The organism is Janibacter hoylei PVAS-1, from assembly GCF_004025845.1.
Taxonomy (GTDB): domain Bacteria; phylum Actinomycetota; class Actinomycetes; order Actinomycetales; family Dermatophilaceae; genus Janibacter; species Janibacter hoylei.
Map to the genome: position 1 here is coordinate 1 of NZ_PIPF01000007.1, position 112,223 is coordinate 112,223.

A 112,223-nucleotide genomic window follows, 5' to 3' on the forward strand; every position below is an offset into this window, starting at 1 on the left:
CGCGCCTCCTCAGGGACCACTGTCGGGGGCGTGGCTTACCGTTGACGTCATGCGCCCGGTGACCGATCTGCAACGCACGGTGGCTCCCTTCGAGGTCATCTCGGAGTACGAGCCGGCCGGTGACCAACCGACCGCCATCGCCGAGCTCGCTCGACGGGTGCGAGCCGATGAGCAGGACATCGTGCTGCTCGGTGCGACGGGTACCGGCAAGTCGGCGACGACCGCCTGGCTCATCGAAGAGGTCCAGCGCCCGACCCTCGTCATGGCGCCCAACAAGACGCTCGCGGCCCAGCTGGCCAACGAGTTCCGGGAGCTGCTGCCCAACAACGCCGTCGAGTACTTCGTCAGCTACTACGACTACTTCCAGCCCGAGGCCTACGTCCCGCAGACCGACACCTACATCGAGAAGGACAGCTCGATCAACGAAGAGGTCGAGCGTCTGCGGCACAGCGCGACCAACAGCCTGCTCACCCGTCGGGACGTCGTCGTCGTCGCGTCGGTCTCGTGCATCTACGGTCTCGGCACCCCTCAGGAGTACGTCGACCGCATGGTCACCCTCGAGGTCGGCGCCGAGATCGACCGTGACGACCTGCTCCGCCAGTTCGTCACCATGCAGTACACGCGCAACGATCTCGCCTTCACCCGCGGCACCTTCCGCGTCCGGGGCGACACCGTCGAGATCATCCCGGTCTACGAGGAGCTCGCGGTGCGGATTGAGTTCTTCGGCGACGAGATCGAGCGCATCCACACGCTGCACCCGCTCACCGGCGAGGTCGTCCGCGAGGAGCAGCAGATGCACATCTTCCCCGCGACCCACTACGTCGCGGGCCCCGAGCGCATGGAGCGGGCCATCGCCGGCATCGAGCACGAGCTCGAGGAGCAGCTCGCCGACCTCGAGCGCCAGGGCAAGATGCTCGAGGCGCAGCGGCTGCGCATGCGCACGACCTACGACATCGAGATGATGCGCCAGGTCGGCAGCTGCGCGGGGATCGAAAACTACTCGATGCACATCGACGGCCGCCTTCCCGGCAGCGCGCCCAACTGCCTCCTCGACTACTTCCCCGAGGACTTCCTGCTCGTCATCGACGAGTCGCACCAGACCGTGCCGCAGATCGGCGCGATGTACGAGGGCGACGCCTCCCGCAAACGCACGCTCGTCGACCACGGCTTCCGCCTGCCGAGCGCCATGGACAATCGCCCGCTCAAGTGGGAGGAGTTCCTCGAGCGCATCGGCCAGACCGTCTACCTCTCGGCGACCCCCGGCGACTACGAGCTGGCCAAGTCCGACGGCTACGTCGAGCAGGTCATCCGACCCACCGGGCTCGTCGACCCCGAGGTCGTGCTCAAGCCGACCAAGGGCCAGATCGACGACCTGCTCCACGAGATCCGCGAGCGCGCCGACCGCGACGAGCGGGTGCTCGTCACCACACTGACCAAGAAGATGGCCGAGGACCTCACCGACTACCTCCTCGACAAGGGGGTGCGGGTGCGCTACCTCCACTCCGACATCGACACCCTGCGTCGCGTCGAGCTGCTGCGCGAGCTGCGGCTGGGGGAGTTCGACGTCCTCGTCGGCATCAACCTGCTGCGTGAGGGGCTCGACCTGCCGGAGGTCTCGCTCGTCAGCATCCTCGACGCCGACAAGGAGGGCTTCCTGCGCAGCGCCCGCTCCCTCATCCAAACCATCGGGCGCGCCGCGCGCAATGTCTCGGGTCAGGTGCACATGTACGCCGACAAGGTGACCCCGTCGATGCAGGAGGCGCTCGACGAGACCCAGCGGCGGCGCGAGAAGCAGATCGCCTACAACCGCGAGCGGGGCATCGACCCGCAGCCGCTGCGCAAGAAGATCGCCGACATCACCGACATGCTCCAGCGGGAGGACGCCGACACCGACGAGCTCCTCGGCTCCGGGCGCGCCCAGTCGCGGGGCAAGGGGCGCGGGTCGAAGGCGGCGACCGAGACGAGTGAGCGTGGGCGCGACCTGCCCGCGAGCGACCTCGCCCGGCTCATCCAGGAGCTCACCGACCAGATGCACCAGGCCGCGACGGACCTGCACTTCGAGCTGGCGGCGCGCCTGCGCGACGAGATCGGCGACCTCAAGAAGGAACTGCGACAGATGACCGCTGCGACGCGGTGACGGGCGGGCGGCACCGGCCGGCCCCCTTCGGTCCACGCGCCGGCGCGCATGACGTGAGAGACTCGACGCAGCGGAGGGGAGTATCCCCGAGCGCTGTCTCGTCAACACGGTCGGCTCTGCCGGCCCGGGGCAGCGGCCATCGATAGGTGGGAGAGACCTCCGGACGCGTCAACCCTGTCCGGAAGGTAACTCTTGTCCACGATCTCCACCCTCCAACCCGCGATCATGAGCGGCGGCACGATGGACGTGCCCACCTGGGCATGGCTGCTCACGCTCGCGGTCGCCGCAGCGGTCCTGACCTTCGACGTCGTCATGGTGGCCCGGAGGCCGCACGTGCCGTCGACCAAGGAGGTCTCGGTCATCCTCGGCATCTACGTGACGGCCGCGGTCATCTTCGGCATCGTCCTGTGGTTCCTCGAAGGGGGTGACCGTGGCACCGAGTTCTTCGCCGGCTGGCTGACCGAGTACTCGCTCTCGATCGACAACCTCTTCATCTTCATCATCATCATGTCGAAGTTCGGCGTGCCCGGGCGCTTCCAGCAGACCGCACTGCTGTGGGGCATCATCATCGCCATCGTCCTGCGGACGATCTTCATCTTCGTCGGCGCGGCCGCGATCAACCAGTTCGCCTGGGTCTTCTACATCTTCGGTGCCTTCCTCATCTACACCGCGATCAACCTCGCGACCGAGAAGCACGACGAGGAAGAGGACTGGGAGCCCAATGCCATCATCAAGTGGTTCCAGCGCACCGTGCCGAGCACGGAGGAGTGGTCCTCGCGCCTCTTCACGAAGGAGAACGGCAAGCGCGTCGCCACGCCGATCTTCATCGTCGTCGTCGCCCTCGGCATGACGGACCTGCTCTTCGCGCTCGACTCCATCCCGGCGATCTACGGCCTGACCAAGGAGCCGTACATCGTCCTGACGGCCAACCTCTTCGCCCTCATGGGTCTGCGCCAGCTGTACTTCCTCATCGGTGGTCTGCTGAAGAAGCTCGTCTACATGAGCCTGGGTCTGTCGGTCCTCCTCGCCTTCATCGGCGTCAAGCTCATCCTCCACGCGCTCCACGAAAACACGCTGCCCTTCATCAACGGTGGCGAGCACGTGAGCGTCCCGGAGATCTCGACGCTGTTTTCCCTCGGTGCCATCGTCGTCATCCTCGGTGTCACGACCGTGGCCAGCCTGTGGAAGTCCAACAAGGACGCCAAGCAGGGCATCAGCTCGGACCACTGAGCCGCCCAGCCCACCTCGACAGGGGGGTGCCCACCGTGCGGTGGGCACCCCCTTCGTCGTGCTGGGTGGGGCTCAGGCTGGCAGATCGGGGCGGGGCCGGCGGGCGCCGACACCCAGGACGAGGACGCTGGCGAGCACCACGAGAGCCATCCCCAGCAGCTGGACGGGCTCGAGCCACTGGCCGAGGACGACGAGACCGGCGAGCGCGGCGACGGCCGGCTCGAGGCTGAGCATGATCCCGAAGACGGAGGGACTCATCCGCCGCAGGGCGAGGAGCTCGAGCGAGTAGGGCAGGACCGAGCTCATGACGGCGATGCCCAGTCCCTTGAGCAGGACCTCCCCGTCCCAGCCGGTGGTGCCGTGCCGCGCCACGTCGAGCAGGCCGAAGGGGAGGACGACGACGGTGGCGACGACCATGGCCAGGGCCAGGCCGTCGAGAGCAGGGAAGGCCGCACCGGTGCGACCGGAGAAGATGATGTAGGCGGCCCAGCAGGCGCCCGCCGCGAGGGCGAGCAGGATGCCGGTGCCCTGCAGCTCGTCGAGCGGGATGCTCAGCGCCCGGGAGATGAGGACCACCCCGACGGCGGCCGCACCGACGGCGGCGAGGTCGCGTGGTCGACGGGAGAGGACGGCGGCCAGGGTCAGCGGCCCGACGAACTCGATCGTGACGGCGACCCCGATGGGCAGGTGGCCGAGGGAGCCGTAGAAGGCGAAGTTCATCAGCCCCAGGGCGACGCCGAAGGCGCCGACGGTGAGCCAGTCCCGACGGCTGTGCCCGCGCCATCGTGGCCGGGCGATGGCCAGGAGGAGGACCGTGGCGATGCCCAGGCGCAGCACGACGGAGCCGGCGGCACCGATCTGGGGGACGAGGGTGGCGGCGAGCGCTCCGCCGAACTGGACCGAGACGACCCCGGCCAGCACGAGGACCGGCGCTGGGACGGCATCGACACGACTCACGGGGGCAATCTAGCCTTGCTCCGTGGCGACCTACCTCTCCTTCCTCGCGCTGGTCCTCGTGATCACCATCGCGCCCGGACCGGACTCCGCACTGACCCTGCGGGCGGCTCTCGTGCGCGGCCGTGGAGCCGGGCTCGTGACGATGGCCGGGGTGAGCGCCGCCGGGGCCGTGCAGGGCCTGCTCGCGGCCGGTGGCCTGGGCGCGATCATCGTCGCGAGCGAGCCACTCTTCCTCACGGTCAAGTGGGTGGGCGCCGCCTACCTGCTGTGGCTGGGGGCCCACGCGCTGTGGACCGCGTGGCGCGGCGACTTCGCGCCCGATGCCGACGAGTCCGTGCCGGTCGGGCGGCGCGATGGCCACGGCAAGGTCTTCGCGCAGGGGTTCCTGTGCAACATCACCAACCCCAAGGTGCTGGCCTTCAACCTTGCCGTGCTGCCCCAGTTCGTCGGTGACGGCGCCGGCGTCCCGGTGCTCGCGCTGTACGCCCTGAGCCTCGTTGCCCTCGGTGGCCTGTGGCTCACCGGCCTCGTGGTCCTTGCCGACCGCGCTCGGGCGGTGCTCTCCGCGCCGCGGGTCCGTCGCGGGATCGAAGGGGGCATGGGCGCGGCGATGATCGGCTTCAGCGCGAAGGTCGCGACCACCCACTGACCCGCGGGACCGTGCGCATTTCCCTAGGGAAATGCGCACCCCCTGGCGCATTTCCCTAGGGAAATGCGCACCCCCTGCCGTATTTGCCTAGGGAAATTCGGCAGGGGTCAGTGCGTCACCAGCCCCGCTCGCGCCACTCCGCGAGGTGGGGGCGCTCGGCGCCGAGGGTGGTGTCGGACCCGTGCCCCGGGTAGACCCACGTGGCGTCGTCGTAGACGTCGAAGACGCGCTCGGTGACGTCCGCGTACAGCGACTCGAAGCTCTGCCCGGGGTTCTTGGTGTTGCCCACGCCCCCCGGGAAGAGGCTGTCGCCGGTGAAGAGGTGGACGTGACCCTCCGGGTCGTCGTAGGCCAGGGCCACCGAGCCCGGGGTGTGGCCCCGCAGGTGGATGACGTCGAGCGTGATCTCGCCGAAGGTCACGGTGTCGCCGTGCTGGAGCCGCACGTCGGGTGCCAGGGGCAACGCGTCGGCGTCGTCCTCGCCCGCCTGGGTCGTCGAGGAGAAGGCCGCGGCCGTCTCCTCGAGCGCCCGCACGTGGTCCCAGTGCTGGTGCGTGGTGACGATCTGGGCGAGCCCGGACCCGCCGGCGGCGACGAGGTCACGGATGCGGTCACCTTCGTCGGCGGCGTCGATGAGCAGCTGGGCGCCGCTGGCTCGAGACGTGAGCAGGTAGACGTTGTTGTGCATCTCCGACACCGCCATCTTGCGGATCGTCAGGTGCGTCAGCTCGCGGGTGGCCCACGGGCCGCCGGGGGCGACCTCGGGGTCGTAGGCGTCGGTCGGGGTGGTCATGCGGTCACTCCTCCAGTGGTGGTGGTCCGGGCTTCGGCGTCGCGCAGGGCGTAGGCGGCACCGATGAGCGCCAGGTGGCTGAAGGCCTGCGGGAAGTTGCCGGCCTGCCGGTCACCCTCGACGTCGTACTCCTCGGCGACGAGGCCGACGTCGTTGAGCAGACCGCACAGCCGCTGCATCAGCTCGTGGCCCTCGTCGAGCTGGCCGGTCAGGGCGTACGCGCTGACGAGCCACCACGAGCAGGCGAGGAAGGGGTGCTCGTCACCGGCGAGCCCGTCGACGCCCGACTCGGTGCGATAGCGCAGGAGGAAGCCGTCACGCATGAGGTCGCGCTCGACGGCGGCCACGGTGCCGTGCACCCGGGGGTCGTCCGGCGGCAGGAAGCCGACCATGGGGATGAGCAGCAGCGAGGCGTCGACCTCGTCGGTGTCGTAGTGCTGGGTGAAGGTCTGCTTCGCCTCGTTCCACCCGCGCTCGAGCACGTCGGCACGGACCCGCTCGCGCAGGTCACGCCACAGCTCGACCTCACCTTCGTAGCCGTGCACCTCGACGGCTCGGACGGCGCGGTCGAAGGCCGCCCACACCATGACGCGCGAGTGGGTGAAGTGCCGCAGCGGGCCGCGGATCTCCCACAGACCGTTGTCGGCCTGGTCCCAGTGCTCGGCGAGGTTGTTGACGAGCGCGCGCTGTACGGCCCACGACTGCGGCGACTCCCGCAGCCCCTGGGCGCGGGCGTCCTCGAGGGCGATCATCACCTCGCCGAGGACGTCGGTCTGCTTCTGGTCGACCGCTCCGTTGCCGATGCGGACGGGCCGGCTGTCGGCGTAGCCGGGCAGGTGGTCGAGCTCCCGCTCGGGCAGCTCCCGGCCGCCGTCGACGGCATACATGATCTGCATGTCCTCGGGGTCGCCGGCGACGGCCCGGACGAGCCAGTCGCGCCAGAGCTTCGTCGCGCCGACGTAGCCGGACTTGAGCAGGGACTCGAGGGTGAGCGAGGCATCACGCAGCCAGCAGTACCGGTAGTCCCAGTTGCGCACCCCGCCGAAGTCCTCGGGCAGGCTCGTCGTCGCGGCCGCGACGATGCCGCCGCGCCGCGTGTCGGTGAGCAGGCGGAGGGTGAGCAGCGAGCGCACGACCTCGGCGCGGTAGGGCCCCTCGTAGGTGCAGCGTGAGGCCCACTCGGACGAACGCTGGTAGGTCGCCTCGATGCGGGAGCTGATGTCGAGTGGCGGCGGGATGGGCTTGTACGAGGCGAACCAGGTCGTCGAGAAGTTGTAGTGCTCGCCGGCCCGGACGGTCCACCGGTCACGGTGGTGGTCGCCGTCGGACACGGGCAGGCGGGAGCCCCGCAGGACGAGCATGTCGTTGCCGGCGATGGCGGTGATGACCTCGTGGTCCTGCTCGTGGCCGGGGGAGTGGGCGACCCACGGGCGAATGCGGCCGTACCCGAAGCGGACGATCCACTCGTGCTGCATCTCCACCTCGCCCTCGATGCCCTCGACGACCCGCACGAGATCGGCGCGGCCGTCGCCGAGCGGCATGAGGTCGATGACCTTGACGGCGCCGGTGGCGGTGCGGTGGATCGTCTCGAGGACGAATGAGTCGCCGCGGTAGGCGCGGGTCGTCGTCGCCTCGCCAACGGGTCCGATGAGCCACCGACCGTGCTCGGGGGTGCCGAGCAGGGCGGTGAAGCACGACGACGAGTCGAAGCGGGGCAGGCACAGCCAGTCGACGGACCCGTCCCTGGACACCAGCGCGGCGGTCTCGGTGTCGCCGATGGCGGCGTAGTCGTCGATCGGGGTGCTCACCCCGACAGGTTAGGCCCTGGGGTCCTCCGCAGCAGGAAGGGGGAGGGTTGTCGGTGGCGCCGCCTAAGGTGGTGGGCGTGACTGTTGCCAAGGCTGCCGGCTCCCGCATGCACGACCGGATCGTCGTCCAGGGAGCCCGCGAGCACAACCTCAAGAACATCCATGTCGACATCCCCCGGGACTCGCTCGTGGTCTTCACCGGCCTCTCGGGATCGGGCAAGTCCTCGCTCGCCTTCGACACGATCTTCGCCGAGGGCCAGCGGCGCTACGTGGAGTCCTTGTCCGCCTACGCCCGGCAGTTCCTCGGTCAGATGGACAAGCCCGACGTCGACTTCATCGAGGGTCTGTCGCCGGCGGTCTCCATCGACCAGAAGTCGACGAACCGCAACCCGCGCTCGACGGTCGGCACGATCACCGAGGTCCACGACTACCTGCGCCTCCTCTACGCCCGGGTGGGGCGGCCGCACTGCCCCGTGTGCGGCGAGCCGATCACCCGGCAAAGTCCGCAGCAGATCGTCGACCGGCTCCTCGAGCTGCCCGACCGGACACGCTTCCAGGTCCTCGCGCCGGTGGTGCGGGCCCGTAAGGGCGAGTTCGTCGACCTCTTCGCCGAGCTGCGGGCGAAGGGGTACAGCCGCGCCATGGTCGACGGCGAGGTCGTCTCGCTCGCGCAGCCGCCGACTCTCGAAAAGCAGGTCAAGCACACGATCGACGTGGTCGTCGACCGCCTCGTGTCCAAGGGGCCGGAGGACCGCGCGGCGAAGCAGCGGGTCACCGACTCCGTCGAGACCGCCCTCGGGCTGGCCGGGGGCGTGCTCGTCGTCGACTTCGTCGACCTCGACGAGGACGACCCGCAGCGGCAGCGCCGGTACTCCGAGACGATGGCCTGCCCCAACGACCACCCGCTGGGCATCGACGAGATCGAGCCGCGTTCCTTTTCCTTCAACTCTCCCTTCGGCGCCTGCCCCACCTGCACTGGCCTGGGCACCGAGCTCGAGGTCGATGCCGAGCTCGTCGTGCCGGACGACGACCTGACCCTCGCGGAGGGGGCCATCGCCCCGTGGGCGCAGGGGACCCAGTCGGCCCAGTACTTCCAGCGGACGATGGCGGCGCTCGGCGACGACCTCGGCTTCGACATGGACACCCCGTGGCGGGCCCTGCCGAGCCGGGCCCGTGAGGCTCTGCTCGAGGGCCGCAACCACAAGGTGCACGTCAAGTACCGCAACCGCTTCGGGCGCGAGCGCTCCTACAGCACGGGCTTCGAAGGGGTCATCCCCTTCATCAAGCGGCGCCACGCGGAGACCGAGTCGGACTGGAGCCGGGAGAAGTACGAGGGCTACATGCGGGAGATCCCGTGTCCCGCGTGCTCCGGGACGCGGCTGAAGCCCGAGTCCCTCGCCGTGCTCGTCGGAGGCCGCAGCATCGCCGATGTCTCAGCCCTGTCGATCCGTGAGGCCGCGGGCTTCCTCGAGACCGTCGACTTCAGCGAGCGCGAGGTGCAGATCGCCGAGCAGGTGATCAAGGAGATCAACGCTCGACTCGGCTTCCTGCTCGACGTGGGTCTGGAGTACCTCTCGCTCTCCCGTGCCGCCGGCACGCTCTCCGGTGGCGAGGCCCAGCGCATCCGTCTGGCGACCCAGATCGGGTCGGGGCTGGTCGGTGTCCTGTACGTGCTCGACGAGCCGAGCATCGGTCTGCACCAGCGCGACAACCGCCGACTCATCGAGACCCTGACCCGGCTGCGCGACCTGGGCAACACGCTCATCGTCGTCGAGCACGACGAGGACACCATCGCCGCGTCCGACTGGGTCGTCGACATCGGTCCGGGTGCGGGCGAGCATGGTGGTCACGTCGTGCACTCGGGCCCGCTGGCCGACCTGCTGACGAGCGAGCGATCGGTCACCGGCCGGTACCTGTCGGGGGACCTGGAGATCCCGGTCCCGCAGGTGCGGCGACCGCAGGAGCCGGGCCGTGAGCTCGTCGTCCGGGGTGCGCGCGAGCACAACCTCACCGGGGTGGACGTCACCTTCCCCCTCGGCAACTTCGTCGCCGTGACCGGGGTCTCCGGGTCGGGCAAGTCCACGCTGGTCAACGACATCCTCTACAACGTCCTGGCCAACAAGCTCAACGGCGCGCGCCGCGTCCCCGGCCGGCACAAGACGGTGACCGGTCTCGAGCACCTCGACAAGGTTGTCCACGTCGACCAGAGCCCGATCGGTCGTACCCCGCGGTCCAACCCGGCGACGTACACCGGGGTCTTCGACCACGTGCGCAAGCTCTTCGCGCAGACGAGCGAGGCCAAGGTCCGTGGCTACCAGCCCGGTCGGTTCTCCTTCAACGTCAAGGGGGGACGGTGCGATGCCTGCTCCGGTGACGGCACGCTGAAGATCGAGATGAACTTCCTGCCCGACGTCTACGTCCCCTGTGAGGTGTGCCACGGGGCGCGGTACAACCGCGAGACGTTGGAGGTGCACTTCAAGGGCAAGAACATCGCCGAGGTCCTCGACATGCCGATCGAGGAGGCCGAGGACTTCTTCGCCGCGGTGCCGGCCATCGCGCGCCACATGAAGACCCTCAATGCGGTTGGCCTGGGCTACGTCCGGCTGGGACAGCCCGCGACCACGCTCTCCGGTGGTGAGGCGCAGCGTGTCAAGCTCGCCGCGGAGCTGCAGAAGCGCTCCAACGGCCGCACGGTCTACGTGCTCGACGAGCCGACGACCGGTCTGCACTTCGAGGACATCCGCAAGCTCCTCCTCGTCCTGCAGGGCCTCGTCGACAAGGGCAACTCGGTGCTCGTCATCGAGCACAACCTCGACGTCATCAAGTGCGCGGACTACCTCATCGACATGGGGCCCGAAGGGGGGTCCGGCGGCGGTCAGGTCGTCGCCAGCGGGACCCCCGAGCAGGTCGCGGCGGTGCCGCGCTCCTTCACCGGCCAGTTCCTCGGTCCGATCCTCGCCAAGAGCGCTCCGCCGGTCATCGGTGAGCTGGTCCGCGAGGACGAGCCCGCCCCCGCGGCGAAGAAGGCCACCCCCAAGGAGAAGAGCACCACCAAGAAGACCGCTGCGACGAAGAAGACGGCGGCGAAGACGTCAGCGACGAGGAAGACCGCCGCCCCGAAGAAGAAGGCGACGGTCTCCAGCAAGGCGGCCGCTGCGGCCCGCCGCGCGAAGAAGGCCGGCTGACGGAGCAGGAAGGTGAGGAGGGGTTCGGCGCACATCAAGCCGAAGTCCGACACGTCACCCCGCGCCTGCGGGAGAAAGAGGGGACTTCGGCGGGCGCCGACCCCCTCCTCGCCGCTCCCGCCGTGAGTGACCCGAGCGACGAGGAGGACGAGATCAGTCCTCGCCGAGATACGCCTTGCGGACCTCGTCGGAGTGGAGGAGCTCCTGACCCGTGCCCTGGGTGACGATCTTGCCGACCTCGAGCACGTAGCCCTTCGTGGCGAGCTTGAGCGCAGCCCGGGCATTTTGCTCGACGAGCAGGATCGTGGTGCCCTGCTCCTGCAGGGTCTTCACCGTGGCCATGATCCGCTTCATCATGATCGGCGACAGGCCCATGGAGGGCTCGTCGAGCATGAGCAGCTTGGGCCGCGAGAGCATGGCCCGTCCCATGGCGAGCATCTGCTGCTCACCTCCCGAGAAGGTGCCGGCCGGCTGCGTGGAGCGCTCCCCGAGGATCGGGAAGAGCTCGTACGCCGCGTGCAGGTCCTTGGTGATCTCCTTGTCCCTGCGCCCGAAGGCGCCGAGGAGGAGGTTTTCCTCCACGGTCATCCGCGGGAAGATCCGCCGCCCCTCGGGGGAGTGGGCCAGACCGAGGCTGACGATCTGGTGCGCCGGCGTGGCGTCGATCCGCTCCCCGCGAAAGAGGATCTCGCCACCACTCGGGCGCAGCAGGCCCGAGATGGTGCGCAGCGTCGTCGTCTTGCCGGCGCCGTTGGTGCCGATGAGGGTGACCACCTCACCTTCGTCGACGGTGAAGGAGATGCCCTTGACGGCGATGATCTTGCCGTAGGAGACCTCCAGGTCCTTGACCTCGAGCATGGCGCTCATCGGTCGTCCTCCTCGTCCTCGACCGCGCTGAAGGTCGTGGAGACCTCGAGCGGGGCGACCTCTTCGTCCTCGTCGTCGGCGCCTCCGATGTACGCCTCGATGACCCGAGGATCGGACTGCACTTCTCCCGGGGTGCCCTGGACGAGCACCTCACCCCGGACGAGACACAGCACGCGGTCGCAGAGGTTGAAGATGAAGCGCATGTCGTGCTCGATGACGACGACGGCCAGGCCGGAGTCGCGGATCTTGAAGATCAGCTCCATGGCCTGCTCGGTCTCCCGAGGGTTCATCCCGGCAGTCGGCTCGTCGAGCAGCAGCACCTTGGGGTCGGTCGCGAGCGCTCGGGCGATCTCGAGACGTCGCTGGTCGCCGTAGGGCATGTTGCGGGCGAGCAGGTGCGCGCTCGAGCCGAGGCCGACGTACTTGAGCAGCTCGTGCGCCTTGTCGGTCGTCTCCCGCTCCTCCCGACGAAACTTCGGGCCCCGGATGATCGAGGTGAAGGCGCCGGAGGAGGTGCGGCAGAAGCGACCGACCATGACGTTTTCCAGAGCCGTCATGTTGCCGAAGAGACGGATGTTCTGGAAGGTGCGGGCCATGCCGGCCCGGACGACGGCGCGCGGCTTCGGGGGGATCTGCGTGCCGAAGAGGGAGACCTGCCCCTCGGTCGGCTTGTACATCCCGGTGAGGCAGTTGAAGAAGGTCGTCTTGCCGGCGCCGTTGGGGCCGATGAGGCCGACGATCTCTCCTTCGCGCACCTCCATCGACACGTCGTTGACGGCGACGAGGCCGCCGAAACGCATCGTGACGTTGCGGGCGTCGAGGATGACCCCGGCGCCCCCCTTCGTCCCGTGCTCGGGCGGGGTGACGGTTGCGGTGCTCACTTGGCTGCCTCCAGCTCGTCGATGACCACTGTCTCGGCCAGGTCCTCGTCGTCGTCGTGGAACTCCAGCTGACGACGCTTGCTCGCCACGAGGCCTTCGGGACGCACGCGCATCATGACGACGAGCACGAGCCCGAACATCAGCAGTCGGTAGTCGTCGAGGAAGCGCAGCTTTTCCGGGAGGAACTTCAGCAGCGCGGCACCGATGAGGACGCCACCGACCGTGCCCATGCCGCCGAGGACGACCGCAGCCAGCAGGAAGGCCGACTCGAGGAAGATGTAGCTGTCGGGGGAGACCGCCTGGTCCATGTGTGCCTTGACCGTGCCCGCCATGCCGGCGAGCGAGGCGCCACCGGCGAAGGCGAGCAGCTTGAGACCGAAGACGTTGACGCCCATGGCCTCGGCAGCGCGCTCGTCCTCACGGATCGCCACCCAGCCACGCCCGATGCGGGAGTTGTTGAGATGGGAGAAGACGACGATGACGAAGACGATGAGGGCAATGAGCACGAAGTAGTAGTTGCCCGCCCTCGGGATGTCGATGCCGAGGATGTTGTGCGTCTCCCCGAAGTTGAACCCGAAGAAGTTCAGGTCCGGGATGGCGTTGATGCCGTTGGAGCCCCGGGTGATCATCGGGCCCGACGTGCCGTCGAGGTTGAACATCGCCAGGCGGAAGATCTCGCCGAAGGCGAGGGTCACGATGGCGAGGTAGTCACCCGAGACCCGCAGCGTCGGCGAACCGATGATCAGGCCGAGGATGCTCGAGACGATCGCGCCGATGACCATGACGACGAGGAAGGGCGGCTTCCACCCGATCGTCGCGAAGGCGGACATCGACATCGAGGCGCCGACGTACGCCCCGGCGCCGAGGAAGGCGATGTACCCGAGGTCGAGCAGTCCGGCGAGGCCCACGACGATGTTGAGCCCCAGAGCCGTGGCCGCGAAGATCAGCACGTTGCCGGCGATCGTCAGGTTGGCCTCGGACCCGCCCTGGGTGAAGGGGAAGGCCAGCGCCACGACGAAGGTCGCGAGCGTGAAGACCCGCCGGTGACGCATCGTCACACCGCCGAGCCACGCGGCCAGGTTGGACCGCGTGAGCGTCAGCGTCACGCCGATGAGCATCGCGACGAGGAGCACGAGGACCCATGGCTCGCTCTGCTTGAGGGCGTACTGCGCGGTGTAGAGCGCCGCACCCAGCAGGAGGGCGATGACGATGATCTCGACCCAGGCGGGCAGGACGACCGACGTCGGGTCGAGCACCTTGATCTCGGCGAGGAGGTAGCCGCCCGCCGTGACGAGGATCGCGCCGACGAGCGCGATCCACACGCCTTCGTTGGCATTGATGAGGCCGCCGGTCTCCGTGGTGATCGCCACGAGCGAGGCGATCGTGAAGATCAGCGCCGTGGCACCGATGGTCCGCAGACCGCGTGCCGGGTCGACGTACTCCTGCCAGCGACGAAGGGGGCCGGACGCGACGAGTGCGAGCACGAGCGCGACGACGCCGATGACCATGGCGTAGACCTGCAGGGTGACCGGCCAGAAGCGGACCGAGATGTCACCGAGGATGGGCTCGTAGCTCCACGAGAGCAGCCCGGAGACGACGAGGAGGACGGATCCGACGAGGGCGAGGAGGCCGCCGAGTCGGGGATTGCGGGACAGCGTCTTCATGCGCGGTCCACCACCTTTGCGCCCATGATGCCCTGCGGTCGGAAGACGAGGACGAGGATGAGGATCGAGAAGGCCCAGATGTCCTTCCACGGCGAGCCGCCGGGCAGGTACTGGATGGCGATGGCCTCGAGCACACCGAGGACGAGCCCGCCGACGACGGCGCCCTGGATGTTGCCGATGCCGCCGAGGACGGCGGCGGTGAAGGCCTTGAGGCCGTAGATGAAGCCCATCTTGAAGTTGATGTTCGTCGTCTGCAGGCCGTAGGCGACGCCGGCGATGGCGGCCAGCGCGGCACCGACCGCGAAGGCGGTGACGATCATGCGGTCGACGTTGATGCCCATGAGGCGCGCGGTGTCGGGGTCCTGCGAGACGGCCTGCATCGCGCGCCCGGTGCGGGTGCGGTTGATGTAGTACCAGAGGCCGACGGCGCAGATCGCCAGGCAGGCGATGGTGAAGAGCGCCGGGCGCTGCAGGGTGACGTCACCGAAGGTGAAGGCCTCGCCGGAGATGCCCTCGACCTGCGGGAAGACGACCTTCTGCTTGGCAGAGGGGAAGTCGAAGGGGTTGGCGTCGGAGATGAAGAGCGTCGGGTCGTTGTAGCCGACGCGGACGAGCTCCTGCAGGAAGACCGAGATGCCGATGGCCGTGATGAGGGGGGCCAGTCGAGGTGCATTGCGCAGGGGCCGGTAGGCCACGCGTTCCATGACGACCGCCACGGTCACCGATGCGGCGATGGCGCCGAGGAGGATGAGCGGCAGGGTCCACAGGGCGGTCTGCCCGGGGAAGAGGATGAGCGAGGTGGAGAGCGCACCGAAGGCGCCGATCATGAAGATCTCGCCGTGGGCGAAGTTGATGAGCTGGATGATGCCGTAGACGACGGTGTAGCCGACGGCGATGAGTGCGTACAGGGACCCGATGGTCAGACCGTTGACGATCTGCTGGGCGACTTGTTCCACGTGTCCTCCTGGGACGTGACCGCAGGTCGTGCGGCCACCACGTGTCGGGGGGTGTCGAGTGGTGTGTCGACTGACGTCGAGGAGTGTCTGCTCGCCGGTGGGGTGGGGACGCATGCGTCCCCACCCCACCGGGTGACCTGATCGGGTGATCAGGTCAGGTCGATCACTTGAACTCCTCGGTGCTGACGTCCTTCCACTCGCCGCCCTTGACCTCGTAGGCCGTGAGCACGCGGGTCGTGTTGTCGCCGTACTCGTCGAAGGAGACCTTGCCGGTGACGCCGTCGAAGGAGACGTCCTTCATCGCGTCGATGGTCGCTTGGCGGGCGTCCTCGACCGTGTCGGCGTCCTTGAGCGAGACCTTCATGGCCTCGATGATCGACTGGCCGGCGTCGTAGGCGTAGGCGCCGTATGCCTCCGCCGGGTCGCTGTAGCCGGCGGACTCGTAGTCCTCGAGGAACTTCTTGCCGGCGTCGAGCTTGTTGGTCGGGGCGCCGACCGAGGTCGCGAGGTCACCGTCGGAGCCCTTGCCCGCGAGCTTGATGAACTCGGGGGAGAAGATGCCGTCACCGCCCATGAGCGGGACGTCGAGGCCACCGGCCTTGAGCTGCTGCGACAGCGGGGCGGCCTGCGGGTACTCACCGCCGTAGTAGACGGCCTTGGGGTTCTTCGCCTTGAGCGAGGAGACGACGGCGTCGTACTTGTCCTCGTCGGGGTTGATCGTCTCGGAGGCGACGATCTTGCCGCCGAGCTTCTTGTACTCGACGGAGAAGGCGTCGACGAGACCCTGGCCGTAGGTCTTCTTGTCGTGGACCGTCGCCAACTCCTTGATGCCGGCCTTCTCGTAGAGGTAGCGGGCGGCGAAGGGGCCCTGGACCGTGTCGGTGGTGCAGACACGGAAGTAGCTCGCGTAGACGCGCTCGGGCGAGTCCTCCGGCTTGGCGCCACGGGTGAGGGTCGGGTTGGTGTTGGCCGGCGAGACCATGGTGATCTTCGCCTTGTCGAGGATCGGCTGGACCGGGCCGGCGACGGAGGAGTTCAGGGTGCCGACGACACCGATGACGTCCTTGTCGGAGGCGAGGGTGGAGGCGGCGTTCTTGCCGACCTCGGGCTTGCCCTCGTCGTCCTGGGGGACGACTTCGATCTCCCAGTCGCCGAGGTCGCCGGACTCGTTGGCCTGCTCGGCCGCGAGCTCGACGGAGTGCTGGATCCCGAGACCGAGAGCGGACAGGTCTCCGGAGAGCGGCGCGATGACTCCGATCTTCACGACCTTCTTGTCGCCATCGCCCCCGCCCCCGTCCCCGCCGCTGTCGCCGCCGCGGGTCCCGCATGCGGACAAGGCCATGGATGCGACGAGGATGGTCGCACCAGTTGAGATGACGGAACGCCTGTTCACGTGTCCTCCTGATTAGGAATGGGGCCGTGCGGCCGCCGCCGGCAACTTCTGTGTCGCAGGCTGTGGAGGGAATGTAGGCCTCCGCGGGGCAGGTGCGGTCCCACATGGCAAGACCGTGTCCGGCTCGTTACCAAGTCCTGACGGAGCGCGCTGTGCGCGAGGTGAGTGGAAGCATGGCACCCCACGGACCAACTCGCACCCGGAGGTTGAGATGACGACGACACGACGCACGGCGATCGGGCTGGTGGCTGCGGCCGGAGGGGCCGGCACGCTCGCCGCCTGCGGTGGGGACGGCGGTGACGCCGGCGGTGCCTCGGGCGGCGGTGAGGCGGTGACCGTCCCCGTCGCGGAGGTGCCCGAAGGGGGTGGCGTCGTGCGTGATCGCGTCGTCGTCACCCAGCCGTCGGCGGGCGAGTTCAAGGCCTTCGACGCGACCTGCCCGCACCAGGGCTGCGCCGTCGACACGGTGACGACCGAGGCGATCATCTGCCCCTGCCACGACAGCCGCTTCGACCCCGCTGACGGCTCGGTGGTCCAGGGCCCGGCCACGGAGGGGCTCACCGCCCGGACCGCGACCGTCGACGGGGATGTCGTGAGCGTCTCCTAGGCTCGGGGGGTGGCAGATCCGGCGACCTACCGACCCTCCCCGGGCTCGATCCCGACCGACCCCGGGGTCTACCGATTCCGGGACGAGCACGGCCGAGTCATCTACGTCGGCAAGGCGAAGTCGCTGCGCTCGCGGCTGTCCTCCTACTTCCAGGACATCTCGGCGCTGCACCCGCGCACCTCGCGGATGGTGCGGACCGGTGCGAGTGTCGAGTGGACCGTCGTGTCGACCGAGGTCGAGGCCCTCCAGCTCGAGTACGCGTGGATCAAGGAGTTCGACCCGCGCTTCAACGTCAAGTACCGCGACGACAAGTCCTACCCCTATCTCGCCGTGACGATGGGCGAGGACTACCCCCGCGCGCAGGTCCTGCGCGGTGCCAAGCGCAAGGGGACGCGCTACTTCGGCCCCTACACGCACGCGTGGGCGATCCGCGAGACCCTCGACCTACTGCTGCGGGTCTTCCCCGTGCGCACGTGCAGCAAGGGCGTCTTCAGGCGTGCCGAGCAGTCCGGTCGGCCGTGCCTGCTCGGCTACATCGACAAGTGCTCCGCCCCCTGCGTCGGCCGGGTCAGTGCCGAGGAGCACCGCGCCCTGGCCCAGGAGCTGTGCGACTTCCTCGCCGGTGACACCGCCCGCTTCGTGCGCCGCCTCGAGCGGCAGATGAAGGCCGCGGCCGCGGACCTCGACTTCGAGCAGGCCGCCCGCCTGCGCGACGACGTCGCGGCCCTGACCAAGGCCCTCGAGAAGTCGGCGGTCGTCCTGCCCGACGGCACCGACGCCGACGTCTTCGCACTCGCCGACGACGAGCTCGAGGTCGCGATCCAGGTCTTCCACGTCCGCGGCGGCCGGATCCGCGGACAGCGGGGATGGGTCGCGGAGAAGGACGCCGAGGACCTGCCCGAGCTCGTCGAGCACCTGCTGCAGCAGGTCTACGGCGGCGAAGGGGGTGAGACCGTCCCGCGAGAGGTGCTCGTCCCCGTGCTCCCGCCGGACGCCGACGGCGTCTCGGCCTGGCTCGGCGATCGCCGCGGCAGCGCGGTGAGTCTGCGGGTGCCGCAACGTGGCGACAAGCGGGCCCTCATGGAGACCGTGGCGCGCAATGCCGAGCAGTCCCTCGCACGGCACAAGGTGGCCCGTGCCGGCGACCTCACCGCGCGCAGCCAGGCCCTTCAGGAGCTCCAAGAGGCCCTCGGGCTGGACGACGCCCCCCTGCGCATCGAGGGCTACGACATCAGCCACGTGCAGGGCAGCGACGTCGTGGGCTCGATGGTCGTCTTCGAGGACGGCCTGGTGCGCAAGGCGGAGTACCGACGCTTCATCGTCCGCGGAGACGTCGAGGGGCGCACCGACGACACCGCCGCGATGCACGAGGTGCTCACCCGGCGGTTCCAGCGACATCTCAATGACCGCGAGCGCGAGGCGACCGACCCGGAGACCGGGGAGGCCCGCCGCTTCGCCTACCCGCCCAACCTCGTCGTCGTCGACGGCGGTGCGCCGCAGGTGGCCGCCGCGCAGCAGGTCCTCGACGAGCTCGGCGTCGACGACGTCGCGATCGTCGGCCTGGCCAAGCGGCTGGAGGAGGTGTGGGTCCCCGGCGACGACCACCCGGTGATCCTCGCCCGCAACAGCGAGGCGCTCTACCTGCTGCAGCGGCTGCGTGACGAGTCGCACCGCTTCGCCAACACCTTCCACCGCGAGCGGCGCAGCAAGTCCATGACCCGCAGTGCGCTCGACGGGATCCCGGGGCTGGGGGAGTCGCGGCGCAAGGCGCTGCTCACGCGCTTCGGCTCCGTCAAGCGGATCCGGGCGGCCTCCGCGGAGGAGCTGGCGTCCACTCCGGGGATCGGACCCTCCCTCGCCGCCCGGATTGCGGCAGAGTTGTCCGCGCAGACCCCGACACCCGCCGTGAACCTCACCACCGGTGAGGTCCTCGACGAAGGAGAGCAGCCGTGAGTGAAGCCCCCGTCGTCCCCGGTGCGGACGACGCCGCCGAGCCCGAGGTCGTCGTCGTCACCGGCATGAGCGGTGCCGGTCGGTCGACGGTCGGCAACGTCATGGAGGACCACGGCTGGTACGTCATCGACAACCTGCCCGTGAGCCTCATGCCCGACCTGCTCCACGTGAGCGTCGACCGCGGAGGTGACCTCGTCGGAGACGGTCGGGCCGCTCGGATCGGGATCGTCCTCGACGTGCGCGCCCAGGGCTTCGAGACGCTGACGGAGTCGATCCGGGTCCTGCGGGAGCGGGGCTGGCGCACCCACCTCATCTTCCTCGAGGCCACCAACGAGGCTCTCGTGCGGCGCTTCGAAAGCGTGCGGCGCCCGCACCCGCTCCAGGGCAAGGGGCGACTGCTCGACGCCATCATCCGTGAGCGCGAGGTGCTGGCCGAGGTGCGGGCCGAGGCCGAGAGCATCATCGACACCTCCGGGCTCAACGTGCACCAGCTGAGCCGCAAGATCAGTCCCCTCTTCCAGGCCGAGAGCTCCGACCGGCTGCGCCTGGCCGTGCTGTCCTTCGGCTTCAAGTACGGCGTGCCGCTCGACGCCGACTTCGTCTTCGACATGCGCTTCCTGCCCAACCCCTTCTGGGTGCCCGAGCTGCGTCAGCACACGGGGCAGGAGACGCAGGTCTCCGACTTCGTCCTCTCGCAGCCGGGCGCCCGGGAGTTCATCGACGGCGTCGAGGGCCTCATGACGCCCGTCATCGGGGGGTACCTCCGCGAAAACCGTCGGTACGTCACCCTCGCCGTCGGGTGCACCGGCGGCAAGCACCGCTCCGTGGCCATCGCCGAGGCTCTGGCCGCGCGCCTGGGGTCCGACCACGTCGCGACCTTCGTCGTCCACCGCGACCTGGGGCAGGAGTAGCCGTGGTCGACTCCTTGCGCACCTCGAAGGTCGTGGCTCTCGGAGGTGGGCACGGGCTCGCGGCGAGCCTGTCCGCCCTTCGCCTCGTCTGCGACCAGGTCACCGCCATCGTCACCGTCGCCGACAACGGTGGCTCGTCCGGCCGGCTGCGTGCCGACTACGACGTGCTGCCCCCCGGGGACCTTCGGATGGCCCTCACCGCACTCTGCGACGACAGCGAGTGGGGCCAGACGTGGAGCGACGTGCTGCAGCACCGCTTCACCGGCGACGGGGACCTCTCCGGCCACGCGCTCGGCAACCTGCTCATCGTCGCCCTGTGGCAGCTCCACGAGGACCCGGTGACGGGCCTGGACCTCGTCGGGCGCCTGCTGAGCGCTCGCGGCCGGGTCCTGCCGATGGCTGCGGTGCCGCTCGAGCTCGTCGCCGAAGTCAGCGGCCTCGACGCCACGGACCCGACGGTGGCGACGACGGTCCGTGGCCAGGTCGAGGTGGCCCGCACCAAGGGTCTCGTCGAGTCGATCTCCCTCGAGCCGGACAACCCACCGGCCCGCCCGGAGTCCGTCGCAGCGGTCGACGCCGCTGACCACATCGTGCTCGGCCCGGGGTCCTGGTACACGTCGGTGCTCACGCACCTGCTCGTGCCCGAGCTGCGCGACGCGCTGGTCCGGGCCAGGGCGCGCAAGGTGCTGACGCTCAACCTCGAGATGCACACGGCGGAGACACGCGGATTTTCGGCCACCCGGCACATCGAGACCCTGCACGACCTCGCGCCCGAGCTGCGCTTCGACACCGTGCTCGCCGACCCCCTGACGATCGAGGACCGTCACCGCCTCACCGACGCCTGCGAGCGACTGGGCGCCGAGCTGGTCGTCGCGCCCCTCTCCCGCCTGGACCACCGGGGCCAGCACGATGCGCTGCGCCTGGCGGCCGCCTATCGTGACATCCTCTCCTGATGCGCTGGCCCGTCCCCGGGCCGCTGCTGCCTGACAACGTGGAAGGAACCCGCCGATGGCGATGACCGACAAGGTCAAGGACGAGCTGAGCCGGTTCGAGGTGACCAAGACCTGCTGCCGCAAGGCGGAGGTGGCGAGCCTGCTGCGCTTCGCCAACGGTCTCCACCTCGTCAACCGACGCATCGTCATCGAGGTCGAGCTCGACACCGCCCAGGCCGCGCGCCGCCTCCGCCGCGACGTCAAGGAGCTCTACGGCTACGACTGCGACCCCATCCAGCAGCTCGCGGCCGGGGGGCTGCGCAAGGGCAGCCGCTACATCGTCCGGGTGAGCAAGGACGGCCAGGCGCTCGCCCGGCAGACCGGCCTCATCGATGCCGATGGTCGTCCTGTCCGGGGTCTGCCGCCGCGCGTCGTGGGCGGTTCCCCGTGCGACGCCGAGGCCGCCTGGCGTGGCGCTTTCCTCGCGCACGGGTCCCTGACCGAGCCCGGGCGCAGCTCGTCGCTGGAGATCACCTGCCCCGGTCAGGAGGCCGCACTGGCGCTCGTCGGCGCCGCACGGCGCCTCGGCATCCCCGCCAAGGCCCGGGAGGTGCGCGGCGTGGACCGCGTCGTCATCCGCGACGGTGACGCGATCGGCGCGATGCTCACCCGCCTCGGCGCCCACGACGCGGTCCTCGCCTGGGAGGAGCGCCGCATGCGACGTGAGGTGCGGGCGACGGCCAACCGCCTGGCCAACTTCGACGACGCCAACCTGCGGCGCTCGGCTCGGGCGGCCGTCGCTGCCGGGGCGCGGGTGCAGCGCGCCCTGGAGATCCTCGGCGACGACATCCCCGACCACCTGCGCGAGGCCGGTCAGTTGCGGCTGGAGCACAAGGAGGCCTCGCTCGAGGAGCTCGGCCAGCGGGCCGACCCCCCGATGACCAAGGACGCGGTGGCCGGGCGGATCCGCCGGCTGCTCGCCATGGCCGACAAGCGCGCCGAGGACGAGGGCATCCCCGGCACCGAGGCATCGCTGACCTCGGACATGCTCGACGGCTGACGTCGACCGCGACCTGGACACCCCTGCCGGCGGTGTGACGCAGGCCATAGGCTGGGTGGCGAACGGGGGCTGCCGCCGTAGTCCCGTGGACGCTGACGATCGGAGGCACCACCTGTGACTGTTCGAGTAGGGATCAACGGATTCGGCCGCATCGGCCGCAACTTCTTCCGCGCGGTCGAGGAGTCGGGTGCGGACGTCGAGGTCGTGGCCTTCAACGACCTGGGCGACGACGCGACCCAGGCCCACCTGCTGCGGTACGACTCGATCCTCGGCCGGTTCGGGGGGCAGGTCGACGTCGTCGAGGGTGGGATCGAGGTCGACGGGCGGCTCATCACCTCGCTCGCCGAGCGCGACCCGGCGCAGCTGCCGTGGGGTGACCTCGGCGTCGACGTCGTCGTGGAGTCGACGGGCTTCTTCACCGACGGCGAGGCGGCACGCGCCCACGTCGAGGCCGGTGCCACCAAGGTCGTCATCTCGGCTCCCGCCAAGAACGAGGACATCACCATCGTCATGGGGGTCAACGACGACCAGTACGACGGCACGCGGCACACGATCATCTCCAATGCCTCGTGCACGACCAACTGCCTCGCGCCGATGGCCAAGGTGCTCAACGACAGACTGGGCATCACCCGCGGACTCATGACGACGATCCACGCGTACACCGCTGACCAGAACCTGCAGGACGGCCCGCACAAGGACCTGCGACGCGCCCGAGCCGCGGCGCTCAACATCGTCCCGACCTCGACGGGAGCGGCCCGGGCGGTCTCGCTCGTGCTTCCCGAGCTCGAGGGCAAGCTCGACGGCTACGCCCTTCGCGTCCCCGTGCCGACGGGCTCGGCGACCGACCTGACCTTCGAGGCCGCCCGCGAGACCTCGGTCGAGGAGGTCAACGAGATCATGCGCGCCGCCGCAGCCGAGGGGCCGCTCGCCGGCCGGCTCGTCTACACGGAGGACCCGATCGTCTCGTCCGACATCGTCACCAACCCGGCCAGCTGTATCTTCGACTCCGGACTGACCAAGGTCATCGGGGACCAGGTCAAGGTCGTCGGCTGGTACGACAACGAATGGGGCTACTCCAACCGCCTCGTCGACGTCGTCACCCTCGTCGGCGCCTCCCTCTGACCTCCTCCCGACGGCCCCACCCGAAAGGCACACGTGAAGACCCTCGCTGACCTCGGCGACCTGCGCGGCAAGCGCGTCCTCGTACGCTCCGACCTCAACGTCCCGCTGGACGGCGCGACGATCACCGACGACGGGCGCATCCGCGCCTCGCTGCCGACGATCACCCAGCTCGTCGAGGCCGGTGCCCGCGTCGTCGTCTGCGCGCACCTCGGTCGCCCCAAGGGCGCGCCCGACCCGCAGTACTCGCTCGCGCCGGTCGCCGCCCGTCTGGGTGAGCTCCTCGGCAGCGAGGTCGCCTTCGCCAGCGACACGGTGGGGGAGTCGGCCCGGTCGGTCGTCGCCGGTCTGGCCGACGGCCAGGTGGCACTGTTGGAAAACCTGCGCTTCAACGCCGGTGAGACGAGCAAGGACGAGGCCGAGCGCGGCGCCTTCGCCGACGAGCTGGCCCAGCTGGCCGACGCCTACGTGTCCGACGGCTTCGGCGTCGTGCACCGCGCCCAGGCGTCGGTCTACGACATCGCGAGGCGGCTCCCTTCGGCCATGGGCGGGCTCGTGCGCACCGAGGTCGACGTCCTGCGCCGGCTGACGAGCGACCCGGAGCGGCCCTACGCGGTCGTCCTCGGCGGCGCCAAGGTCAGCGACAAGCTCGGCGTCATCGACAACCTCCTCGGCACTGCCGACCGTCTGCTCATCGGCGGCGGCATGGTCTTCACCTTCCTCAAGGCCCAGGGGTACGAGGTCGGCAACAGCCTCCTCGAGGAGGACCAGCTCGCGACGGTCACCGAGTACCTCGAGCGCGCCGAGCGCGACGGGGTCGAGATCGTCCTGCCCACCGACGTCGTCGCGGCGAGCGCCTTCTCGGCCGACGCCGACCACGAGGTCGTCGCCGCCGACGACATCCCCAGTGACCGGATGGGCCTGGACATCGGGCCCGACTCGGCGCGGCTCTTTGCGGACAAGTTGGCTGACTGCCGCACCGTCTTCTGGAACGGCCCCATGGGCGCCTTCGAGATGGCCCCGTACGCCGCCGGGACCGAGGCGGTGGCGCGGGCGCTCGTCGAGGCGACGAAGGGCGGTGCCCTCACCGTGGTCGGTGGCGGGGACTCCGCGGCCGCGGTGCGCCAGCTCGGCTTCGCCGACGAGGACTTCGGGCACATCAGCACCGGTGGCGGGGCCAGCCTCGAGTACCTCGAGGGCAAGCAGCTGCCGGGTCTGTCCGTCTTCACCGAGCAGGCGGGCTGACATGGCGACTCGCACCCCGCTCATGGCGGGCAACTGGAAGATGAACCTCGACCACCTGCAGGGCACCCATCTCGTGCAAAAGCTCGACTGGACCCTGCGCGACGCCAAGCACGACCCGGCGAGCGTCGAGGTCGCCGTGCTGCCGCCCTTCACCGATCTGCGCTCCGTGCAGACCCTCGTCGAGGGTGACCGGCTCGCGCTGCGCTACGGCGCGCAGGACGTCAGCCCGCACGACTCAGGCGCCTTCACCGGTGACGTCTCCGGCGCCTTCCTCGCCAAGCTCGGGTGCACGTACGTGGTCGTCGGCCACAGCGAGCGTCGCGAGGGCCACGGCGAGAGCGACGCGGTCGTCGCGAGCAAGGCCGTGGCGGCGTACCGGCACGGCCTCGTGCCGATCGTCTGCGTCGGGGAGGGCCTCGATGTGCGGCAGGCAGGCGAGCACGTCGCGCACGTCCTGACCCAGCTCGAGGGCAGCCTCGCCGGCATCACCGCCGAGCAGGCCGCGACCGTCGTCATCGCCTACGAGCCCGTGTGGGCCATCGGCACCGGTGAGGTCGCCACGCCCGACGACGCGCAGGAGGTGTGCTCGGCGATCCGTGGGCGTCTGGCGCAGCTGTACTCGCCCGAGGTCGCCGACGCCGTGCGCGTCCTGTACGGAGGCTCGGTGAAGTCGGGCAACGTCGCCTCGATCATGGCCGGTGCGGACGTCGACGGAGCCCTCGTCGGTGGAGCCTCCCTGCAGGCCGAGGAGTTTGCGGCGATCTGCCGCTACCAGCAGCACCTGACCACCTGACGGCACACGCGGTGCCCGGTCGGCAGCGGTTCCCGTGACGCGGGGTATCCTGAGCCGGGCGCCGTCGCCAGGTGGTGCCCGACCCAGTCCCGACCGACAAGGACCTGAACGCGTGAACGCCGTCCGCATCGGACTCCAGGTGATCCTCGTGATCACCGGCCTGATCCTCACCCTGCTCATCCTCATGCACAAGGGGAAGGGCGGTGGCATGTCCGACATGTTCGGCGGCGGCATGTCCGCGTCGCTCGGCAGCTCGTCCGTCGCCGAGCGCAATCTCTCCCGCTTCACGATCGTCGTCGGCCTGATCTGGTTCGCCGCGATCGTCGGCATCGGTCTCGTCGACCGCTTCGACGCCTGACGCGTCCCCCTCCACACACACGAGGAGCACGACATGGTTGGTGGCAATGCGATCCGCGGCAGCCGCATCGGCGCCGGCCCCATGGGCGAGGCGGAGCGGGGCGAGGCCGCGCCGCGCACCTTCGTGACCTACTGGTGTGCCAATGGGCACGAGGTCACCCCCTCCTTCGCGGTCGACGACAGCGTCGAGGTCCCGGAGCAGTGGGAGTGCAAGTTCTGCGGACTGCCGGCCGGCCAGGACCGCGACAACCCGCCGGCCCCGCCGACGGCGGAGGTCTACAAGACCCACCTGGCCTACGTGAAGGAGCGCCGCTCCGACTCCGAGGGTGACGCGATCCTCCAGGAGCGGCTGGGTGAGCTGCGCGACCGCGGCCTGATCCAGTAGCGCCGCAGGTCAGGGGCGCCGCGACGCGGCGGCCTCGTCGACCAGCCAGAGCGTACGTCCCCGGGCCCTGACCCGGGCGGCGCTGCTCTCACCTGCCGGGGCGCCGGCCACTCCCTTCGCCACGGCCTCGGCCTTGTCCTCGCCGGCCACGACGAACCACACCTCACGGGCCCGCGACAGGCACCCCGTCGTCAGCGACACCCGCGTGGGCGGGGGCTTGGGGGAGTCGTGCACTGCGACGGCCAGCGCATCGTCGAGCAGCTGGGCCGGGTGCCCGGGGAAGAGCGAGGCGACGTGCCCGTCGGGCCCGACGCCGAGCAGCACGACGTCCCACTCCCCGCCGCCGTGCTCGCGCAGGGTGGTCTCGTACGCGGCCGCCGACTCCTCGGGAGAGGCGCTGGCATCCGGACCAGCGACCCGGTGGACGTGCTCGGGCAGCAGACCGAGCAGCCGCAGACCGGCGGCATCGTTCTGCACGTCGTTGCGATCCGGGTCGCCCGCCGGCAGGTAGCGCTCGTCACCCCACCAGACGTGCACCCGGGTCCAGTCCACGAGCAAGCGAAGGGGGTGACCGGACAGGGCGCCCACCACGGCCGACCCCATGGACCCGCCGGTCAGGGACAGGTCGGCCCTTCCACGGGCGGCCACTGCCTCCTGGACGACGGTGAGCAGCCGGGCCGCCGTCATCTCGGCGAGGGTCTCGCTGTCGGGGTGGACGAGGACGAGCGGCGTCGCGGTCATGCCGGGCTCTCGTCGAGCCGCTCGCGCACGGCGACCTTGACGGCCTCGGGCGAGCTGTCGGCGGCCTCGGGCTCGGCCTGGACCATCGCGCTGCGGATGGCCTCCTTCGACCTCTCGGCGAGCCGGACGGCGGTGCGCCGGGCATCGCTCGGGGAGGGGACGAGGCCCTGCTCGACCGCCTCGGTCATCGTCAGGCGACGACGGGTCACCTCCGGCAGGCCCCGCGTCAGGGCGTCCTCGTAGACCTCGTCGGGGTCGAGTCGTCGCAGCTCGTCGGCCAGGCACTCCGCGTCGGAGCGGGGGGCGAGGGCGATGGCCCGGCGCGGTTGCCCCGCTTGGTCGAGAGTCGCGGTGTCGCTCGCGGTGGGACGCACCAGGTCGATGGGTCCGGAGGCCCGCTCGAGCCGCACGCTCACCAGACCGGTGCCGTTGCGCGAGCGGATGATGGCGACGGGGCAGCGCAGTCGGTGGCGCAGCCAGCCGGCGATGAGGTCGGCCGAAGGGGAGTCCCCGGCCCCGACGACGGTCGCCGCGGTCACCGGCTCGAAGGGAGCCCGGTCCAGCGTCGTCGCGAGGAGGCCACGCCACAGCGTGATCCGGCTCCAGGCGAGATCCGTGTCGCCGGGCGCGTAGGTGCGGGCCAGCCGCTTGAGGGTTGGGCCGATGCTCGCCTCCGCGGAGGAGTCGGTGATGCGTCGCTGCGCCATCGCGCCCACGGGGTCCTGGGCCGGGTCCTTGGGAGCGTCGGTGGGCCACCATGCGACGACGGGGGAGTCCGGCAGGACGAGTGGGGTGACGACGCTGCGCGCGTGGCGGGTGAGCTCGCCGTAGAGGCGGAGCACGACGACCTCGGAGGCTCCCGCGTCGCCGCCGACACGGATCTGGGCGTCCAGCCGGGCCTTGCCGCGCGCGTTGGCGAGGATCACGCAGATGATCCGGGCCGGGTGCTGGTGGCTCGCGGAGTTGGCGACGGCGAGGGCCTCCTCGGCGTCGCCCTCCGGGACGACGACGACGAGGGTGAGCACGCGGCTGAGCGCCATCGCGCCCACGTCCTCACGGATCTCGATGAGCCGCTGGCTGATGAGCGATGTGCTGGCGCTCGGCAGGTCGACGATCACGGCATCCTCCAGGTGCGTCCGTCACGCTCCATCATCGCGTCGGCCGCGGGCGGTCCCCACGTGCCGGCGGGGTACTGCTCGACCCCGCTGCGCTGCCTGCCCCAGTACTGCTCGATCGGGTCGAGGATGCGCCAGGAGAGTTCGACCTCCTCGTGCCGGGGGAAGAGCGGCGGGTCGCCGAGGAGCACGTCGAGGATGAGCCGCTCGTAGGCCTCGGGGCTGGACTCGGTGAAGGCGCGGCCGTAGCCGAAGTCCATCGTCACGTCGCGCACCTCCATCTGGTTGCCCGGGACCTTGGCGCCGAAGCGCATGGTCACCCCTTCGTCGGGCTGGACCCGGATGACGACGGCGTTCTGCCCCAGCTCCTCGGTCTCGGTGTCGGTGAAGGGCAGGTGGGGCGCCCGCTTGAAGACCACGGCGATCTCCGTGACCCGGCGGCCGAGACGCTTGCCCGTGCGCAGGTAGAAGGGGACACCTGCCCAACGCCGGGTGTCGACGTCCAGGCGCATGGCCGCATAGGTCTCGGTCGTCGAGTCGGCGGCGACACCGTCCTCCTCGAGGTAGCCGATGACCTTGTCGCCACCCTGCCAGCCGGCGGCGTACTGCCCGCGGACGGTGGCCTCGCCGAGGTCATCGGGCACCTGGACGGCCGCGAGGACCTTTTCCTTCTCGGTCCGCAGCGCCGCGGCGTCGAAGCTCGTCGGCTCCTCCATCGCCGTCAGCGCGAGCAGCTGGAGGAGGTGGTTCTGGATGACGTCGCGCGCGGCACCGATGCCGTCGTAGTACCCCGCCCGACCGCCGATGCCGATGTCCTCGGCCATGGTGATCTGCACGTGGTCGACGTAGTGGCTGTTCCACACCGGCTCGAACATCTGGTTGGCGAAGCGCAGCGCCAGCAGGTTTTGCACCGTCTCCTTGCCGAGGTAGTGGTCGATGCGGAAGATCGCGTCGGGCGGGAAGACCTCCTCGACGATCGCGTTGAGCTCCTGCGCGCTCTCGAGGTCGTGACCGAAGGGTTTTTCGATGACGACGCGCCGCCACGAGTCCTCGGTGGGCGAGGCCAGCCCCGACCGCTGCAGCTGCTGGCAGACGGTGGAGAAGAAGCCCGGCGGGATCGACAGGTAGAAGGCGTGGTTGCCGCCCGTGCCGCGCTGCTCGTCGAGCTCGCGCACCGTCTGCGCCAGCAGGTCGAAGGCGGCGTCGTCGTCGAAGGTCCCCGGGACGAAGCGGAAGCCCTCGGAGAGGCTGCGCCACACCTCCTCGCGGAAGGGGGTGCGGGCGTGCTCGCGGACGGCGTCGTAGACGACCTTGCCGAAGTCCTGGTCGGCCCAGTCGCGCCGGGCGAAGCCGACGAGCGAGAAGCCCGGCGGCAGCAGCCCGCGGTTGGCGAGGTCGTAGATCGCCGGCATGAGCTTCTTGCGGGCGAGGTCGCCCGTCACCCCGAAGAGGACGAGGCTGCACGGCCCGGCGATGCGGGGCAGGCGCTTGTCGCGCGGGTCGCGCAGCGGGTTGACGTCGGCCGTGACCCGGGCCGGCCTCATGGCCGGTCACCTCGCAGCGCCGCGCCGACCCGAGCCAGGCCGGCGTCGTGGTCGGTGAGGTGCAGCACGAGCACGGGCCGACCGTGGTCGGCGAGCACCTGCCCGTCGCCACCGGCCTGGGCCGCGATGAACTCGCCCAGCGTGAAGTCGCGCCCGGGGACGGGCAGGTCCTCACGGGGCTCGTCGGTCACCTGGATGTACACCCCGGTGGCCGGCCCGCCCTTGTGGTACTGCCCGGTGGAGTGGAGGAAGCGTGGCCCCCACCCGAAGGTCACCGGCCGGTCGACCCGCTCGGCGAGGGCGTCTGCCACCTCGGCGAAGGGGGCATCGCCCTCCCGGTCGAGGTAGGCCATGACCGCGACGTAGCCGTGGTCGGGGTCGAGCTGGTCGAGCAGGGCCGTCACCGCCTCGTCGAGCGTGCTCGCCCCGCCGAGCCAGTCGCCACCGGCGTGGCTCACGGTCACCGGACCGTCGGTGAGGTCCGGCTCGCTCGCGGTCGCCCCGTCGCCGGACATGAGGTCGCGGGCGGCCTGCTTGGCGCTCTCGACGTCGGGCTGGTCGAAGGGGTTGATGCCGAGAAGTCGTCCGGCGACGGCGGTCGCGGTCTCCCACAGCAGGAACTGCGCCCCGAGGGAGCCGCCGACGTCGACCGTCGACGGGGCGACCGGCACCTCGTGCTCACCGTCGTCGGCGACGAGGCGCACGACGGTCGCATCGGCCGGGGGAGCGCCGGCGCCGGGGCGGTCGAGCACGACGGGCAGGAGGCCCTTGCCCTCCTTGCCGGTCGACTCCGCGATGAGCTGCTCGGCCCAGTCGCCGAGTCCGGAGATCAGCGTCCCGTGGTCGACGAGGTAGAGCTTGTCGCGCAGGGGCGAGGTGCCGCCCATCGCTGCGCCGAGACGCAGGGCCGGGTTGGCCTCGTCGTCCTCGGCGAGCAGGTCGGCCACGGACTCGGCGTCGTCGAGCAGGGCCTCGACGTCGGCTCCGGCGAGGCCGCTCGGGACGAGGCCGAAGGCAGTCAGGGCCGAGTATCGGCCACCGACGGACGGGTCCGCGGTGACGACGCGCTGGCCCTTGGCCCGGGCATCCTCCTCCAGGGGGCTGCCGGGGTCGGTGACGACGACGATCCGCGCGGCGGGGTCGATGCCGGCCTCGGTGAAAGCCTGCTCGAAGACCCGACGCTGGCTGTCCGTCTCGACCGTGGAGCCGGACTTGCTCGACACCACGACGACGGTGCGCTGCAGGTCGGTCGCGGCGGCCCGGACGACGTCCGGGTGGCTCGAGTCGAGGACGACGAGCGGGACGCCGGCCGTGGCGCAGATGACCTCCGGCGCCAGCGAGGAGCCGCCCATGCCGCAGAGCACGACCCGGTCGACGCCCTGCTCGGTCAGCTCGGCGCGCAAGGCCGCGATCTGGCCGACGAGGTGGCGCGAGGTCCGTCCGAGGCCGACCCAGGCGAGTCGCTGGGCGGCCTCCTCCTCGGCGGCAGGACCCCACAGGGTCGGGTCCTGCTCGAAGATCCGGCTCGCCACGCGATCCGCGACGAGGGCGGGGACGTGGGTCGTGACCGCGTCGGCTGCAGCACCCGCGGCGGCCACCGAGAGCGAGGTCACTTGGCCGCCTTGGCCAGTTCGGCGCTGACGCCGTCGAGCAGCTCGGCCCAGGCCTTCTCGAACTTCTCCACGCCCTCCCGCTCGAGCTGGGCGGTGACCTCGGTGTAGCTGATGCCCAGGCCCTCGAGGGCGTCGAGCACCTGCTGCGCCTCCTCGTAGCCGCCGGTGACCGTGTCGCCGGTGACCTCGCCGTGGTCGATCGTCGCGTCGAGGGTCTTCTCGGGCATGGTGTTGACCGTGTCGGCCGCCACGAGCTCGGTGACGTAGAGGGTGTCGGGGTAGGCGGGGTCCTTGACGCCGGTCGAGGCCCACAACGGACGCTGGCGGCGTCCCCCTTCGGCCTCGAGGCGCTGCCACCGCTGCGTGGCGAAGACCTCCTCGTAGGCCTGGTACGCGAGGCGGGCGTTGGCCAAGCCGGCCTTGCCCCGCAGGGCGCGGGCCTCGTCGGTGCCGATCTCGTCGAGGCGGCCGTCGATCTCGGAGTCGACCCGCGAGACGAAGAAGGACGCGACGGAGTGGATCTGCGAGATGTCCTTGCCGGCGGCGAGGGCCTGCTCGAGCCCCTCGACGTAGGCATTCATCACCGCGCGGTACCGCTCGAGGCTGAAGATCAGCGTGACGTTGACGCTGATGCCCTCGGCGAGGGTGGCGGTGATGGCCGGCAGGCCGGTCTCAGTCGCGGGGATCTTGATGTGGACCTGGGGGCGGCCCACGGTCTCGGCGAGCTGCTTGGCGACGACGGCGGTCTGCTCCGCGTCGTGGGCCAGGCGTGGGTCGACCTCGATGGAGACGCGCCCGTCGACCCCGTCGGTGGCTTCGTAGATCGGGACGAAGAGGTCGCAGGCCTCGCGCACGTCGTCGGTGGTGAGCGCGAAGACGACCTCGTCGACATCCTTGCCCTCGGCCGCGAGGGCGGTGAGCTGCTCGGTGTAGGCGTCGCCGTCGGCGAGGGCGGCCTGGAAGATCGACGGGTTGGTCGTCACGCCGACGATGCCCTTGGTGTCGATGACCTCCTGGAGGTTGCCCGAACGGAGCCGCTCACGGCTCAGGTCGTCTAGCCAGACCGAGACGCCTGCCTCGCGCAGCGCGGCGATCGGTGCGGGTGCGGTGGGGAGCTGGTCTGCCATGTCGATCATCCCTTCGCCTTCTTGATGGACGCCTTGGCCGCCTTGACGACGGCGGCCGGCGTGATGCCGAACTTCTCGTAGAGCGTGCCGGCGTCGGCCGACGCGCCGAAGTGGTCGATGCCGACGATCTCGCCCGCGTCGCCGACGACCTCGCGCCAGCCGAAGGGGGTCGCGGCCTCGACCGAGACACGCGCCCGGACGGCGGCCGGCAGGACCTTCTCCTTGTAGGCCTTCGACTGGGCGTCGAACCACTCGCGGCAGGGCATCGAGACGACGCGGGTGCCGATCTTGGCCTTCTCGAGCGTCGTGCGGGCCTCGAGCGCGACCGCGACTTCCGTGCCGGTGGCGACGAGGATGACGTCGGGCACCTCGGTGCTCGACTCGGCGAGGACGTAGCCACCCTTGGCCGCCCCCTTCGCCGCGGCGTACTCTGACCGGTCGACGGTCGGCGTGCCCTGACGGGAGAGCGCCAGCGCCGCGGTGGAGCGGTTCTTGAGGATCTGACCCCAGCACACGCTGACCTCGTTGGCGTCGCCCGGGCGGACGACGTCGAGGCCCGGCATGGCGCGCAGCGACGCGAGGTGCTCGATCGGCTGGTGGGTCGGGCCGTCCTCGCCGAGGCCGATGCTGTCGTGGGTCCAGACATAGGTGACTGGCAGCTGCTGCAGGGACGCCAGGCGCACGGCGGGGCGCATGTAGTCGGAGAAGACGAGGAAGGTGCCGCCGTAGACGCGGGTGAGGCCCTCGAGGGCGATGCCGTTCATCGCCATGCCCATACCGTTCTCACGGATGCCGAAGTGGAGGGTGCGGCCGTACTCGTCGCCCTTCCACGTGTCGGTCTGCTTGCTCTTGGGTGTGAAGGAGGGCTGGCCGTCCATCGTCGTGTTGTTGGAGCCGGCGAGGTCGGCGGAGCCGCCCCACAGCTCGGGCATGACGTCGGCGAGGGCGGTGAGGACCTTGCCCGATGCGGCGCGCGTGGCCAGGCCCTTGGCGGAGGCCTCGAAGGTCGGCAGCGCCTTGTCCAGGCCCGCCGGGACCTTGCCCGCGACGACACGGTCGAGCAGCTCGGCGCGCTCCGGGTTGGCCTTGCGCCACGCGGCGAGGCGCTTGTCCCACTCCTTGTGGGCCTCCTTGCCCCGCTTCTTCACCGCGCGGGTGTGGTCGAGGACGGCCTTCTCGACGGCGAAGGACTTCTTCGGGTCGAAGCCGAGCAGCTCCTTGGTGGCCGCGACCTCGTCCTCGCCGAGCGCGGAGCCGTGCGAGGCGCCGGTGTCCTGCTTGGTCGGGGCCGGCCAGGCGATGATCGTGTGCAGCACGATGAGCGTGGGGGCCTTCGTGTTCTTCTTCGCCTGCTGGGTCGCGGCGAGCAGGGCGTCGATGTCCTCGACGTAGGCCTTGCCGTCACCGGTCTTGCGCCAGTCGACGTCGATGACCTCCCAGCCGTAGGCCCGGTAGCGCGCACCCACGTCCTCGCTGAAGGCGATGTCGGTGTCGTCCTCGATGGAGATCTGGTTGGCGTCGTAGATGACGTTGAGGTTGCCGAGCTCCTGGTGGCCGGCGAGCGAGCCGGCTTCTGCGGAGACGCCCTCCTGCATGTCGCCGTCGGAGGCGAGGCACCAGATCGTGTGGTCGAAGGGGGAGGTCCCCGGCTTTGCGTCGGGGTCGAAGAGACCGCGCTGGCGGCGCTGGGCCATCGCCATGCCGGTGGCGGAGGCCAGTCCCGACCCGAGGGGGCCTGTGGTGATCTCGACGCCCGCGGTGTGGTGGACCTCGGGGTGGCCCGGGGTGAGGGAGCCCCAGGTGCGCAGGGACTTCAGGTCGCTGAGCTCGAGCCCGTAGCCGGAGAGGAAGAGCTGGACGTACTGGGTCAGCGAGGAGTGACCGACCGACAGGACGAAGCGGTCGCGCCCCAGCCAGGCCGGGTCGGACGGGTCGTGCGTCATGACCTGCTGGTAGAGCAGGTAGGCGACGGGGGAGAGGCTCATCGCCGTGCCGGGGTGGCCGCTGCCGCACTCCTGGACGGCGTCGGCGGCCAGGAGGCGACCGGTGTCCACGGCGCGCACGTCGAGGTCGCTCCAGCCGGCCTTCTTCGCCACCGGCATCGGCAGGTCGCTCGATCGGGACGAGGTGCCGGCCGGGCCGGCGGGGTTGGCCGAGGTCACGGTGCGGGTCGTTCCCTTTGAGGCAGCACGACCGGCTGCCTTCTTCGCGGGAGCCTTGGGCGAGGTGTCGGTGTCCGTGCTCACGGAGGACCTTTCTGCTGCGGGAGCGTGCGTGCTGCTGTCCACACTAGTGCGCGCCCGATGTGTGCGACGCCGCGTGGGGCGGGGCCGGACCCGTGGTGCGGCACGGGTACAGTGGGACCCGGCCGTACCCCGGTGCGGCCGGTCCCCTCACCCCTTCGGCAAAGGCAGTCCGTGACCACTCTCGAGTCGACGCGCGAGCTGTCGCCGGCGACCCGCCCGTGGCGGCGCACCGTGCGTGCGTACGTCGCGCTGACGAAGCCTCGGATCATCGAGCTGCTCCTCGTGACGACGGTCCCGGTGATGTTCCTCGCGGAGCGCGGCGTCCCCTCCCTCTCGCTCATCGTGCTCACCCTCGTCGGTGGCAGCCTGAGCGCGGGCGCGGCCAACACCTTCAACATGGTCTACGACCGGGACATCGACGCCCAGATGGGGCGGACGCAGAACCGGCCGCTCGTCACGGGCGAGGCCACCCCCCGCGGCGCGCTGATCTTCGGCTTCGTGCTGACCGCCCTGTCCACTGCTTGGCTGTGGTTCTTCGTCAACCCGCTGTCGGCGGGCCTCTCGCTCGCGGCGATCGTCCTCTACGCCGTCGGCTACACGATGATCCTCAAGCGGCGCACGCCGCAAAACATCGTGTGGGGCGGCATCGCCGGGTGCATGCCCACGCTCATCGGGTGGTCCGCCGTGACCGACTCCGTCGGCTGGCCGGCGATCATCCTCTTCCTCGTCATCTTCTTCTGGACGCCCCCGCACTACTGGCCGCTGTCGATGAGCTTTTCCGACGACTACGCGCGAGCCGGGGTGCCGATGCTGCCCGTCGTCGAGCAGATGACGACCGTTGCCCGCCAGATCGTCGCCTACTCCTGGGTCATGGTCCTCACTTCCCTGGCCCTCGTGCCTGTCGCCGACATGGGCTGGGTCTACCTCGGCGCCGCCCTCGTCTCGGGTGCGCTCTTCGTCGGCGAGGCGCACCGGCTGCTGGCCACGGCGCGGCGCGGCGAGACGAAGCAGTCGGTGCTCAAGCCGATGCGTCTCTTCCACTTCTCGATCACCTACGTAACGCTGCTCTTCCTCGGCGTGGCGATCGACCCGCTGCTGCACCTGCCGCTGCCCGGCCTCTCCTGAGTCCCGCCTGTCCGGCACTGCCCGCGTGGTCGGGTCCTCCTGCTCTGACGCGGCCGAAGGGAGCAGGTCGGCGTTGGGAAACGTGCGCCGCCACTGATCCACCAGCGTCACCTGGTCGCACAGCGGCGCATGTTCCTTGAGTCGCGCCGACCTGCCCCCTTCGTCTGCTGCTGCCATCGCCGGGTCGAAGAAGGAGCGCCCGCTCGAGCGGGCGGTCCTTCTTCGACACACGCGGCTGAGGGGCGCGTGGGCCCCGCCCTCAGTCGGCGGGGAGGGTGTCCGGGGTGCGGGACAAGACGATCGCGCGGGTGATGGCGACGACGAGGAGGCTGGCACCGAGCATGTGGGCCAGGACGAGGACCTCGGGCAGCTTGGTGAGGTACTGGACGTAGCCGACGAGGCCCTGGGCGAGGGTGACCCACAGGACGACCCACCACGCGCGGGCGGGGCCGGCGGCTCGCTCGGTGAGCTTGGCGCCCAGCCAGACGGCGACGCAGATGCCGACGAAGAGCATCACGGCGTCGGCGTGGAGCCACGAGATGGTGCGCGGGTCGAAGCCCGTGCGGGCCGGGGTGTCGGCGTCACCGGAGTGCGGCCCGGAGCCGGTGACGACCGTGCCGAGCACGAGCACGACGGCGGCGATGGCGACGAGCAGCCACTGCAGGCGGGTGACGACCGGGTGGAGCAGGGACCGGGTGCGGCCCGAGGGCTGCCGCTGGCGCCAGTAGAGCCAGGCCGACACGGCGATGAGCCCCATCGAGCACAGGAAGTGGAAGGCGACGATCCACGGGTTCAGCCCGGTGCGCACGGTGATGCCCCCGACGATCGCCTGGGCGAGGATACCGGCCATGACGACCCAGGTGCCGATGAGGAGCTCGCGCCGGTCACGCGCCCAGCGGTAGAGCGCGATGAGCAGCGCCAGCGCGACGAAACCGAGCAGCCCGGTGAGCGTCCGGTTGCCGAACTCGATGAGCTTGTGGATGCCCTCCTCCTGCTCGACGGTCGGTACGTAGGAGCCGGGGACGCACTCGGGCCAGGTCGGGCAGCCGAGGCCGGAGCCGGTGAGGCGGACGAGCCCGCCCGTGACGACGATCCCGACCTCGACGATCAGGTTGAGCAGGAGCAGGCGCGTCAGCCACGTGCGGGCGGCCTGGGGGAGGTTCTCGGGCACCCCACTACGGTATGTCGTAGCCGCGGGACCGCGGACCACCGGGTCCGACGGTGGTCAGTCTCGCCAGCGGAAGAAGCGCACGACGCCGAGGCTGAGCACCGAGCCCCACCCCACGAGGACGAGCCAGGGCAGGAACGGCACGCCGTCGCCGGTGAGGGCCTGGCGCAGGGCATCACCGAGCGCGCCCGACGGCAGCCAGCGCACGACCGCGTCGAGCCCGCCGACGGTGTCGCCGGGCAGGAGCAGCCCGCCGGCCCCGGCGAGCAGGACCCACACGAGGTTGGCCACCGCGAGCACGGCCTCGGCGCGCAGCACCCCGGCGAGCAGCAGGGCGAGGGTGACGAAGACCCACACCCCGAGCGCCGCGCTCACCGGCGTCACGAGCAGACCGAGCGGGTCGGGGCGCCAGCCGAGGACGGCCGCGACGACGCCGAGGACGACGAGCTGGCCGGCGACGACGGACGCGACGGCCAGGGCCTTGCCGGCGAGCAGCCCGTCGGTGCCGACGGGCGAGGTCGCGAGCAGGCGCAGCACGCCGTAGCGCCGGTCGAAGGCGGTCTGGATCGCCTGACCGGTGAAGGCCGTCGAGACGATGGCGAGAGCGAGCACACCGGGTGCGACGAGCGCGATCCGCGGCGCGGGCAGGTCGGGGTACGAGCTCGCGGTCAGGGCGAGCATGGCGAGCACGGGCAGGACGAGCGAGACGAGCAGCTGCTCGCCGTTGCGCACCAGGATCTCGGCCTCGAAGCGCGCCTGGGCCAGGATCCGCCGGCCGCTCGGCTGGACGGTGCTCGTCGTGGTCTCAGCGGTCACGCAGGCCTCCGGTGAGCGCGAAGTAGGCGTCCTCGAGACGAGCACCGTCGGCGATCTCGTCGGGCGTGCCGTCGGCCACGACCCGGCCGCCGGCGAGGATGACGACCCGGTCGGCGAGGCGCTCGGCCTCCTCGAACCCGTGCGTCGTGACGACGAGGGCCACGCCCTCGTCGCGCCGCTCGCGCAGCAGGTCCCACACGTCCAGGCGGGCGTGCGGGTCCAGCCCGGCGGTCGGCTCGTCGAGGAAGGCGACCTCGGGGTCGCCGAGCAGGGCTGCGGCCAGGGCGACCCGCTGGCGCTGGCCGCCGCTCAGACGACGGACCGGCGTGCGGGCGAAGGGGGTGATGTCGAGTCGGTCGACGAGCTCCGCGGCGCGGTGGGTCCGGTGGAGCCGGCCGAGGTGGGCGAGCAGGCGGGTGGCCGGCACGCTCTGGGGGAGCCCGCCGTCCTGGAGCATGACCCCGACCCGGGCGCGGTGCTCGGCGCTGGCCTGCCAGGGGTCGGTGCCGAGGACCCGGCAGCTGCCGGAGTCCGGCCGCTGCAGACCCTCGAGGCACTCGATGGTCGTCGTCTTTCCGGCGCCGTTGGGTCCGAGCACGCAGGTGATCTGCCCGGTCTCGGCAGCCCACGAAGCCCCGTCGACGGCGACGGTGTCACCGAAGACGCGGCGCAGGTCCTCCACGACGACGGCACGAGTCACAGCAGGCGAGTCTAGGCAGCAGGTGCTCCCGACCGTGGTTAGGGGGGCCTTTGTTGTGCTGTGTGTCGATTTACATAACATGGATGTGTGGTTATTTCCCCGCGAGCACCGAGGGCGTCGGCCGACGACGCCCGGATCAACGATGCCGCGTCGCGGGATGCCCGCACCCGAGACCGCGTCCTCGCCCTCATCAGCGAGCGTGGGCCCATCACGGCGGCGGACCTCGCGGCCGACCTGGGGCTCACCGCGACGGGCGTGCGCCGCCACCTCGACCAGCTCGCCGAGAGCGGCGCCGTGACCAGCCGCGCCCCGCACATGGGCAAGCGCGGTCGCGGTCGCCCGGCTCGTGAGTGGGTCGTCGGTGAGATCGGTCACGACCACCTGACCTCCGACTACGACGAGCTGGCGGCCGACGCCGTGCGCTTCGTGCGCGAGACCGCGGGCGACAAGGCGGTGCGTGCCTTCGCCGACCAGCGGGTCCGCGCACTCGAGGAGCGCTGCTCCGCCGAGATCGACCGTGCCGGCGACGACCCGGCCGCACGGACCGCGGCGCTCGTCGACGCCCTTCGCTCCGAGGGCTACGCTGCCAGCGCCCGCACGGTCGGCGACGACGTCGTCGTCGGCCTCCAGCTGTGCCAGGGCCACTGCCCGGTCCAGCACGTCGCCGCGGAGTTCCCCGAGTTGTGCGAGGCGGAGACCGACGCCTTCAGCCGCCTCCTCGGAGTCCACGTCCAACGCCTGGCCACCCTGGCCCAGGGCGATCACGTCTGCACCACCTTCGTCCCCACCCCGGGGGCGCGTCCCCACACAGAGAGGTCCACCCGATGAGCACCAACATCGAAGAGCTCAACCCAGGGCTCAAGGACATCGGCAAGTACGAGTTCGGCTGGGCCGATGCCGACACCGCGGGTGCCAGCGCCAAGCGCGGCCTCAACGAGGACGTCGTCAGCGACATCTCCGAGCGCAAGGGTGAGCCGCAGTGGATGCGCGACCTGCGTCTGAAGTCGCTGCGGCTCTTCGACAAGAAGCCCATGCCGAGCTGGGGCAGCGACCTCACCGGCATCGACTTCCAGAACATCAAGTACTTCGTGAAGTCCACGGAGAAGCAGGCCGCCTCCTGGGAGGACCTGCCCGAGGACATCAAGAACACCTACGACAAGCTCGGCATCCCCGAGGCGGAGAAGCAGCGCCTCGTCGCCGGTGTCGCGGCGCAGTACGAGTCGGAGGTCGTCTACCACCAGATCCGTGAGGACCTGGAGGAGAAGGGCGTCATCTTCGTCGACACGGACACGGGCCTGCGTGAGCACGAGGACCTCTTCCGCGAGTACTTCGGCACCGTCATCCCCGCCGGTGACAACAAGTTCTCCGCGCTCAACACCGCAGTGTGGTCGGGTGGCTCCTTCATCTACGTGCCGCCGGGTGTCCACGTCGACATCCCGCTGCAGGCCTACTTCCGGATCAACACCGAAAACATGGGCCAGTTCGAGCGGACGCTCATCATCGCCGACGAGGGCTCGTACGTGCACTACGTCGAGGGCTGCACCGCGCCGATCTACAAGACCGACTCGCTGCACAGCGCCGTCGTCGAGATCGTCGTCAAGAAGAACGCCCGCGTGCGCTACACGACGATCCAGAACTGGTCCAACAACGTCTACAACCTCGTCACCAAGCGCACCACGGTCGCCGAGGGCGGCACGATGGAGTGGGTCGACGGCAACATCGGCTCCAAGGTGACGATGAAGTACCCCGCGTGCTTCCTCCTCGGCGAGCACGCGAAGGGCGAGACCCTCTCGATCGCCTTCGCCGGCGAGGGCCAGCACCAGGACGCGGGCGCCAAGATGGTGCACGCGGCCCCCAACACGTCGAGCTCGATCGTCTCCAAGTCCGTCGCCCGTGGCGGCGGTCGCACCTCCTACCGAGGCCTCGTGCAGGTCCTCGAGGGCGCGACCAACAGCAAGTCCTCGGTCGTGTGCGACGCGCTGCTCGTCGACACGATCAGCCGCTCCGACACCTACCCCTACGTCGACGTCCGCGAGGACGACGTGCAGATGGGTCACGAGGCGACCGTCTCCAAGGTCTCGGCCGACCAGCTCTTCTACCTCATGTCCCGCGGCATGAGCGAGGAGGAGGCCATGGCGATGATCGTGCGCGGCTTCGTCGAGCCCATCGCGCGTGAGCTGCCGATGGAGTACGCCCTCGAGCTCAACCGCCTCATCGAACTCCAGATGGAAGGAGCCGTCGGCTGATGGCCCTGCTGACCGACTCGGGCCCCCAGGCCCACACGCACTCCGCCGAAACCCTCGTGCCGGACCAGTCGCGCGCGGAGCGCACCCGCTCGTGGGAGGTCGCCGACTTCCCCGTCCCGCAGGGACGGGAGGAGGACTGGCGCTTCACGCCCGTCGGGCGTCTGGCCGAGCTCTTCACCGACGAAGGGGGCTCCGCCACCCTGTCCGTCGAGCACGACCTGCCGCAGGGCGTCACCCGGACGCAGATCCCGGCGGCCGAGGCCCGCACCGCGGGCGTGCCGCTGCCGGCCGACCGCGCGGCCGCCGTCGCGGCCAGCGGTGACTCGGTCGTCGTCATCGACGTCCCGGCCGAGGCCGAGCTCGCCGAGCCGGTGCGCGTGCACCTGACGGGCGAGGCCGGCGAGCCGGTGCGCGCCCACCACCTCGTGCGCGTGGGTGCCTTCGCCAAGGCGACCCTCGTCGTCGAGCACTCGGGCACCGCCGAGTACACCGAGCTGCTGTCCGTCATCGCCGGCGACTCGGCCCAGCTGACGATCGTCAGCCTCCAGGACTGGGAGGACGACGCGGTCCACCTCGGCCAGCACGACGTCGTCGTCGGTCGGGACGCGAGCGTGCGCCACATCGCCATCACCATCGGCGGCGGCATCGTCCGGCTCAACACCAATGCCTCCTACGCGGGCCCCGGCGGCTCCTTCGAGGCCTTCGGCGTGTACTTCGCCGACGCGGGCCAGCACCTGGAGCACCGGCTCTTCGTCGACCACGAGGCGCCGCACTGCTCGAGCAATGTCGAGTACAAGGGCGCGCTACAGGGCGAGACCGCGCACACCGTGTGGGTCGGCGACGTCCTGATCCGCGCCGCGGCCGAGGGCACCGAGACCTACGAGCTCAACCGCAACCTCGTGCTCACCGACGGTGCGCGGGCGGACTCCGTGCCCAATCTCGAGATCGAGACCGGCGAGATCGTCGGTGCGGGTCACGCCTCGACGACGGGCCGCTTCGACGACCAGCAGCTCTTCTACCTGCAGTCGCGCGGTGTGCCCGAGGACGAGGCCCGTCGCCTCGTCGTGCGCGGCTTCTTCAACAGCATCGTCCAGCGCATCGGTGACGCCGACATCAGCGAGCGCATCATGCGGGCGATCGACGTCGAGCTCGAAGGGGGCGCAGCGTGACCACCCCTGACGAAACGGACTTCGTGCGGGTGTGCGGCGTCGACGAGCTGCCGGCCGTCGGTGCGGCCAAGGCCGACATCGACGGGCGCCTCGTTGCCATGGTGCGCACCGAGGACGGCACCGTCCACGCGATCGACGACACGTGCACGCACGCCAACGTCTCGCTCTCCGAGGGCGAGGTGGAGGACTGCAGCATCGAGTGCTGGCTGCACGGCTCCCGCTTCGACCTCCTCACCGGCCGACCGAGCCACCTCCCGGCGACGGTCCCCGTGGCGGTCCACACCGTCCGCGTGACCGACGACGGTGACGTCCTCGTCGCCTTGGCCGGCTGACCCCACACTTCCTCCAGACAAGGACAACAGATCATGGCAACGCTTGAGATCAAGGACCTGCACGTCAGCGTCGAGACCGAGGATGGCCCCAAGGAGATCCTCAAGGGCGTCACCCTCACCATCAACTCCGGTGAGACGCACGCCATCATGGGCCCCAACGGCTCGGGCAAGTCGACCCTGGCCTACTCCATCGCGGGCCACCCGAAGTACACCGTCACCTCCGGCGAGGTCACCCTCGACGGCGAGGACGTGCTGTCGATGTCCGTCGACGAGCGCGCCCGCGCCGGTCTCTTCCTCGCGATGCAGTACCCCGTCGAGGTCCCGGGGGTCACGGTGAGCAACTTCCTGCGCACGGCCAAGACCGCCATCGACGGCGAGGCGCCCAAGCTGCGCACGTGGGTCAAGGAGGTGCGCGGCACGATGGACGAGCTGCGCATGGACCCCGCCTTCGCGGAGCGCAACGTCAACGAGGGCTTTTCCGGTGGGGAGAAGAAGCGCCACGAGATCCTCCAGATGGAGCTGCTCAAGCCGAAGTTCGCCGTCCTCGACGAGACCGACTCCGGCCTGGACGTCGACGCCCTCCGCGTCGTCTCCGAGGGTGTCAACCGCGCCAAGGAGGCCACCGGATCCGGCGTCCTGCTCATCACCCACTACACGCGGATCCTGCGGTACATCACCCCGCAGTTCGTCCACGTCTTCGTCGACGGCAAGATCGCCGAGCAGGGTGGCCCCGAGCTCGCCGACCAGCTCGAGGCCGAGGGCTACGACCGCTTCATCGCGACGGGGGAGCCCGCCACGACCGCGGGGGCCTGAGCATGACTGCGCAGCTGATCCCCGAGGGTGAGCTGGCCGCGATCCGCGGCCAGTTCCCCATCCTCGAGCGCACCGTGCGTGGGGACAAGCCGCTCGTCTACCTCGACTCCGGCGCCACCTCGCACAAGCCGCTCGCGGTCCTCGACGCCGAGCGCGACTTCCTCGTCACGGCCAACTCCGCCCCGCACCGCGGCGCGCACGCGCTGTCGGAGGAGGCCACGGAGGCCTACGAGGCCGCTCGCGCCGACATCGCCCGCTTCATCGGTGCGCAGGAGCGCGAGGTCGTCTTCACCAAAAATGCGACCGAGGCGCTCAACCTGGCCGCCTACGCCTTCTCCAACGCGGAGGTGGGCTCCCCCCTTCGTCTGGGGGAGGGCGACGAGGTGCTCATCACCGAGGCCGAGCACCACGCCAACCTCGTGCCGTGGCAGGAGCTGTGCCGGCGCACCGGTGCCACCCTGCGGTGGATCGGGGTCACCGACGACGGCCGGCTCGACCTCGACCAGCTCGACGAGCTGGTCACCGAGCGGACCAAGGTCATGGCCTTCACCCACGCGTCCAACGTGCTGGGTGCCGTCAGCGACGTGCCGCGTCTCGTCGCCGCGGCGAAGTCCGTCGGCGCGATCACCGTGCTCGACGCCTGCCAGTCGGTGCCGCACCTGCCGGTCGCGGTGCGCGAGCTCGGCGTCGACCTGCTCGCCTTCTCCGGCCACAAGATGTACGGCCCGAGCGGCATCGGTGTCCTCTGGGGCCGCTACGACCTGCTCGAGCAGATGCCCGCCTTCCTCACCGGTGGGTCGATGATCGAGGTCGTGCGGATGGAGGGCAGCACCTACGCGCCGCCGCCCACCCGCTTCGAGGCCGGCGTGCCGATGACCAGCCAGGCGATCGGTCTGGGTGCGGCCGTGCGCTGGATCCGTGACATCGGTCTGGAGCGCATCGCCGCGCACGAGCAGGCCCTCGCCGCGCAGCTGCTCGACGCGATCGCGCAGCGTCCGTGGGTGCGGCTCGTCGGCCCGGCCGACACCGTCCACCGGGGCGCGGCCGTCTCCTTCGTCGTCGACGGTGTCCACGCCCACGACGTGGGGCAGGTCCTCGACGACCAGGGCGTCGCCGTGCGCGTCGGCCACCACTGCGCGTGGCCGCTGCACCGCGCCTTCGGCGTCGCCGCCACCACGCGCGCGTCGCTCGCCGTGTACAACACGCCGGCCGAGATCGAGTCGCTCGTCACGGCGCTCGACCGCGTGCCGGAGATCTTCGGCGTGGATCGGGGTGCTGCCTGATGGACCTCTACCAGGAGCTGATCCTCGACCACTCCAAGCGCAAGGTCGGCCACGGCCTGCGTGAGGGCGAGGCCGCCGAGGTGCACCACGTGAACCCGACCTGTGGTGACGAGGTGACGCTGCGCGTCCACCTCGACGGCACCGGTCCCGAGGCGCACATCACCGACATCTCGTACGAGGCGATGGGCTGCTCGATCTCCATGGCGAGCGTGTCCATCCTCGCCGAGGAGGTCACCGGCGAGACCATCCACGAGGCGATGGACGTCCACGAGGCGATGCGCCAGATGCTCACCAGCCGGGGCCAGGACCCCGGCGACGAGGAGGTCATCGGCGACGGTGTCGCCCTCGCCGGCGTCGCCCAGTACCCCGCGCGCGTCAAGTGCGCCCTGCTGGGCTGGATGGCCCTCACCGACGCGCTGGCCCGGGCCGGCGTCGACGTCTCGACCACTTCCCAAGGAGAGAGCGCATGACCGCACAGGCCCCCACCCCGAGCAACGTCGCGGACGTCGAGGAGGCGCTGCGTGACGTCGTCGACCCCGAGCTGGGGATCAACGTCGTCGACCTCGGCCTCGTCTACGGCATCACCGTCGACCCGCAGAACCACGCGGTCATCGACATGACCCTCACCTCGGCCGCGTGCCCGCTGACCGACGTCATCGAGGACCAGGTCGACCAGGCCCTCAGCGACCTCGTCACCGACTCGCGGATCAACTGGGTCTGGATGCCGCCGTGGGGTCCGGACAAGATCACCGACGACGGGCGTGAGCAGCTGCGCGCCCTCGGCTTCAACATCTGAGCCACCACCGGATGGTCCGCACCGTCGAGGTCGACCCCGCTCGCCTCGACCGGTGGGTCGCCGGCTTCGCAGCCCGGCACGACGGCGTCACGCGCGCCGACGTGCCGGGCTCGTTCGTGCTCACCGGCGGGGACGGTGCGACCGCGACGGGGGAGCACTTCGACCACCCGCGCATCGGTCTCGTCCTCGTGCGGCGCGGCGGTCACGCCGTGGGCCGTGACGAAGGGGGCGAACTCCTCGCCCACACCTGCGGCACCGCGTATGTCTAGGGCAGGACGAAGAAGGGCGGCTGGAGCCAGCAGCGCTACGCGCGCCGGCGCGGCAACCAGACCGACGGGGTCATCGACAAGGTCGCCGACCTCGCGCTGCGCCACCTGCCTCGAGGTGCGCTCGACGCCCTCGTCGTCGGCGGCGACCGACGCATGGTCGAGCAGGTCCTCGACGACGAGCGGTTGGCCCACCTCCGCGACCTGCCGCGCCGGGAGCTGTGGGACCTGCCTGACCCGCGCTTCGCCGTGCTGCAGGAGGCAGCCCGTCGGGCCCGCTGCGTCCGGGTGGTCCTCAGGGACTGAGCCGCGACTCAGATGTTGTTGGGGTCGCTGACCTCGAAGGTGTCGCAGGAGTTGACCGAGTCGGCCTTCATCCCGCGCAGCAGCCAGGCCTGACGGGCCTTGGCCGAGCCGTGGGTCCAGGCCTCGGGCTGCACGCCGCCGCCGGACTTCTTCTGGATCTCGTCGTCGCCCACCGACTTGGCGGCACCCATCGCGTTCTTGACGTCGTCCTCGCTGATGTCGGTGATCAGTGCCTGTCCCTGGGAGTCCTCGGTCTGCGTCGCCGCCTTGATCCACATGCCGGCGAAGCAGTCGGCCATGAGCTCGACGCGCACGGCACCGGAGTCGGCGCCCTGGGGGTCCTTCTGCGCCTCGGGGAGGACGTTGTAGACGTTTTGGATGTGGTGGCCGTACTCGTGGGCGAGGACGTAGAGCTCGGCGAGCACGCCGTCCTCGGCGCCGAGCTGCTGCTCCATGATGTCGAAGAAGTCGGTGTCGATGAAGATCGACTCGTCGGTGGGGCAGTAGAAGGGGCCGACCTGGTTGCTCGCCGTGCCGCACTGCGACTGTGTCTGGCCCGTGTACACGATGACCTTGTTCGGGCCACGGAAGTCCTGCCCGGCGTTGTCGAGCGCCTTGGCCAGGTCGGGCTGCTCGCTCCAGAACTGGTGGAGACTGTTCTCGCCCAAGGTCATCAAGCAGCGACGATCCTTCTTGGCGTCGACGCCCTTCTTGCAGTTCTCCTGCACCCAGTTGTCGCCGGAGCCGGTCTCCTGCGAGCCGCCCCCGCCCCCGGTGATGTCCCCGCCCATGAAGTAGATGATCAGGGTGATGATGATGCCGACGACGCCGCCACCCCCGGCGATGACCGGGCCGCGGCCCCCTCCGCCACCGCCGCCGCCCATCCGGGAGGTGTCGAGCGAGGCGTTGTCGTTGATGCTCATGGCTGGTCCTCCATGGGGCGCGGTCCGGGGACCGACGGCGGATGCGGTGACCCGTGGGTCTGCGACTTACACTAACGGCCGACCCACCCTCAGCACGTGCAGGAGAACCACCCGTGATCACAGCCAGCGGCATCGAGCTGCGCGCGGGGTCGCGGATCCTGCTCGAGGGGGCCTCCTTCCGGGTCGCCGCGGGCGACCGGGTGGGGCTCGTCGGACGCAACGGCGCCGGCAAGACGACGCTCACCAAGGTGCTCGCCGGGCAGGGCCAGCCCGCCGCCGGCAGCGTGACCAGCAGCGGAGGTATCGGCTACCTCCCGCAGGACCCGCGCACCGGTGACCTCACGGTGACGGCCCGGCAACGGATCCTGTCCGCCCGCGGTCTGGACCGCATCGTCACCGACCGACGCACGGCCGAGCAGCGCATGTCGAGCGCCGACCCCGAGACCCTCGAGCGGGCGATGGCGCGCTTCGCCCGCCTGCAGGAGGAGTTCGAGGCGGCCGGCGGCTACGCCGCGGAGTCGGAGGCGGCGAGCATCGCCTCGGCCCTCGGCATCGACGAAGGGCGTCTGGACCAGAGCCTCGAGACGCTCTCCGGCGGGCAGCGCCGCCGGGTGGAGCTCGCCCGGATCCTGTTTTCCGGCAACGAGACCCTGCTCCTCGACGAGCCGACCAACCACCTCGACGCCGACTCGATCGCCTGGCTGCGCGACCACCTGAAGAACTACAAGGGCGGGCTGATCATCATCAGCCACGACGTCGACCTGCTCGAGGTCGTCGTCAACCGGGTCTTCCACCTCGACGCCAACCGCTGCGAGATCGACCAGTACAACATGGGCTGGAAGAACTACCTCCAGCAGCGCGAGACAGACGAGCGCCGCCGCAAGCGCGAGCTGCAGAACGCGCAGAAGAAGGCCGGCGCCCTGCTCGACCAGGCCGAGAAGATGCGCGCCAAGGCGACCAAGGCCACCGCTGCCCAGCAGATGATCAAGCGGGCCGAGCGGATGCTCGCCGGCGTCGAGGGGGAGCGGACCCAGGACCGCGTGGCCAAGCTGCGCTTCCCCGACCCCGCGCCCTGCGGGCGGACCCCCCTTCGCGCCTCTGGGCTCTCCCGCTCCTACGGGAGCCTGGAGATCTTCACCGACGTCGACCTCGCGATCGACAGGGGGAGCAAGGTCGTCGTGCTCGGTCTCAACGGCGCCGGCAAGACGACGCTGCTGCGGATGCTCGCCGGCGTCGATGCGCCGGACACCGGGCAGGTCGAGCCGGGGCACGGCCTCAAGCTCGGCTACTACGCCCAGGAGCACGAAAACCTCGACGTCGACCGCTCGGTCCTGGCCAACATGAAGTCGGCCGCACCCGACCTCGGCGAGACCGAGGTGCGCAAGGTCCTGGGCTCCTTCCTCTTCAGCGGCGACGACGTCGACAAGCCGGCCGGCGTGCTCTCCGGCGGGGAGAAGACGCGCCTGTCCCTCGCGCTCCTCGTCGTCTCGAGCGCCAACGTGCTGCTCCTCGACGAGCCGACCAACAACCTCGACCCTGCCAGCCGCGAGGAGATCCTCGGGGCGCTGTCGACCTTCAAGGGCGCGGTCGTGCTCGTCACGCACGACGAGGGTGCGGTCGACGCGCTGCAGCCGGAGCGGATCCTGCTGCTGCCCGACGGGGTCGAGGACTTCTACAACGCGGACTACCGCGACCTGATCACCCTCGCCTGAGCCAGCGGCGGGAGGTCTGAGCCGGTCGACCGCCAACTCCGGCACGTCGCGAGGCGGCGGCACCGCCAGCACGTGAGACACATAACCGTGGGTTATGTGATCCATAAGTACGCCCGTAGGATGGGAGGGTGACTGTGACGACCCGCCCCACCCGCACGAAGTCCACCGGTGCCTGGGCCGACGGCGACCGGACCCCGCTGAACCACAACGAGGAGTTCAAGCAGGAGGACGACGCGCTCAACGTGCGCGCGCGGATCGAGGACGTGTACGCCCAGGGCGGCTTCGGCTCGATCTCTCCGGACGACCTGTCCGGCCGCTTCCGCTGGTGGGGTCTGTACACCCAGCGCAAGCAGGGGCTCGACGGTACGCACACCGGCGAGGACGGCCTCGACGACGAGTACTTCATGATGCGCGTGCGCAGCGACGGCGGCCGGATGAGCACCGAGCAGCTGCGCACCGTCGCAGGCATCAGCACCGAGTTCGCCCGTGACACGGCCGACGTGTCCGACCGGCAAAACATCCAGCTCCACTGGATCCGCATCGAGGACGTCCCCGAGATCTGGCGTCGTCTCGAGTCGGTCGGTCTGTCGACGACCGAGGCCTGCGGCGACTGCCCGCGGACCATGCTCGGCTCGCCGGTCGCGGGCATCGACAAGGCGGAGATCGTCGACGGCACGCCGGCCATCGACATCATCAAGCGGGAGTACATCGGCAGCCCCGAGTTCTCCAACCTCCCGCGCAAGTACAAGACGGCGATCTCGGGCTCGCCGGTCCTCGACATCGCCCACGAGATCAACGACATCTCCTTCGTCGGTGTCGAGCACCCGGAGCACGGGCCCGGGTTCGACGTGTGGGTCGGCGGTGGCCTGTCGGTCAAGCCGATCTTCGCCCAGCGCCTCGGCGTGTGGGTGCCGCTCGAGGACGTCCCGGCCGTCTGGCACGGGGTCACCTCGATCTTCCGCGACCACGGCTACCGGCGTCTGCGCAACAAGGCCCGTCTGAAGTTCCTCATGGCCGACTGGGGCGCCGAGAAGTTCCGCCAGGTCCTCGAGGACGACTACCTCGGCCGCCGTCTCGTCGACGGGCCCGAGGCCGTCGCGCCGAAGGGGAGCCGCCGCGACCACGTCGGCATCCACGAGCAGGTCGACGGTCGGGTCTGGGTCGGCGCCGCGCCGATCGCCGGCCGCATGACCGGCACGAAGCTCACCCGTCTCGCCGACCTCGCCGAGGCCGCGGGGTCGCAGCGGATCCGCTTCACCCCGCACCAGAAGGTCCTCGTCCTCGACGTCGAGCCGGACAAGGCCGACGCCCTCGCGGCCGACCTCAAGGAGATCGACCTCGACGTGCACCCCAGCGAGTGGCGCCGCAACGTCCTCGCCTGCACTGGTCTCGAGTTCTGCAAGCTCGCCCTGACCGACACCAAGAACCGCGCCCGGTGGACCGTCGAGGAGCTCGAGAAGCGCCTGACCATCGACGTGCCCTTCAGCATCCACTTCAACGGCTGCCCCAACAGCTGCGCCCGCAGCCAGGTCGCCGACGTCGGCCTCAAGGGCATGCTCGACAAGCGCGAGGACGGCACCCACCAGGAGGTCTTCCAGGTCCACCTCGGTGGCGCCCTGGCCGAGGACACCGCCCTGGCCCGCAAGACCCGCGCGCTCAAGGTCGCCGGTGACGACCTGCCGGACTACATCGAGCGCCTCGCCCGCACCTACCTCGCCCAGCGGGACGAAGGGGAGTCCTTCGCCCTGTGGGTGCGCCGAGCCGACGAGGACGACATCCGATGAGCACGCTTCTCGACACCGACCGCCTGCGTGAGCTCGCCCGTGAGGGGGAGGAGCGCTTCACCGCTCTCGAGGCGGAGCTCGGCGGGACCCACGAGGGCCGGGTCGAGATCGGTCGGCAGGCGCTGCAGTGGGCCCACGAGACCTTCGGCGAGGGGCTGACCGTCGCCAGCTCGATGGGTGACGAGGTGCTCGTCCACCTCGTCGGCACGACGCTCGACGGGGCGGACGTGTTCTTCCTCGACACCGGCTACCACTTCGCCGAGACCCTCGGCACCCGCGACGCCTACGAGGCGATGCTGCCGATCAGCATCCGCACGATCTACCCGAAGCTCACGGTCGCCGAGCAGGACGCCGAGCACGGGCCGAAGCTGCACGACCGCGACCCCAACCTGTGCTGCGCGATGCGCAAGGTCGAGCCGCTCAACCGGGCGCTCGAGGAGCACGATGCCTGGGTCACCGGCATGCGTCGCGAGGACGCGCCGACCCGCACCGACATCACCGTCGTCGGGTGGGACGAGCGTCGCGGCATGGTCAAGCTCAACCCCATCGCCGGCTGGACCCAGGACGACGTCGACCGGTACGCCGCCGAGCAGTCGGTCTTCCTCAACCCCCTTCGCCAGAGCGGCTACGCCTCGATCGGTTGCGCCCCCTGCACGCGGCCCGTCGCCGAGGGCGAGGACGCTCGCGCCGGTCGCTGGTCGGGCACCGACAAGGTGGAGTGCGGACTGCACACGTGACGCATTTCCCTAGGGAGATGCGGTCATGACGACGGTCCTGCTGGCCCACGGCTCGCCGGACCCGCGGCACTCCACGACCCTGGAGCGGCTGCGCGCCAGGGTCGCCGGCCCCTTGGCGGACGAGGGGCGCGGCGAGACCCACCTCGTCTACATCGAGAACGACCACCCGCGCCCCGAAGAGCTCGGGCCGCGGATCGCCGACGACCTCACCGTCGTCCCGATGCTCATCACGCCGGCCTTCCACGCCCGGGTCGACGTACCCGCCGCCGTGCGGGCACTGGGCGCGGGCGGTGGACGGGCCCGGGTCACCAGCGCCCTGGGCGGGCACCCGCTGCTGCTCACCGCCGTCGAGGAGAGCCTGCGCGCTGCGGGCCATGACGAAGGGAGCCACGTCCTCCTCGTCGCCGGCGGGTCGAGCTCCGGTCAGGCGGGACAAAGCCTCCGCACCCTCCTCGACGCGCACCCGCGCCCCGGGTGGATGACGATGACGCTCGCCGCGCCCCGCGCGGGCGCCACCCGCGACCGGGTCGTCGTCCCGGCCACGCTCGCCGAGGGGGTCCTCCACGACAAGGTGGCCGCCCTCGCCGCTGCCGGGGGATCCCCCTTCGTCCCCGGCGGGCTCGCCGACACGTCGGCCCTCGCGCGTCTCGTCCTGCACCGCGTGCTGGGCTGAGGCTCCGGCCACGACTTTGGATGCGCGGGGAATCGACCGTGGTGCACGGTGGTTGTCGTCCCGGGACGACACGAGGAGCGCACACCGATGATGAACAGCGCATGGGGGCTCATGCAGTCGATGAGCCACGGCGACCAGGCCAGGGCGACGCCACTGCCGCGCGGCACCGCACGACGGGTGCTCGGCTACGCCCGCCCCTTCCGAGGACTCATCGCCGGCTTCCTCCTGCTCGTCGCCCTCGGGTCGCTGACCGTCGTCGCCGTGCCACTGCTGCTCCAGCGACTCATCGACGACGGCGTCACGCCCCAGGACCGCAGCGTCGTGGTGACGCTCGCCCTGCTCGTGGCGCTCATCGCCCTCGTCGAGGCGGCGACCACCCTGGTCCAGCGCTGGTTTTCCGCGAGCATCGGCGAGGGGCTCATCCACCACCTGCGCACCGAGGTCTTCACCCACGTCCTGCGCCAGCCCATCGCCTTCTTCACCCGGGCCCAGACCGGCGCCCTCGTCAGCCGGCTCAACAACGACGTCATCGGTGCCCAGCAGGCCTTCACGACGGTCCTGTCGTCCGTCGTCAGCAATGTCATCTCGCTCGTGCTCATCCTCGGGGCGATGTTTGCCCTGTCGTGGCAGCTGACGCTCGCAGCGCTGGTCCTCGTCCCCTTCTTCATCCTCCCGGCGAAGTGGATGGGGCGGCGCCTGGCCTCGCTGTCCGCCGAGCAGATGAACCTCAACGCCGACCTCGGCAACCAGATGACCGAGCGCTTCAACGTCGCCGGTGCGCTGCTCGTCAAGATCTTCGGCCAACCCGCCCGCGAGATCGCCCAGTACGACCAGCGCGCCGCCCGGGTGCGGGACATCGGTGTGCGGATCGCGGTCAACCGGGCCGTCTTCTTCGTCATGCTCACGCTGCTCGCGTCCATCGCGACGGCGATGGTCTACGGCTTCGGCGGGATCATGGCCGTCGAGGGAACGCTGACCGTCGGGACCCTGCTCGCCCTCGCCGCCCTGCTCGCCCGGCTCTACGGACCGCTCACGGCGATCTCCAACGTCCACGTCGACATCCTCACCGCACTCGTCTCCTTCGCCCGCCTCTTCGAGCTGCTCGACATGCCATCGAGCATCAGCGAGTCCCCGGACGCGCGACCGCTGCCCGAGGGGCAGGCCCTGTCCGTCGAGCTCGACGACGTGCACTTCACCTACCCCGGCGCCGAGGCGATCTCGCTGCGGTCCCTCGAGGGAGCCACGACCGGTGACCGGGAGGAGGGTGGCCCGGTGCTCCGGGGGGTCAGCCTGCGTGCCGAGCCCGGGCAGCTCGTCGCCCTCGTCGGCCCGAGCGGTGCGGGCAAGAGCACGATCACCTCGCTCGTCACCCGCTTCTACGACCCGACATCCGGTGCCGTGCGGATCGGCGGTCGCGACCTGCGCGAGGCCACCCTCGAGTCGGTCGGCGCGACGGTCGGGATGGTCACCCAGGAGGCGCACCTCTTCCACGACACCCTGCGAGCCAACCTCGCCTACGCCAAGCCGGAGGCCACCGAGGAGGAGATGTGGGCGGCTCTCGAGGCGGCCCGCATCGCCCACCTCGTGCACACCCTGCCGGCCGGGCTCGACACCGTCGTCGGTGACCGCGGGCACCGGCTCTCGGGCGGGGAGAAGCAGCGCTTCGCCATCGCCCGACTGCTGCTCAAGTCGCCGGCCGTGCTCATCCTCGACGAGGCCACCGCCCACCTCGACAGCGAGTCGGAGGTCGCCGTCCAGCGAGCCCTCGACACCGCTCTGCAGGGCCGCACCGCGATCGTCATCGCCCACCGGCTCTCGACGATCCGGGCCGCCGACCAGATCCTCGTCGTCGACGACGGACGTGTCGTCGAGCAGGGCACCCACACCGATCTGCTCGCGGCAGGTGGTCTCTACGCGACCCTCTACACGACGCAGTACGACGGGGGAGCGGCCGAGCGGGCCGAGGTCGTCGGCTGACCGGTCAGCCGTCCTCCTCGTCCCAGATCCGCACCTTCTTGGGGCGGGGCGTGCGCTCCGTGCCGGAGCCCTCGAGCGACTCGCGACGCAGCGCGAGGACGAGGAAGGCCCAGAAGGCGGGGATCGCCAGCCACCACTGGATCGCATACGCCATGTGCGGGCCGGTGTCGGTGTCCGGCACCTCGAGCGGGTCCGGGCGGTCGACCTCTGGGTCCTCGGACTGCAGCGCCAGGTAGCCGCCGAGCAGTCGTCCGTCGACCTGGCCCGCGACCTCGTCGAGGTTGATGCTCGCGAGCTGGCCCTCGGGCATGTCGCGGCCGAGGCTCCGCTCACCGAGGCGGACCCAGCCGGTGACGTCGACCGTGCCGGTCGGTGCCGGAGGGACCTCCGGGGCGACATCCGCCCCCTTCGGGCTGTTGGGGACCCACCCACGGTCGACGACGACGACCTCGCCCCCGGCCAGACGAAGGGGGACGAGCACCTCGTACCCGTACGTGCCGTCGAGCGGGCGGTTGCGCACGAGCAGCTGCTCGTCGGTGAGGTACGTGCCCTGCGCCGTCACCCGGGTCCACTCGACGTCGACCGGGGCCGGCTGCTCGCTGAGGACCTCGGTGACCGGCAACGGAGCGGCGGAGTAGTGCGACTCGATCCGCTCGGCCCGCGCCGAGCGGTCCTCGTACTTGCCCCACTGCCACTGGCCGAGCAGCACGAAGGCGACCGACGCGACGACGGCGAGGGCGAACCACCCGAGCCACCTCGGGGTGAGGGCCAGCCGCAGCATCAGCCGGCGTCGGCAGGGATGTTGGCGACGGCGCAGGTCTCGACGGGGAATCCGCGGACCGCGAGGTGCTCGCGCAGGTGCTCCTCGTGCTCGTCGCAGGCGAGCCAGACCTTGCGGCGGGACTCGTCGTGGATGCGGGGGTTGCGCCACAGCACCGCGCGGGTCGCCGTGGCCTTGCAGGCCTTGCGGCTGCAGATCAGCTCGTCGACCGTCATCACGAACCCAGCTGTCGTCGGTGGTCGGTCACGGCCTGGAAGCTGTCGTCGGCACCACGCGGCCGCACGGCGTTGACGAGCACGACGGCGACGTAGGGGAGGACGACGGCCAGGGCCACGCACACCCACCTCAGCCAGCCCTCGAAGAAGTACGCGCCGACGAAGCAGACGGTCCGCAGCGCCATCGTTGCGAGGTACTGGCGCATCCGACCGGCCTGCTCCTCCTGGAGCGAGATCGGGGCGGTCGTCACCGACGGGACGGACGTGTGGGGCACCTCCTCAGCGTACGCCGCGCACCCGGCCGCCCCGTCCACGGGGCGAGCCCGGTACCGCGTACCCGGCGGTAGTGATCTAGCGTGCGTCACGACGTGACCTGACCCACACCGCACCGACGAAGGGAGCTTCGATGACGTCGCGACGCGTGCTCGTCACCGGGGGCAACCGAGGGATCGGCGAGGCCATCGCCCGCCGCATGCAGTCCGACGGCCACCGGGTCGTCGTCACCTCGCGCTCTGGGGACCCCGTCGACGGACTGGACGTCGTGGCCTGCGAGATCACCGACAGCGACTCGGTCGATCAGGCCTTCTCGGCCGCCACCGAGCTGCTCGGCGGTGACGTCGAGGTGCTCGTCGCCAATGCCGGCATCACCAAGGACACCCTGCTCATGCGGATGTCCGACGACGACTTCTCGAGCGTCGTCGACACCAACCTCCACGGCACCTTCCGCTGCGTGCGACGCGCGGCCACGCCCATGGTCAAGGCGCGCTTCGGTCGGGTCGTGCTGCTGTCCAGCGTCGTCGGCCTCTACGGCTCGCCGGGGCAGGCCAACTACGCCGCCTCCAAGGCGGGCCTGGTCGGCATCGCCCGGTCGATGACGCGAGAGCTCGGAGCCCGCGGCATCACGGCCAACGTCGTGGCCCCCGGCTTCATCGAGACGGACATGACCGCCGAGCTGCCCGACAAGACCAAGGCGGAGTACCAGGCCGCCATCCCCGCCCGCCGCTACGGGCAGGCCGACGAGGTCGCCGCCGCGATCTCCTTCCTCGTCTCCGACGAGGCCGCGTACATCTCCGGCGCCGTCATCCCGGTCGACGGCGGCCTCGGCATGGGTCACTGACCCGCACCCTCCCTCCGAAAGGCAGCAGATGCTCACCGGCAAGACCTTCCTCATCACCGGCGTCCTCATGGAGTCGTCGATCGCCTTCCACGTCGCCAAGATCGCGCAGGAGCAGGGTGCCCAGGTCATCCTCACCAGCTTCGGTCGGACGATGAAGATCACCCGCACCATCGCCAAGCGCCTGCCGCAGGAGGCACCGGTCATCGAGCTCGACGTGACGAGCGAGGAGGACCTCGCGGCCCTCGCCGACCGCATCGGCGAGCACGCCGAACGACTCGACGGCGTGCTGCACTCGATCGGCTTCGCGCCCGAGGGCGCCTTCACCTTCCTCGACGCGACGTGGGAGGACGTCGGCACCGCCGTGCACGTCTCGGCCTACTCGCTCAAGGCGCTGGCCGTCGCGGCGCTGCCCCGCATGACCCAGGGCGGCTCGATCGTCGGTCTGACCTTCGACGCGAGCTACGCCTGGCCGGTCTACGACTGGATGGGCGTGGCCAAGGCCGCCTTCGAGTCGACCAACCGGTACCTCGCCCGCGACCTCGGCCCGAAGGGGGTCCGCTGCAACCTCGTCGCCGCCGGCCCGATCCGCACGACGGCGGCGAAGTCGATCCCCGGCTTCGAGCAGTTCGAGGAGACGTGGGACGACCGCGCCCCCGTGGGCTGGGACGTGGGCGACCCGGTGCCGACCGCCAAGGCCTGCACGATGCTGCTCTCCGACTGGTTCCCTGCGACGACCGGCGAGATCCTGCACGTCGACGGCGGCGTGCACGCGATGGGGGTCTGACCTCCCTTCGTCCGCGGCCGGTCGACTCACGTTCCCTGAGGAGGCCGTCCGCGGCCGTCTCGAAGGGGTCGGACGTCGGGCGAAGGGAGACGTCGGCACCCGCCGACGTCCTTCGTCGGCGTGTGGGCGCCTGATCGTTCTCGACGTCGGCTTGATGTGTGCCGACATCTCCCTTCGCACTCCGCAGCGCGAACTGCCGTCCGCCGCGCGGTCAGGCGAGGGGGTGGCCGCCCTCGTCGTCGGGCTGGGGGACCGGGGTGACGCCGAGCAGGTCGAGGACCTGGCGCAGGTCGGGCTCGTCGATCGCGACGTCGGCCTGCTCGCGCACGGTGGGCTTGGCGCAGAAGGCGATGCCGACCTGTGCGGCCGCCATCATGTCGAGGTCGTTGGCGCCGTCGCCGACGGCCACGGTGCGGTCCATGTCCACCCCGGAGGCGGCAGCGAGCCGGGTGATGAAGTCGGCCTTGGCCGCGCGGTCGACGACCTCGCCGAGGACCTTGCCGGTGAGCCGTCCGTCGACGATCTCGAGGTGGTTGGCGCGGGCGGTCGGGATGCCGAGTTCGCGGGCGAGGTCGTCGACGATCTCGGTGAAGCCGCCGCTCACCAGACCCACGACGTGACCCGCCTCGACGAGGCTGCTCACGAGGGTGCGGGCACCGGGGGTGAGCCGCACGGCGGCACGGACCCGGTCGAGCACCTCGACCGAGAGGCCCTCGAGGGTGGCGACGCGTGCGTGCAGGCTCCCCGCGAAGTCCAGCTCGCCACGCATGGCCGCCTCCGTCACAGCGGCCACCTCGTCGCGGGTGCCGGCGTGCTCGGCGATGAGCTCGATGACCTCGTCGAGGATCAGGGTGCTGTCGACGTCCATGACGAGGACGAGCGGTCCTTCGCCGGGCAGGTCGACGGGAGTGAGGGCTGGCCCGGAGCTGGAGGTCATGCGCCGCAGTCTATTTCGCGTCGAAGACGTGGCCCTTGCCGACCACGGTGATGCCGGACTCGGTGACGAGCAGGCCGCGGGCGAGGTCCTCTTCGCGGTCGTGACCGAGCCGGATGCCCTCGGGTAGCCGGACACCCTTGTCGACGATGACGCGGTGCAGGTCGGCGTGCCGCCCGACGTCGACGCCGTCGAGCAGCACGCTGTCGCGCACGTGCGAGTAGCTGTGCACGAAGACCCCGGGGGAGAGGACGGAGTTGTCGACGTGGCCGCCCGAGACGACGACGCCGGGGGAGACGATCGAGTTCGTCGCGCCGCCGGCCCGCTCGTCGTCGGCGTGGACGAACTTCGCCGGTGGGTACGGGCCGTGGTGGGTGTTGATCGGCCAGCTGTAGTTGTAGAGGTTGAAGACCGGGTGGATCGACGTCAGGTCGAGGTGGGCGTCGAAGTAGCTGTCGATCGTGCCGACGTCGCGCCAGTACCCCCGGTCGCGGTCGGTCGAGCCCGGCACCGTGTTGTCGGCGAAGTCGTAGGCGTGGGCGCTGCCGCGCGCGACGAAGTCGGGCACGATGTCGCCGCCCATGTCGTGCCGGCTGTCGGCCTCGGCGTCGCGCTTGACGGCGTCCATGAGGGCGTCCGCCGTGAAGGCGTAGTTGCCCATCGACGCGTAGACCTCGTGCGGTGCGTCGGGCAGGCCGACGGGGTCCGTGGGCTTCTCGCGGAAGGCGGTGATCCGCCGACCGTCGGCGCCGACCTCCATGACCCCGAACTGGTCCGCTGTGCCGATCGGCTGGCGGATCGCGGCCACCGTGCACTCAGCCCCGGTGTCGAGGTGCTGCTCCACCATGTCGGAGAAGTCCATGCGGTAGACGTGGTCCGCACCGACGACCACGACGAGGTCCGGCCGCTCGTCGGTGATCGCGTTGAGCGACTGGTAGATCGCGTCGGCGCTGCCGGTGTACCAGCTCTTGCCCCGCCGCTGCTGGGCGGGGATGGGGGCGACGTAGTGGCCGAGGGGTGAGGCCAGCCGCCAGGCCTGGCTCACGTGGCGGTCGAGGCTGTGCGACTTGTACTGGGTGAGGACGATGACCTTGGCGTAGCCGGAGTTGACGACATTGCTCAGGGCGAAGTCGACGAGTCGGTAGATCCCGCCGAAGGGGACTGCGGGCTTCGCGCGGTCGGTGGTGAGCGGCATGAGCCGCTTGCCCTCACCTCCGGCGAGGACGATCGCCAGGACCTTGGGCTGACCTCTGCGGACCATGGTGCCCAACCTAGTCCGTGGACGGGTGCGGCGTCCTCCCTTCGCCCTAGTCTGTGGTCGTGCGCGTCGACATCCTCAGCAAGGAATACCCACCGGCGGTCTACGGCGGGGCGGGGGTGCACGTCGCGGAGCTGACCCGGGCGTTGCGGGCCCGCGGTGACACCGACGTGCGGGTCCGGTGCTTCGGCGACCCCCGGGACGAAGGGGGGACCACCGGTTATCCCGATCCCGCCGGTCTGGCGGGGGCCAACCCGGCCCTCGTGACGATGGGCGTCGACCTGGCGATGGCCGCCGACTGCGTCGGGGCCGACCTCGTGCACAGCCACACCTGGTACGCCAACTTCGCCGGGCACACCGCGGCCCTGCTGCACGGCGTGCCGCACGTCGTGTCGGCGCACAGCCTCGAGCCGCTGCGACCGTGGAAGGCCGAGCAGCTCGGCGGTGGCTACGCGCTCTCCTCGTGGGTGGAGCGCACCGCCTACGAGGCGGCCGCCGGGGTCATCGCGGTGAGCCACGGGATGCGCGCGGACATCCTGCGCAGCTATCCCACCATCGACCCAGACCGGGTCCACGTGGTGCACAACGGCATCGACGCCGACCTGTGGCGGGCGACGCCCGACCCCGACGTCGTGCGCCGCCACGGGATCGACCCGGACGCACCGTCCGTCGTCTTCGTCGGGCGGATCACCCGGCAAAAGGGGCTGCCACACCTGCTCCGCGCCGTGCGGGACCTGCCGCCCGAGGTGCAGGTCGTGCTGTGCGCCGGAGCGCCCGACACCCCGGAGATCCTCGCCGAGGTCGAGGCCCTCGTCGACGACCTGCGCCGCACCCGCCAGGGTGTCGTGTGGATCCAGGAGATGCTGCCCCGGGCGGAGGTCATCGCGGTCCTGTCGGCTGCGACCGTCTTCGCCTGCCCGTCGGTCTACGAGCCGCTCGGCATCGTCAACCTCGAGGCGATGGCCTGCGAGCTGCCGGTCGTCGCGACGGCGACCGGGGGCATCCCCGAGGTGGTCGACGACGGCGTCACCGGCTGGCTCGTGCCCATCGACCAGGTCGACGACGGGACCGGTGCGCCGGTCGACGCGGCGGCCTTCGAGGCCGACCTCGCCGCCGCGCTCACCGAGGCCGTGGCGGATCCGGAGCAGGCCCGGCAGCGGGGGCTCGCCGGTCGCGAGCGGGCCGTCGAGCACTTTTCGTGGACGAGCATCGGCGACCGGACGATGGCCGTCTACGAGGGTGTGCTGGCCTCGGGCTGATCCGCCGCAAGCCGCTGCGCACGCGTGATCTCGGTGATCACCTCGCCGAGATCGGCGCCGAGCAGCGGCTCCTCCCACTCACGGACCTCGATGCGCACCTCCCGCATGCCGAGGCGGCGCATGACCCCTCGCGAGCCGGCGTTGACGACCATCGTCTCCGCCCGGACCACCTGGAGCCGAGTGTCGGCAAAGCCATCGTCCAGGACGGCCCGAGCGCCCTCGACAGCGAGCCCCTGACGCCACCACCGACGGGCCAGGCGGTACCCGAGCTCGGCGGTCTCGCCCCCTTCGTCCGGCCACAGCGCCCACCACCCGACGGGGCGCTCGCCCAGGTCCCCGACCCACATGGGGCCGGGGACCCGTGGGCTCCAGTGGGCCAGAGCCTCTTCGCGGGTCCGCGCACGCGGCTGCAGGTGTCGCAGCACCGCGGCGTCGCCGTCGAGGTCCGCGAGGAAGGGCAGGTTCTCGGGGCCGATCGGGTCCAGCCGCAGCCGGCGGGTCCGCAGAGTGCGCATCAGCGCACCGGGACCCACCCGGCGAGCTGGGCGCAGGCCGCATTGGTCGCGTCGGCGAGGCTGTGCTCGCAGACCCTGGCCAATCGGCGCAACGCGCGGCTGCGGGTGTCGTCGTGGGCGGCGGTGACGGCGCCGGAGGCGGTGAGCCCGACCTCGGCCGCCACGGCGATCGTCCCGGCCAGCCCGATGACCTTGCGAGCCCGCTCCGGGAGGTCGGGCGGCAGCGCCCAGTCGGTGCCGAGACGCTCGTCGACGAGGTCACGGGCAAGGTCGTCCGCCCACGGCGTGCCGCGGATGTCGTCGAGCTCGTCGATCGAGGCGAGCAGCTGTCGCCGCAGGTGCCGCTCGAGCTGGGAGGGCTCGAGGGCCTCGATGCGGTGGGGCGGTACGGGGTCGGCGTCGTGGGTCATCCAGTCGATGCGCAGTCCCTGCGCGCCCGCCGAGCCGAAGGTCGAGATGCTCGGGACGAGCAGGCCGCCGAGGCCGGCCACGTAGAGGGCTTCGCCGGCCTCTGCTGCTGCGTCGGCGGCGATCGGACCGCAGCGGGGCAGGCTGCCGAGGTCACCGGGAGCCGGGAGGGCGACGAGGAGGGCGGCTTCGCCGAGGTCGCGCCAGATGCGGACCTGCTCGACGAGTCCCTCGGTGTGGTCGACGTCGGGGAGGGCACGCTCGACGGCGTCGGTGAGGGTCGTGCCGCCGGACCAGGCATGCGTGACCCACAGGGCGACACGGACGGAGGCGGGCAGCTCGGGCATCTGCACGATGCTAGTTGCTGCTGGGTAGGGTCGAGCCATGAGTGATGTCCTCGCCCTGGCCGGTGCCACCGTCGTGCGTGGCGGGTCGACTCTCGTCGCGGATGTCGACTGGGAGGTCGAGGAGGGGCAGCGCTGGGTCGTCCTGGGCCCCAACGGTGCCGGCAAGACGACGCTGCTCCAGCTCGCCGCGGCCCGCATGCACCCGACGAGCGGGGTGGTCGGTGTGCTCGGTGAGGTCCTCGGTGCGGTCGACGTCTTCGACCTGCGTCCGCGCATCGGCCTGGCCTCTGCATCGCTCGCCGAGCGGATCCCGAAGGGGGAGCGGGTCGCCGACGTCGTCGTCACCGCCTCGTGGGGAGTCGTCGGTCGGTGGCGTGAGCGCTACGACGACCTCGACCACGCGCGCGCGGGCGAGCTGCTCGAGGCCCTCGGCGCGGCGCACCTGGCCGATCGGACGTACGGCACGCTCTCGGAGGGAGAGCGCAAGCGGGTCCAGATCGCCCGGGCCCTCATGACCGACCCCGAGCTCATGCTCCTCGACGAGCCGGCCGCGGGTCTCGACCTCGGTGGGCGCGAGGACCTGGTCCAGCGTCTCGGCGCCATCGCCGGTGACCTCGAGGCCCCGGCCCTGGTCATGGTGACCCACCACGTCGAGGAGATCCCGCCGCACTTCACCGACGTGCTCCTGCTGCGCGAGGGCCGCGTCGTCGCCCAGGGGCCGATCGAGATCACCCTGACCGAGGCCAACCTGTCGCAGACCTTTGGTCTCGATCTGGTGCTGGAGCAGCACGGAGAGCGTTGGTCGGCCCGCGCCCGGGCATGATGGTCGGACACGAGACGAAGGGGGAATGACCGTGGAGTGGTTGGGAGACAACCTCTGGCTGGTCTGGTTGGGCCTGGCGCTGGTCCTCATCGCGATCGAGGCGGCGACCGTCGACTTCGTCTTCGTCATGCTCTTCGGAGGAGCGCTCGTCGGGGCCGCTGCGGCCGCACTGGGTGCGCCGGTCGTCGTCCAGATCGTGCTCGCGGTGGCCGTCGCGCTGCTTCTCATCGGGGTCGTGCGCCCCATCGTCAAGCGACAGTTCACCAATCCGGCGGCATCCGCCGACATCGGGTCGGGGGCCCTGAGCGGGCAGACCGCGCGGGTCCTCGAGACGGTCACCGAGACCGACGGTCGGGTGCGCCTGGCCGGGGAGACGTGGAGCGCCCGCGTCCCTGACGGCGAGGCCGCCTGCGAGCCGGGCGCCGAGGTCAGCGTCGTGTCCATCGACGGTGCGACCGCCATCGTCACCCGCCGAGACTGACGGCTCCGCCCGTCGAAAGGAACGCCCATGGGACCCACCATCCTGATCTTCGTGGCGGCGCTGCTGATCTTCGCGCTCGTCATCCTCTTCAAGACGGTGCGCATCGTGCCGCAGCAGACCTCGCTCATCATCGAGCGGCTGGGCCGCTACTCGCGCACCCTCGAGGGTGGCATCCACATCCTCGTGCCCTTCGTCGACAAGGTGCGCGCGAGCATCGACCTGCGCGAGCAGGTCGTGAGCTTCCCGCCGCAGCCGGTCATCACCTCGGACAACCTCGTCGTCAACATCGACACGGTCATCTACTACACGGTCATCGACTCCAAGCGAGCCGTCTACGAGATCGCCAACTTCATCCAGGGCATCGAGCAGCTGACGGTCACCACGCTGCGCAACGTCATCGGCTCGCTGGACCTCGAGCAGACCCTGACCAGCCGCGACCAGATCAACGGCCAGCTCCGCGGCGCGCTCGACGAGGCCACCGGGCGCTGGGGCATCCGGGTCAACCGGGTCGAGCTCAAGGCGATCGACCCGCCCATGTCGATCCAGGAGTCGATGGAAAAGCAGATGAAGGCCGAGCGCGACCGTCGCGCCGCGATCCTCAACGCCGAGGGCGTCAAGCAGTCCCAGATCCTCACGGCCGAGGGTGAGAAGCAGTCGGCGATCCTGCGGGCCGAGGGCTCGGCCCAGGCCGCGGTCCTCGAGGCCCAGGGCCAGTCGCGGGCCATCAAGCAGGTCTTCGACGCGATCCACCGTGGCAAGCCGACGCAAAAGCTGCTCGCCTACCAGTACCTGCAGGTGCTGCCCCAGCTCGCCACCGGTGATTCCAACAAGATGTGGATCATCCCGAGCGAGCTCACCGATGCCCTGCGCGGCATCGGTGGGGCGCTCGGTGGTGGCGACGGCGACGGCCCGAAGGGGGGCCTGGACGCCGAGGACTGGGTCGACCCCGGCCCGGAGGACGCCAACGTCTTCGACCAGACCTCGCTCGAGGACCCGGGCGATGCCCTCGCCGAGGCGCGCGGGCAGGCCGGTCAGGCCAGCCGCGAGGCCACCGAGCACGCGACGCCCGCGTCCCGGGTGCAGCCGGCGATGGGACCCGGTGTCCGCCTGCCCGAGCAGTCGGCGCCGCGGCAGTCGCCCGAGGCCCCTTCCGCTGACGAGCCCGGCGAGCCGCCGGCCGGCGATGCGTCCGGCGAGGCGCCTCAGCAGCCCTGACCCGCGAGCACCCCGATGACCGGACACCCGGTCCACCGTCACTAGGGTGGGCCGGGTGTCGTGGGTGGAGATGGGTGCAGTGGTCCTCGCCGGGGTGTGGGCGGGGGCGATCAACACCCTCGTGGGCTCGGGGACGCTCGTGACCTTCCCGGTGCTCCTGGCCATCGGCACCCCGGCTGTCACGGCCAACGTCTCCAACTCGATCGGCCTCGTCGCCGGTGGGGTGAGCGGGACCATCGGGTACCTGCCGGAGCTGAAGGGGATGGGACGTCGGGTCCTGCAGCTGGTCCCGATGTCGGTTCTCGGGGCGATCACCGGCGCGCTGCTCCTGCTGTGGCTGCCGCCGGAGGCCTTCGAGGCGATCGTCCCGGTACTCATCGGCATCGGCATCCTGCTCGTGATCTTCGGCCCTCGGCTGCAGGCGTGGAGCAAGGCCCGCCACGAGGACGGCGGCCGGATGCCGACGAGCCACCTGGTGGCGCTCATGGCCGGTGTCCTCGTCGCGGGCGTGTACGGCGGCTACTTCGGTGCCGCTCAGGGGGTCATCCTCATCGGCCTGCTGTCCGCCCTGTCGACCGAGCCGCTGCAGGCGCTCAACGGGCTGAAGAACGTCCTCGGCCTCTTCGTCAACGCGGTCGGTTCGCTCGTCTTCATCGTCACCGCACCCGAGCTCATCGACTGGCGGATCGCCCTCCTCGTCGCCGTCGGCGCGATCACCGGGGGTGTGCTCGGCGCGAGGTACGGCCGACGGCTGCCGGCCAATGTCCTGCGCGCCGTCATCGTCGTCGTGGGCCTCGCGGGCCTCGTGAAGTTCGTGTTCTTCCCGTGACGGGCTGGCTCGACCCGGTCCTGCTCTCCCTCGGCCTCGTCGTCATGTGCGGGTCGATGGTGCAGTCGACGATCGGCTTCGGGATCGCGGTGGTCGCGGCTCCCTTCGTCGTCATGCTCCGGCCCGACCTCATGCCGGCCTCGCTCATCGTGTGCGTGTTCTTCCTGCCACTCCTCCAGCTGCTCGGTGGCGCTCGGGAGATCGCGTGGCGACACCTGCGCTGGGCGCTCGGCGCCCGCATCCTCGCGACACCGCTCGGAGTGGCGCTCGTCGCCGTCGCCTCGGCCGATGCCATCGCCCTGACCGTCGGCGTGCTCATCCTCGTGACGGTCGCCGCGTCGGTGTGGGCCGTCGACATCGGGCTGGACCGGCGCAACTCAGCCCTCGCCGGGGCGATCACGGGCGTCTCAGGGACAGCGGCCTCGATCGGTGGGCCCTTCTTCGCGCTCGTGCTGCGCCACGAGCGGCCCGAGTTGCTGCGCGGCACCCTCGCGGCCTTCTTCCTCGCCGGCACGGTCATCGGGATGACCGGTCTGGCGATCGGTGGGCAGGTCGACCGCGAGGACCTGCTCGCGGGGCTGGTGTGGGCTCCCTTCGTCCTCGTGGGGCACCTGCTGGCGGGGCCGGTGCGACGACGGATCCGGCCGGAGTCCGTGCGGCGGGGGGTGCTCGTCTTCTGCGTCATCGCGAGCATCGGGGTCATCGCTCGCGCTCTGCTCTAGCCTCGGCCTGTGCCGATCCTCATCACCGACCCGACCGACGAACGCCTGCGCGACTTCGTCGGGCTGACCGACGTCAAGCTGCGCAAGGTGCTCGAGCCCGCCGGTGGGCTCTACCTCGCCGAGAGCGAAAAGGTCATCCGGCGGGCACTCGCTGCCGGCCACCGGCCGCGGGCCCTGCTCATGGGGGAGCGGTGGCTCACCGACCTCGCCGACGTCGTCGCGGACGCCGAGGCGAGCGGGGTACCCGTCTACACCGGGTCGGCCGAGGTCATCGAGGGGATCACCGGCTACAACCTCCACCGCGGGGCGCTGGCGTCGATGCACCGACCGCAGCTGCCCTCCCTGACGGAGGTACTGGGCGGGGCACGGCGGGTGCTGATCATCGAGGACGTCGTCGACCACACCAACGTCGGGGCGATCTTCCGGTCGGCCGCGGCACTCGGGACGGACGCGGTGCTCGTCACGCCTCGGTGCGCGGACCCGTTGTACCGCAGGGCTATCCGTGTATCGATGGGGACGGTCTTCCAGGTGCCGTGGACCCGGATCGACCCGTGGCCGGCCGCGATCGCCGACCTGAGGGAGGCAGGCTGGACCGTGGCCGCGCTGGCCCTCGCCGACGACGCGGTGGGCCTGGACGAGCTCGCCGCCGACCCGCCGGAGCGTCTTGCGCTGGTCCTCGGGACCGAGGGCGACGGTCTGGCGCGACGTACGTTCGAGCACGTGGACGTGACCGTGACCATCCCCATGGCCGGGGGAGTGGACTCCCTCAACGTCGCCGCGGCGGGAGCCGTCGCCGCCTGGGAGCTGAGGGTGCGATGAGCACCGGCGCCCGACCGTCCTTCACCCGGACCCGCTGGCGTGAGGGCTATGCCCTGTCTGACGTCGACGACTTCCTCGACGAACTCGCGGCGGGCCTGCCCGATCAGTAGGGCCGACCCGCCGCGCAGCGTGGGGTGCGGCAGCGTCAGCTGCGGTACATGCCGGTGATGACGGCGCGCCCGATCGTGTGCTGGAGGTAGTTGAAGGCCGCCACGGTGCACGAGACGGAGTCGTCGATGCCCAGGTCGTCGGTGTCGAGCGCGTGGACGGCGAAGACGTAGCGGTGGGCGATGTCGCCCTGCGGCGGAGCCGCGCCGCCGAAGGCCTTGGTCCCGTAGTCGGTCGCGGTCATGAAGGCACCCTCGGGCAGCTGTGCTCCGCCCTCGACCCCCGCGCCCTCGGGCAGCGAGGTGGTGTCGGCCGGGAGGCCGACGACGGTCCAGTGCCAGAAGCCGGCCGGGGTCGGCGCGTCAGGGTCGAAGCAGGAGATCGCGTAGCTCTTGGTGCCCTCCGGGGCGCCCGACCAACGCAGCTGCGGGCTGAGGTTGCCGCCGGTGAAACCCCAGTCGTCGAAGACCTGGGCGTGGGCGAGGGCGCCACCGTCGGTGAAGCTCTCGCTCGTCACCTCGAAGGGCGTCGTGGTGGGGAGGAGGTCGTAGGGGGACGGTGCGGTCGGTCGCGTGAGGTCCATGCCATCGACACTAGCGGGCTGGATTATCAGTGCGCTTTCGCGTTAGGTGGAGATCATGCTCCCAGGACGACGACCGCCCCACGACTACCTCGGCACCGTGCTCGGCACGCCCGACCCGAGGGGACTGGCCCGCTTCTACGCCGAGGTCCTCGGCTGGCGCATCCACAGCGACGACGAGGACTGGGCGACGATCGCGCCGGAGCGTGCGCACGTGTACCTCGGCTTCCAGCTCGAGACCGAGCACAGGTCGCCGGCTTGGCCCGCGCTGGAGGGCGACCAGCAGATGCAGATGCACCTGGACATCGAGGTCAGCGACCTCGAGGCCGCTGTCGCGGCGGCGCTGCGTCTGGGCGGACGCCTGTCCGAGCACCAGCCACAGGAAGAGGTCCGCGTGCTCATCGACCCCGCCGGACACCCCTTCTGCCTCTATGTCGGCGCTCCCGAGGAGGCCTCGCAGACGCCGAGCACTGGCGCTCTGCCGACCGTGGAGTGAGACCACCGGCGAGGCCGCGACGCCCGCCACACGGCGGATTTCGCACTCGCGTCATCCGCGTGTAAAGTTTCACGTCGTTGCCCCGGTGGCCCCCACACCACCGGATGCACCACTCGTCCGGGTGGCGGAATTGGCAGACGCGCTAGCTTGAGGTGCTAGTGCCCGTATTAGGGCATGGGGGTTCAAGTCCCCCCTCGGACACAGAGGGTCGTTTGCGTGGAAACGTGTTTCACGTTTGTACGGAACGCCTAGAGAAGGGCCGGACTGCTCAAGATCGAGCGGTCCGGCCCTTGTCGTTGTCCATGAGGGTCTGAGATCGGCTCTACGCCCGGGTGGCCGGGCCGACGAAGGCTCATTGGAGCCCCTGCAAGTGTCCTGCGCCGACGTTCGGGCAGGCTGAAGCCGTGCGGTCCATCTGGGGTGAGGTCGTGCGCGTGGCTCAGGCGTCGGCTTCCACAGGCGGGGCGTTGGGCTCGATGGTCGTCCAGCCACGAGTGGCCTCTCGACGGCGCACGCGCTTGATGGGGGCGGACGCGATGGTGGTCACGCCCACCTGATCTGAGCCAGGCAATGATCTTGCGCACGTTCGTGGCTGCGATCATCACTGCGAGGCTGAAGAGTTGGGCGATGAAGCCACGCCGGGGACGCAGTTCGGGATCGTCCACTGGAATGAAGCGACCGTCCTTGACCGACTTGTTCACCGACTCGACGCTCTGACGGCCCGTCGTGTAGTGCTCCTGCCAGTCTGGTGAGCGGTAGGCGTAGGTCTGCTCGTATTTCGCCCCGACCGAGGGTGGGAAGGTCATCGTCTTCTGCTCGCAGACCTTGGGAGCAGGGTTGAGGAGCATCAGCGGCAGGACCCGGGCCTTGGGGCGGTCGAGCGAACGTGGGTGGGGCTCGCGACGCGGGCAAGAAGCGGTGGCGGAGGCCCCAACAGCGGGACAGGCGAGTCGGGTGTGGCCTTCGGCGTCCGCTCGCTCCTTGGGCTTCAGCGCGTAGCGGTCTCGTTGCGCGATGCGCTCTGCGTAGGTCGTCCCGCTGATGCGCTCGGGGTCGCCCTCCTCGCGGAGGAAGTAGTCGATGGTGGCCTGAGCCCTGACGACGCGGTGCCCGAGATCGAGGGCATCCTGAGGGACGCCAAGAGAGACCCAGACCTCGTGGCCAAGGCCAAGGCCAACAGCGACGCCGACTTCAACGCGGACAACACCGTCGTGGCCTCCGTGCTGAGCAAGTTCATCGACCGCCGCGAGAAGAGCGAGGAGATCGTCAACGCTCTGTTGAAGGGGCAGAACATGGACACGTTCGCCCAACTGCTTGCCATGCTCGGCTTCCGGGAGTACCTCGCCACCGTCGACTACCACTTCCCGAATGAGAACGTCGCTGTCGAGGTCGAGGCTCAGCCCTCTCAATCGACTGCCAAGGTGAATGAGGAGGCCAAGGCGTGAACGTCCCGTTCGAGATCACATCCGGCCCCGGACAGTCCTACTTGATGCGTAACGTCAGCGGCCAGACGGTCGACCTCGTGACCGTGACGGTGGATCACCCAGAGGGCCTGACGCGCGACCTTCCATCCGAAGAGACGTTCGGTCCCGGAGCCTCGAAGAAGTTCCTCGTGCTGGCCACGTGGCAGACCGGAAGGCCGGTCGAGGTGCTCGTTTCTTGGGACGTGCACCCCACCCCGTACGCCCTTCCCCTGCCTCCGAAGAACTGAACTCGTGCCGGACTGGATAGCCGCTGGAGCCGGTCTGGGTGGCGGTTGTCGCTCTGATCGCGTTCATCTGGGGACGGGTGGACATCTACAAGGAGCGTGCAGCGCGGGAGGAGTCCGCGGCCCGCTCGCAGGCCATGGCGAACAGCATGGACCGTATGACCAGGGCGGTGGAGACTATGGCCGATACCACCTCCACGCCCGCCCAGGTCGAGGCCGCGTCCGCTCAGGCACGCAATTCCATCCGGTGGAGGATCAGGCAGGTGGACCGATCTTCGAACCGCGTCGTGTACGAGTTGGTCAACGCCGGAGATGGCATTGCGACGGGCGTGAGCGCGTCCGCCCCCGAGGGCTACAACGCGGCGAACATGCTGCACAAACTCCCTGTGGACGCGACGGTGCACCCCCACGAGGGTGTCCGGTTCTACCTCACCATGAGGATGTCGGTCGTGCCCATGGCCAGCATGCAGGTGCGCTGGGACGGGGGCGATGAGATGGTCCCAGTCACCGACCTCTGAGGCCGGACTGGGGACGAAACTACAGCGGTGTCATTAGCACCAACTAGACTTGCCCGCAAGAGCACCGAAGCCCCGGAATCTCCGGGGTGGGAGCATCCAGGGCTTGGCGTCTAGTTGGGCGAACTAGGACTCCGACTCTAGCCGCTCCCGTGGCAGTGCTCCCAATGGGCCCTCGGCCCAGAACGGAGGCGAGCCAGATGGCACGCACCGCGAGTAGGAGCGCCCGCACCGGACGCTTCGTGAGCGCTTCGACGGCACGTCGTAGCCCCCGGACCACCTCTACCGAGCGCGTCGGTCGGGGCACGTCCAACAAGACGACCGTCAACCGATCCACGATCACCGGACGGTTCGTCAAGGAGTCCACGGCCCAGCGTCACCCGGGCACCACGATCAGTCAGCAGGTCTGATCATGGGCTCAGGCTTCAAGATGACTCCCGGGTGGGAGAAGGCTCTGGAGAACGCTGTCCAGCCTGCGCTGAAGGACATCGCGTCTGACTACCAGAAGATGTTCGACAGCCTGCTGCGTCGCTACAAGGGTCACCCCGTCTCCGAGATCAAGCCCGTGCTCCGGCGCAAGTGGTCTCGGGTCGGCGGTTCGATCTCCGATCCGGAGTTGACCGACTACGCGACGCTGATCAGCGAGGGCACTCGCATCCAGATGAAGGTCAAGTAGGAGGTCGAGTCGGGGCGCGACGGCGAGGGGAAGCACCCGTCGCGCCCCCGGCTGCTCTCGGCACGGACAGGGCTGTCGGTGCTGGGTGATAGGCATGACCTCGACATCGACAGATAGGACCTGACATGGCCAACAAGACCGTCTTCATCGCCTTCGCCATGGAGGACGAGAGGACTCGCGACCTCTTCGTCGGACAGCGGAAGTTGGGCAACACGCCTTACGACTGGACCGACATGAGCGTCAAGAACCCCTATGACACGGAGTGGAAGGAGCGGGTCCGGGCACGCATCCGCCGCTCCGATGGGGTCATCGCACTCATCAGCAGCAGCACCCCTGACGCAGCCGGGCAGTTGTGGGAGATCAAGTGCGCTCGCGAGGAGGGAAAGCCGCTCCTCGGCATCTGGATCGAAGACGGCTATCGGACCAAGCCGGTCGAGATGGGGACGGCTCCCTGCAAGACCTGGACCTGGCAGAACGTCGGGGACTTCATCGACGGGCTCTGACGTGCTGCGACGCGCACTCGTGGTCGGCATCGACCACTATCCATCCTTCGGCAACCTCGGGGGCTGTGTGAATGATGCGGTGGCCCTTACGCCGGTCTTGGCGCGCAACGAGGACGACACCCCCAACTTCGAGGTGAAGACCCTCACCGCCCCGGTCGGGACCGGCCACGTCAGCCGCGACGATCTGCTGGAGGCGTTGGACCGCCTGTTCGCCCCCGGCGTCCACATGTCCCTCCTCTACTTCGCCGGGCACGGCGCACAGGTCGCGGGCGGAGCCGACGTGACTCTCGTGACCTCTGACGGCACTCAGCAAACACCCGGCGTCAGGTTCAGCGAAGTGTTGGAGAGGATCAATGCCTGCGACCAAGAGGTCGCGGTCATCCTCGACTGCTGCTTCTCTGGGGGCGCGGGCGGCGTCCCTGCCGCAATGACCGCCGGTTCAGTCCTTCGGCAAGGGGTGTCGATGCTTACCGCGAGCCGAGCAGATCAGACGTCTGCCGAGACGCCAGCGGGCCGAGGGCAGTTCTCCGCCTACCTGGAAGGCGCGCTGGAGGGCGGAGCGGCGGACGTCCTAGGTCACCTGACGTTGGCGGGCCTCTACTCCTACCTTTCCGAGGCATTCGGAACATGGGACCAACGCCCCATGTTCAAGGCGAATGTCGACCACCTCCAAGACATCCGTCGTTGCGACCCTGCCGTGCCGCTTTCGACACTGCGAAGGCTTCCCGAGTGGTTCCCGACGCCGGACCACGTGTTCCCCCTCAATCCCTCATACGAGCCGGACAAGCGCGACTCGGGCTTGGAGCCCCACCCTGAGCACGAGGCAGTGTTCAAGCAACTCCAGAAGTGCGCGTCCGCGAAGTTGGTGGAGCCGGTGGGCGCTGACCACATGTTCTTCGCCGCGATGCAGAGCGAGGGTTGTAGGCTCACGCCCCTCGGCAGGCACTATCGCCACATGGCCTCCGAGGACCGGCTATGACGATCTACGCAGTCTCGGGCCACCAAGAGGCACCGCAGTCGGTTTGGAGTCTGCTGGTGGCCCGGCTGCCAGCCATCCTTGGTGGCCCACCGTTCGTAGGACTATCCAGTCTGGCTGCCGGGGCTGATCAGAAGTTTGCCGAGGAGGTCTTGGGCCTAGGTGGACGACTGCACGTCGTCCTGCCCAGCGTGAACTACGAGTCATCGTTCGAGCAGGAGGCTGACCTCCTTCAGTTCAGGGCGCTCCTTTCGAGGGCTTCCGAGGTCGAGACGTTGGACTTCGCGGAGCCGACCGAAGATGCCTACCTGGCTGCCGGGAAGCGCGTTGTCGACCTCTGCGACGTCCTCGTGGCCGTCTGGGACGGCCTCCCCGCCCAAGGGAAGGGCGGGACGGCTGATGCAGTCGCCTACGCGTATTCGCTCAGCAAGCCGGTCACCGTGATCTGGCCTCCAGGGGTTCGCCGATAGTCGGGTCGGTGAGGCTACGAACCGCCGACCCACGCCTCCTCCAGCAGCACCGAGGCCACGACGTACTCCACCCTGTCCCGGTCGAGCGTGGGGGAGACGCGGACGAGGTGTTCGACAGCCACCTCCGCGACTGCGAAGGCGCTCGTGATCACGGCCTGTAGGGACGGGTCGGTGGGGACGCTGGCGGGGCTGGTCTGCTCTCTCATGCGCCTGGACTGTAGCCAGGCCCTGCGACACGGCAACCCGGCCTCCCTGACCGGGCTGGGAACGGCGGAGAGTTAGCGCGGGAACACCTCACGGCGGGAGCCGAGGATCGTCGCTACACCGCAGGCCAGGCGCGGAATCTGGAGCCGTACAAACGACCCACAGATTGATCGAAGGCCCCCGGTTCGCCGGGGGCCTTCGTCGTGCTCCGTGGGATGTCGTCAGCCTGCCCGCAAGGAGGCCGGACATGGGTAGGAGTCACCATGCGCGTGGTCGGGATCCTGTGGTGTGGTCGTCGCAGCAACTGGACGACGCGAGGGGATCACAGATGAGCACTGCGGGACGAAAGCGACCGGCGATTCATCGGCGGGTGGTCCTGGTCGGGACCGTGGGAATGGTGCTGGGACTGACCGCGTGCAGCAGCACTCCGCCGGTGGACGAAGGGGAGGTCCGGGCCGCGGTGTCCAAGGTCGAGGGCGTCTCCTCCGTGGAGGTGCGGGTGCGCAAGGGCGGCGGGGTCTCCGGGTGGAAGCTCGAAGGCAGGGTTGGCCTTCCGGCTGATGAAGCTGAGGCTCACGCGGTGTATGAGGAGTGCCTGCGGGCCTTGTCGACGGTCCCGGTGAAGGCGGGGGCGAACTTCAAGATCAGGCTCTTCGGTGAGTCGTCCGGGAAGGTGATCCCGCCGAGTAATGTGGGCGTGCCCGACACATGGGGTGCCCTGCGCGAGCACTTCGCGTAAGGGCTGTCGAATGTGCTCAGCCGGACACGGCGCGGCCTCGTTGCCGACACCTTCGCGCCCTTCGTGCAGTCGTGACCAGGGTGCGCTGGACGCCTTCATGGTGTCCATAGGTGATGGCTCTACTGTCGAGGGCGTTGATGTCGAAGTGCGGAGGAAGTAGCAATCGTGTCAGTCATCCGTAGAAGAACCGCACTCTTGGGGAGCGCTGCCATCATGCTGGGACTTTCTGCGTGCTCGAGCGAGCCACCGATCGACGAAGGCGAGGTCCGAGACGCCGTTGCCGGCGTCACCGGAGTCACATCAGTGGATCTTCGGATGCGCGAGGGCGGCGGGGTCTCAGGCTGGTTCCTCGAGGGAACGATTGGGCTTCCGGCAGAGGAAGGGGAGGCGGAGGCCGTCTTCGAGTAGTGCCTTCGCGTCATCGCGAGGGTGCCGACCACGTCCGACAGAAACTTCTCGATCGCTATATACGGCGAGACATCGGGGCGGACGATCGTGCCCGGCGATATCGGCGTCCCCGAGACCTGGAATCGGATGCGCGAGCAGTTCAATTGATCTGTTCCTGGCCCGCCTGTGGTTGCTGAGGCGATGGTGCTCATGTGCGGCCGCGACCATGCGCTGGGGCATAGCGGAGCGGTTCACACCAGGCGCGAGGCCCCGATCCTGTGGTGGGGTCGTGGCAACACCTGGACGACGCGAGGGGGATGAGACATGAGCACAGTCGGCAGGAACGGACGGGCTGTTCACCGGCGGGTGGTCCTGGTCGGGGCCGTGGGGGCGGTGCTGGGACTGACTGCGTGCAGCAGCACTCCGCCGGTGGACGAAGGGGAGGTCCGGGCCGCGGTGTCCAAGGCCGAGGGCGTCTCCTCCGTGGAGGTGCGGGTGCGCAAGGGCGGCGGGGTCTCGGGATGGTTCCTGGAGGGGACGATTGGTCTCCCGGCAGAGGAGGCGGTTGCTCACGCGGTGTATGTGGAGTGCTTGCGAGCTCTGTCGACTGTCCCGGCCAAAAGTTCGCTCAACTTCAGGATCGCGCTGCTAGGGGAGACGTCGGGGCGGTTGATCGGACCAAGGGTCGTCGGCGTCCCCGAGACGTGGCGCCAGTTGCGCGACCACTTCAGGTAGGCGTCGGTCGGCACGAGGGTTGCTGCGGACACGGTGAAGGTGTCCAGTGCCAGTGTGGAGCGAGCGCCCCCGGTGAGGGTCAGCCTCAAACGCAAGGTGCCTCCGCGGCCCTCTTCCCGGTGAGGAGCTGGGAGTCGTCGATCTGCCACGTCTTGCCTTGGTCAGGTGTGTGGAAGCTGACCAGGTGCACGTTCTCCTGAGGGCCCTTGGGCGCTGGCTTGTTGTCGTTGTTCGGATCGGTGGTGACGTCCTTGTCGCCCTTGAAGTAGCGGGCCGTGGAAGTGCTGCACTGGTACAGCGTCAGGTTCCAACCGCCGGGGGCGTCGGGGTCGGACGTGGCGAGGTGGACTGAGTTGACCTTGACGGTGCCCTTCTCGACAACGCCGGCTTCCTTCATCGCCGTGACGTTGCGGTTGAAGGTGTCGATGTAGTCCTCGGTGGCCCAGGGCGTGTCGTCCGACAGCTTCGTGTTGGGGTCGTGTGCGCGCCGCTTGGATTCGGTGGCTCTGGCCGCATCGACGGCGTAGTCGTCGTCGTAGGTCAGGTCGGCCGAGCTGCTGGACGTGCTGGTCGTGGAGGATCCTTCGCTGTCTGAGCCGCCGCAGGCGGTCAGCCCGATCAGGGCGATGGCGCACGCGGTGGCCTGGATCGTTCGGCTGGGCGTGGTGCGCATGGTGTCCTCTCGGTCGGTGGCGACGGATGTCGCGTCAAGGTCCCCGTGCCTAGCCCAGCACGCGGTCGACGCGCGCATCTCGACACGAGACGCGTTGTCAGTCAGGTGCCAGCAACGTGTCCGCGAGGGCGTTGAGGGTGGTGCCCCACAGGGCGGGTGGGTCGATGAGGCCGAGGGTGCGGGAGTCAGGGTGGTCGGTCGTGATCCACCAGCGGGTGTCGGGATCGAGCTCTTGGGGGTGGACATCGATGTCGCCGACGGAGGTGGAGGCTTGCACGTGGATGCGGGTGGTCGCCCGGGTGGCCAGATCGTCGGTGGTCACGCCGAGTGCGGTGGTGAGGGTGTCCCGGCTGGCGTCGGGAAGCGCGGTGGCGTTGACGCGCGCGTGGGTGAGGGCGTCGACGAGGGCGTGGCCGAGCTGCTCGGGCGCATCGGCGGGGACGGTGGTGATCCATCCGTTGGGAGCGCTCCCCGGGTCGGCGCGGATGGACGTGAGTGCTTGGACGGCCCACTGGTTGCCGTGGCGCGTGAGGATGGCTTCGGCGAGGTTGGGGATGTCGTCGATCGCGGCAGTGGGCGCACCGTCGGTCGTAGTCGCTGCTGTGGGGGTGCGAGGGACGACCTTCTCGCTGAGGCGGGCTGCCTCGGCGAGGGCCTCACGGGCTCGGGTTGCGATGTCCGCGGCTTCACGGGCGGGGGGCAGCTCGGGGTGTCCGCTGTAGCCCCTGCCGGCGACGGTCTCGTAGGGGGCGAAGAGGACGTCGCCGTCGATGAGGGTGATGCCCACGTGGGTGGTGGCGGCTTCCATCGCCCGCCAGGTCGGGAAGCCGAGCTCGTCGCTGACGGGTGTGACGTCGATGGAGGCCGCCTTGGGGAGCTGCTCCGCGGGCTCCTCGCGGGAGCGCGCAAGTGCCGCGGTAATGGCCTCGGCGAGCTCGGTGCCGCTGGAGCGGGTGGTCAGGTGGTGGAACTGCCCGTTGGGCCAGTAGAGCCCGGCCCGGGACAGGGAGGTGACGAGCAGACGCTCGCCGTGCTGGGTGATCTCGGCGCGCGGGTAGATCGGCATCAGGGACGCTCCTTGGCGAGGTTCACACCTGCACCTTCTGCTCCTGCGAGGTCCTCGTCAAGCGCTTCGCCCGTGGGCCTCGTTCCGGTACTCATGCCACGTGCTCCTCGTACTCACGGTCGCCGCGGAAGGGCATGAGGTGCTGGGCCACGAGCCCACGCGGCACCGTCTCCAGACGCAGCACGCCGTACTCCTCGGGCCAGCTGCCGTCACGCGGGAGCTTGAAGCTGCCCACGAGCATGTCGACGACCGGCAGGTGGATCGCGTAGTTGCGGTCCCAGTAGTCGACGTGGCGGGCGTGGTGCCAGTGGTGGTAGCGGGGCAGGACGACGAGGTACTCGAGCCAGCCGAAGCGGACCCCGATGTTGGCGTGGGCGACGACGGCCTGCAGCCCGACGATGATGACGTAGGCGTTGACGGCAGCGGCCGAGAAGCCGAGGACCATGAGCGGCAGCAGGACGATGCTGCGGGTCAGGACCGTCTCCGCGAGGTGGACCCGCGAGCCCGCGAGCCAGTCGAGGTCGCGGCTCGAGTGGTGCACCGCGTGGAAGCGCCAGAGGGTCTTCACCCGGTGGTAGGCCCGGTGCAGCACGGCCTGGGCCAGGTCGGCGACGAAGACCGCGAGCAGGACCTGCAGCCACAGCGGCATCCCGACGACGAGCGCCTTGACCGGGTCGACCGCGATGGCGGCGGCCACCGTCGTCGTGGAGGCCGTCACGAGGATGAGGATGAACTGCACGAGCACGTGGCTGAGGAAGAAGTAGCAGATGTCGGTGCGCCAGCCGCCCCGCAGCACCGGGTGAGGGCTGTGGGCCAGGTAGCGCTCGAGCGGGATGAAGACGATCGCGGAGAAGAAGAGCGAGAGGATGAACCAATCCACCCCGAGCGAGTAGGGCGTCGCCTCGACCTTGTCCAGCGGCACCGAGGTCCCGCCGAGCAGCACCGCGGCGGTCGCCGAGGCCAGGCCGGTGAGGGCGAGCCGGCGCCGCTGATCGGCGAGCACCGCGACGGTCCCGGCGACGAAGGTCGTGACGAGCCCGACGAGGAGCAGGCCGCGGGCGAAGTCCGACGTGTAGACCGGCCGGAACTCCTGGCTGGTCAGCGCCTCGGGGAAGTGGAAGCACAGCACGGCGAGCAGGCTCAGGACCCCGCACCAGACGGCGGTGTGGGGGAGCAGGATGCGGTCCTTGGCGAACATGATCCGACCGTAGGGAGGACGAAGGGGGTCGCACATGGGGTCTGCTACTCACCGTGGGCTTCGAGACGCCCGCTGGGCGGACTCCTCAGCCAACCCGGGGAGGCGCCCGCTGCGGACTCCTCAGCCAGCGGCACGGTGGGGCGAATGCGTTGGGGGGTCCCCCCTTCGCGGGGATAGAGTTCGACGGGTGCCCGCCCGGGCACCTGAACCCGTCCCACAGGAGTCCACGTGTCTGCCCAGATCACCATCACCGTCGCCGGCGACGAGCGATCGGTGGACCAGGGCACTACCGCGGCCGATCTCTTCGAGGGGGACCGGGCGGTCCTCGTGGCCCGGGTCAACGGCGAGCTGCGCGACCTCGCGCACGAGCTCGCCCAGGGTGACGTCGTCGAGCCCGTCACCGCCCAGGAGCAGGACGGCCTCGACGTCCTGCGCCACTCCACGGCCCACGTCCTCGCGCAGGCGGTCCAGCAGATCAACCCCGACGCCAAGCTCGGCATCGGTCCGCCGATCCGCGACGGCTTCTACTACGACTTCGACGTCGCCGAGCCCTTCACGCCCGAGGACCTCAAGGCCCTCGACAAGGCGATGCAGCGGATCATCAACGAGGGCCAGACCTTCGTGCGCCGCGAGGTCAGCGACGACGACGCGCTCGTCGAGCTCGAGCACGAGCCCTACAAGTGCGAGCTCATCGGCCTCAAGGGCGGTGCCTCCGACGACGCTGCCGAGGGTGCCTCCGTCGAGGTCGGCGGTGCCCAGCTGACGATCTACGACAACGTGCGCCGCGACGGCACCCGCGCCTGGGGCGACCTGTGCCGCGGCCCGCACGTGCCGACCACCAAGGTCATCGGCAATGCCTACAAGATCATGCGCAGCGCCGCGGCCTACTGGCGCGGCAGTGAGAAGAATCCGCAGCTGCAGCGCGTCTACGGGACCGCCTGGCCGAGCAAGGACGAGCTCAAGGCCTATCTCGACCGCCTCGCCGAGGCCGAGAAGCGTGACCACCGCAAGCTCGGTCGCGAGCTCGACCTGTACTCCTTCCCCGACGAGATCGGCTCCGGCCTGCCCGTCTTCCACCCCAAGGGTGGGGTCATCAAGCGGGAGATGGAGGACTACGTCCGTCAGCGGCACATCGAGGAGGGCTTCGAGTACGTCGGGACCCCGCACATCGCCAAGGAGGGGCTCTTCCACACCTCCGGCCACCTGCCGTACTACGGCGAAGGGATGTATCCCCCCTTCGACGTGGACGGCATGGACTACCGGCTCAAGGCGATGAACTGCCCCATGCACAACCTCATCTACCGGAGCAAGCAGCGCTCGTACCGCGAGCTGCCGCTGCGCCTCTTCGAGTTCGGCCACGTCTACCGCCACGAGAAGTCCGGCGTCATCCACGGACTGACCCGTGTGCGCGGCTTCGCCCAGGACGACAGCCACTCCTACGTCACCAAGGAGCAGGCGCCCGACGAGATCCGCCACCTGCTCGACTTCATCCTCGGGCTGCTGCGCGATTTCGGTCTCGACGACTTCTACCTCGAGCTGTCCACCCGGGACGAAGGGGGCGACAAGAGCTCGAAGTTCATCGGCAGCGACGAGGACTGGGCCGAGGCGACGTCCGTCCTGGAGAGCGTATGCCGCGAGACCGGGCTCGAGCTCGTGCCCGACCCTGGCGGCGCCGCCTACTACGGCCCCAAGGTGTCGGTGCAGGCCCGTGACGCCATCGGCCGCACCTGGCAGATGAGCACCATCCAGTACGACTTCAACCAGCCGTCCGCGGACCGCTTCGCGCTCGAGTACCAGGCTGCTGACGGCTCCCGCCAGCAGCCGGTGATGATCCACTCGGCGAAGTTCGGCTCGATCGAGCGCTTCATCGGGGTCCTCGTCGAGCACTACGCCGGCGCCTTCCCCGTGTGGCTCTCGCCGGTGCAGGTGCTCGGTGTCCCGGTGGCCGAGGAGTACAACGACTACCTCTGGGACGTGCTCCAGCAGATGCGGGCGAAGGGGATCCGCGTCGAGCTCGACGACAGCGACGACCGCTTCCCCAAGAAGATCCGCAATGCGAGCAAGGCCAAGGTGCCCTTCACGCTCATCGCCGGTGAGGAGGACCGCAGCAACAACGCGGTCTCCTTCCGCTACCGCGACGGGTCCCAGGAAAACGGGCTGCCGATCGAGACCGCCATCGAGCGGATCCTCGCGGCCATCGAGGCCAAGGACCAGGTGACGTCGGCGCCGAGCCTGACCAACCCCGGCCCCGACGCCGCCCCTGCCGGCACCATCTGACCCGCTCCGCCTGACCGGCCTGCGCATTTCCCTAGGGAAATGCGCAGGCCGGTGGTGATTTCCCTAGGGAAATGTGGGGTCTGGTGGTGATTTCCCTAGGGAAATGCGGACGGTGGGGGCGGTCCTTGGCTAGGTTGCGGGGCATGACGACCCGGATCCGGCCGATCGAGCGCGACGACGCCCTGTCGCTCGCGGCCCTTCGCCTGCAGCAGGACCGGGAGGTGGGCCGGGCGACCCGACCCGGCTTCCTCACCGACTACGCCGACGCCCTCCTGGCGGACTTCGACGGCTACCGAGGATGGATCGCCGAGGAGCACGACGGCCGACCGGTCGGGTGCGTCCTCGCCCACCGGGTGCGGAAGCTGCCCACCCTCGGGCACGTCGGACGACCCGAGTGGTGGTACGTGCAGCAGGTCTTCGTCTCGACCGACCGCCGCCGCGAAGGGGTGGGTCGCCGCCTCCTGCACGCGGTGCAGGAGGCGGCCACCGCCGAGCGGGTCCGCTGGGTGCGGCTGAACTCGAGCGACGCGGGGCGACCGCTCTTCGACGCGGTGGGATTCACCGGGCCGGTCGACCGGCTGCGCGAGTGGGTCCCGCCGAAGGCCTGACGTCAGCCCTGTGCGTGCAGGCTCATGCTCGCGTTGGTGATCCGCTGCTGGTCGTCGAGACGGAAGGTGATCGAGCCGGTCTCGTCCGACAGGACGATCTGCTGCCCCTGGTCGTCGACCGAGAAGCCCTCGCGGTGCTCCGCGAGACCGAGGACAGCCGAGCGGTGGTCGGTGATGATCCCGCTGGTGAGCACCGGCTCGACGCGCGAGGCCACCTGCATGAGGCTCGGCTCCGGGACGTCGATGCCCTCGAGCACCATGACGAGTCGGGTACCGCCGCCGGCGTTCACCGTGTAATAGGGGGAGATGCGCGTCGCCTCGACGCCCACGCAGGCGGCGAGGTGGCCCAGGTGGGCCGTCGTCGCCGCGATGTCGTTGCCGGCCTCGAAGGGCAGCTCCGGCGACGTGAGGTCGGTGATGCCGAAGCGCTCGCCGAGCTCCTTGACCCGGCCGGCCACCTCACCGCCGCCCTGGGGGTGTGCCCAGCCCCAGAGCATCGACTTCGGTCCCGGGGCGACCGAGGCAATGAGGTGGCAGCGAGCGGTGAGGGTGCGCTCGGCGCCGACGAACTGCAGCGTCCCTTCCTGCAGGTGCCCGGCGATCTGGTGGTCGCCCACCTGCTCCTCGAGCGTCTCGGCGAGCAGCGTCTGGCGGAGGGTGGCGTAGTAGGCGGCCCGGTTGGCGACATTCTGCAGTCCTGGATGCATGTCGCCATCCTGCCGCGACCCGACCCCCGTGACGAAGGGGGAGGACTCCCCTTCGTCACGGCGTGACAGGATCGGCGCATGACGCAGCACGACCACCCGACCGAGGACGACCGCTCCCTCGTGGGCGTGCCCGACGGCTTCGACCGTCTCTGGACGCCCCACCGGATGGCCTACGTGACGGGGGAGCGGCCGAGCGACGAGGCGGGGGACGGGTGCCCCTTCTGCGTCGCCCCCGACAAGGAGGACGCCGAGGGGCTGGTCGTCCACCGCGGCGAGACCTGCTTCGTCGTCATGAACCTCTTCCCGTACAACGCCGGCCACGTGCTCGTCTGCCCGTACCGGCACGTCTCGCTCTACATCGACCTCACCGACGAGGAGACCGCCGAGTTCACCGCTCTCACCAAGGCGGCGATCCGTGCCCTGCAGGCCTCGTCCAACCCCCACGGCTTCAACCTCGGGATGAACCAGGGCGCCGTGGCCGGGGCCGGCGTGGCCGCCCACCTGCACCAGCACGTCATCCCGCGATGGGGTGGCGACATGAACTTCCTGCCCATCGTCGCGCAGACCAAGGCCCTGCCGATCCTCCTCGAGGACGCCCGGCAGGCCCTCGTGGCGGCCTGGCCGCCGGCGTAGCCCAGCGGCCGGGGTGCACCGACGCCAGCGCGGCGGTCGGGGCAGCGGCCCGTGCGCGGTTACGCTTGACCCGCCATGCTCAATCGATACGCGCGCGCCGCGGTCACCCGGATCCTCACCCCGGTGGCCAAACTCCTCAACCGCTGGGGTGTCAGCCCCGACGTGGTGACGATCCTCGGCACCATCGGGGTCTGCGTCGGCGCGCTCGTCTTCTTCCCGCGGGGACAGCTGCTCGTCGGGGTGCTCGTCATCACCGCCTTCGTCTTCTCCGACACGATCGACGGCGTCATGGCCCGCCTGCTGGGGCGCACGAGCAAATGGGGGGCCTTCCTCGACTCGACCCTCGACCGGATCGGTGACGCCGCGATCTTCTCCGGCCTGGCAATCTGGTTCTTCCAGGGCGGCGACGACCGCGTCATGTCATGGCTGGCCCTGGCCTGCCTCGTGCTCGGCAGCGTCGTCTCCTACGCCCGAGCCCGCGCCGAGGGACTGGGCATGACGGCGAGCGTCGGCATCGCCGAGCGGGCCGACCGCCTCGTCGCGGCGCTCGTGACCACGGGGCTCGTCGGCCTCGGGCTGCCCGAGGTCGTCCTCAAGGTGGTGCTCGCGGTCCTCGCCGTGGCGAGCGTCATCACGATCCTCCAGCGGGTCCTCTTCGTGCGTCAGCAGGTGCTGGCCGAGGAGGCTGCCGACTCGACGCCCGCGACGTCGTGAGCCGCCTGCGGCACCGGGCGACCGTGTGGGCCTTCCTCCTCGCGTGGCGGGTGCTGCGGCTGCTTCCGGAGGGGCTGGCCTACCGCCTCTTCGACCTTGCCGCCGACCGCACGTACGCGGCGAACTCCGGCTCGGTGCGGCGGCTGCGCGCCAACTACGCCCGAGTGCGCCCTGAGCTGACCGCCGCAGAGCTCGAGGCGCTCGTGGCGAAGGGGGTGCGCGCCGCCCTTCGCTACTACGTCGAGGCCTTCCGCCTGCCGGCGGTCACGGGGGAGCAGGTCGACTCCCGGGTCCGCTTCGAGGGGGCGATGCCGCAGCTCAAGGAGCACCTGCGTGCGGGCCGGCCCGTCCTGGCCTTCCTCGGTCACACGGGCAACTGGGACCTCGCCGGGGTCTGGTGCGCACGTCACCTGGGGACCGTCGTCACGGTGGCCGAGCGGTTGGAGCCCGAGGAGATGTTCCGCGCCTTCCTCGACTACCGCGAGAGCCTCGGCATGGTCATCCACCCGGCCGAGCACGGGACCTTCGCGCGGCTGCGCGAGCAGCTGGCGACGGGGGAGCCGGTCGTCATGCCCCTCCTCGCCGACCGCGACCTGTCGGCCACCGGCGTCGAGGTCGACCTGTGCGGGCACCGCGCGCGCATGGCCGCCGGGCCGGCAGCGCTGGCGGTGGAGACCGGCCTGCCGCTCTACCCCGTCACCCTGCGGCACGAGCGCCTCGGGCGCACCTGGGGCATGGTCGTGACGATCCACGATGCCGTCGACGTGCCGTCGGCGGAGTGTGCTGACGCCGTGGGGCGCACGACCCAGGCCTGCGCCGATGCCTTCGGCCGGGCCATCACCGAGCACACCGAGGACTGGCACATGATGCAGCGGGTCTTCGTGGAGGACCTCGACCCCGCACGTGACGCGGAGCGACGGAGGGCGGCATGAGGGTCGGTCTCGTCAGCCCGTACTCCTTCGACGTGCCCGGAGGGGTCCAGTTCCACATCCGGGACCTCGCTGACTACCTCGTCGCCCACGGGCACCACGCCTCGGTGCTCGCACCGGCCGACGAGGGCACCGAGCTGCCGGACCACGTCGTCCCCGCCGGGCGTGCCGTCCCGATCCGGTACAACGGGTCGACGGCTCGACTGCTCTTCGGGCCCGTCGCCGCGGCCAAGGTCAGCCGTTGGCTCGAGGAGGGCGACTTCGACGTCGTGCACATCCACGAACCCCTGGCGCCGAGCCTGTCGGTGCTGGCACTGTGGGCCGCGTCGAGCCCGGTGGTCGCGACCTTCCACACCTCCAACGTCCGCTCCCGCGTCATGCAGGCGGCATACCCGCTGCTGCGCCCGTCGTTGGAAAAGATCCACGGGCGGATCGCCGTCTCGGAGGATGCGCGACGCACCGTGACGACCCACATCGGTGGCGACGCGGTCGTGATCCCCAACGGCGTCGACACCGGAGTCTTCGCCCGGGCGACCCGCGACCCGCGCTGGTCCGGGGCTCCGGGGCGGCCCACCCTGGTCTTCCTCGGCCGCATCGACGAGCCGCGCAAGGGCCTGCCCGTGCTCGCTGCCGCGATGCCCGCGATCCTCGACGCGATACCGGGCGCCCGGCTCCTCGTCGTCGGGCCGGGCAGCGTCGAGTCCGCCCGGGCCCGGCTGCCCGAGCGGGTCCTGGCTGCGACGGAGTTCCTCGGGGCGCTGTCCGACGAGGACAAGGCGAGCGCTCTCGCCTCGGCCGACCTCTACATCGCGCCGCACACGGGCGGGGAGAGCTTCGGCATCGTCCTCGTGGAGGCGATGGCGGCCGGGGCCCCGGTCCTGGCGAGCGACCTCTCCGCCTTCCAACGGGTGCTCGACGCCGGCCGGTCGGGCATGGCAGGGGCGCTCTTCGCCAACGAGAGCGCGGAGGACCTCGCGGCTCGGGCGGTGGAGCTGCTGCGCGACCCGGCACGGCTGCGGGTGCTGTCCGAGCGTGGCCGCACCCGTGCGCAAGCCTTCGACTGGCAGGTCGTCGCCCGCGAGATCGTGGCCGTCTACGACACGGTCGTCGACGCGGGTGGCCACCAGCGTCAGGTCACCCGGCTCCGCCCGGGCCTCGACGCCCGAGCGGGAGGGGGGCCGCGATGACTGCGGTGAGCTGGATCGTCGTCGCCATCTGCCTCGTCCTCGTGCTCGCGTGGTACCTCTCGTACAGCGCGGCACGCCTCGACCGCCTGCATGCCAAGGTGGAAGGGGCCCTGTCCGCCCTCGACGCCCACGTCGTCCGGCGTGCCGAGGCGAGCCTCGAGCTGGTCAACTCGGGGGCGATCGATCCCGCGAGCGGATTCCTCATCGCCGCGGCAGCGAGCCAGTCGCTCGAGCGGGTCAACGAGCACACCTTCGAGTCGGACCTGCTCGAGGGACAGCACTTCGCCGGGCGCGAGAGCGTCGAGAGCGAGCTGACGGAGGCCCTGCTCGCCGCGCTCCCGCCCGAGGTGGTGCTCGAGGTGACCTCGGCCGGCGGTCCCGGCGCCGCTGCCCTGGACCGGGTGCGCGAGGCCGGACTGCGCGTGCAGCTGGCTCGCCGCTTCCACAACGACGCGGTCAAGGAGGTCCAGCGAGTCCGGGCCAAGCGTGTCGTCCGTGTCTTCAGGCTGGCCGGCCACGCCGACCTCCCGCAGACCGTCGAGTTTGACGACGCCCTGCCCTCGGCCTGATCTGGCGCCACGGCCCCCGCTTGGGCATGATCACCCCATGACCCTCGCGGATCTCACCCTCTTGGCTCCGGTCAACGGGCTGCTCGGCCTCGCCGGCATGCCTCGTCTGGCCCTCGAGCACCTGGTCGCCGCCCAGGCCGTGCTCCTCGTCGGCGACCAGCTGGCCGCAGCACTGCCGGCCCGCAGGCGTCGGCGTCGCCGTAGCCGCGGAGGAGGCATCGGCTTCTTCGGCCTGTGCTGCTGCATCCTCCCGATCGTGGTCGTCGGTGTCGTCGGCTACCTGCTGTGGAAGCGCAGCCAGAACGGCGGCAACACCCAGGTCGTCGGGGGGCATCAGCCCTTCGCTGCCGGTCACCAGGTCCCGCCGCCCCCGGGCGGCACCCCCCAAGCACCGCCGCCCCCCGGTGCCTCGGACCAGGTGCCCCCGCCCCCGAGCAGCACCCACCCGGTGCCTCCGCCCCCGAGCTCCTACCCCGCACCCCCGCCCCCGAGCGGGACCTCGACCCCGGAGGGCCCCACCCAGCCCTAGCTGCACCGACCGTGCTGGATCAGCGGTCGCAGGCTGGGGGTCGGCCCGACTCATGGAAAAGTCCCGACTCCTCAAGGACCGCGACCAGACTCAGGCCGAGGCGCTCGCTGCCTCGACGATGTCTGTCGCCAGTCGGTCAGTCTCCTCCTCGTCGAGGTCGTGGACCGTGAGTCGCAGGTGCCGTGAAGGCGCGGCGTCGTCCTCGAGGCTGAACTCGCCGCCCGTGCGCACGAGCCAGCCGCGCCGGGTCAACCGCTCGGCGACCGGTGCGGCCGGCACGGGGAGCTCGACCCACAGGCTCATCCCGTCGCCGGCTACCGTGGGCAGGCCCCGCTCGGTGAGCACGGCGGCGAAGTCGGTGTTGCGCCGCGCGTAGTAGCGACCGGCGTGCTCGATGAGCTCGAGCGAGTCGCCGTCGGTCATCACCGCGTGGGTGATGCGCTGCAGCAGGTGGCTCACCCACGTCGTGCCCGGACTCAGGCGCATCTCGAGGCGTGAGGCGGTGTGCTCGTCGCAGGCCGTCACCGCGAGGCACATGTCGGGTCCGGCGAACTTCGAGACCGACCGCACGAGGGCCCACCGCTGGTGGTCCGGGCCGATGATCGAGTGGAAGGGCTGCTGGGAGAGGTACGAGTAGTAGTCGTCCTGGATGACCAGGACGTAGGGGTGGTCAGCGAGCACCGCGCGCAGCTGCTCCGCCCGACCTGCGGTGAGCGAGGCCCCTGTCGGGTTCTGGGCCCGCGGGGTGCTGACGACGGCCCGCGCCCCCTGGGCCAGGGCCCGGCGCAGACCGTCGACCGTCATGCCCTCGGCGTCGACGGGCACCGGCACGGCGCGGTACCCACCGAGCTGGGCGAGGTGGATGCTCGCGAGGAAGCAGGGGTCCTCGAGGGCCACGACGTCGTCGCGCAGCAGGGCCTGGGCGAGGAGTCGCTCGACCGCGTCCACGGCACCGCTGGTGAGCGTCAGGTGGAGGTCCGACGGACCGGTCGGCAGATCAGGTGCCATCCACCCTTCGGCCCACGCCCGCAGGTCACGGTCGATCGTCGGCTCTCCGTAGAGGACGGGCCGGCGACCGGCCGCCGTGGCGAGCGCCGGTGCGAGGTCGGGGATGAGGCGCGGGTCGGGGTTGCCGTTGCCGACGTCGCGCAGCGCGCCTGACGGGGCGTAGCCCTCCTGCGGCACCCGGGTGCGACGGGCGACCCGGGTGCCGGCACGGCCCTGGGAGACGACGACGCCGGACCGGGCCAGGTCACGGTAGGCCGCCACGGCCGTGTTGCGGTTGATCCCGAGCTGCTCGGCGAGCGCGCGCACCGGGGGGAGGGCCGCTCCGGGAGCAAGCCGCCCCCGCTCGACGAGGCCGCGGATGCTCTCGGCGATCTCCGCCGCGGTGCCTCCGGTGATCTGCGCTGCGTCGGTACCCACGAGCGTGAGTCTAGGTGCAGGGACCACCCTCCGGACGGTCGCCCGATCATTGTCCTGTGCCGTGCTAGGTTCTGGCCTAGATCAAAAGCGCCACACCCGTGGTCACGACGAGGGAGCACAGCATGAGCACGCAGACGACGACCGGGACCGCACGCGTCAAGCGCGGCATGGCCGAGATGCTCAAGGGTGGCGTCATCATGGACGTCGTCACGCCGGAGCAGGCGAAGATCGCCGAGGACGCCGGCGCTGTCGCCGTCATGGCCCTCGAGCGCGTCCCTGCGGACATCCGCGCCCAGGGTGGCGTCTCCCGCATGAGCGACCCCGACATGATCGACGGGATCATCGAGGCCGTCTCGATCCCGGTCATGGCCAAGGCGCGCATCGGCCACTTCGTCGAGGCGCAGGTCCTCCAGTCGCTCGGTGTCGACTACATCGACGAGTCCGAGGTGCTCACCCCGGCCGACTACGCCAACCACATCGACAAGTGGGGCTTCACCGTCCCCTTCGTCTGCGGTGCGACCAACCTGGGCGAGGCGCTGCGCCGCATCACCGAGGGCGCCGCGATGATCCGTTCGAAGGGCGAGGCCGGCACCGGTGACGTGTCCAACGCGACGACCCACATGCGGCAGATCCGGCAGGAGATCCGCCGGCTGCAGGGGCTGGCCGAGGACGAGCTGTACGTGGCGGCGAAGGAGTTGCAGGCCCCCTTCGAGCTCGTCAAGGAGGTGGCGGAGTCCGGCAAGCTGCCCGTCGTCCTCTTCACCGCCGGTGGCATCGCCACGCCGGCCGACGCCGCGATGATGATGCAGCTGGGTGCCGAAGGCGTCTTCGTCGGCTCCGGCATCTTCAAGTCGGGCAACCCGGCACAGCGGGCCGAAGCGATCGTCAAGGCGACGACCTTCCACGACGACCCCGACACCCTGGCCAAGGTCTCCCGCGGGCTGGGCGAGGCCATGGTCGGCATCAACGTCGACGAGCCGGCCCGCTCCATCCAGTTCGCCGAGCGCGGCTGGTGACGACGCCCTCCATCGGCGTCCTCGCCGTCCAGGGCGACGTCCGGGAGCACCGGGCCGCGCTCGAGGCGGCGGGGGCGCGCACGGTCGCCGTGCGCCGGCCCGACGAGCTCGCGACGCTCGACGGCCTCGTCCTGCCGGGTGGTGAGTCGACGACCATCGACAAGCTCACCCGCACCTTCGGGCTGCGGGACCCCCTTCGCGCTCGGATCGCCGACGGGCTGCCCGTTTACGGCAGCTGCGCCGGGATGATCCTCCTTGCGGACCGGATCGTCGACGGGCACCCCGACCAGCAGACCCTCGGGGGTCTTGACCTCACGGTGCGGCGCAATGCCTTCGGACGACAGGTCGACTCGTACGAGACCGACCTCGAGGTGACGGGTGTCGACGGAGGGCCGGTCCGCGCGGTCTTCATCCGAGCGCCGTGGGTCGAGCAGGCCGGTCCGCAGGTCGAGGTGCTCGCGACCGTCGGGGCGAAGGGGGCGGACCGTCCCGTCGTCGTGCGGCAAGGGCGACTCCTCGCCACGAGCTTCCACCCCGAGGTGACCGGTGACGCCCGGGTACACCGTCTCTTCGTCGAGATGGTGCGCGCGGCCGCGTAGGATCGACCCTCGGACCACCTGCCAGCAACATCGAGGAGACCAACGTGTCCGGCCACTCCAAGTGGGCAACCACGAAGCACAAGAAGGCGGCGATCGACGCCAAGCGCGGCAAGCTCTTCGCCAAGCTCATCAAGAACATCGAGGTGGCGGCGCGGACCGGCGGCGGCGACCTGGCCGGCAACCCCACGCTCTACGACGCGGTCCAGAAGGCCAAGAAGAGCTCGGTCCCCAACGACAACATCGATCGCGCCGTCAAGCGCGGCTCCGGCGCCGAGGCCGGTGGCGCCGACTGGGAAAACATCACCTACGAGGGCTACGCCCCCGGCGGCGTCGCGATCCTCATCGAGTGCCTCACGGACAACAAGAACCGCGCGGCGACCGAGGTCCGCACCGCCCTGTCCCGCAACGGCGGCAGCCTCGCCGACCCCAACTCGGTGGCCTACCTCTTCAACCGCAAGGGCGTCGTCATGGTGCCCAAGGCGGAGAAGGGGGAGGACGAGCTCCTCGAGATCGTCCTCGAGGCGGGGGCGGAGGAGATCAACGACTTCGGCGAGACCTGGCAGATCGTCTCCGAGGCGACCGACTTCGTCGCCGTCCGCACCGCGCTGCAGGAGGCGGGCGTCGACTACGACTCCGCCGAGGCCTCCTTCCTGCCGAGCATGCAGGTGCCGCTCGACGCCGAGGGCGCCAAGAAGATGATCCGCGTCGTCGAGGCCCTCGAGGACAGCGACGACGTCCAGGACGTCTACACCAACGGCGACATCTCCGACGAGGTCCTCGCCCAGCTCGAGGCCGACGAGGAGTGATCCGGCGTGTCGGCGGCGCACCCGTCGTCGCCGACACGTAGCCTCGTAGAACAGGTGTTCTAGTCGAGGTCGGAGGAGGTCCCCGTGCGCGTGCTCGGCGTGGACCCCGGCCTGACCCGGTGCGGCCTCGGCGTCGTCGAAGGGCAGTCCCGCGCCCTGCGCATGGTGGCCGTCGGCGTCGTGCGCACCTCCAGCGAGCGCGACACCGGCGAGCGGCTCGTCTACGTGCAGGACCAGCTCGACGCCTGGCTCGACCGTTTCGAGCCCGATGCCATCGCCCTCGAGCGGGTCTACGCGGCCGACCACGTCCCGACGGTCATGACGACCGCCCAGGTCAGTGGTCTGGTGCTGCTCGCCGGGGCCAGGCGCGGGCTCCCCGTCACCCTCCACACGCCCACCGAGGTCAAGGCAGCCGTCTCCGGCTCCGGCCGGGCAGACAAGGCGCAGATCACGACGATGGTCACCCGCATCCTCTCCCTCTCCGAGCCGCCGAAGCCGGCCGACGCGGCCGATGCCCTCGCCCTCGCCATCTGCCACCAGTGGCGGGGTGCGGGCACCGCCCGACGCGAGCTGGCGGCAGCCAGCGAACGGGCCCGACTGCGAGCGGTGGCCGGCTCGTGATCGCCTCCGTCACCGGCACCGCCCAGCACGTCGGGCTCGACCGGGTCGTCGTCGACGTCCACGGCGTCGGTCTGCTCGTCCACACCCCGCCGGCCGTGGCGGCCGGGTGCCGCACCGGTGCCGCGGTCGAGCTGGCGACGAGCATGGTGGTCCGCGAGGACTCGATGACCCTCTACGGCTTCGCGACGCCGGGGGAGCGCGACACCTTCGAGCTGGCCCAGACCGTGACCGGGGTCGGGCCACGGGTCGCCATGGCCATCCTGTCCGTCCTCAGCCCGGAGCAGCTCGCGGCGGCGGTGGCGGGCGACGACATCGCGACCCTCACCAAGGTGCCCGGCATCGGCAAGAAGGGGGCCGAACGCATCGCCCTCGAGCTGCGCGACAAGCTGCCCCACGTGCCCGGGGGCGAGGGAGCGCCCAGCGGGGTGTCGGCCCCCACCACCGGCTGGCAGGACCAGGTCACGGAGGCACTCGTGGGTCTGGGCTACTCGGCCAAGCAGTCCGCAGACGCGGTCGCCGCCGTGGCCGACGAGCACGAGGGCGGCGACGTCTCCCGCGCACTGCGCGCAGCCCTGCAGGTGCTCGCCCGATGAGCGGCTTCAGCTCCGAGATGCGGGTGGCCGACGAGGACCCCCGCGAGGGCGACGGCTCCTTCGACGCCACCGCCCGCATCGTCGACGCCGGCGGCACCGACGACGACTCGACCGTGGAGGCCGCGCTGCGGCCCCGCCGCCTCGCGGAGTTCCCCGGTCAGCCCAAGGTCCGCGACCAGCTCGGCCTCGTCCTCGAGGCGGCCCGCCGACGTGGCGCACCCCCGGACCACGTGCTGCTCTCCGGACCTCCAGGCCTGGGCAAGACGACCCTGGCGATGATCGTCGCCGCCGAGCTGGAGCAGCCCATCCGCGTCACGTCGGGGCCGGCGATCCAGCACGCAGGAGACCTCGCGTCGGTGCTGTCCTCCCTCGTCGAGGGGGAGGTGCTCTTCCTCGACGAGATCCACCGGATGTCCCGACCCGCCGAGGAGATGCTCTACCTCGCCATGGAGGACTTCCGGGTCGACGTCGTCGTCGGCAAGGGGCCGGGGGCCACGGCCATCCCGCTGGAGCTGCCCCCCTTCACCGTCGTGGGGGCGACCACCCGCGCGGGCCTGCTGCCGGCGCCGCTGCGCGACCGCTTTGGCTTCACGGGTCACCTGGACTTCTACGACGTGCGCGACCTCGAGCAGATCCTCGCGCGCAGCGCCCGGCTCCTCGGGGTCGCCGCGGACGAGGACGCTCTCGCCGAGATCGCCCTGCGCTCCCGGGGCACGCCACGCATCGCCAACCGCCTGCTGCGCCGCGTGCGGGACTGGGCCCAGGTCCACGGCACGGGCCAGGTCGACCTCACGGCGGCCCGGGCAGCCCTCACCCTCTTCGACGTCGACGAGGCCGGCCTCGACCGGCTCGACCGCGCGGTGCTCGACGCGATGTGCCGACGCTTCGGAGGCGGACCCGTCGGACTGTCGACGCTCGCCGTCGCCGTGGGGGAGGAGACCGACACCGTCGAGACGGTCGCCGAGCCCTATCTCGTGCGGGAGGGCTTCATCGTCCGCAGTCCGCGCGGTCGGCTGGCCACGGCCGCGGCCTGGCAGCACCTCGGGCTCGCCCCGCCCGACGGTGAGCAGATCCCCCTTCCCATCCCGCATCGCTCCGACAGCGGCCGGCTCGGCTGATCGGGCACCCCGCCACCGTCGTGTCCGTTGGAGACGTCACGACCGCTGACCTAGACTCGACCACTGGCTCGGGTCCCCCCGAGCCGCTGTGACGTCGGCGTCGACCTCGCAGCCCCGACCCAGGAAGTCCGCACCCATGAACCAAGGCTCGCAGAGCGCCAGCCTGATCCTGCTGATCCTCCCGCTGATCCTCATCGGATTCATGCTCTGGACCACGCGACGTCGGCACAAGACCATGGCGGAGTTCACGGCCTCCCTCCAGGTGGGGGAAGAGGTCTTCACGACCTCGGGCATCTTGGGGCGCATCACCGAGCTGGACGACGAGCGGGTGCGCCTCGAGGTCGCCCCCGGCACCGTCCTCACCCTGGACCGACGAGCGATCGGCATGAAGGTCGAACCCACCGACACCACCGAGCAGGGCGGGCAGGACTGACATGGCGGAGCGCCGACGCACCAAGGACGTGGCCCGCAAGGACCACGCCAAGCGCACCCTCGTCTGGCTCTTCGCTGGGATCATCGTCCTCACCGGAGCCCTCGGGTACGGCGTCTGGCAGAAGGACGCGTCCTGGGCGCCGCGGCTGGGGCTCGACCTCGCCGGTGGCACCCAGATCGTCCTCGAGCCGCGCGTCGAGGGCGGTGGCACCGTCTCGCAGCAGCAGCTCGCCGAGGCCCGCGATATCATCGTCCAGCGCATCGACTCCCAGGGCACCACCGGTGCTGAGGTGACCACGCAGGGCGACTCCAACATCGTCGTCGCCATGCCGGGGACCCCGACCAAGGAGCAGGAGGACGCCATCGCGGCGTCCTCGCAGATGCAGTTCCGCCCCGTGCTCGCGACCGACATCGGCAGCGAGGAGATGCTCGAGCCGACCCCGAGCGGCAGCGCCACCTCGGGCTCGTCGAGCCCGACCTCCGGCTCGTCGAAGAGCTCGTCGCAGACCTCGCAGCCGAGCGCCAGCCGCAGCAGCTCGACCTCCGCCTCCCGTGACCGGCAGCGCACGGCCGAGCCGGAGCCGAGCTCCTCCACCTCGGGCAAGAGCTCGGGCTCGGCGACCTCGTCGAAGAGCTCGTCGGCCACCGGGTCGTCGACCGCTCCCGCCCAGGACTGGAAGCCGACGGCCGAGCCGACCGGCCCGATCGACCCCAACAACATCAGCAGCGACCTGTGGAAGGACTTCCAGGACCTCGACTGCTCGAAGCCTCCGGAGGAGACTCCCTCGACGAAGACCGACGAGGCCATCGTCGCCTGCAAGCAGGACGGCTCGCTCAAGTACGTGCTCGGTCCGGTCGTCGTCGCCGGTACGGAGATCGCCAATGCCGAGGCGGGCTACCGCGTCGGCCCGCAGGGCCAGCAGACCAACGAGCCCGAGATCTCCCTGACCCTGACGAGCAAGGGTCGCGGTGAGTACGGCGACGTCTCCAAGGACATGGTCCAGCTGCCCGGGCTGTCGCCCGCCAACCCGACCAACCCGCCCGGCAAGTACAACGCACTGGCAGCCGTCCTCGACTCGCAGGTGCTCATCGACCCCGGCTTCAACGAGGCCATCCCCAACGGTCAGGCGAGCATCTCCGGCTTCACCATCGAGGAGGCCAGGAGCCTGGCGAAGTCGCTGAAGTTCGGAGCCCTCCCGCTCTCCTTCGACGTGCAGACCCGTCAGGAGATCAGCCCGACGCTCGGCTCGGAGCAGCTGCGCTACGGGATCATCGCCGGCATCATCGGCCTGCTCATCGTCTTCGGCTACGCCCTGGTCCAGTACCGTGCGCTCTCGGTCGTGGTCGTGGGCTCGATGGTCATCGCCTTCGGCATCACCTACCTGGCCATAGCCCTCCTGTCATGGGGCTACAACTATCGCCTCGACATGGCGGGCGTGACCGGTCTGATCATCGCCATCGGCGTCACCGCGGACAGCTTCATCGTCTACTTCGAGAGAGTGAGGGACGAGCTGCGCGAAGGGAGAAACCTGCGTGCCGCCGTCGAGGCCGGCTGGGCGCGTGCCAAGGGCACCATCCTCGTGGCCGACGGCGTCAACTTCCTCGCCGCCGTCATCCTCTACGTCCTCGCGAGCTCGGGTGTGCGGGGCTTCGCCTTCACGCTCGGCCTGACGACGATCATCGACCTCGCCATCTTCTGGCTCTTCACGCACCCGATGCTCACCATCCTCGCGCGCGGCAAGTTCTTCTCGTCGGGGCACCGGTGGTCCGGCTTCGACGTCAACACGCTGCGGGAGGCCAAGGTCCGGTACAAGGGCCGTGGCAACTTCGACATCGAGGGGACCGACCGTGACAACCCGGCGACCGTGCCGGCCGAGGGAGGCGCGCGATGAGCCGCATGGCGGACTGGGGCAATGACCTCTACACGGGCAAGCGCTCGATCGACTTCGTCGGTCGCTCGCGCACCTGGTACCTGTGGTCGGCCCTGATCATGGTCGTCGCAGCCCTGGGCTTCGTCGTCCAAGGCCTCAACCTCAGCCTCGAGTTCACCGGCGGCTCCGAGTTCCGGGTCGCGACCCAGTCGGCGCCCAGTGACTACGAGCAGCGGGCGACCGACGCCGTCCGCGAGGTGGCCGGTGGCGACTCGTCGGCCAATGTCTCGACACTCGGTGGCAGCACCGTGCGGGTGCAGACCGAGGAGCTGAGCAACGACGAGGCCCGTCAGGTCTCGCGTGCCCTGGCCACGGCCTTCGACGTCGAGACCAACAAGGTCAGCTCCAACTTCATCGGTCCGTCGTGGGGCAAGTCGGTGAGCCAGCAGGCACTGCGCGCCCTCGTCGTCTTCCTCGTGCTGACGACCGCGATGATGGCGCTGTACTACCGCAACCTCAAGATGGCCGTGGCGTCGATGATCGCCCTCGCCCACGACATGCTCATCACCGTCGGCATCTACACGTGGACCGGCTTCGAGGTCTCCCCGGCGACGATGATCGGCTTCCTCACGGTCCTCGGCTACTCCCTGTACGACACGGTCGTCGTCTTCGACCACGTCAAGGAAAACACCCGTGCGGCCTTTGCCAACCGACGGATGAGCTTCGCCGACGCGGCCAACCTCGCGGTCAACCAGACCCTCGTCCGGTCGATCAACACGACGGTCATCGCCAACCTGCCGGTGCTTGCGGTCATCATCATCGGCTTCGCGGTGCTCGGCCCCGGCACGCTGCTCGACCTGTCGCTGGCGCTCTTCATCGGCACCACGGTCGGCGCCTTCTCCTCGGTCTTCATCGCGACCCCGCTCCTCGTGGACCTGCGCCGCAAGGACCCGGAGGTCGTCAAGCTGGCCGCGGACGCCGACAAGCACCAGGCCCGTGAGCAGCGGCGCTCGCCCGTCCTGGCGACGTCGGTGCCCGCGGACAGCTCGGAGTCGGCCTCGTCGCCCTCCGGCACGTCGGCGACGACGCCTGCGTCGGGCGACAGACAGGACGCCGAGCCCGTCGACACCGACGGGCCGCAGACGGTGACCGGGCGCAAGGTGCACAAGTACGCCCAGTCGGGCGGGCCACGCAACCAGCCGAAGAAGACCCCGCGCAACCGTCGGGGCACGTCGTGACGGACGCCGCCCTGCAGGACCGCATCCGTGCGGGTCTGCGGGACGTCCCGGACTTCCCCGAGCCGGGCGTGACCTTCAAGGACATCACACCGCTCCTGGCCGACGCCGAGCTCTTCGCGGCGGTCGTGGAGGCCCACGCCGAGCCGTGGCGGGGGAAGGTCGACCGAGTCGCGGGGCTCGAGGCCCGCGGCTTCATCTTCGGCGCGGCCATCGCGCTGCACCTGGGGGTCGGCTTCGTGCCCGTGCGCAAGGCCGGCAAGCTGCCGGGGGAGACGGTCGGGCTCGACTACGCGCTCGAGTACGGCACGGCGCGCATCGAGGTGCACGCCGACGCGCTCACGCCGGGTGCCAGCGTGCTCGTCGTGGACGACGTGCTCGCCACGGGTGGCACGGCCGCCGCGGCGTGCACGCTCCTCGAGACCTGCGGCGCACAGGTGCCGGGGGTGGAGGTCCTCGTCGAGCTGGAGGCCCTCGACGGACGTCGCGCACTGGCAGGCCGTGCCGTGCGGAGCCTGCTCACGGTCTAGGCTCACTCCATGAGCGAGCGCAACACCGGCGGCGGGTTCTCCCCACGGTCCTTGGCGCGCGCCTCGCTGGCCCGCATCGGCAGCGGGCGCGCGGCCACTCCGGGGGTCCTGGACCCGCTGCTGCAGATCGTGCGCCAGAGCCACCCCAAAGCCGACCTGTCAGTCATCGAGCGCGCCTACGACGTCGCTGAGCGCGCTCACCGTGATCAGGTCCGCAAGAGCGGCGACCCCTACATCACCCACCCGCTGGCGGTGGCCACGATCCTGGCCGAGCTGGGCATGACCCCCGTGACCCTGGCCGCAGCACTGCTCCACGACACGGTCGAGGACACCGACTACTCGCTCGATGACCTCGAGGAGGAGTTCGGCTCGGAGGTGGCCAAGCTCGTCGACGGCGTCACCAAGCTCGACAAGGTGACCTACGGCGACAACGCGCAGGCAGAGACCGTGCGCAAGATGATCGTCGCCATGGCGCGCGACATCCGGGTCCTCGTCATCAAGCTCGCCGACCGGCTGCACAATGCGCGCACGTGGCGGTACGTGTCCGCCGGGTCGGCCCAGCGCAAGGCGCAGGAGACCCTCGAGATCTATGCGCCGCTGGCCCATCGCCTCGGGATGAACACCATCAAGTGGGAGCTGGAGGACCTCGCCTTCGCCACCTTGTACCCGAAGGTGTACGAGGAGATCGTCCGGCTCGTCGCGGAGCGAGCACCTGCCCGCGAGGAGTACCTGACGACCGTCAAGGCCCAGGTGGTCACCGACCTGCGCGAGGCCCGGATCAAGGCCACGGTCACCGGGCGGCCCAAGCACTACTACTCCGTGTACCAGAAGATGATCGTCGGCGGCCGCGAGTTCGGCGAGATCTACGACCTCGTCGCCGTGCGCGTCCTGGTCGACACCGTCCGTGACTGCTACGCGGCGCTCGGTGCACTCCACGCCCGCTGGAACCCGCTGCCTGGGCGCTTCAAGGACTACATCTCCTTGCCGAAGTTCAACATGTACCAGTCGCTGCACACGACGGTCATCGGACCTCAGGGCAAGCCGGTCGAGATCCAGATCCGCACCCACCAGATGCACCGACGCGCCGAGTACGGCGTCGCCGCCCACTGGAAGTACAAGGACCGTGGCAACCCGGACGGCGGCAAGGTCGACGACGGGCAGATGGGGGAGATGGCCTGGCTGCGTCAGCTCCTCGACTGGCAGCGCGAGACGGCCGACCCCAGTGAGTTCCTCGACTCCCTGCGCTACGAGATCAACACGCGCGAGGTCTACGCCTTCACGCCGAAGGGACAGGTCATCGCGCTGCCGGCCGGGTCGACCGCGGTCGACTTCGCCTACGCCGTGCACACCGAGGTCGGGCACCGCTGCATCGGCGCCCGCGTCAACGGTCGCCTCGTGCCCCTCGACTCTCCGCTGGAGAACGGCGACGCCGTGGAGGTCCTCACCTCGAAGGCCGAAGGAGCGGGGCCGTCGCGTGACTGGTTGAACTTCGTCCGCTCCGCCCGTGCGCGCAACAAGATCAAGCAGTGGTTCACCAAGGAGCGCCGTGAGGAGATGGTCGACTCCGGCAAGGAGGCCATCGCCAAGGTCGTGCGCAAGCAAAACCTGCCGCTCCACCGCATCGTCACCGTCGAGAGCCTCACGGCCGTCGCGAGCGAGCTTCGGCGGCAGGACGTCGACGGGCTCTACGCCGCGGTCGGGGAGGGGCACGTCTCCGCCCAGCACGTCGTCTCACGCCTCATCGCCGCCGCCGGGGGTGAGGACGGTGCGACCGAGGACCTCGCCGAGGCGACGCTGCCGGGCCCCGTCGGCCGCAGCCGGAACTCGAACAACGACCCGGGTGTCGTCGTCAAGGGCATGGAAGACCTCTGGGTCAAGCTCGCCAAGTGCTGCACGCCCGTCCCCGGGGACGAGATCATGGGCTTCATCACGCGCGGCAACGGCGTCTCCGTGCACCGGGTCAACTGCCCCAACGCGACCTCGCTGAAGAAGGAGTCCGAGCGGCTCATCGAGGTCGAGTGGGCGCCCAGCAGCTCGAGCGTCTTCCTCGTCCAGGTCCAGGTCGAGGCTCTCGACCGGGCCGGTCTGCTCTCCGACGTCACCCGGGTGCTCTCGGAGTCCGGAGTCAACATCCTGTCGGCAGCCGTGCAGACGTCACGTGACCGCGTGGCGATCCTGCGGTTCACCTTCGAGATGGGGGAGGTCGCGCACCTCAGCCACGTCATGCAGCAGGTCAAGCGCATCGAGTCCGTCTTCGACTGCTTCCGCATCTCCGGCGGGTCGAGCAAGTAGGGCTGACGCCGGTTCCTGAGGAGAAGAGAGCCCGACCCCAGACCGGTCCCTGAGGAGAAGGGGGCCCGACCCCCGACCGGTCCCTGAGGATAAGGGGGCCCGACCCCCGACCGGTCCCTGAGGAGGTCGCGCAGCGACCATCTCGAAGGGCCGGGGACCATGCCCGCTCCCGTGGAGGTGCGGCGGCGAGCTGCCGAAGTCCTTCGTCGTCGTGTGGTCACGTCGTCGTCCTCGACTTCGGCTTGACGCTGCGCCACCGCGCCTCCACGTCCGCTGTGCTGCGGTCCGCTCTGCAGGGGTGACGGACCCTTCGAGACGCTGCGGCCGCAGGCGGCCTTGCTCCGGTTCCTGAGGAGGCGTGCCAGCGGCGTCTCGAAGGGCAGGGACCGTGGGGGGTCAGCCGCCGAACTCGTCGAGGCCCTTGCGGGCCTGGTCGAGCCACGCCTGCTGGGCGGCCAGTTGCTCACGCAGCTTCGTCGCCTTCGCGGCATCACCCTTGGCCTCTGCAGCGTCCGCATCGGCCTGCAGCTCGGCGACCTTCGCCTCGAGCTGGGAGGCCAAGGAGCTGGCTCGGGCGGACAGCTCGGGGTTGGACGAGGACCACTTCTTGTCCTCGACATCGCGCACCGCCTGCTCGACCCGCTGCATCCCCTTTTCCATCCGGGAGACGTCAGCGCGCGGCACCTTGCCCGCGGCCTCCCAGCGGTCCTGGATGGAGCGGAGAGCGGCCTTCGTCTTGTCGAGGTCCTTGACCGGCAACAGCGCCTGGGCCTCGGCGAGCAGGCCCTCCTTGACCGCGAGGTTGCCCTGGTGGGCCTCGTCCTCCTTGGCCGCCTCGGCGTCCTTGGCGTTGAAGAAGGCGTCCTGCGCGGTGCGGAAGCGCTCCCACAGCTTGTCGTCGTCCTGGCGCCCCGCACGACCCGCCCGGCGCCACTCGTCCATCAGCCGCTTGAAGGCACCGGCCGTGGCGTTCCAGTCGGTCGAGGTGGACAGCCGCTCGGCCTGGACGACGAGGTCCTCCTTGACCGACTTGGCCTCCCCACGACTCTGCTCGAGGTGGGCGAAGTGGGCGCGCCGGGTCTTGTCGAAGCCGTTGCGAGCCTTCGAGAAGCGCTGCCACAGTGCGCTCTCCACGTCCTTGTCGAGGCGCGCCTTGCCCCGCTGGTGCGCCTTCCACTCGTCGAGGAGGGCCCGCATCCGGGTCGTCGACTGCTTCCAGTGCACGTTGTCGACGGGCTGGGCGGCGATCTGCTCGGCCTCGGCGACGATCGCCTCGCGCTCGGCCGCAGCGACCTTCTTGGCCTCGGCGCGGACAGCGGACTCGGTCTGACGCTTGGCGGTCAGGCCTTCTTCGAGCTCGGCGACGAGCGCACTCAGAGCCGGCAGGTCGCCGACCACGTTGGGCTGCTCCGCGTGCTCCCGCAGGGTCTTCAGGCCGTCACCGATCTCCTTGGCGGAGACGTCGGGGACGTCGAGACGCTGGCGCAGCAGGGTGGCGGAGGCGAAGAGCTCGTCGTACTTGCGGGCGAAGTACTGCAGGGCCTCCTCGGGGGTGGCGCCGGGGTAGGAGCCGACCTCGCGTTCGCCCTCTCCGTCCTTGACGAAGACCTTGCCCTCCTCGTCGACCCGGCCGAAGTCAGCGGAGGCCGAGTGGTCCGTCGTCATCGCGGGGGCCTCGGCGGCGGGGGTCGGGGTCGGGCGGGGGGCCATGCGGGCCAGTGCCGCAGGCGAGGGCGCCGAAGGGCGCGGGGCGTTGGTGTCGTCACTCACAGGCCCGAGGTTACCCATTCACGTGACCGGGCGGGGCGCGCACGTAGGGTTGGACCGTGCTGACCATCCCCTTCCCGGCGCAGGCCTTCGGGACCAACTGCTACGTCATCGCCGACGGCCCGGGCGAGGAGTGCATCATCGTCGACCCGGGCATCGGCATCGAGGAGACCTTGCGCGAGGTCCTCACGACGCACCGGCTCAAGCCGGCGGCGGTCCTGCTCACCCACGGCCACGTCGACCACGTCTTCTCCGTGACACCCGTCTGCGGTGGCGAGCTCGCCGCCTACATCCACACCGATGACCGCTACCGCCTCGTCGACCCCCTCGGCTCCTCCTCCCTCGGGCCGGCGCTCAGCGGCATGCTCGAGCAGCAGTTCGGCAAGAAGGCCACCTGGCGCGAGCCCGAGCGAGTCGTCGAGGTGACCGACAGCGAGACGGTGAGCGTCGCAGGCATCGACCTCGAGGTGCTGCACGCACCCGGGCACACCGAGGGCTCGGTGATGTTTGCGATGCCGCGCGTGCCGGACGGCGTGCCCGCCGACGCGGAGGTCGACCGCACGCTGATCACGGGCGACGTGCTCTTCGCCGGGTCGATCGGGCGGACCGACCTGCCGGGCGGGTCGCACGAGGCGATGCAGGACTCCCTCCGTCGGGTGGTCCATCCCCGCCCCGACTCCAGCCTCGTCCTGCCCGGCCACGGACCCGCGACGACGCTGGGCCGTGAGAAGGCGACCAACCCGTACCTGCAAGGACTGTGATGACCCACCCCGCCGCCCGCCCCACGAAGGTCACCCCGCTCTCCGGCTTTCCCGAGTACCTGCCCGAGCAGCGCATCGTCGAGCAGCACTTCATCGACGTCATCCGCTCGACCTTCGAGCTGCACGGTTTCCCGTCGATCGAGACCCGCGCGGTCGAGCCGGTCGAGCGGCTTCTCGGCAAGGGCGGCGACGCGGACAAGGAGATCTACGGGATCCACCGCCTGGCCGATGACGAAGGGGGTGCCGCCGGCGGTCGCGAAGGCCAGCTCGGACTGCACTTCGACCTCACCGTCCCCTTCGCCCGGTACGTCGTGGAAAACGCGGGTCGGCTCAACTTCCCCTTCCGCCGTCACCAGATCCAGAAGGTCTGGCGCGGTGAGCGGCCGCAGGAGGGGCGCTACCGCGAGTTCACCCAGTGCGACATCGACGTCGTCGACGCGGGTGAGCTGGCGCCGCACTTCGAGGCCGAGATGCCGCTGGTCATGGCGGAGATCTTCGCCAAGCTGCCCATCCCGCAGATGATCATCCAGGTCAACAACCGCAAGATCCCCGAGGGCTTCTACCGGGGTCTGGGCATCGACGACGTGGCGGGCACGCTGCGCATCGTCGACAAGCTCGACAAGATCGGGCCGGACAAGGTGGCCGCCCTGCTCGTCGAGGCGGGTCGCACCACGGAGCAGGCGCAGGCCTGCCTCGACCTCGCGGCCATCCGGACCGAAGACACCACCTTCGTCGACCGGGTGCGTGCCCTGGGTGTGGAGAACCCCGTGCTCGACGAGGGTCTGGCCGCACTGGCCGCGGTCATCGAGACCGGGGCCGCGGCGGCGCCCGGTGCGATGGTCGCCGACCTGCGGATCGCCCGCGGCCTGGACTACTACACCGGCACCGTCTACGAGACGCAGCTCGTGGGCTACGAGTCGTGGGGGTCCTTCTGCTCCGGTGGTCGGTACGACGAGCTGGCCACCGACGGCAAGACGACCTATCCGGGGGTGGGCATCTCGATCGGCTTGTCGCGCCTGCTGGGTCTCCTCCTCGGCAAGGGGCTGGTCGGGGCCACCCGGAAGTCGCCCTCGGCGGTCCTCGTGGCCGTCACGGACGAAGGGAGCCGCCCCCGCTCCGTGGCCGTCGCGACGGCGCTGCGGGCGCGCGGCATCCCGTGCGAGGTCGCCCCGGCGGCGGCGAAGTTCGGCAAGCAGATCCGCTTCGCCGAGCGTCGCGGGATCCCGCATGTGTGGTTCCCGGGTGCGAGAGACTCCGGTGGCGACCAGGTCAAGGACATCCGCTCCGGCGAGCAGGTGGATGCCGCGGCCGAGTCGTGGACCTGCCCCGTCGAGGACCTGCAGCCACGAGTGGTCGCCCTGGGGGAGTGAGCTAGCTCGCTGCACGACGCCAGATCCCCTCCGGCCCGGGGAGCACCGGGTCCTGGCGGCGGTTGCGTGCGGCGGGCCCCGTGACGGCCCCCGAGGGGAGGGGGTCGTCGTCGCTCGCGTCGACGAAGGCCACCCTGTAGCCCACCTCCGCCAGCAGGCTCACGACCGCGCCGAAGGGGAGCGACGCGGCGTCGACCTCCATCCGGCCCACCGTGGCTGGGCTCCACCCGAGGCGGGTGGCCAGCTGCCGCTGGGTCAGCCGATGGAGTCGGCGAAACCGGCGTGACAGCAGGCCGACCCTGCGTCCGGCGGCCACCCACCTGCGCTCCGCGCACGGCCACGAGGGGCAGGCGGTGCAGGGCTCGTAGTCGTCGGGTGCGGTGCCGACCGGGCACGACATGGGGCAGGCGATCGGTGACTGGTCCATGCGTCGATGCTGGCGGGGGAGTCAGGGCAGCACCAGACGGACGTGAGGCCTGAGGAGGGCGCCTCCGTGGTGATCCCGGGTGTGGACAGAGCCCCACGTCGACCCCGTCGAGCTGACCTCAGGGTGCAGTGGCCGAGGGGGCGCCGCCCGTCCTCTGGGGGGGCCGGAGGCCGCAGTCCGAGAGCTCGAGGAGGGCGAGGTCGCGGATCACCTCCCGGTCGCCACGCCGCCACGCCCCGGCTGGGTCGGGGCTGATCCGGGAGAGTCGTTGCAGCGGCTGGTTGGACATTGCCCGCAGGGCGAAGAGGTCGAGGTCGTCGACGCTGTCGACGAGGGACTGCGCCGCCGTCGCCCGGCGGACGAAGCGCCACCGCGCCGCGAGCCAGAAGGCGCCGACGATGAGGATCGGCGTCAGCGCCGTCACCCAGCCGAGGGTCGTGGCGAGGCTCTCCACCGCGCTCACGAGGTCTCGGCCAGCCTCCTCGATCGTCGTCCCGGCCCCGGCGGCATCGCGGAAGGGGGTGGCCACCTTGTCGTCGAGCACCGGCAGGTCGTCGACGGTGTTGCCCGCCGTCGTCAGCTTGTCCCGAAACCCGGACCCGGCGGACTCGAGTCGGTGGCCCGGCTCGGCGAGCTCCAGGGTCGAGTTGTGCACCGCCCGGCCCACGCGTGCCCAGAGGAAGACCCAGGCGATCATGAGGAGGTCGGCGACGACCTGACCAAGACGTCGGGCCGGGAGATCCGCATACAGCTTCATGACCCCATTAGACTCCTCGCCGTGGTCGCGACCACCCGTGGGCACAATGGGGTGCCCACGGCACGACCCCGACCCGAGAGAGGCCGACACCGACGGTGAGCCGCCCGACCCCCCTCCAGCGGGCCGTGCGCACCTGGCTCACCCAGCTCGACGTCGAGCGCGGGGTCTCCGCCCACACGCTGAGCGCCTACGCGCGAGACGCCGGTCGCTATCTCGACCACCTTGCAGCGGCTGGTGTCACCGACCCGGGTGAGGTGACCGAGCAGCACGTCTCCGCCTTCCTCGCCGCACTGCGCACCGGCGACGCCGACCACCCGCCGCTCGCGGCCAGTTCCGCGGCCCGCACCCTCGTCGCCGTCCGCGGCCTGCACAAGTTCCTCGCGCTCGAGGGCCTCACCGACCACAACCCGGCCGAGGACGTGGCGCCGCCGTCACCCCCTTCGCGTCTGCCCAAGGCGATCCGACTCGACGAGGTGACCCGGCTCATCGACGCGGCCGGAGTCGGGGACGGCCCGGTGCCCCTGCGCGACCGGGCGCTCCTCGAGCTGCTCTACGGCACCGGAGCTCGCATCTCCGAGGTCGTGGGCCTGGACATCGACGACCTCGACCTCGAGGTGGGCGCTGCGCGCCTGCTCGGCAAGGGGGGCAAGGAGCGCATCGTCCCCATCGGCAGCTACGCCGTCGAGGCCGTCCAGGCCTGGCTGGTGCGCGGCCGCCCCGAGCTGGCGAGCGCCGGCCGCGCCGGCCCCGCCGTCTTCCTCAACCGCCGGGGCGCCCGGCTGTCCCGGCAGAGCGCGTGGGCCGTCATCACGACGGCGGCAGATCGGGCCGGGCTCTCCGGGCACGTCTCGCCACACACCCTGAGGCACTCCTTCGCCACCCACCTGCTGGAGGGCGGCGCCGACGTGCGCGTCGTGCAGGAGCTGCTCGGGCACGCCTCGGTGACGACGACGCAGATCTACACGATGGTCACCGTGCAGCAGCTGCGCGAGGTCTACGCGCAGGCCCACCCCCGAGCCCGCTGATAGGGTCATCGCTGATCAGCGAGAGGCTGACCGACCCACGACGATGGAGTGATCCGACTGTGGCATCAGAGGTGACGCCGCCGCTCGACCTCGAGCACGACCTGACCCAGTACGGTCCGACCGGCCGACCCATGCCCTCCTTCCCGGAGCCCGAGCCCCTGGCATCGCACGGCCCCGCCCGCATCATCGCGATGTGCAACCAGAAGGGCGGCGTCGGCAAGACGACGACCACCATCAACCTCGGCGCCGCTCTCGCGGAGGCCGGTCGACGGGTCCTGCTCGTCGACTTCGACCCGCAGGGCGCCCTCTCCGTGGGGCTGGGCGTGCCGACGCACACCCTCGACACGACGATCTACGACCTGCTCGTCTCCCGCGGCCACGAGATCACCGAGATCATCCAGCACACCTCCGTGCCGGGGCTCGACGTCGCCCCGGCCAACATCGACCTGTCCGCGGCCGAGGTCCAGCTCGTCGGCGAGGTCGCCCGAGAGCAGATCCTCGCCCGCGTGCTCCGGCCCGTCCTCGACGACTACGACGTCGTCCTCATCGACTGCCAGCCCTCTCTCGGCCTGCTGACCGTCAACGCCCTCACGGCCGCCCACGGCGTGATCATCCCGCTCGAGACCGAGTACTTCGCCATGCGAGGTGTCGCGCTGCTCGTCGAGACCATCGACAAGATCACCGATCGGCTCAACCCCGGCCTGACCGTCGACGGCATCCTCGCGACGATGTACGACGGCCGTACCCTGCACAGCCGCGAGGTCGTCGGGTCGGTCGTCGACCACTTCGGGGACAAGGTCTTCCACACCGTCATCTCCCGCACGGTGAAGTTCCCCGACGCCACGCTCGCGGCCGAGCCGATCACCACCTACGCCACCGGTCACTCGGGGGCCAACGCCTACCGGCAGCTGGCCCGCGAGCTGATCTCGCGCGGCGGCGCTCCCTGATACCCGTGGAGGCCCCACCGGCCACTACGGCCCCCGAGGCCACCGAGTCCCACGCGCCGGACCCCGACGTCGCCGTCCCCGGCGGTGTCATCACCAAGCGGGGTGCGGAGCAGGCCTTCACCGTCCATCTCGACAACTTCGAGGGGCCCTTCGACCTGCTCCTGGGGCTGATCAGCAAGCACCAGCTGGACATCACCGAGATCGCGTTGGCCAAGGTCACCGACGAGTTCATGGTGCACCTGCGCGCGCTTCAGGCTAGCGAGCCGTCATGGGACCTGGGTCAGACGAGCGAGTTCCTCCTCGTCGCGGCCACGCTGCTCGACATCAAGGCATCGCGCCTGCTGCCCAACACGGGTGATGGTGACGAGGAGGACCTCGAGCTCATCGAGGCCCGTGACCTGCTCTTCGCCCGCCTGCTGCAGTACCGCGCCTTCAAGGACGTGGCCGCGCGCTTCGGCGAGACGCTCGCGACGACCGGCCGGATGACGCCACGCCAAGCCGGTCTCGAGCCCCACCTCGCCTCGCTCCTCCCGGAGCTGGTCATCAGCGTGACGCCCGAGCAGCTGGCCATGGTCGCCGCCCGGGCGCTCACCCCCAAGGAGCCCGAGACCGTCGGCCTGACCCACCTGCACGCACCCGCCGTCAGCGTCCGCGAGCAGGCGGCCCTCGTCGTCGACCGGCTGCGGTCGGAGGGCACGCTCTCCTTCCGCACGCTCGTGCAGGACGCGGACTCGACGCTCGTCGTCGTGGCCCGCTTCCTCGCGCTGCTCGAGCTCTTCCGCGACAAGCAGGTCGCGCTCGACCAGCCCGAGGCCCTCGGCGACCTCGAGGTCAGCTGGACCGGTAGCCAGGAGGGCACCGTGGACGTCGGTGCCGAGTTCGACGAAGGGGAGGCACCGCCCCCTTCGTCCGAGGAGGAGATGCCCGATGAGTGAGCCGACACCCTCACCCTCCGCCGCGACCGCCCCACCGGCGGGCGTGCCGGAGGGGGACGACGTGCAGGTCGCCTTCGACGTCGGAGACCTGCCCGGCGGCGCCCGCGGCGCCATCGAGGCCGTGCTGATGATCGTCGAGGAGCCCGTCACCGACCACGCGCTGTCGTCGGCTCTCGAGCTGCCCGTCGAGGAGATCCGAGAGCACCTCGGCGCCCTCGAGGAGGCCTACGCCGACGGCCGGCACGGCTTCACCGTGCGCAACGTGGGGGGAGGATGGCGCTTCTACAGCCACCACGCCTACGCCCCGGTCGTCGAGCGCTTCGTCCTGGACGGTCAGCAGTCCCGCCTGACGACCGCCTCCCTCGAGACCCTCGCCGTCATCGCCTACCGGCAGCCGATCTCGCGGGCGCGCATCGGCGCGATCCGCGGGGTCAACGTCGACGGTGTCGTGCGCACCCTCCTCACCCGCGGCCTCATCGTCGAGGTCACCAAGGACGAGGAGTCCAATGCGACGCTCTACGGGACGACCCCGTACTTCCTCGAGCGGATGGGTCTGAACACGCTCGACGACCTCCCGCCGATCGCCCCCTACCTGCCCGATGCCGCAGTGCTCGACGAACTCGTGAATGAGGCCCGCCCATGACCCCGCCCCAGAACCGTCGCCCCGGAGGACCGCAGGGTGCACCCCGCGGCAAGGGACCCAAGAAGCCGCCCCGACCCGGCCGGCGCCCGCAGCCCGACCGCGGCACGAGCGGCCGCAGCCGGCAGGGACAGCCGCAGCTGGCCCCCGAGCCCCCGCAGGCACCCACGATCGACGTCCACGACCCCCAGGGCACCCGCCTGCAGAAGGTGCTCGCCGCGGCGGGCATCGGCTCCCGCCGCGCCTGCGAGCTGCTCATCAGCGAGGGGCGCGTCGAGGTCGACGGACAGGTCGTGCGTGAGCTCGGCGTGCGCGTCGACCCGCTGCGGCAGACCGTCCACGTCGACGGCGAGCGGGTGCACCTCGACGAGTCGCGCGTCTACCTCGCCTTCAACAAGCCCACCGGTGTGGTCACGACGATGTCCGACGAGCTGGGCCGGGTGAGCATCGGCGACTACGTCGCCGGGCGACCCGAGCGGCTCTTCCACGTCGGGCGGCTGGACGCCGACACCGAGGGCCTGCTCATCCTCACCAACGACGGCGACCTCGCGCACCGCCTCCAGCACCCCGCCCACGGCGTGCTCAAGACCTACATCGCGGAGATCCCCGGCCCCGTGCCCAAGGACCTCGGCAAGCGGCTGCGCGACGGGGTCGAGCTCGAGGACGGTCCGGTGCGGGTCGACTCCTTCAAGGTCGTCGACTCCCGGCCGGGCAAGGCGATCGTCGAGGTCATCCTCCACGAGGGGCGCAAGCACATCGTCCGCCGCATGCTCGACCACGTGGGCCACCCGGTCCTCTCGCTCGTGCGGACCCAGGTCGGCCCGATCACGCTCGGCACGACGAAGTCGGGCCGGTGGCGCAACCTCAGCCGGCAGGAGATCAGCGACCTGTACAAGGCTGCCGGGCTGTGACCACGGCCGACGAGGCGAAGGGGGCAGCCACAGCACTCCCTCCGGTGCACGTCATCGGCACCGGGCTCATCGGGACGAGCATCGGGCTCGCCCTGACCGCGGTCGGGGTCGACGTCAGCCTCGAGGACCAGTCGGAGACCTCGGCCGCCCTGGCCCGCGACCTCGGCGCCGGCCGGATCAGCGGGGAGGTGGCCCCGGGGGTCGTGGTCGTCGCCGCGCCACCCGACGTCTCCCCGCGGCTGGTGCTCCGTGCCCTCGAGCGCTGGCCCGACGCCGTGGTCACCGACGTCGCCTCGGTCAAGCAGGTGGTCCTCGCCGACGTCTCCCGTGCCGGCGTGCCCATCGACCGCTACGTCGGCAGCCACCCCATGGCCGGCCGCGAGCGCTCGGGGGCCATCAGCGCCCGCGGTGACCTCTTCACCGGGCGCGCCTGGGTGCTCTGCCCGCACCCGGGCAGCGACCCCGCCGCGACCGAGCTCGTCGCTGCGGTGGCCCGCGCGACGGGTGCCGCGGTCACGACGCTCAGCCCGGCCGAGCACGACGCTGCCGTGGCCGCGGTCTCCCACGTGCCCCAGGTGGCGGCGTCTCTCGTCGCCGCCCGCCTCGAGCACCTGAGTGACGAAGCCGTCGGCCTCGCCGGTCAGGGCGTGCGTGACGTCACGCGCATCGCGGCCAGCGACCCCGGGCTGTGGACCCAGATCCTCTCCGGCAATGCACTCGCGGTCGCCGACGTCCTGCGCTCCGTGCGGGACGACCTCGGTGAGCTCGTCGCCGCGCTCGAGGCCCTCGGCGCCGACGAGGACGACGTGGCCGATGCCCCGGGGGCGCGGGCCGTGCTGGCCCGCGCCATCGCCGACGGCAATGCCGGTCACGCCCGCATCCCCGGCAAGCACGGTGCGCCGCCCGCCACCTACGCCGTCGTCAGCGTGGTCGTCGACGACCGCCCCGGCGAGGTCGCCCGACTCCTCACCGACATCGGTGACGCGGGGGTCAACATGGAGGACCTGCGCCTCGACCACGGGCTGGGCCTGCCCTTCGGTCTGGCGGAGGTCTCCGTGCTCCCGGCCGCAGCCGGTCCGCTCACCGAGGCCCTCACGACGCGAGGGTGGCAGCTGCACTCCTGACGGGCGACTAGGCTGGGCCCTCGTGACCAGCCAGCCCGCCCCCTTCGTCATCGCCATCGACGGCCCCTCGGGCTCCGGCAAGTCCAGCGTCTCCCGTGCGGTCGCGACGCGGCTCGGTGCCGGCTACCTCGACACGGGCGCCATGTACCGGGCCCTCACGTGGTGGTGCCGGCACACCGAGGTCGACCTCGGTGACGCCGCGGCCATCACCGCAGCCGCCGTCGCTCTGCCGCTCGACATCGGTGACGACCCGCAGGCACCCAGCGTCACCGTCGACGGCACGGACGTCGCAGCGGACATCCGCACGAGCGAGATCTCCTCGCTGGTCTCGACCGTCGCCACGGTCCCGGACGTGCGCGTGGAGATGCAGCGTCGGCAGCGTGCGCTCATCGACGACATCGCCGCCCGGCACGGGGCCTGCGTCGCCGAAGGGCGGGACGTCACGACGGTCATCGCCCCGGACGCCGCCGTGCGGATCCTGCTCACCGCCAGTGAGGAGGCGCGCCTGCGCCGTCGCTCGCTCGAGGTTCACGGCGCCACCGACGAGGCCTCCATCGCGGCGACCCGCGACCAGGTCGTCCGTCGCGACCGTGACGACTCGACCGTCTCGCAGTTCACCGAGGCGGCCGACGGCGTGACCGTCGTCGACACCTCGGACCTCGACTTCGCAGGATCGATCGACGCGGTGATGTCGCTCGTCGATGCCGCGCGCGGTCGCTGACCCGCCCCGACCACCAGCCGCCACCGGCCGGTGGCTGCGACAATGGGCGACACCACCAACTCTCCAGGAGCACCGTTGAACACCACCCCTGAACCCACCGACCCCACCGGGACGGATGACGCGGCGCACGCCGAGGGCGTCGAGCGGGTGCTGCGTGCCGGGCTCGAGGACTTCGAGCTGACGGCCGAGGACCGGGCGATCATCGACGGCTTCCAGCCGGAGGCCGACGAGGTCGCGGCCGGACCGCTGCCGGTCGTCGCCATCGTCGGACGGCCCAATGTCGGCAAGTCGACCTTCGTCAACCGTGTGCTGCGCCGTCGTGAGGCCGTCGTCGAGGACACGCCCGGCGTGACCCGCGACCGGGTCGCCTACGACGCGGAGTGGTCGGGCCGCCGATTCACCCTGCTCGACACCGGTGGCTGGGAGATCGGCGCCCAGGGCATCCACCTGCGTGTCGCCGAGCAGGCCGAGGTCGCCATCGACATGGCCGACGTCGTCGTCTTCGTCGTCGACGCGGTCGTCGGTGCCACGGACGACGACGAGGCCGTCGTCAAGCTGCTGCGCGCGTCCGGCAAGCCGGTCGTGCTCGTCGCCAACAAGGTGGACGACCAGCGCTTCGAGCCGGACGCGGCCGCGCTGTGGAACCTCGGGCTCGGCGAGCCCCATCCGGTCTCCGCGCTGCACGGCCGGGGGAGCGGGGACGCGCTCGACGCCGTCCTCGACGTGCTGCCCGAGGTCTCCGCTCGTGGTGGCGCGGTGCCCGAAGGGGGTCCCCGCCGGGTCGCGCTCATCGGCCGCCCCAATGTCGGCAAGTCCAGCCTGCTCAACAAGCTCGCGGGCGAGGAGCGGGTCGTGGTGGACAACGTCGCCGGGACGACCCGCGACCCGGTCGACGAGCTCGTCGAGGTCGGTGGTCGGCAGTGGCGCTTCGTCGACACCGCCGGTATCCGTCGGCGGGTCCACCAGACCCGAGGCGCCGACTTCTACGCCTCGCTCCGCACGCAGGCCGCGCTCGAGAAGGCCGAGGTCGCCGTCGTGCTCATCGACACGCACGAGCCGATCACGGAGCAGGACCTGCGCATCATCAGCCAGGTCGTCGAGGCCGGTCGGGCGCTCGTCATCGGGTACAACAAGTGGGACCTGCTCGACGAGGAGCGACGCTTCTACCTCGAGCGCGAGATCGAGCGCGATCTCGTGCAGGTCACGTGGGCCCCGCGCGTGAACCTCTCGGCCCAGACCGGCCGCCACGTCGACCGGCTGACCCCCGCGCTCGACACGGCGCTGGAGTCGTGGGACCGCCGCGTGCCCACGTCGCGGCTCAACGCGGTGCTCGGCGAGATCGCCTCGTCGCACCCGCACCCGGTGCGCGGCGGCAAGCAGCCCCGCATCCTCTTCGCCACCCAGGCGTCCACCCGTCCGCCGCGCTTCGTCATCTTCGCTTCGGGCTTCATCGAGGCTGGCTACCGGCGCTTCCTCGAGCGGCGGCTGCGTGAGGAGTTCGGCTTCGAGGGCACGCCCATCGAGATCAGCGTGCGGGTGCGCGAGCGACGCGGCCGGCGCCGCTGAGGTGGTCGCGACGCCGCCTCGGCGGAGTCGTCAGACCGCACTGACCGGCAGCTGACGGCGGGCGCCCGCGCCGACCTTCTGCCGGGCCAGCGGCGCCCACGCCTGGACGGCGCAGAAGGGTGCGCACTGCTCTCCCTTCGTCCCCCGGGTGCCGACGTGGACACAGCACTGCGTCAGCCGCTCCTCGATCATCGTGTTGATGTCCATGAAGGGCTTGACGCTGATCCGCTTGACCCGCTCGCCCATGAGGCGACGCAGTCGCTCGTGCTGACCCGGCAGTCGTGACGTGACGAGCGTCGTCAGGGTCGACAGGCCGAGGTCGCAGGTCTGGCAGACGGCCTTCCACAGGTCGCCGACCTGCGGGTGGGAGAGAGAGGTCTGCTCGCTCAGCAGGCCGAGCACGGCGTCCTTGACGACCGCGCGCATCTGCTCGGGGATGGCCTGGTCGGTGATCCGGTTGGCGAAGCTCTCCGGCGCGAGGTCGAGCCACTGCTTGAGCTGGTCGTGCCCGACGATGGCGGTGAGCGATCGCCAGGTGTCGGAGTCGTCCCGCAGCAGATAGCCGACCGACGCGCAGTGCGGGTGACTGCACGGCAGTGCCGTGAGGTCGCGCCACGTCACGAGTCCCTCCGTCTGGGGCCCCATCCGGGCCAGGACACCGGTGTGCGTCAGCCGGTCGGTGGCGTCGATCGCACCGGATCGGCCGGAGCCGAAGATCGGCTGGATCGAGACCCCGCAGACGAAGGGGGTCTCCAGCGAGCGGGTGATGACGTGCCCGATCTCGTCGTCGTTGACCCCGAGCTCGGCGGTCATCGTCAGGGTGGTGAAGACCCCGGCCTCGCTCAGGCGGGAGATCGCACGGTCCTTGTGGGCCCGCAGATCGCCGCCACGGTGGTGCAGCGAGGCCTCGGCGCTCGATCCGTCGTACTGGAGGTAGATCTCGACGCGCTGCCGGTGCCGGCGCAGCAGCGCGACGAGGGCGTCGTCGCGGGCGACGGTCAGACCGTTGGTGTTGATGAGGATCCGCACCACGGGCCGCGCGACGAGCTCGTCGAGGAGCCGCTCGAGGTCGGGGTAGAGCGTGGGCTCACCACCGGAGAGCATGAGCACGTCGAGCCGGCCGTCCTCCCGGGCGAGGCGGGCGTCGACATTGGCCAGCACCTCCTCGACGCTCGCGACGCCGGTGAGCGCAGGAGCGGAGTCGGCGAAGCACGTCGGGCAACGCAGGTTGCAGTGCTCGGTGACGTCCTCGAGGAGGATGCACGTGTGCTGGGTCTGCATCTCGGGCAGGCCGTCGAGGTAGGCCGCCGGTACCGGGTCGAAGTTGCCGGAGAGGTCGGGGACGTGCGACTTGGTGGGGGCGGTCCACTCCTCGAGGTAGGACAGGATCTGCGGGTCCTCGTCGTAGAGGGTGCGCACGAGCCCGTGGTCGGGGCAGCCCCGCTCGAGCCAGATGCGCCCGTCGCGCTCGGCGAGCCAACCGCTGAGCCGGCGTACCTCGGTCAGGTCGGCGTCGAGCGACTCCTCGTGGCAGGTGGGGCAGAAGGCGTTGACGTAGCGATGGATCCGGTCGCCGCGCAGAGGACGACCCGGTCCGGCATCGGGCTGCGCGGCGGGGCGAGGCGTCACAGCAGGACCCCGCTCGAGTCGTTCTGGTACATCTGGGCGAAGCCGAAGACCAGGGCGGTGCAGACGCCGGCGCTCGAGATGAGCCACAGGCCGCCGGCCACCAGGCAGGCCACGCCCCAGCCGCGCAGGCGGTCCGGGATCATCAGCACGCAGCCAGCCAGGAGCAGGATCACCGGGGTGGCGATGACACCGAGGACCACCAGCCAGGCTCCGTCCCCGGCGGGCCCGGGCACGACGCTGCTGACACCCCAGGTGAGCAGCGCGATGACGACGGGTCCGAGGAGGCCGACGAGCGCGCCGATGCCGGCGCCCGCGCC

The 112,223-nt window shown here is 70.5% G+C and carries 115 protein-coding genes, 1 tRNA gene and 1 pseudogene (1 of these 117 running past the window's edge); 80 read left to right on the top strand and 37 right to left on the bottom strand.

Going from position 1 to position 112,223, the window contains the following annotated elements:
- Nucleotides 1-49 precede the first annotated feature (49 nt).
- Together uvrB and CWN80_RS06840 are read left to right on the top strand one after the other, a co-directional pair.
- Nucleotides 50-2,137, top strand: a complete 2,088-nt coding sequence (gene uvrB, locus CWN80_RS06835; protein ID WP_007927658.1) for an excinuclease ABC subunit UvrB — start codon at nt 50-52, stop codon at nt 2,135-2,137.
- Between the two features lie 240 nt (nt 2,138-2,377).
- Nucleotides 2,378-3,367 carry a TerC family protein gene (locus CWN80_RS06840; protein ID WP_040881288.1) on the top strand — a complete coding sequence of 330 codons (990 nt, stop codon included), beginning with the start codon at nt 2,378-2,380 and terminating at the stop codon, nt 3,365-3,367.
- A gap of 72 nt (nt 3,368-3,439) precedes the next feature.
- Here CWN80_RS06840 and CWN80_RS06845 read toward each other — a convergent pair whose 3' ends face one another.
- Nucleotides 3,440-4,324 carry an EamA family transporter gene (locus CWN80_RS06845; protein WP_040881274.1) on the bottom strand — a complete coding sequence of 295 codons (885 nt, stop codon included), beginning with the start codon at nt 4,322-4,324 and terminating at the stop codon, nt 3,440-3,442.
- Between the two features lie 22 nt (nt 4,325-4,346).
- Between CWN80_RS06845 and CWN80_RS06850 the strand changes: the two genes are divergently transcribed.
- Complete coding sequence (locus CWN80_RS06850; protein WP_007927653.1) at nt 4,347-4,973, top strand: LysE family translocator; 627 nt, start codon at nt 4,347-4,349, stop codon at nt 4,971-4,973.
- Nucleotides 4,974-5,088: 115 nt separating this feature from the next.
- Here CWN80_RS06850 and CWN80_RS06855 read toward each other — a convergent pair whose 3' ends face one another.
- Both CWN80_RS06855 and CWN80_RS06860 read right to left on the bottom strand, forming a co-directional pair.
- Nucleotides 5,089-5,766 (bottom strand): MBL fold metallo-hydrolase, encoded by a 678-nt coding sequence (locus CWN80_RS06855; RefSeq protein ID WP_128277064.1) that lies wholly within the window; start codon nt 5,764-5,766, stop codon nt 5,089-5,091.
- A complete protein-coding gene (locus CWN80_RS06860) occupies nt 5,763-7,574 on the bottom strand; it encodes a glycoside hydrolase family 15 protein (RefSeq protein WP_007927651.1) in 1,812 nt (603 codons plus the stop codon). The genes CWN80_RS06855 and CWN80_RS06860 overlap by 4 nt, the downstream gene beginning before the upstream one ends.
- Before the next feature lie 107 nt (nt 7,575-7,681).
- On the opposite strand from CWN80_RS06860, the gene uvrA reads away from it, so the two are divergent.
- Nucleotides 7,682-10,759, top strand: a complete 3,078-nt coding sequence (gene uvrA / locus CWN80_RS06865) for an excinuclease ABC subunit UvrA (protein WP_051987982.1) — start codon at nt 7,682-7,684, stop codon at nt 10,757-10,759.
- Nucleotides 10,760-10,912: 153 nt separating this feature from the next.
- On the opposite strand, the gene CWN80_RS06870 is transcribed toward uvrA, so the two are convergent.
- The 5 genes from CWN80_RS06870 to CWN80_RS06890 form a co-directional block, all read right to left on the bottom strand.
- On the bottom strand, nt 10,913-11,617 hold the full coding sequence (locus CWN80_RS06870; protein ID WP_007927649.1) for an ABC transporter ATP-binding protein: 705 nt from the start codon (nt 11,615-11,617) through the stop codon (nt 10,913-10,915).
- A gap of 5 nt (nt 11,618-11,622) precedes the next feature.
- Nucleotides 11,623-12,507, bottom strand: coding sequence for an ABC transporter ATP-binding protein (locus CWN80_RS06875; protein ID WP_238148101.1), 885 nt, complete (start codon nt 12,505-12,507; stop codon nt 11,623-11,625).
- Nucleotides 12,504-14,171, bottom strand: coding sequence for a branched-chain amino acid ABC transporter permease (locus tag CWN80_RS06880; protein ID WP_007927647.1), 1,668 nt, complete (start codon nt 14,169-14,171; stop codon nt 12,504-12,506). Before CWN80_RS06880 ends, CWN80_RS06875 begins: the two co-directional genes overlap by 4 nt.
- Nucleotides 14,168-15,127, bottom strand: coding sequence for a branched-chain amino acid ABC transporter permease (locus tag CWN80_RS06885; protein WP_007927646.1), 960 nt, complete (start codon nt 15,125-15,127; stop codon nt 14,168-14,170). Before CWN80_RS06885 ends, CWN80_RS06880 begins: the two co-directional genes overlap by 4 nt.
- A 163-nt stretch (nt 15,128-15,290) precedes the next feature.
- Entirely contained in the window at nt 15,291-16,469 is a 1,179-nt protein-coding gene (locus tag CWN80_RS06890) for a branched-chain amino acid ABC transporter substrate-binding protein (protein ID WP_007927645.1), read from the bottom strand.
- A 262-nt stretch (nt 16,470-16,731) separates the two neighbouring features.
- On the opposite strand from CWN80_RS06890, the gene CWN80_RS06895 reads away from it, so the two are divergent.
- The 10 genes from CWN80_RS06895 (at nt 16,732) to CWN80_RS06940 (ending at nt 25,882) form a co-directional block, all read left to right on the top strand.
- Entirely contained in the window at nt 16,732-17,127 is a 396-nt protein-coding gene (locus CWN80_RS06895; RefSeq protein ID WP_007927644.1) for a Rieske (2Fe-2S) protein, read from the top strand.
- A 9-nt stretch (nt 17,128-17,136) separates the two neighbouring features.
- Nucleotides 17,137-19,080: an excinuclease ABC subunit UvrC gene (uvrC, locus tag CWN80_RS06900; protein ID WP_007927642.1), complete on the top strand. Its 1,944-nt coding sequence runs from the start codon at nt 17,137-17,139 to the stop codon at nt 19,078-19,080.
- The gene (gene rapZ / locus CWN80_RS06905) at nt 19,077-19,991 is read left to right on the top strand and encodes an RNase adapter RapZ (RefSeq protein WP_272948432.1); all 915 of its coding nucleotides are present in this window, start codon (nt 19,077-19,079) and stop codon (nt 19,989-19,991) included. The genes uvrC and rapZ overlap by 4 nt, the downstream gene beginning before the upstream one ends.
- A 2-nt stretch (nt 19,992-19,993) precedes the next feature.
- Nucleotides 19,994-20,944 (top strand): gluconeogenesis factor YvcK family protein, encoded by a 951-nt coding sequence (locus tag CWN80_RS06910; protein ID WP_007927633.1) that lies wholly within the window; start codon nt 19,994-19,996, stop codon nt 20,942-20,944.
- Between the two features lie 55 nt (nt 20,945-20,999).
- Nucleotides 21,000-21,983: a DNA-binding protein WhiA gene (whiA, locus tag CWN80_RS06915; protein ID WP_007927631.1), complete on the top strand. Its 984-nt coding sequence runs from the start codon at nt 21,000-21,002 to the stop codon at nt 21,981-21,983.
- 114 nt (nt 21,984-22,097) lie between these two features.
- A complete protein-coding gene (gap, locus tag CWN80_RS06920) occupies nt 22,098-23,105 on the top strand; it encodes a type I glyceraldehyde-3-phosphate dehydrogenase (RefSeq protein WP_007927629.1) in 1,008 nt (335 codons plus the stop codon).
- Nucleotides 23,106-23,138: 33 nt separating this feature from the next.
- The gene (locus CWN80_RS06925) at nt 23,139-24,347 is read left to right on the top strand and encodes a phosphoglycerate kinase (RefSeq protein ID WP_007927628.1); all 1,209 of its coding nucleotides are present in this window, start codon (nt 23,139-23,141) and stop codon (nt 24,345-24,347) included.
- Nucleotide 24,348: 1 nt separating this feature from the next.
- Entirely contained in the window at nt 24,349-25,140 is a 792-nt protein-coding gene (gene tpiA / locus CWN80_RS06930; RefSeq protein WP_007927626.1) for a triose-phosphate isomerase, read from the top strand.
- 112 nt (nt 25,141-25,252) lie between these two features.
- Nucleotides 25,253-25,498 (top strand): preprotein translocase subunit SecG, encoded by a 246-nt coding sequence (gene secG / locus CWN80_RS06935; RefSeq protein ID WP_007927624.1) that lies wholly within the window; start codon nt 25,253-25,255, stop codon nt 25,496-25,498.
- A gap of 33 nt (nt 25,499-25,531) precedes the next feature.
- Nucleotides 25,532-25,882: an RNA polymerase-binding protein RbpA gene (locus tag CWN80_RS06940; RefSeq protein WP_007927614.1), complete on the top strand. Its 351-nt coding sequence runs from the start codon at nt 25,532-25,534 to the stop codon at nt 25,880-25,882.
- Between the two features lie 9 nt (nt 25,883-25,891).
- Here CWN80_RS06940 and pgl read toward each other — a convergent pair whose 3' ends face one another.
- Genes pgl through tkt form a run of 6 tightly spaced genes read right to left on the bottom strand, consistent with a single transcriptional unit; the run spans nt 25,892 to nt 34,124 of the window.
- Entirely contained in the window at nt 25,892-26,623 is a 732-nt protein-coding gene (gene pgl / locus CWN80_RS06945) for a 6-phosphogluconolactonase (protein WP_007927604.1), read from the bottom strand.
- Nucleotides 26,620-27,741: a glucose-6-phosphate dehydrogenase assembly protein OpcA gene (locus CWN80_RS06950; RefSeq protein ID WP_007927593.1), complete on the bottom strand. Its 1,122-nt coding sequence runs from the start codon at nt 27,739-27,741 to the stop codon at nt 26,620-26,622. Before CWN80_RS06950 ends, pgl begins: the two co-directional genes overlap by 4 nt.
- Nucleotides 27,738-29,282, bottom strand: a complete 1,545-nt coding sequence (gene zwf / locus CWN80_RS06955; RefSeq protein WP_007927591.1) for a glucose-6-phosphate dehydrogenase — start codon at nt 29,280-29,282, stop codon at nt 27,738-27,740. Before zwf ends, CWN80_RS06950 begins: the two co-directional genes overlap by 4 nt.
- Nucleotides 29,279-30,895 carry a glucose-6-phosphate isomerase gene (locus tag CWN80_RS06960; RefSeq protein ID WP_007927589.1) on the bottom strand — a complete coding sequence of 539 codons (1,617 nt, stop codon included), beginning with the start codon at nt 30,893-30,895 and terminating at the stop codon, nt 29,279-29,281. The genes zwf and CWN80_RS06960 overlap by 4 nt, the downstream gene beginning before the upstream one ends.
- On the bottom strand, nt 30,892-32,031 hold the full coding sequence (gene tal / locus CWN80_RS06965; protein ID WP_007927588.1) for a transaldolase: 1,140 nt from the start codon (nt 32,029-32,031) through the stop codon (nt 30,892-30,894). The genes CWN80_RS06960 and tal overlap by 4 nt, the downstream gene beginning before the upstream one ends.
- Nucleotides 32,028-34,124: a transketolase gene (gene tkt, locus CWN80_RS06970; protein WP_128277157.1), complete on the bottom strand. Its 2,097-nt coding sequence runs from the start codon at nt 34,122-34,124 to the stop codon at nt 32,028-32,030. The genes tal and tkt overlap by 4 nt, the downstream gene beginning before the upstream one ends.
- Nucleotides 34,125-34,439: 315 nt before the next feature.
- Between tkt and CWN80_RS06975 the strand changes: the two genes are divergently transcribed.
- Complete coding sequence (locus tag CWN80_RS06975; RefSeq protein ID WP_007927587.1) at nt 34,440-35,393, top strand: heme o synthase; 954 nt, start codon at nt 34,440-34,442, stop codon at nt 35,391-35,393.
- Between the two features lie 259 nt (nt 35,394-35,652).
- On the opposite strand, the gene CWN80_RS06980 is transcribed toward CWN80_RS06975, so the two are convergent.
- Genes CWN80_RS06980 through CWN80_RS06990 form a run of 3 tightly spaced genes read right to left on the bottom strand, consistent with a single transcriptional unit; the run spans nt 35,653 to nt 38,077 of the window.
- Nucleotides 35,653-36,564, bottom strand: a complete 912-nt coding sequence (locus CWN80_RS06980; RefSeq protein ID WP_007927586.1) for a COX15/CtaA family protein — start codon at nt 36,562-36,564, stop codon at nt 35,653-35,655.
- Nucleotides 36,565-36,618: 54 nt separating this feature from the next.
- Nucleotides 36,619-37,377 carry an ABC transporter permease gene (locus CWN80_RS06985; RefSeq protein ID WP_007927585.1) on the bottom strand — a complete coding sequence of 253 codons (759 nt, stop codon included), beginning with the start codon at nt 37,375-37,377 and terminating at the stop codon, nt 36,619-36,621.
- A complete protein-coding gene (locus CWN80_RS06990) occupies nt 37,367-38,077 on the bottom strand; it encodes an ABC transporter ATP-binding protein (RefSeq protein ID WP_007927584.1) in 711 nt (236 codons plus the stop codon). Before CWN80_RS06990 ends, CWN80_RS06985 begins: the two co-directional genes overlap by 11 nt.
- Nucleotides 38,078-38,164: 87 nt before the next feature.
- Here CWN80_RS06990 and CWN80_RS06995 point away from each other — a divergent pair, with 87 nt between their 5' ends.
- From CWN80_RS06995 to CWN80_RS15810, 10 genes and pseudogenes are all read left to right on the top strand, one after another.
- Nucleotides 38,165-38,905, top strand: coding sequence for a helix-turn-helix transcriptional regulator (locus CWN80_RS06995; protein WP_007927583.1), 741 nt, complete (start codon nt 38,165-38,167; stop codon nt 38,903-38,905).
- On the top strand, nt 38,902-40,323 hold the full coding sequence (gene sufB, locus CWN80_RS07000; protein ID WP_007927581.1) for a Fe-S cluster assembly protein SufB: 1,422 nt from the start codon (nt 38,902-38,904) through the stop codon (nt 40,321-40,323). Before CWN80_RS06995 ends, sufB begins: the two co-directional genes overlap by 4 nt.
- Complete coding sequence (gene sufD, locus CWN80_RS07005; protein WP_007927579.1) at nt 40,323-41,492, top strand: Fe-S cluster assembly protein SufD; 1,170 nt, start codon at nt 40,323-40,325, stop codon at nt 41,490-41,492. The genes sufB and sufD overlap by 1 nt, the downstream gene beginning before the upstream one ends.
- Nucleotides 41,489-41,824: a non-heme iron oxygenase ferredoxin subunit gene (locus tag CWN80_RS07010; protein ID WP_007927575.1), complete on the top strand. Its 336-nt coding sequence runs from the start codon at nt 41,489-41,491 to the stop codon at nt 41,822-41,824. Before sufD ends, CWN80_RS07010 begins: the two co-directional genes overlap by 4 nt.
- Nucleotides 41,825-41,857: 33 nt before the next feature.
- Nucleotides 41,858-42,637: a Fe-S cluster assembly ATPase SufC gene (gene sufC, locus CWN80_RS07015; protein WP_007927573.1), complete on the top strand. Its 780-nt coding sequence runs from the start codon at nt 41,858-41,860 to the stop codon at nt 42,635-42,637.
- A 2-nt stretch (nt 42,638-42,639) separates the two neighbouring features.
- Complete coding sequence (locus CWN80_RS07020) at nt 42,640-43,920, top strand: SufS family cysteine desulfurase (RefSeq protein ID WP_007927571.1); 1,281 nt, start codon at nt 42,640-42,642, stop codon at nt 43,918-43,920.
- Nucleotides 43,920-44,390 (top strand): Fe-S cluster assembly sulfur transfer protein SufU, encoded by a 471-nt coding sequence (sufU, locus tag CWN80_RS07025; RefSeq protein WP_007927569.1) that lies wholly within the window; start codon nt 43,920-43,922, stop codon nt 44,388-44,390. The genes CWN80_RS07020 and sufU overlap by 1 nt, the downstream gene beginning before the upstream one ends.
- Nucleotides 44,387-44,716: a metal-sulfur cluster assembly factor gene (locus CWN80_RS07030; protein ID WP_007927567.1), complete on the top strand. Its 330-nt coding sequence runs from the start codon at nt 44,387-44,389 to the stop codon at nt 44,714-44,716. Before sufU ends, CWN80_RS07030 begins: the two co-directional genes overlap by 4 nt.
- A gap of 11 nt (nt 44,717-44,727) precedes the next feature.
- Complete coding sequence (locus tag CWN80_RS15805) at nt 44,728-44,985, top strand: hypothetical protein (RefSeq protein ID WP_007927564.1); 258 nt, start codon at nt 44,728-44,730, stop codon at nt 44,983-44,985.
- Between the two features lie 12 nt (nt 44,986-44,997).
- Nucleotides 44,998-45,288 (top strand): annotated as a pseudogene (locus CWN80_RS15810) (Vms1/Ankzf1 family peptidyl-tRNA hydrolase); the annotation flags it as partial.
- Nucleotides 45,289-45,296: 8 nt separating this feature from the next.
- On the opposite strand, the gene ypfJ reads toward CWN80_RS15810, so the two are convergent.
- On the bottom strand, nt 45,297-46,211 hold the full coding sequence (ypfJ, locus tag CWN80_RS07040; RefSeq protein ID WP_128277066.1) for a KPN_02809 family neutral zinc metallopeptidase: 915 nt from the start codon (nt 46,209-46,211) through the stop codon (nt 45,297-45,299).
- A gap of 113 nt (nt 46,212-46,324) precedes the next feature.
- On the opposite strand from ypfJ, the gene CWN80_RS07045 reads away from it, so the two are divergent.
- The 5 genes from CWN80_RS07045 (at nt 46,325) to CWN80_RS07065 (ending at nt 53,094) form a co-directional block, all read left to right on the top strand.
- Nucleotides 46,325-47,923 (top strand): ABC-F family ATP-binding cassette domain-containing protein, encoded by a 1,599-nt coding sequence (locus CWN80_RS07045; RefSeq protein WP_128277067.1) that lies wholly within the window; start codon nt 46,325-46,327, stop codon nt 47,921-47,923.
- 134 nt (nt 47,924-48,057) lie between these two features.
- Nucleotides 48,058-49,707 (top strand): nitrite/sulfite reductase, encoded by a 1,650-nt coding sequence (locus tag CWN80_RS07050; RefSeq protein WP_007927552.1) that lies wholly within the window; start codon nt 48,058-48,060, stop codon nt 49,705-49,707.
- The gene (locus CWN80_RS07055) at nt 49,704-50,444 is read left to right on the top strand and encodes a phosphoadenylyl-sulfate reductase (RefSeq protein ID WP_007927551.1); all 741 of its coding nucleotides are present in this window, start codon (nt 49,704-49,706) and stop codon (nt 50,442-50,444) included. The genes CWN80_RS07050 and CWN80_RS07055 overlap by 4 nt, the downstream gene beginning before the upstream one ends.
- Nucleotides 50,445-50,469: 25 nt before the next feature.
- Complete coding sequence (locus tag CWN80_RS07060) at nt 50,470-51,117, top strand: sirohydrochlorin chelatase (protein ID WP_007927550.1); 648 nt, start codon at nt 50,470-50,472, stop codon at nt 51,115-51,117.
- Between the two features lie 87 nt (nt 51,118-51,204).
- A complete protein-coding gene (locus tag CWN80_RS07065; RefSeq protein WP_007927549.1) occupies nt 51,205-53,094 on the top strand; it encodes an ABC transporter ATP-binding protein in 1,890 nt (629 codons plus the stop codon).
- A 4-nt stretch (nt 53,095-53,098) separates the two neighbouring features.
- Here the strand turns inward: CWN80_RS07065 and CWN80_RS07070 are convergent, their stop codons facing one another.
- The 3 genes from CWN80_RS07070 to CWN80_RS07080 are packed head-to-tail and all read right to left on the bottom strand — an operon-like array spanning nt 53,099 to nt 54,365.
- A complete protein-coding gene (locus CWN80_RS07070) occupies nt 53,099-53,875 on the bottom strand; it encodes an SURF1 family cytochrome oxidase biogenesis protein (protein WP_007927548.1) in 777 nt (258 codons plus the stop codon).
- Nucleotides 53,875-54,090 (bottom strand): hypothetical protein, encoded by a 216-nt coding sequence (locus CWN80_RS07075; RefSeq protein ID WP_040881269.1) that lies wholly within the window; start codon nt 54,088-54,090, stop codon nt 53,875-53,877. The genes CWN80_RS07070 and CWN80_RS07075 overlap by 1 nt, the downstream gene beginning before the upstream one ends.
- Entirely contained in the window at nt 54,090-54,365 is a 276-nt protein-coding gene (locus CWN80_RS07080) for a DUF3099 domain-containing protein (protein ID WP_040881283.1), read from the bottom strand. The genes CWN80_RS07075 and CWN80_RS07080 overlap by 1 nt, the downstream gene beginning before the upstream one ends.
- Nucleotides 54,366-54,496: 131 nt before the next feature.
- On the opposite strand from CWN80_RS07080, the gene fabG reads away from it, so the two are divergent.
- Nucleotides 54,497-55,207 (top strand): 3-oxoacyl-ACP reductase FabG, encoded by a 711-nt coding sequence (gene fabG, locus CWN80_RS07085; protein ID WP_007927545.1) that lies wholly within the window; start codon nt 54,497-54,499, stop codon nt 55,205-55,207.
- Between the two features lie 28 nt (nt 55,208-55,235).
- Nucleotides 55,236-55,991 carry an enoyl-ACP reductase FabI gene (gene fabI / locus CWN80_RS07090; protein ID WP_007927544.1) on the top strand — a complete coding sequence of 252 codons (756 nt, stop codon included), beginning with the start codon at nt 55,236-55,238 and terminating at the stop codon, nt 55,989-55,991.
- Nucleotides 55,992-56,202: 211 nt separating this feature from the next.
- Here fabI and serB read toward each other — a convergent pair whose 3' ends face one another.
- Both serB and glgC read right to left on the bottom strand, forming a co-directional pair.
- On the bottom strand, nt 56,203-56,928 hold the full coding sequence (gene serB, locus CWN80_RS07095) for a phosphoserine phosphatase SerB (protein WP_007927543.1): 726 nt from the start codon (nt 56,926-56,928) through the stop codon (nt 56,203-56,205).
- A gap of 10 nt (nt 56,929-56,938) precedes the next feature.
- Nucleotides 56,939-58,186, bottom strand: coding sequence for a glucose-1-phosphate adenylyltransferase (glgC, locus tag CWN80_RS07100; protein WP_007927542.1), 1,248 nt, complete (start codon nt 58,184-58,186; stop codon nt 56,939-56,941).
- Between the two features lie 59 nt (nt 58,187-58,245).
- Between glgC and glgA the strand changes: the two genes are divergently transcribed.
- Nucleotides 58,246-59,442, top strand: a complete 1,197-nt coding sequence (glgA, locus tag CWN80_RS07105) for a glycogen synthase (RefSeq protein WP_128277068.1) — start codon at nt 58,246-58,248, stop codon at nt 59,440-59,442.
- Here glgA and CWN80_RS07110 read toward each other — a convergent pair.
- A complete protein-coding gene (locus CWN80_RS07110; protein WP_040881281.1) occupies nt 59,415-59,957 on the bottom strand; it encodes a GNAT family N-acetyltransferase in 543 nt (180 codons plus the stop codon). The genes glgA and CWN80_RS07110 overlap by 28 nt on opposite strands.
- Nucleotides 59,957-60,712: a hypothetical protein gene (locus CWN80_RS07115; RefSeq protein ID WP_007927539.1), complete on the bottom strand. Its 756-nt coding sequence runs from the start codon at nt 60,710-60,712 to the stop codon at nt 59,957-59,959. Before CWN80_RS07115 ends, CWN80_RS07110 begins: the two co-directional genes overlap by 1 nt.
- 37 nt (nt 60,713-60,749) lie before the next feature.
- Between CWN80_RS07115 and CWN80_RS07120 the strand changes: the two genes are divergently transcribed.
- The 7 genes from CWN80_RS07120 to CWN80_RS07150 are packed head-to-tail and all read left to right on the top strand — an operon-like array spanning nt 60,750 to nt 65,711.
- On the top strand, nt 60,750-61,535 hold the full coding sequence (locus tag CWN80_RS07120) for an ABC transporter ATP-binding protein (RefSeq protein ID WP_007927538.1): 786 nt from the start codon (nt 60,750-60,752) through the stop codon (nt 61,533-61,535).
- Between the two features lie 25 nt (nt 61,536-61,560).
- Nucleotides 61,561-62,016, top strand: coding sequence for an NfeD family protein (locus tag CWN80_RS07125; protein WP_007927537.1), 456 nt, complete (start codon nt 61,561-61,563; stop codon nt 62,014-62,016).
- Between the two features lie 27 nt (nt 62,017-62,043).
- Nucleotides 62,044-63,231, top strand: coding sequence for an SPFH domain-containing protein (locus CWN80_RS07130; protein WP_007927536.1), 1,188 nt, complete (start codon nt 62,044-62,046; stop codon nt 63,229-63,231).
- Nucleotides 63,232-63,286: 55 nt separating this feature from the next.
- Nucleotides 63,287-64,060, top strand: a complete 774-nt coding sequence (locus tag CWN80_RS07135; RefSeq protein WP_040881279.1) for a sulfite exporter TauE/SafE family protein — start codon at nt 63,287-63,289, stop codon at nt 64,058-64,060.
- A complete protein-coding gene (locus CWN80_RS07140; RefSeq protein WP_007927534.1) occupies nt 64,057-64,782 on the top strand; it encodes a sulfite exporter TauE/SafE family protein in 726 nt (241 codons plus the stop codon). The genes CWN80_RS07135 and CWN80_RS07140 overlap by 4 nt, the downstream gene beginning before the upstream one ends.
- Before the next feature lie 9 nt (nt 64,783-64,791).
- Nucleotides 64,792-65,601, top strand: a complete 810-nt coding sequence (locus tag CWN80_RS07145) for a TrmH family RNA methyltransferase (protein ID WP_007927530.1) — start codon at nt 64,792-64,794, stop codon at nt 65,599-65,601.
- Nucleotides 65,598-65,711, top strand: a complete 114-nt coding sequence (locus tag CWN80_RS07150) for a DivIVA domain-containing protein (protein WP_128277069.1) — start codon at nt 65,598-65,600, stop codon at nt 65,709-65,711. Before CWN80_RS07145 ends, CWN80_RS07150 begins: the two co-directional genes overlap by 4 nt.
- A 35-nt stretch (nt 65,712-65,746) precedes the next feature.
- Here CWN80_RS07150 and CWN80_RS07155 read toward each other — a convergent pair whose 3' ends face one another.
- Nucleotides 65,747-66,292, bottom strand: a complete 546-nt coding sequence (locus CWN80_RS07155) for a YbhB/YbcL family Raf kinase inhibitor-like protein (protein WP_128277070.1) — start codon at nt 66,290-66,292, stop codon at nt 65,747-65,749.
- A gap of 55 nt (nt 66,293-66,347) precedes the next feature.
- Here CWN80_RS07155 and CWN80_RS07160 point away from each other — a divergent pair, with 55 nt between their 5' ends.
- From CWN80_RS07160 to CWN80_RS07200, 10 genes are all read left to right on the top strand, one after another.
- Nucleotides 66,348-66,785, top strand: coding sequence for a VOC family protein (locus tag CWN80_RS07160; RefSeq protein ID WP_007927526.1), 438 nt, complete (start codon nt 66,348-66,350; stop codon nt 66,783-66,785).
- A gap of 115 nt (nt 66,786-66,900) precedes the next feature.
- A tRNA-Leu gene (locus CWN80_RS07165) sits at nt 66,901-66,986 on the top strand.
- A gap of 755 nt (nt 66,987-67,741) precedes the next feature.
- Entirely contained in the window at nt 67,742-68,230 is a 489-nt protein-coding gene (locus tag CWN80_RS07170; RefSeq protein WP_128277071.1) for a hypothetical protein, read from the top strand.
- Nucleotides 68,227-68,496, top strand: a complete 270-nt coding sequence (locus CWN80_RS07175; protein ID WP_007927521.1) for a hypothetical protein — start codon at nt 68,227-68,229, stop codon at nt 68,494-68,496. Before CWN80_RS07170 ends, CWN80_RS07175 begins: the two co-directional genes overlap by 4 nt.
- A gap of 38 nt (nt 68,497-68,534) precedes the next feature.
- Nucleotides 68,535-69,011: a hypothetical protein gene (locus tag CWN80_RS07180; protein ID WP_007927519.1), complete on the top strand. Its 477-nt coding sequence runs from the start codon at nt 68,535-68,537 to the stop codon at nt 69,009-69,011.
- A gap of 239 nt (nt 69,012-69,250) precedes the next feature.
- On the top strand, nt 69,251-69,418 hold the full coding sequence (locus tag CWN80_RS15530) for a hypothetical protein (protein WP_007927517.1): 168 nt from the start codon (nt 69,251-69,253) through the stop codon (nt 69,416-69,418).
- A 2-nt stretch (nt 69,419-69,420) separates the two neighbouring features.
- Entirely contained in the window at nt 69,421-69,684 is a 264-nt protein-coding gene (locus CWN80_RS07185; RefSeq protein WP_128277072.1) for a hypothetical protein, read from the top strand.
- A gap of 125 nt (nt 69,685-69,809) precedes the next feature.
- Nucleotides 69,810-70,187 (top strand): TIR domain-containing protein, encoded by a 378-nt coding sequence (locus CWN80_RS07190; protein ID WP_007927515.1) that lies wholly within the window; start codon nt 69,810-69,812, stop codon nt 70,185-70,187.
- Nucleotide 70,188: 1 nt separating this feature from the next.
- Complete coding sequence (locus CWN80_RS07195; protein WP_128277073.1) at nt 70,189-71,166, top strand: caspase family protein; 978 nt, start codon at nt 70,189-70,191, stop codon at nt 71,164-71,166.
- A complete protein-coding gene (locus CWN80_RS07200) occupies nt 71,163-71,633 on the top strand; it encodes a hypothetical protein (RefSeq protein ID WP_007927510.1) in 471 nt (156 codons plus the stop codon). Before CWN80_RS07195 ends, CWN80_RS07200 begins: the two co-directional genes overlap by 4 nt.
- 14 nt (nt 71,634-71,647) lie before the next feature.
- Here CWN80_RS07200 and CWN80_RS07205 read toward each other — a convergent pair whose 3' ends face one another.
- The gene (locus tag CWN80_RS07205) at nt 71,648-71,839 is read right to left on the bottom strand and encodes a hypothetical protein (RefSeq protein WP_007927508.1); all 192 of its coding nucleotides are present in this window, start codon (nt 71,837-71,839) and stop codon (nt 71,648-71,650) included.
- A 326-nt stretch (nt 71,840-72,165) separates the two neighbouring features.
- Here CWN80_RS07205 and CWN80_RS07210 point away from each other — a divergent pair, with 326 nt between their 5' ends.
- Entirely contained in the window at nt 72,166-72,576 is a 411-nt protein-coding gene (locus tag CWN80_RS07210) for a hypothetical protein (RefSeq protein WP_238148107.1), read from the top strand.
- 1,207 nt (nt 72,577-73,783) lie between these two features.
- Here the strand turns inward: CWN80_RS07210 and CWN80_RS07225 are convergent.
- From CWN80_RS07225 to CWN80_RS07235, 3 genes are all read right to left on the bottom strand, one after another.
- On the bottom strand, nt 73,784-74,371 hold the full coding sequence (locus CWN80_RS07225) for a hypothetical protein (protein WP_128277074.1): 588 nt from the start codon (nt 74,369-74,371) through the stop codon (nt 73,784-73,786).
- A gap of 97 nt (nt 74,372-74,468) precedes the next feature.
- Nucleotides 74,469-75,437 carry a hypothetical protein gene (locus tag CWN80_RS07230; RefSeq protein WP_007927501.1) on the bottom strand — a complete coding sequence of 323 codons (969 nt, stop codon included), beginning with the start codon at nt 75,435-75,437 and terminating at the stop codon, nt 74,469-74,471.
- 91 nt (nt 75,438-75,528) lie between these two features.
- Nucleotides 75,529-76,635 carry a sterol desaturase family protein gene (locus CWN80_RS07235; protein WP_040881266.1) on the bottom strand — a complete coding sequence of 369 codons (1,107 nt, stop codon included), beginning with the start codon at nt 76,633-76,635 and terminating at the stop codon, nt 75,529-75,531.
- 228 nt (nt 76,636-76,863) lie between these two features.
- Here CWN80_RS07235 and thrS point away from each other — a divergent pair, with 228 nt between their 5' ends.
- Nucleotides 76,864-78,912: a threonine--tRNA ligase gene (thrS, locus tag CWN80_RS07240; RefSeq protein WP_007927499.1), complete on the top strand. Its 2,049-nt coding sequence runs from the start codon at nt 76,864-76,866 to the stop codon at nt 78,910-78,912.
- A gap of 143 nt (nt 78,913-79,055) precedes the next feature.
- Nucleotides 79,056-79,520 carry a GNAT family N-acetyltransferase gene (locus CWN80_RS07245; protein WP_007927497.1) on the top strand — a complete coding sequence of 155 codons (465 nt, stop codon included), beginning with the start codon at nt 79,056-79,058 and terminating at the stop codon, nt 79,518-79,520.
- Nucleotides 79,521-79,522: 2 nt separating this feature from the next.
- Here the strand turns inward: CWN80_RS07245 and CWN80_RS07250 are convergent, their stop codons facing one another.
- Complete coding sequence (locus CWN80_RS07250; protein WP_040881276.1) at nt 79,523-80,227, bottom strand: DUF6882 domain-containing protein; 705 nt, start codon at nt 80,225-80,227, stop codon at nt 79,523-79,525.
- Nucleotides 80,228-80,305: 78 nt separating this feature from the next.
- On the opposite strand from CWN80_RS07250, the gene CWN80_RS07255 reads away from it, so the two are divergent.
- From CWN80_RS07255 to CWN80_RS07280, 6 genes are all read left to right on the top strand, one after another.
- Nucleotides 80,306-80,860: an HIT family protein gene (locus CWN80_RS07255; RefSeq protein WP_007927493.1), complete on the top strand. Its 555-nt coding sequence runs from the start codon at nt 80,306-80,308 to the stop codon at nt 80,858-80,860.
- 75 nt (nt 80,861-80,935) lie between these two features.
- Complete coding sequence (pgsA, locus tag CWN80_RS07260) at nt 80,936-81,574, top strand: phosphatidylinositol phosphate synthase (RefSeq protein ID WP_007927492.1); 639 nt, start codon at nt 80,936-80,938, stop codon at nt 81,572-81,574.
- The gene (locus tag CWN80_RS07265; protein ID WP_128277075.1) at nt 81,571-82,506 is read left to right on the top strand and encodes a phosphatidylinositol mannoside acyltransferase; all 936 of its coding nucleotides are present in this window, start codon (nt 81,571-81,573) and stop codon (nt 82,504-82,506) included. Before pgsA ends, CWN80_RS07265 begins: the two co-directional genes overlap by 4 nt.
- Nucleotides 82,503-83,690, top strand: coding sequence for a glycosyltransferase family 4 protein (locus CWN80_RS07270; RefSeq protein ID WP_007927484.1), 1,188 nt, complete (start codon nt 82,503-82,505; stop codon nt 83,688-83,690). Before CWN80_RS07265 ends, CWN80_RS07270 begins: the two co-directional genes overlap by 4 nt.
- Nucleotides 83,687-84,259: a hypothetical protein gene (locus tag CWN80_RS07275; protein ID WP_040881264.1), complete on the top strand. Its 573-nt coding sequence runs from the start codon at nt 83,687-83,689 to the stop codon at nt 84,257-84,259. Before CWN80_RS07270 ends, CWN80_RS07275 begins: the two co-directional genes overlap by 4 nt.
- A gap of 37 nt (nt 84,260-84,296) precedes the next feature.
- Nucleotides 84,297-84,788: a hypothetical protein gene (locus CWN80_RS07280; RefSeq protein ID WP_128277076.1), complete on the top strand. Its 492-nt coding sequence runs from the start codon at nt 84,297-84,299 to the stop codon at nt 84,786-84,788.
- Nucleotides 84,789-84,878: 90 nt separating this feature from the next.
- Here the strand turns inward: CWN80_RS07280 and CWN80_RS07285 are convergent, their stop codons facing one another.
- Nucleotides 84,879-86,213 (bottom strand): aminotransferase class I/II-fold pyridoxal phosphate-dependent enzyme, encoded by a 1,335-nt coding sequence (locus CWN80_RS07285; RefSeq protein WP_007927030.1) that lies wholly within the window; start codon nt 86,211-86,213, stop codon nt 84,879-84,881.
- Between the two features lie 122 nt (nt 86,214-86,335).
- Between CWN80_RS07285 and pdxS the strand changes: the two genes are divergently transcribed.
- From pdxS to CWN80_RS07340, 11 genes are all read left to right on the top strand, one after another.
- A complete protein-coding gene (gene pdxS / locus CWN80_RS07290; protein WP_007927032.1) occupies nt 86,336-87,229 on the top strand; it encodes a pyridoxal 5'-phosphate synthase lyase subunit PdxS in 894 nt (297 codons plus the stop codon).
- Complete coding sequence (gene pdxT, locus CWN80_RS07295) at nt 87,226-87,828, top strand: pyridoxal 5'-phosphate synthase glutaminase subunit PdxT (RefSeq protein WP_007927034.1); 603 nt, start codon at nt 87,226-87,228, stop codon at nt 87,826-87,828. Before pdxS ends, pdxT begins: the two co-directional genes overlap by 4 nt.
- 44 nt (nt 87,829-87,872) lie before the next feature.
- Entirely contained in the window at nt 87,873-88,634 is a 762-nt protein-coding gene (locus CWN80_RS07300) for a YebC/PmpR family DNA-binding transcriptional regulator (protein ID WP_128277077.1), read from the top strand.
- A gap of 84 nt (nt 88,635-88,718) precedes the next feature.
- Nucleotides 88,719-89,255: a crossover junction endodeoxyribonuclease RuvC gene (gene ruvC / locus CWN80_RS07305; RefSeq protein WP_007927045.1), complete on the top strand. Its 537-nt coding sequence runs from the start codon at nt 88,719-88,721 to the stop codon at nt 89,253-89,255.
- Nucleotides 89,252-89,848 (top strand): Holliday junction branch migration protein RuvA, encoded by a 597-nt coding sequence (gene ruvA, locus CWN80_RS07310; protein WP_007927046.1) that lies wholly within the window; start codon nt 89,252-89,254, stop codon nt 89,846-89,848. The genes ruvC and ruvA overlap by 4 nt, the downstream gene beginning before the upstream one ends.
- A complete protein-coding gene (gene ruvB / locus CWN80_RS07315) occupies nt 89,845-90,966 on the top strand; it encodes a Holliday junction branch migration DNA helicase RuvB (protein ID WP_238148108.1) in 1,122 nt (373 codons plus the stop codon). Before ruvA ends, ruvB begins: the two co-directional genes overlap by 4 nt.
- A 136-nt stretch (nt 90,967-91,102) precedes the next feature.
- Nucleotides 91,103-91,399 (top strand): preprotein translocase subunit YajC, encoded by a 297-nt coding sequence (gene yajC / locus CWN80_RS07320; RefSeq protein ID WP_007927050.1) that lies wholly within the window; start codon nt 91,103-91,105, stop codon nt 91,397-91,399.
- A 1-nt stretch (nt 91,400) separates the two neighbouring features.
- Nucleotides 91,401-93,290, top strand: coding sequence for a protein translocase subunit SecD (secD, locus tag CWN80_RS07325; protein ID WP_007927051.1), 1,890 nt, complete (start codon nt 91,401-91,403; stop codon nt 93,288-93,290).
- Nucleotides 93,287-94,507 carry a protein translocase subunit SecF gene (gene secF, locus CWN80_RS07330; RefSeq protein ID WP_040881156.1) on the top strand — a complete coding sequence of 407 codons (1,221 nt, stop codon included), beginning with the start codon at nt 93,287-93,289 and terminating at the stop codon, nt 94,505-94,507. Before secD ends, secF begins: the two co-directional genes overlap by 4 nt.
- Nucleotides 94,504-95,034 (top strand): adenine phosphoribosyltransferase, encoded by a 531-nt coding sequence (locus CWN80_RS07335; protein WP_007927056.1) that lies wholly within the window; start codon nt 94,504-94,506, stop codon nt 95,032-95,034. Before secF ends, CWN80_RS07335 begins: the two co-directional genes overlap by 4 nt.
- Nucleotides 95,035-95,043: 9 nt before the next feature.
- Nucleotides 95,044-97,326 carry a RelA/SpoT family protein gene (locus tag CWN80_RS07340; protein ID WP_007927058.1) on the top strand — a complete coding sequence of 761 codons (2,283 nt, stop codon included), beginning with the start codon at nt 95,044-95,046 and terminating at the stop codon, nt 97,324-97,326.
- Nucleotides 97,327-97,722: 396 nt separating this feature from the next.
- Here the strand turns inward: CWN80_RS07340 and CWN80_RS07345 are convergent, their stop codons facing one another.
- The gene (locus CWN80_RS07345) at nt 97,723-99,096 is read right to left on the bottom strand and encodes a DUF349 domain-containing protein (protein ID WP_238148109.1); all 1,374 of its coding nucleotides are present in this window, start codon (nt 99,094-99,096) and stop codon (nt 97,723-97,725) included.
- A 56-nt stretch (nt 99,097-99,152) separates the two neighbouring features.
- On the opposite strand from CWN80_RS07345, the gene CWN80_RS07350 reads away from it, so the two are divergent.
- Nucleotides 99,153-99,854 (top strand): MBL fold metallo-hydrolase, encoded by a 702-nt coding sequence (locus tag CWN80_RS07350; RefSeq protein ID WP_128277078.1) that lies wholly within the window; start codon nt 99,153-99,155, stop codon nt 99,852-99,854.
- Nucleotides 99,854-101,224: a histidine--tRNA ligase gene (gene hisS / locus CWN80_RS07355; protein ID WP_007927063.1), complete on the top strand. Its 1,371-nt coding sequence runs from the start codon at nt 99,854-99,856 to the stop codon at nt 101,222-101,224. Before CWN80_RS07350 ends, hisS begins: the two co-directional genes overlap by 1 nt.
- Before the next feature lies 1 nt (nt 101,225).
- On the opposite strand, the gene CWN80_RS07360 is transcribed toward hisS, so the two are convergent.
- Both CWN80_RS07360 and CWN80_RS07365 read right to left on the bottom strand, forming a co-directional pair.
- A complete protein-coding gene (locus CWN80_RS07360) occupies nt 101,226-101,651 on the bottom strand; it encodes a helix-turn-helix domain-containing protein (RefSeq protein ID WP_083853694.1) in 426 nt (141 codons plus the stop codon).
- 118 nt (nt 101,652-101,769) lie between these two features.
- Complete coding sequence (locus CWN80_RS07365; RefSeq protein ID WP_128277079.1) at nt 101,770-102,408, bottom strand: hypothetical protein; 639 nt, start codon at nt 102,406-102,408, stop codon at nt 101,770-101,772.
- 95 nt (nt 102,409-102,503) lie between these two features.
- Here CWN80_RS07365 and CWN80_RS07370 point away from each other — a divergent pair, with 95 nt between their 5' ends.
- The 8 genes from CWN80_RS07370 (at nt 102,504) to der (ending at nt 110,277) form a co-directional block, all read left to right on the top strand.
- On the top strand, nt 102,504-103,433 hold the full coding sequence (locus tag CWN80_RS07370; protein ID WP_007927069.1) for a site-specific tyrosine recombinase XerD: 930 nt from the start codon (nt 102,504-102,506) through the stop codon (nt 103,431-103,433).
- A gap of 131 nt (nt 103,434-103,564) precedes the next feature.
- Nucleotides 103,565-104,380: a ParA family protein gene (locus CWN80_RS07375; RefSeq protein ID WP_128277164.1), complete on the top strand. Its 816-nt coding sequence runs from the start codon at nt 103,565-103,567 to the stop codon at nt 104,378-104,380.
- A gap of 5 nt (nt 104,381-104,385) precedes the next feature.
- Nucleotides 104,386-105,315: a segregation and condensation protein A gene (locus tag CWN80_RS07380; protein WP_007927073.1), complete on the top strand. Its 930-nt coding sequence runs from the start codon at nt 104,386-104,388 to the stop codon at nt 105,313-105,315.
- Nucleotides 105,308-105,958 (top strand): SMC-Scp complex subunit ScpB, encoded by a 651-nt coding sequence (gene scpB, locus CWN80_RS07385; RefSeq protein ID WP_007927074.1) that lies wholly within the window; start codon nt 105,308-105,310, stop codon nt 105,956-105,958. Before CWN80_RS07380 ends, scpB begins: the two co-directional genes overlap by 8 nt.
- Nucleotides 105,955-106,866, top strand: a complete 912-nt coding sequence (locus CWN80_RS07390; protein ID WP_007927076.1) for a pseudouridine synthase — start codon at nt 105,955-105,957, stop codon at nt 106,864-106,866. Before scpB ends, CWN80_RS07390 begins: the two co-directional genes overlap by 4 nt.
- On the top strand, nt 106,863-107,990 hold the full coding sequence (locus CWN80_RS07395) for a prephenate dehydrogenase (RefSeq protein ID WP_083853695.1): 1,128 nt from the start codon (nt 106,863-106,865) through the stop codon (nt 107,988-107,990). The genes CWN80_RS07390 and CWN80_RS07395 overlap by 4 nt, the downstream gene beginning before the upstream one ends.
- 22 nt (nt 107,991-108,012) lie before the next feature.
- Complete coding sequence (gene cmk, locus CWN80_RS07400; protein ID WP_007927081.1) at nt 108,013-108,711, top strand: (d)CMP kinase; 699 nt, start codon at nt 108,013-108,015, stop codon at nt 108,709-108,711.
- A 42-nt stretch (nt 108,712-108,753) separates the two neighbouring features.
- A complete protein-coding gene (gene der, locus CWN80_RS07405; protein WP_040881157.1) occupies nt 108,754-110,277 on the top strand; it encodes a ribosome biogenesis GTPase Der in 1,524 nt (507 codons plus the stop codon).
- 30 nt (nt 110,278-110,307) lie between these two features.
- Here der and CWN80_RS07410 read toward each other — a convergent pair whose 3' ends face one another.
- Nucleotides 110,308-111,906, bottom strand: coding sequence for a radical SAM protein (locus CWN80_RS07410; protein WP_007927085.1), 1,599 nt, complete (start codon nt 111,904-111,906; stop codon nt 110,308-110,310).
- A protein-coding gene (locus CWN80_RS07415; protein WP_128277080.1) for a hypothetical protein crosses the window boundary here: on the bottom strand, nt 111,903-112,223 show its 3' portion. It continues 63 nt past the right edge of the window; 321 of the gene's 384 nt are visible here — the last part of the coding sequence; its start codon lies beyond the right edge, outside the window; it ends in the stop codon at nt 111,903-111,905. The genes CWN80_RS07410 and CWN80_RS07415 overlap by 4 nt, the downstream gene beginning before the upstream one ends.

Excerpts from the sequence above, each read along its gene's own strand:
- CWN80_RS06855 (WP_128277064.1), bottom strand. The coding sequence starts at position 5,766 with ATGACCACCCCGACCGACGCCTACGACCCCGAGGTCGCCCCCGGCGGC.
- uvrA (WP_051987982.1), top strand. The coding sequence starts at position 7,682 with ATGCACGACCGGATCGTCGTCCAGGGAGCCCGCGAGCACAACCTCAAG.
- CWN80_RS07375 (WP_128277164.1), top strand. The coding sequence starts at position 103,565 with ATGCCCTCCTTCCCGGAGCCCGAGCCCCTGGCATCGCACGGCCCCGCC.
- CWN80_RS07390 (WP_007927076.1), top strand. The coding sequence starts at position 105,955 with ATGACCCCGCCCCAGAACCGTCGCCCCGGAGGACCGCAGGGTGCACCC.
- secD (WP_007927051.1), top strand. The coding sequence starts at position 91,401 with ATGGCGGAGCGCCGACGCACCAAGGACGTGGCCCGCAAGGACCACGCC.
- CWN80_RS07125 (WP_007927537.1), top strand. The coding sequence starts at position 61,561 with ATGACCGTGGAGTGGTTGGGAGACAACCTCTGGCTGGTCTGGTTGGGC.
- CWN80_RS06890 (WP_007927645.1), bottom strand. The coding sequence starts at position 16,469 with ATGGCCTTGTCCGCATGCGGGACCCGCGGCGGCGACAGCGGCGGGGAC.
- glgC (WP_007927542.1), bottom strand. The coding sequence starts at position 58,186 with ATGGTCCGCAGAGGTCAGCCCAAGGTCCTGGCGATCGTCCTCGCCGGA.
- sufB (WP_007927581.1), top strand. The coding sequence starts at position 38,902 with ATGAGCACCAACATCGAAGAGCTCAACCCAGGGCTCAAGGACATCGGC.
- ruvB (WP_238148108.1), top strand. The coding sequence starts at position 89,845 with ATGAGCGGCTTCAGCTCCGAGATGCGGGTGGCCGACGAGGACCCCCGC.
- CWN80_RS07150 (WP_128277069.1), top strand. The coding sequence starts at position 65,598 with ATGAGCACCGGCGCCCGACCGTCCTTCACCCGGACCCGCTGGCGTGAG.
- tkt (WP_128277157.1), bottom strand. The coding sequence starts at position 34,124 with ATGCCGGTGGCGAAGAAGGCCGGCTGGAGCGACCTCGACGTGCGCGCC.
- sufD (WP_007927579.1), top strand. The coding sequence starts at position 40,323 with ATGGCCCTGCTGACCGACTCGGGCCCCCAGGCCCACACGCACTCCGCC.
- CWN80_RS07275 (WP_040881264.1), top strand. The coding sequence starts at position 83,687 with ATGACTGCGGTGAGCTGGATCGTCGTCGCCATCTGCCTCGTCCTCGTG.
- zwf (WP_007927591.1), bottom strand. The coding sequence starts at position 29,282 with ATGAGGCCGGCCCGGGTCACGGCCGACGTCAACCCGCTGCGCGACCCG.
- CWN80_RS06870 (WP_007927649.1), bottom strand. The coding sequence starts at position 11,617 with ATGCTCGAGGTCAAGGACCTGGAGGTCTCCTACGGCAAGATCATCGCC.
- secF (WP_040881156.1), top strand. The coding sequence starts at position 93,287 with ATGAGCCGCATGGCGGACTGGGGCAATGACCTCTACACGGGCAAGCGC.
- CWN80_RS07030 (WP_007927567.1), top strand. The coding sequence starts at position 44,387 with ATGACCGCACAGGCCCCCACCCCGAGCAACGTCGCGGACGTCGAGGAG.
- CWN80_RS07160 (WP_007927526.1), top strand. The coding sequence starts at position 66,348 with ATGCTCCCAGGACGACGACCGCCCCACGACTACCTCGGCACCGTGCTC.
- CWN80_RS07250 (WP_040881276.1), bottom strand. The coding sequence starts at position 80,227 with ATGCATCCAGGACTGCAGAATGTCGCCAACCGGGCCGCCTACTACGCC.
- scpB (WP_007927074.1), top strand. The coding sequence starts at position 105,308 with ATGAGTGAGCCGACACCCTCACCCTCCGCCGCGACCGCCCCACCGGCG.
- CWN80_RS07270 (WP_007927484.1), top strand. The coding sequence starts at position 82,503 with ATGAGGGTCGGTCTCGTCAGCCCGTACTCCTTCGACGTGCCCGGAGGG.
- CWN80_RS07280 (WP_128277076.1), top strand. The coding sequence starts at position 84,297 with ATGACCCTCGCGGATCTCACCCTCTTGGCTCCGGTCAACGGGCTGCTC.
- CWN80_RS07060 (WP_007927550.1), top strand. The coding sequence starts at position 50,470 with ATGACGACGGTCCTGCTGGCCCACGGCTCGCCGGACCCGCGGCACTCC.
- CWN80_RS07075 (WP_040881269.1), bottom strand. The coding sequence starts at position 54,090 with ATGACGGTCGACGAGCTGATCTGCAGCCGCAAGGCCTGCAAGGCCACG.
- CWN80_RS07115 (WP_007927539.1), bottom strand. The coding sequence starts at position 60,712 with ATGCCCGAGCTGCCCGCCTCCGTCCGTGTCGCCCTGTGGGTCACGCAT.
- CWN80_RS07205 (WP_007927508.1), bottom strand. The coding sequence starts at position 71,839 with ATGAGAGAGCAGACCAGCCCCGCCAGCGTCCCCACCGACCCGTCCCTA.
- hisS (WP_007927063.1), top strand. The coding sequence starts at position 99,854 with ATGACCCACCCCGCCGCCCGCCCCACGAAGGTCACCCCGCTCTCCGGC.
- CWN80_RS07065 (WP_007927549.1), top strand. The coding sequence starts at position 51,205 with ATGATGAACAGCGCATGGGGGCTCATGCAGTCGATGAGCCACGGCGAC.
- CWN80_RS07185 (WP_128277072.1), top strand. The coding sequence starts at position 69,421 with ATGGGCTCAGGCTTCAAGATGACTCCCGGGTGGGAGAAGGCTCTGGAG.
- CWN80_RS07070 (WP_007927548.1), bottom strand. The coding sequence starts at position 53,875 with ATGCTGCGGCTGGCCCTCACCCCGAGGTGGCTCGGGTGGTTCGCCCTC.
- CWN80_RS06880 (WP_007927647.1), bottom strand. The coding sequence starts at position 14,171 with ATGAAGACGCTGTCCCGCAATCCCCGACTCGGCGGCCTCCTCGCCCTC.
- CWN80_RS07360 (WP_083853694.1), bottom strand. The coding sequence starts at position 101,651 with ATGGACCAGTCACCGATCGCCTGCCCCATGTCGTGCCCGGTCGGCACC.
- CWN80_RS07055 (WP_007927551.1), top strand. The coding sequence starts at position 49,704 with ATGAGCACGCTTCTCGACACCGACCGCCTGCGTGAGCTCGCCCGTGAG.
- CWN80_RS07225 (WP_128277074.1), bottom strand. The coding sequence starts at position 74,371 with ATGCGCACCACGCCCAGCCGAACGATCCAGGCCACCGCGTGCGCCATC.
- CWN80_RS07365 (WP_128277079.1), bottom strand. The coding sequence starts at position 102,408 with ATGAAGCTGTATGCGGATCTCCCGGCCCGACGTCTTGGTCAGGTCGTC.
- whiA (WP_007927631.1), top strand. The coding sequence starts at position 21,000 with ATGGCGATGACCGACAAGGTCAAGGACGAGCTGAGCCGGTTCGAGGTG.
- CWN80_RS06895 (WP_007927644.1), top strand. The coding sequence starts at position 16,732 with ATGACGACGACACGACGCACGGCGATCGGGCTGGTGGCTGCGGCCGGA.
- CWN80_RS07020 (WP_007927571.1), top strand. The coding sequence starts at position 42,640 with ATGACTGCGCAGCTGATCCCCGAGGGTGAGCTGGCCGCGATCCGCGGC.
- sufC (WP_007927573.1), top strand. The coding sequence starts at position 41,858 with ATGGCAACGCTTGAGATCAAGGACCTGCACGTCAGCGTCGAGACCGAG.
- fabI (WP_007927544.1), top strand. The coding sequence starts at position 55,236 with ATGCTCACCGGCAAGACCTTCCTCATCACCGGCGTCCTCATGGAGTCG.
- uvrB (WP_007927658.1), top strand. The coding sequence starts at position 50 with ATGCGCCCGGTGACCGATCTGCAACGCACGGTGGCTCCCTTCGAGGTC.
- CWN80_RS07200 (WP_007927510.1), top strand. The coding sequence starts at position 71,163 with ATGACGATCTACGCAGTCTCGGGCCACCAAGAGGCACCGCAGTCGGTT.
- CWN80_RS07120 (WP_007927538.1), top strand. The coding sequence starts at position 60,750 with ATGAGTGATGTCCTCGCCCTGGCCGGTGCCACCGTCGTGCGTGGCGGG.
- pgsA (WP_007927492.1), top strand. The coding sequence starts at position 80,936 with ATGCTCAATCGATACGCGCGCGCCGCGGTCACCCGGATCCTCACCCCG.
- serB (WP_007927543.1), bottom strand. The coding sequence starts at position 56,928 with ATGACCTCCAGCTCCGGGCCAGCCCTCACTCCCGTCGACCTGCCCGGC.
- CWN80_RS07110 (WP_040881281.1), bottom strand. The coding sequence starts at position 59,957 with ATGCGCACTCTGCGGACCCGCCGGCTGCGGCTGGACCCGATCGGCCCC.
- tpiA (WP_007927626.1), top strand. The coding sequence starts at position 24,349 with ATGGCGACTCGCACCCCGCTCATGGCGGGCAACTGGAAGATGAACCTC.
- CWN80_RS07235 (WP_040881266.1), bottom strand. The coding sequence starts at position 76,635 with ATGTTCGCCAAGGACCGCATCCTGCTCCCCCACACCGCCGTCTGGTGC.
- fabG (WP_007927545.1), top strand. The coding sequence starts at position 54,497 with ATGACGTCGCGACGCGTGCTCGTCACCGGGGGCAACCGAGGGATCGGC.
- pgl (WP_007927604.1), bottom strand. The coding sequence starts at position 26,623 with ATGACCGCGACGCCGCTCGTCCTCGTCCACCCCGACAGCGAGACCCTC.
- CWN80_RS07340 (WP_007927058.1), top strand. The coding sequence starts at position 95,044 with ATGAGCGAGCGCAACACCGGCGGCGGGTTCTCCCCACGGTCCTTGGCG.
- CWN80_RS07230 (WP_007927501.1), bottom strand. The coding sequence starts at position 75,437 with ATGCCGATCTACCCGCGCGCCGAGATCACCCAGCACGGCGAGCGTCTG.
- pdxS (WP_007927032.1), top strand. The coding sequence starts at position 86,336 with ATGAGCACGCAGACGACGACCGGGACCGCACGCGTCAAGCGCGGCATG.
- CWN80_RS07255 (WP_007927493.1), top strand. The coding sequence starts at position 80,306 with ATGACGCAGCACGACCACCCGACCGAGGACGACCGCTCCCTCGTGGGC.
- ypfJ (WP_128277066.1), bottom strand. The coding sequence starts at position 46,211 with ATGAGCATCAACGACAACGCCTCGCTCGACACCTCCCGGATGGGCGGC.
- sufU (WP_007927569.1), top strand. The coding sequence starts at position 43,920 with ATGGACCTCTACCAGGAGCTGATCCTCGACCACTCCAAGCGCAAGGTC.
- CWN80_RS07245 (WP_007927497.1), top strand. The coding sequence starts at position 79,056 with ATGACGACCCGGATCCGGCCGATCGAGCGCGACGACGCCCTGTCGCTC.
- CWN80_RS07210 (WP_238148107.1), top strand. The coding sequence starts at position 72,166 with ATGAGCACTGCGGGACGAAAGCGACCGGCGATTCATCGGCGGGTGGTC.
- CWN80_RS07155 (WP_128277070.1), bottom strand. The coding sequence starts at position 66,292 with ATGGACCTCACGCGACCGACCGCACCGTCCCCCTACGACCTCCTCCCC.
- CWN80_RS07130 (WP_007927536.1), top strand. The coding sequence starts at position 62,044 with ATGGGACCCACCATCCTGATCTTCGTGGCGGCGCTGCTGATCTTCGCG.
- CWN80_RS15805 (WP_007927564.1), top strand. The coding sequence starts at position 44,728 with ATGGTCCGCACCGTCGAGGTCGACCCCGCTCGCCTCGACCGGTGGGTC.
- CWN80_RS07190 (WP_007927515.1), top strand. The coding sequence starts at position 69,810 with ATGGCCAACAAGACCGTCTTCATCGCCTTCGCCATGGAGGACGAGAGG.
- tal (WP_007927588.1), bottom strand. The coding sequence starts at position 32,031 with ATGATCGACATGGCAGACCAGCTCCCCACCGCACCCGCACCGATCGCC.
- CWN80_RS06840 (WP_040881288.1), top strand. The coding sequence starts at position 2,378 with ATGGACGTGCCCACCTGGGCATGGCTGCTCACGCTCGCGGTCGCCGCA.
- CWN80_RS06940 (WP_007927614.1), top strand. The coding sequence starts at position 25,532 with ATGGTTGGTGGCAATGCGATCCGCGGCAGCCGCATCGGCGCCGGCCCC.
- der (WP_040881157.1), top strand. The coding sequence starts at position 108,754 with ATGGGCGACACCACCAACTCTCCAGGAGCACCGTTGAACACCACCCCT.
- yajC (WP_007927050.1), top strand. The coding sequence starts at position 91,103 with ATGAACCAAGGCTCGCAGAGCGCCAGCCTGATCCTGCTGATCCTCCCG.